The organism is Microbispora sp. H13382 (assembly GCF_014161445.1).
Lineage (GTDB): Bacteria > Actinomycetota > Actinomycetes > Streptosporangiales > Streptosporangiaceae > Microbispora.
The window spans coordinates 57,672-171,193 of the sequence record NZ_JABBXA010000022.1 but is presented as its reverse complement, the minus strand read 5'-3'; the positions used below and the strand labels follow the sequence as shown (position 1 = coordinate 171,193).

The following is a 113,522-nucleotide window of genomic DNA, read 5'->3' as shown; positions in this document are numbered from 1 at the left end:
GAGGAGTTGGTGTTCGCGCGGGATCGGATCACCTCGGCGTTGGCGGATCGGGTGGGGCGGGTGCATCGGGCGGGGCAGGCCCGGCGGCATGGGCATGCCTCCACCCGCAGTTGGCTGCGCACCGCCGCAGGGATGACCGTGGCGGGTGCGGGCCGGCTGCTGAGCCTGGGGATCGAGTTGGCCCGCCTGCCGCGGGTGCGGGAGAAGTTCGCCGCGGGTGGGTTGGCGGCGGGGGTGGTGGAGGCCATCTGCGCGGCGATCTCTGGCCTGTCCGATGAGCAGGCCGCCTTGGCTGAGCCGATTCTGCTGGAGCTGGCGGGGAGGGCGGGGGCGGCGGAGGTGGCCAAGGCCGGCCGCTACCTGCGGGCCGTGCTCGACCCCGACGGCGAGGACCGCGATGAGCGGGCCGACTACGGTCGGCGGTTCCTGCGGGTCCGCCCCGGCAAGGGCGGCGGGCTGGAGGGGGAGTTCTATCTCCCGCGTGAGCACGCCGCCCGGTTGCAGGCGTTGCTGGATGCCTATGCCAGGCCGAAGGCGGAGGGCGATGACCGGCCGCTGCGAGTGCGTCAGGCGGATGCGTTCATGGCGTTGCTGGAGGAGAAGATCGCCGCCGAGCTCCTGGTGCTGGTCAACGCCGAATCCCTCCCCACCGACCCCGCCCCCGACCACCCCGAGAGCGCCGACCACCCCGAGACCCCCGAGACCCCCGAGACCTCCGAAGGCCCGGAAGGCCCTGAAGACACCGAAGAGCCCGAGAACACTCAGGACGCCGAGGCGGCCGAGGAAGCCGCTTCTGCCGTAGACGCCGGTGCCGATGTAGCCACAGAGGCTGCCGTCGAAAACGCCGGCCAGAGCGCCGTCGAGAGTGCCGAGCTGGCGACCGGACCCCATGATGTGGAGCCCGGCGATCACGCAACCGGACGCGCGCAGGTGAAAGGCAGGCAGCGGAGCGAGTCGCCGCAGGAGCCACAGCAGAGCACGCCACAGCAGAGCAGCTCGCTGAAGCAGAGGGAGTCGCAGCAGAGGGATTCACAGCGGAGCACGCCGCAGCGGCAGGGGTCGCAATCGGCGGAGTCGCGGTGGGGCGAGTGGCAGTCGCCTGATCCGCCCGGAGACGCACCTGCTCATCACCCCCACGCCGGGCATCGGCCTGCGGGGGAGGTCCGGCATGGGCCGGGAGGAACGGAGACGCCACCCGGCACGCGGGGACCAGAGCCGGGGTCGCGACCGGGAGCAGCGGCCGGAGGGCTGCCGGGGGCGCTGGGTACGGCGTTGGGGACGGCGCCGGGGTTGCTGCTGGCGACCGGGCAGGTGCTGCCCGTCTCCAGCGTGCACCGGCTGGCCCGCACCTCCACCCTGGTGCGCCTGGTGATGGACGCCGACGGGCAGGTCCTGGACATGGGCCGCAAAGTCCGCCTGGCCACCCCCGCCCAGCGGCGGGCGATCTACGCCCGCTACGCCACCTGCTGGGTCGACGGCTGCCCCCTGCCCGCCACCAGGTGCCAGATCGACCACGCCCACAACTGGAGCACCGGCGGCCTGACCGACCTCAAACTCCTGGGCCCGGCCTGCCAGTTCCACAACCGCGACCGCTACCAGCACCCCGACCGCTACACCCGCCACAAGACCGGCAAAGACCGCTGGGCCTTCACCTACCACCCAGCCCGAACCAGGCGGGTCCGGGAATGACGACCACGACGACACGAGGCGGGTTGATGCTGTGGCCGGAAGCGTTCTCCCCGGGGAGGAAGTCAGCGGTAGCCGGTCAGTCCGTCCGCCAGTTGTGCTTCGTCGCCGTCCCGCTGCGCGGACAGGGCCTGCTGCAGCGCGAAGGTGGCGCGAATCATGGCGATGCGGGTGGTCATCGTGCTGTCCGACCAGCCGCCCAGTGCGAGCACCCGATGCAGGAAACGCGTGCCGTAGCTGGCGTCAACGGCCGCCAGGTCCTCGGCGGGATCGCCGATCGTGACCTCATCCCAATCGATCACCGCGGTGAGCACCGGCAGTCCGTCGCGGCACTCCCACAGGACGTTCTCGGCGCCGAGATCACCGTGCACCACCGCGTGGGCGATGTGAGGAAGGCGGTCGAGTGCCGCGAGTTCCTGCTCGGCTCGTTGGCGCCCCTTGCCGGACATGAGCCCGAACAGTTCGGCGCGGACGTCCGCTGCGAACCGTCGCCACCGATCTTCCTGTGCTGCCGGCAGGGCCGCTCGCACCCTCTTCCCCGCACCGCCTGCCTCAGCGCCGATCCTGGCCAGTTCGGTCAGGATCGTGACGTACTGCGCCGCCGCGGCCTCGGTCACCCGGGGATCGTCGAGTGCGGCGGCGTCCAGCGGGGCTCCGGGGACGCGGCTGAGGACGAGAAACGGCGGCTTGCCGGTGCCGTGCTCGCCGCCCTGCGCCAGCGGCCGAGGTGTGGCGAAGCCGAGGTCGAGCCCGGCGAGCAGGCGCAGGACAGCGGCTCTGTGCGGCAGCCGGGCGGCCGCCGCTGCCGTGCGAGGCAGGCACACGACACGGTCCGCACCGATCACTACCTGGTGGAACTGCCCGTGGCGGACGGTGAGATCGTCCGGTTCGACGCCCGGCAGCAGCCGGCTCAACAGAGCGCGATTCGCCTGGGTGTTCTCCACGAGGGCCGGCTACTCGAACAGGCCGGGCGGGGGGACGGGGGCGAGGACGGCGTCGCCGTCGCGGATGGGAGCGGCCCCCGCGACCAGCCGGGTGAGGTCCTCGTCCGCCACGCACCGGGCCTGCGTGAGGCCGCCGGCCGCCTTCCTGGTCAAGCCGTCGATCGGCAGGTCGCCGGGCGAGGCCGCCAGGATGACGTTGCCGAACCTGCGCCCGCGCAGGATGCCGGGCTCGGCCAGCAGCGCGACGTGCGGGAAGACGCGGCTCACCGTGGAGGCGACCCGCTTGACGAAGGGCAGGCCCTTGCCGTCCGCCACGTTGATCAGCGCCGTGCCGGAGGGGCGCAGTACGCGTGCGATCTCCGCCATGTACTGGACGGTCGCCAGCTCGACCGGCATCGTCGCGCCCGTGAACGCGTCGAGCACGAACAGGTCGGCCGAGTCGTCCCGGAGGTCCGCCGTCGCCGCGCGGCCGTCCACGACCCGTACTTTCAGCCGGGGCACCGACTTGAGGCTGAGCTGGTCGCGCACGAGTTGGACCAGCGCGGCGTCCGGCTCCACCACGATGTGCCGGGAGCCGGGCCGCCGGGCGGAGATGTAGCGCGGGATCGTGCAGGCCCCGCCGCCGATGTGGACGGCGTCGAGCGGGCCTTCGGGCAGGCAGTCGATCACACTTGCCATGAGCTGGGTGTAGGAGAAGTCCAGATAGGTGGGATCGGTCAGGTCCACGTACGACTGGGGGACGCCGTCCCTGATGAGCATCCATCCGTCCGGCCGGTCGAGGTCGCGCAGGAGCTCCACCTCGCCGAAGGTCACCGGATAGCGGCCTGGCAACGGTTCTCTGCTCCTTGCCACCTATGGCTCCTTTCGCGTGATATGAGAACCGTATGCGGAACAGGGCCCTGCTCGCCCTCGTCATGGTCGCCGCGGCCATCTTCGTCTTCGGCGTTGTCGGACTCATTGTGTCCGGCAGGCAGGAGCCGAGCTCGGACTTCGTCGCCGCGCCGCGGGGGACACTCGCACCCGCCGGCCCGCAGACGCTCCAGCTCCGTCCCGAGTCATCTCCCGAGCCGTCCCCCGCGGGCTCCCCGGAAGGCTCTCCGGACGAGACGGCCGCCGCCTATTTCCAGGCCTGGGTCAAGGGCGACTACGACGCCATGCACGACCTGGTCGACGAGCCCCCCGACGACTTCGCGGACCAGCACCGCGCGTTCGAGGACGCCGCTCTGTCCAGCTCGCTGCGGATCACGGTCGGCGACATGGTCCGCACCGGGGACGAGACGGCCGAGATCCCGTTCACGCAGGAGCGGGACGAGCAGGACGCCGGCACCTGGCGATTCGACTCCAGCCTGCATCTCGCCGTACGGGACCTCACCTGGAAGGTGCTCTGGGCGCCTGCCGTCCTGCATCCGGAGATCCAGCCGGGCGGCAGTCTCGTCAGGACCGCGCCGGAGGTGGGACCGCTGCAGCCGGTGACCAGGGGAGGGCGGGAGTTCCCGCGGAACTCGGGCGCCGAGGCGTACCTCGAGAACCTGGTGAAGCAGGGAGTGGCGCCCGCGACGGGTGTGGCCGTGGGGTGGGCGCTGGAGGTCGACAATCCGGGCCTGCCCTCGAAGACCGTCCTTTCGTACAAGCCGGACAAGCGGCCGGCCGGTGTACGGACCACGATCGACTACGCGACGCAGGCCGCGGCGGCCCGGGCGCTCGACGGTGTGCAGCGCGGCGCCATCGTGGCCATACGTCCGTCGACGGGGGAGATCCTCGCGGTCGCCGACCGCCTGGGCGGCCGCGGGGCGTTCGAGCGTAAGTACGCCCCCGGCTCGACGTTCAAGACGATCACGGCGGCGGCGCTGCTGAACAACGGGCTGTCCCCGGACAGCACGGTGGACTGCCCGGCGGTCTACCAGATCCCCATGAACCGGTCGATCCACAACTATCGCAACGAGAACCACGGGACGGTCACGCTGCGGCAGGCGTTCGCCCTGTCGTGCAACACCACGTTCGCCCGGCTGACGATCGAGCGGCTGAGCGGTGACACGCTGGTCGAGCAGGCCAAGGCGTTCGGCTTCGCGGTGGAGGGGGAGAGCGGCGGCATGAGCACGTGCGGCACCCTCCGGCGGCCGGAGAACCCGGACGCGCTCGCCGAGGACTCCTTCGGCCAGGGCACGGTCGAGGCGACCCCGCTCTGCATGGCGTTGGTCGCCGCCGCAGTGGAGAGCGGCGAGTGGAGGCCGGCCCGCCCGCTGGCGGACGAGGAGCAGCAGGGGGAGTTGCCGCAGAACGTGCCGTTGCCTTCGAACGTGGCGGAAGGGCTGCGTTCGCTGATGAGCGCGGTCACGGTGGACGGGACCGCCGCCGGCTCGGAGCTGCCCCAGGGCGTCGCGGGCAAGACCGGCACGGCCGAGGACGGGCAGGGCGGGCAGGACCACGCCTGGTTCATCGGCTATCGGGGTGATCTCGCCTTCGCCGTGTTCGTGGAGCACGGCGGCACCGGCCGTAGTGCCGCCGTGCCCATCGCCGCCCGTTTCCTGCGCGCGCTGTAGGCCTTCAGCTGCAGGCCCTCAGACGCCGGGCCAGGCGAACCGGTGGGTGTGGATCCCGAAGTAGGTGAACGCCTCGGCCCGGGTGACGCCCGGCACCCGCTTGACGTGGTCGTTAAGCACGGTGAGAAGCTCGGCCGGCTCCCGGCACACCACCTCGGCGAACAGGTCGAACGAGCCCGCCGTGAGCACCACGTAGATCACGCCGGACAGCTCGCTGATCCGGTCGGCGACCTCGTGCACGTCGCTGTCGACGCGGACGCCGATCAGCGCCATGACCGGCAGGCCCAGCGCCATCGGGTCGGTGACGCCGACGATCTGCACGACGCCCTCGTCGCGCAGCCGCTGCACGCGTTGCCGTACGGCGGGCGCCGACAGGCCGGTGGCCTCGGCGAGCGCGGTGTAGGAGGCCCGGCCGTCCCGCTGCAGCTCGCGCAGCAGGACCCGGTCGACCTCGTCGAGGGTCATGAGACCAGGTCCGCCACGGCCGCGGCGAACACCTCGTGGTGGAGGTCCACGTCCGCCTCGGTGGTGGCGGGCGACATCAGCGCCATGTTGTGGAACGGCGTGAGCAGCACGCCCCGGTTGGCCAGGTAGACGTGCAGGTAGTCGTCCAGGTCGGGGTCGCCGGCCGCGTTCGACTCGCCGCCGTTACGGGGGGCCGGGCTGGTGAAGCGGTACTCGGCGCGCGCACCGAGCCGGGTGACCGACCACGGCAGGCCGTGCGCGTCGATCACCTCCTGGACGCCCTTGGCGAAGCGGGTCGCCAGCTCGGTCATGGCGGCGAACGCGTCGTCGGTGAGCACGTGCTCCAGCGTCGCGCGCATCGCGGCGACCGACAGGGCGTTGCCGGCCAGCGTGCCGCCGACCCCGCCCATGTCGACCAGGTCGAGGCCCTCCATCGCCTCGATGCGCGCCGCGACCTCGGCGGACAGGCCGTACCCGCCGCTGGGGATGCCGCCGCCGATCGCCTTGCCGATCGTGACGATGTCGGGGTGCAGGTCCCAGGCCTTCGTGCAGCCACCCGGTCCCGCCGAGAGGGTGTGCGTCTCGTCGTTGATCAGCAGGCTGCCGTATCGCCGCGTCAGCTCCCGCACGCCCTCCAGGTAACCCGGCTCGGGCAGCACGATCCCGATGTTGGTGAGGGCGGGCTCCATGAGGACCGCCGCGACGTCGCCGTACGCCAGTTCGCGCTCCAGCGAGGGCAGGTCGTTGAACTCGACGACGCGCGAGGTGACGGTGGGGTCGACCGGCGCGCCGACATTGCCTTCACGGGAGACCTGCTCGCCGTCCGGGCCGACCACGATCAGCACCTCGTCGACACTGCCGTGGTAGCAGTAGCTGTTCACGAGGATCTTGGGCCTGCCGGTGATCGCCCTGGCCAGCCGGATCGCCCACCGGTTGGCGTCCGTGGCCGTCAGCGAGAAGCTCCAGTAGGGCAGGCCGAACCGCCGGCCCAGCTCGGCGCCGACCCAGGCGGCGTCCTCGGTCGGCATCATGACCGTGGCCCCGCCCAGCCGGCCGAACCGGTCGGCCACCGCCTCCACGGTCGCACGAGGCGAGTGTCCCGCCATCGCGCCCGTGTCGCCGAGGCAGAGGTCGACGTACTCGTGGCCGTCCAGGTCGGTGACGCGGGCGCCGTGCGCCTCGGCCAGGTACAGAGGGAAGCCCGCCGCCGTCTTGTTCATCCACGTCATCGGCACGCCGCCGAACAGGTGGCCTCTCGCCTGCTCGTACGCGGCGGCCGAGCGCGGGTTGCGCTCCCGGAACGCGCCGCGCTCGCGGTCGAGGAGCCGGGCCAGGCGAGTACGGTCGATCATCATCCCTGCCTCAGAAAAGATCGCTGATATCCGTGCAGGACCACGGAATCTGAAGCAAAGGTACACAAAAGGTTCCGAATCGTCATCCCATGACCGCGAGCCGCCGATCTGGTTGTGGACCAGCCTCTCGGGAATCACGTTCACGGTGGGGCTGATCTGGATGTTCACCCGCAGGCCGCCCGTGATGAGCTTGTCGGACGCCGAACCTACCCTTACGGACTGAAAGATGTCCTCCAAAGGTGCTATCTGGGCGAAAACTATTCACATAGATGGCCGTGTGTGAGGGAATCATCTCGTTTCCCAGTATGACGCGGAGGCGAAATGGACCCCACCGCCGTACACGACGCCCTCGCACGGCACCTGCTCGTCGACGGTTACCGTCTGGTGCTCGACCTGGACAGGAGCGCCGGCTCCTGGCTGGTCGACGCCCGCGACGACCGGAGGTATCTGGACTTCTACACGTTCTTCGCGTCGTCGCCGCTCGGGGTGAACCCGTTCGCCGACGACCCGGAGTTCGTCGCACTGCTCGGCCGGGTGGCGGCCAACAAGCCGGCCAACTCCGACATGTACACCGTCCACCTCGCCGAGTTCGTGGAGACGTTCCGGCGCGTGCTCGGCGACCCCGAACTGCCGCACCTGTTCTTCGTCGAGGGCGGGTCGGCGGCCGTGGAGAACGCGCTCAAGTGCGCCTTCGACTGGAAGAGCCGCTGGAATGAGGCCCACGGCCGCCACCCCGGCCTCGGCACCCGCGTCCTCCACCTCACCCGGGCCTTCCACGGCCGCGGCGGCTACACGCTCTCGCTCACCAACACCGACCCGGTAAAGACCGACAGGTTCCCCCGGTTCTGCTGGCCGCGCATCGACGTCCCCGCCATCCACCTCGGCAACGTCGAACGGGCCGAGAGGCGCGCGCTGGCGCAGGCCAGGGAGGCGTTCGAGCGGTTCCGCCACGACATCGCCTGCTTCATCGCCGAACCGATCCAGGGCGAGGGCGGTGACAACCACATGCGCCCCGAGTTCCTCCAGGCGATGCAGGCGCTCTGCCACGAGTACGAGGCCCTGTTCGTCGTGGACGAGGTGCAGACCGGCGTCGGCCTGACCGGCAGCCCCTGGGCGTACCAGCAGCTGGGGCTGGCTCCCGACATCGTGGCCTTCGCGAAGAAGGTCCAGGTCGGCGGCATCATGGCGGGCCGCAGGGTGGACCTCGTGCCCGACAACGTGTTCCGGGTGAGCGGCAGGATCAACTCCACCTGGGGCGGCGGCCTGGTCGACATGGTCCGCTCCCGCCGCCTGCTGGAGATCATCGAACGGGACGGCCTGATCCCCAGGGCGGCCATCCTGGGCGAGAAGCTGCTGGGGGCCCTGCGGGGACTGGAGGCCGACGGTCTGGTCGCAGGCGCCCGCGGCCGCGGGCTCATGTGCGCCTTCGACGTCCCCGACCCCGGAGGGCTGGTCTCCCGGCTCAGGGAGGAGCACGCGATCCTGGTGCTGCGCTGCGGCGAACGGTCGGTGCGGCTGCGCCCCGCCCTGTCCGTCCAGCCCGACGAGCTCGAGTACGGGCTCGCCGGACTGCGCGCCGCTCTGCTCGGATCCGGCCGGTCACTGCCCTGAGGAGGGCTCGGCCTCGCCGCGCCAACGGCAGATCGCCCTGACCCGCGACTCCACCCCGAGCTTGGCGTAGATGCGGTTCACGTGGTTCTTCACGGTTTTCTCGCTCAGGAACAGCCGCTGGGCGATCTCGCCATTGGAGTGACCGGTCGCGATCAGCTCCATGACCTCGGTCTCCCGCTTGCTCAGCCCCATTGCGGTGCGGTCGTCGATTCTCATCCGGCCTCCGTCGAAGACGTCAGAGATCGCCGAGGCCCCCGCACGGCGGTTGTGAGCGAGAGCATAACCCGCAATATCCACCTTTGGGGCAAAGAGTGCTTACTTGCCCGCGTCAACGCCGCCACGGACCGTGACGGTCCTGAGACGCGGATCGGCGGCGATCTCCGCGGCGGTGAAGCGCTCGGTGACCCACCCGCCGCGCGAGAACAGGGCCGTCTGGTCGGTGTGATGCGGCGAGGCGGGGTTGGCGGACAGGGAGTAGGTGAGGACGGTGCGCGCACGCGGCCCACCGGGGGTGAGTTCGACGGCCATCATGAAGCTGGAGCCGGTGTCCACCTCCGGGTAGCGTCCGTCCGCGCCCAGTGGTCCGCGCATGCGCACCCGCTCGAAGCAGCCCTCCCCTTCCGTGCAGCCGGGAATCGGGATGGAGGAGTAGCTCTGCGCCTGCCCGGGGGTGAGCGTCAGCGGGATCCGGTTGGACCGGAAGAACAGCACGGCGTCGGCGAGGGCCTGCCGTACGGCCGGGTCGTTCTTGAGGCCGCGAGGGGTGGTCAGCGGGCGCGCGGGGTCGAACGGCACCCGCCACACGGGACGACCGAGCCGGGTGAAGAACTCCCGCCACAGGACGGCGCCCTCGCCGTCCAGGGTGGCGCGCCCGTCCCACTTGCCCAGCGTCCGGCAGGCCTCGCGCACGTCCGCCCGGGAGTCGGTACGGCACATCTTCAGCAGGTCGTCGCGCATCAGCTCGAAGGTGAGGTTGCGCTTGCCGTGCACCGTGGCCTGCAGCGTCTCCAGCGTGAAGCCGGGCGCGCCGAGCCCGTCGGCCCCGGACAGCCGCTGAGCGATCATGTCGAGGCCGACCCGGGGGCGCGGCTCCAGGTCCGTGCCCGTCTCGCCGTACGCCTTGGGATAACCAGCGAGCGGCTTGCCCGGGTTCGTCATCCAGTAGGTGTTATTGGAGTTGGCCACGTAGTCGGCGCGGACCAGCTTCGGCTGGCTGCCGGGCCCGAAGATGCCCGGCACGACGGCGTCGCCGTCCCTGCCCCACAGGCACGCGGAGGTCGCGCCGTCCAGCACGTACGCATCCAGGCCCGGGACGGGCGAGGGCTTGGCGCAGCGCTTCGCTTCGGCGTCGCCGACGTGGGGGACGACCGAGGTGTCGGCGAAGTAGGCGGTTCCGCCCGCGTCGGTGGCCAGGGTGTGGACGAATGGCATCCCCTGGTAGGTCCGCTGGGCCGCGCGCAGCTCGTCGACGCTGCCCGCCCTGGCCATCGCCAGCCATTCGTCGGCCGCCCGCAGGTTGGCGGCGTTCGCGTCGGCCAGCGCGTACGCGGCCTCGTCGGTGTGCCCGACCGCGAGCACCGGGCCGTAGCGCGAGGTGAGGAGTGTGTGGGCGGAGACGGTGCCGTCCGGCAGCGTGACCTCCACCTCCTGCTCGCCCATCGGCTCCGCCCGGCCGTCCACCGTGTAGCTGTGGCCGTCCGCGAGTGCCAGCCGGTAGACGGTGAAACGCTGGGCGTGGGAGACGGTGTGGGTCCAGGCGACCCTGGCGTTGTGGCCGATCTGGACGACCGGCGTGCCGTACAGGCTGCCGCCGGAGACGTCGAGCACGCCGGGGATGGTGAGCTGGACCTGGTAGAAGCGGCGGATCCCCTGCCAGGGGAAGTGCGGGTCGGCCAGCACCATGCCGCCGCCCCCGCGGGTGGCCTGACGGCCCAGGGCCCAGGCGTTGCTGCCCGCCGCGGGCTTGGGCTGCGGCGGCCTGTCTTCCGGAGGTCCCGCGTCCTCGGGTCCGGCGATCCCGGTGACGGCCTCCTTGAGCCGCGAGCTGGAGACCATCCGGCTGAGGTCGAGCAGGTTGTGCCACATGTCGGCGGCGGTGATCGGGCCGACCCAGGCCTTGCCCCGGCAGGTGGGGTCGGGCAGGTTCGCCACGCCGGTGTCCGCGAGGTAGCGGTTGTATCCGGCGACGTAGCCGTCGACCAGGCGGCGCAGTTCGTCGCCCGGGCCGACCGGCGCGGGCCGGGCCAGCAGCCGCCGTACGACGCCGGAGTCGGCGACGCTCTTGTAGTAGACGTCGCTGGCGAGGTTGGCGACCGGGCTGACCGGGTCGTCGGACTCGGCCTCGGGGCCGAAGTAGCGGGACCGTTCGCCGCGCAGCGTCACCACCCAGGAGGCCAGCGTGCACAGGTTGTCCTGGGCGAAGGCGTAGCCGTAGCCGAATCCGAGGCCGCCGTAGTCCTCGGCGGTGATGTGCGGGATGCCGTACTCGGTGCGCCGGATCGTGGCTGAATAACCTCCGTCGGCCGCCTCCGCGGCGGGTACGGCCGCGACGGCGGGGGCGAGTAGCGCCAGCGCGATCACCAGTGGTCTGAGCTTCATCGGGGGCTCCTATTCGAAACGCGCGTTGTCGGGCGCGGTCATGCGCCGCAGCAGCGGTAGCGTCGTGAGGATCACCAGGAGGGAGGCGGCCAGGCCGCCGCCGAGGGAGGCGAAGTAGACGGGTCCCGGCATCGCGGACGCCGCGCTCTTCATCGCGAGGGCGTCGAGGAGCGGCTCGGCCACGCCGAAACCGGCGGCGGCCGCGAGCGCGGCGGCCAGTGCGAGCGGCAGCGCCGACTCCAGCAGCACCACCGCGGCCAGGGTGCGCGTGGGCGTGCCCGCCAGCCGCAGCAGGGTGAACGGCCGCCTGCGCTCCACCAGCCCGCCGCCGGCCGCCACCACGAGGCCGCAGGCGCCGGCCACCAGGGTGAGCCCGATCACGGCCAGTGCGATGTTCTCCGCCCGGACGTACAGGTCCGCCCTGACCCGGGCGACCTCGGCGAAGGTCATCGGCGCTTCGACGGTGTAACCGGCCAGCAGGGTGCGCAGCCGCTCCAGCGCCGCCAGGTCACGTGTACTGATCATGACGGCCGCCAGGTCGAGCCCGTCGGTGGAGGAGGCGGGCGGGCTGGCCGGGCCCGCCAGCGGAAGGAGCCTGTCGACGGTGAGGGGGTTGTCGGCGCCGACGATGCGGGCGAAGTTGCCCGCCACCGCGCGAGCACTCCTGCCGTCGATGTTCACAGGGCAGCGGCCGAGCACGGGGAAGCGGGCCAGCCCGGCGCACTCGACGACGTACGGCGCGGGCGGCGGGCCGTCGGGCCGCGGGGGGACCTTCTCCACGTCCGCCCTTGCGTAGATGGGCAGCACCGCCACGCCCGGGCGGGCGCGCAGCCGGGCGAGCAACTCCGTTCCCGCACGCGGGGACAGGCCGGAGACGCCCGGCCGGGCGAACGAGGCGCCCAGGACGTCGTTGAGCGCGCCGCCGGCCACCTTCTGCTGGCCGGCGACCACCGCCGGCACGAGGGCCGCGATCGTCGTCCCGATGAACACCGCCAGCACCAGCCCGCTCACCGACCTGAAGGCGGTCTTCGGGTCGGCGGCCAGGCGCCGCGCGGCCAGCAGCGTCGCCCCGCCCCGGGTCAGCCGGGCGGCCAGGCGCGCGGCGACCATGGTCAGCCAGGGCCCGGCCAGCATCAGCCCGATCATGATCAGCGCGAGCGCGACGACGGCGAGCAGCTCGTCGGGCTTGCCGTCCCGGTACACCGGGCCCGCGAACAGCCCCAGCCCCGCCAGCAGGGGGATCACCCGCCACGCTCTCGGCGGGGACACGGCGGTCCTCCTCGCCACGCCGAGCGGCGAGATCCGCACCCGGCGCAGCGACCACAGGGCGGCGCAGGCCGCCGCGACCGGCACGCCGCCGAGCACGGCCGCGTACTGCCAGAGCTGCGGGGCGACCAGTTCGGGGAAGAACCGGGCGCCGGTGATCCGCACTCCGGCCACGGCCGGCCGTACGAGCTGGAAGATCGCGAGACCGGCCAGCGCGCCGGCCAGCGCGCCCAGCGCGGCGTCCACCGCCGCGAGCACGTTGATCTGCCGCGTGGTGGCGCCGACCAGGCGGATCGCGGCGAAGCGGGTCTCGCGGCGAGCGGCGGCCAGCCGGGTGGCGGTGCCCACGAGCACCAGCAGCGGGACGATCAGTCCGACGGCGGCGACGGCGAAGCCGAACCGGTAGACGTCCGCGCCGTCGTCGGCCGCGGGCTCGGCGTCGATCACGTCGACCTGCCTGGCGCCCGGCATGGCGGCGACCTGATCCGGCGTCCGTCCCACCACGATGACCAGCTCGTCGGGCCCGGACAGCGCCGCGTCGCCGATCAGCCCGGCGCGCGTGCCGGGGAAGCGGGCGCTCAGCTCCTCACGCGGGCCCGAGTCGAGCAGAGCGGCCAGCGCGGGCGAGGCGTAGTACTGCCCCGGGCCGGGCATGCGGGACAGACCGGGAATGACCGGCGCCCGCGTGCCGAGCGCGGCGGCGTCGAGCCTCCTGATCGTCCGGCCCGCGTAGAAGTCCTCGCGGTAGCTCCACAGCGCGCCGTCGGCCGTCGCGTCGAGGGCCCAGCCGCTGGGCGCCGAGCCGTTCACGCACTCCCAGCAGGGACGCTCACCCGCGGTCTGGAACGCGTTGAACAGCGACAGCGTGGCCAGCAGCACCGCGACGCCGGCCGCCACCCCGGCGACGATCAGCGCCAGCCTGGCCGCCGCCTCCCTGCCGCTGCTCAGCGACAGCCGCAGGCCCAGCCGGATCATCGGACGGCCCCGGTGACGTACGGATCGCAGACCCGGCCGTCGCGCACCATGACCTCCCGGTCGGCGCAGGCGGCCACCCGGGCGTCGTGGGTCACCACGATCACGGTGGCGCCCTCCTCGCGGGCCAGGCCCACCAGCAGGTCCATCACGTGCTCGCCGGTGAGCGAGTCGAGCGCGCCGGTCGGTTCGTCGGCGAAGACCACGCGCGGCCGGGTGACCAGCGCTCTGGCGATCGCCACGCGCTGCGCCTGCCCGCCGGACAGCTCCCCGGTGCGCCGGCCGCCGAGGTCACCCAGCTCCAGTCGCTCCAGCCATTCGGCCGCCCGCCGCTCGGCGTGTTTTCTCCTGGTACGGCCCAGCAACAGCGGCAGCATCACGTTGTCGGCGGCGGTCAGCTCCGGCACGAGCTGGCCGAACTGGAAGACGAAGCCGAAGGCGGTGCGCCGCAGCTCGCTGCGGCGGCCGTCGTCCAGGGTGTCCAGGCGGCGGCCGTCGAACCAGACCTCTCCGCTGTCCGGGGTGAAGATGCCGGCCAGGCAGTGCAGCAGCGTCGACTTGCCCGATCCGCTCGGCCCCATGACGGCCAGCACCTCGCCCGCGGCCACCGACAGGTTCGCCTCCCGCAACGCGGGCGTGCTGCCGTAGGAGCGGCTGACCTCCCGAGCCTCGATGATCACGACGCCCGCACCGTCTCGGCCAGCGCTCCCAGGCGGGCCTGGGTGACGTCGATCCACCGCAGGTCCGCCTCCAGGTGGAACATGGCGTGGTCGGCCAGCAGGGCGTCGGTCAGGGAGCCGCCGCGCTTGACCTCCGCCAGCTCCCGCATGCGCCGCATGTGCGTGGCGCGCTGCGCGTCCAGGTAGCCGGCCGCGTCACGGCCCAGCATCAGCGCCAGCACGACCTTGGTGAACAACACCGTCTGCAGGTACGGCTCGGCCGCGACCGGCTCGGCAAGCCAGGTGGCGACCTCCTGCCTGCCCAGGGGGGTGATGGCGTAGCGCTTGCGCTCCGGCCCGTCGCCCGGTTCGCTCTGCCCGGTGACCTTGCCGTCCCTGGATAGGCGGCCGAGCGTGGAGTACACCTGCCCGAAGGGCAGCGGTCTGCCACGGCCGAAGAAGGTGTCGTAGTCGCGTTTCAGGTCGTAGCCGTGGCTCGGCTCCCGCTCCAGCAGGCCGAGCAACGCGAGGGGAACAGTCATGATCCGAGACTATACGCTGAAGGTATACACCCGGAGGATACGTACGAATGAAAAACGAGCGGCCGGTCCGCTGGGACCGGCCGCTCGCCGTCTGGGGTGAGTGATGGGACTTGAACCCACGACATCCAGGACCACAACCTGGCGCTCTGCCAGCTGAGCTACACCCACCATGTCCGCCGTTCGAGGCGTACGAAGAAAGTGTAGCGGCATTTTGGAGTCCTCCGCGCCCCAATAACGCCGCGTGCGGAGGTCAGGGGCCGGAGACGGCCTCCGCGACCTCCCGGGCGGTGGCGGAGTCGGGGCCGGGCTGCGGCACGAAGACCGCGGCGCGGTAGTAGCGCAGCTCCCGGATGCTCTCGGTGATGTCGGCGAGCGCGCGGTGCCCGCCCTGCTTCTCCGGCGAGGCGAAGTAGACCCGGGGGTACCAGCGGCGGGCCAGCTCCTTGATCGACGACACGTCGACCATCCGGTAGTGCAGGAACGCGTCCACCAGCGGCATGTCCCGGGCGATGAAGGAGCGGTCGGTCGCGATGGAGTTGCCGCACAGCGGCGCCTTCTTGGCCTCGGGCACGTGGGAGCGGATGTAGTCGAGCACGACGGCCTCGGCCTCCGCCAGGGTCACCCCCGTCGCGAGGCCCCGCAGCAGGCCCGAGGCCGTGTGCATCTCCCGCACGACCTCGGACATCTGCTCCAGCGTCTCTGCGGGGGGCTTGATGACGACGTCCACGCCCTCATCCAGCTGGTTCAGCTCGCTGTCGGTGACTATGCAGGCCACCTCGATCAGCGCGTCGCGGCCGAGGTCGAGCCCGGTCATCTCACAGTCGATCCAGACCAGCGGGTCAGTCATGGCTCAAGAGTAATGCTCATGCCTAATGGGGCGTCACTGAGATTGGAGCGAGTCCTCCACGCGCTTGATGACCGACTGGTCCAGGTTGTCCGGCACCGAGATGTAGAGCATCGCGGGACGGGCGTTCTGGCCGCGGTCCACGAGGACGATCGCGCCCTTCTCCTTCTTCCACTTCAGGCTGTTGGCCTCGGCGACCTTGGTGAAGTCCATCTCGAACTCGATCACCCAGCCCTGCTTGCCGCTCACGGTCGTCGCCTCGCTGCGCAGCACCTTGCGCTCGTGCTGGATGCCGTAGAAGAGCGGGTCGTAGGCGAGCAGCAGCGTCTGGGAGAGCTGTCCGAAGCTCTGCGGGCCGCTGTAGGGGAAGATCTGGGGCACCTCGGCGGTGTAGACGCTGCCCACCCAGTCGCCGCCCCTGCCGTCGTAGTTCGCCTGGGACGTCATCTGGCAGCCGCTCGTCCACAGCGGCATCCTCGGGTCGGACGGGTCGTTGACGTTCTTCGACTCCGGCACCTGCCACTGGTCGCCCGGGTACGCGTACGACAGGCCGGTCGCCGGGTCCTGGATGCGGTCACCGGACGGCTGGGGGAGCTGGGGCAGCGGCGGCGCGGACTGCTGCGGCTCCGGCTGGGGCGGCACGGTCTGGTCGAGCTGTGGCGCCGTCGCGGTGATCTCGGGCCGGGCGACGACCGAGCCGGCGCGGTCGCGCAGGAGGATGACCGCGCCGCCGATGACGAGCGCGAGCACGACCACCGCGGCGACGCCGCCCACGATCCACGGCCAGACCGGCGCCTGACGCCGCGGTGCACCGAAGTCGGGCGTGGGAAGCTGCGCCGTCTGGTTCGGGGGACCCCACGGCGCCCCCGGCTGCTGGAACTGGGCCTGCTGGAACTGCGGCTGTGACTGGAACTGCGGCTGTGACTGGAACTGTGGCTGTGACTGGAACTGTGGCTGCGGCTGTGACTGCGGCTGGGGCGGGGCCCCGGCCTCCTGCTCGGGCGCGTGGGTGGCGTCGGTCCACTGGGTGCCGTCCCACCAACGGAGGAGAGGGGAGCCGTACGGGTCCGGATACCAGCCGGCGGGGGTCGTCGTCATGCGCGCCACACTAATGAAATCAGCATTTGTAGGTGAAACTTGCCTTGTCCTGGATTGGTTTCCCGGTCGTCGTGGGGGACAGGACCCGCAGCGTGGCCGTGCCCTTGAACGATCCCGATCCGGTCACCTTCCAGTGCAGGGGAAGGTTCACCGACGTGTCTCCCGAGGAGATCCGTTGCTCCTGCTCCAGCGGCTTGCGGTCGTCGCTGCGGATCCAGAGGTAGCGGATCGTCCCGGCCTCGCCGTTGGTCGTGACGACGCCCGTGAAGTCGGCTCTGCCGTCGCAGCGCACCGTCTTCTTGGGCGCCTTGACGTCGACGCCGCTCACCGCGAGCGACGCGGCGGGCGGCTGGCGCAGCCACAGGATCACCGCGGCGATCAGGATCGCCAGCAGCACGGTGCCCGCCCATGCCGTCGTACGCTTGCGGCGCCGGCGGGGAGTCGCCTCACGGGCCTGGGTGGCCGTGACGGCCGCGGCGGTCTGCCCGGACCGCCAGATCTGCGCCGCCGTGGTCTCGGTGGGCACTCCCGGCCCGAACCGCATCATCACGTCGCCGGGGTCGTCCACCGTGCCGGGCAGGTCGAGCAGGGTCACGGCCTCCCCGTAGGGAGAGCCGGCGGCCGCCGCGCCGACGGGGATCTCGGGGGACACGGGCGCGTGGAGGCCGCGTGCGGCCCGCGCCAGCCCGTCCCGGCCCATGCCCGGGAACGCCTCACGCTCGGCGAGCAGGGTGTCCCGCATGGAGGCGAGCCCCTGGGCCGGGGCGGCGGCGGACGCCCACCGCAGCACCGCCGCGGCACGGTCCTGGGCGCCTGCGGCGGCCAGCGTGCCGGCGAGCGCGGCCCAGGCCGCGACGTCCTGCTCCGCGGACGCGTGCTCGCCCCGGATCGCCCGCAGCAGGCCGCGCTCGGCCAGCAGCACCGAGCCGTCCTCCCCGACGACGACCGTCCCGGGGTGCAGCGCGCCGTGGGCCAGCCCGGCGGCGTGCACGGCGAGCAGCGCCTGCGCGGTCTCCAGGAGAACGGTCCCCGCGCCGCCCGCGTCCAGCCGGTCGGCGGCCATCAGATCGCCGAGTGCCGTCGCGCCGGCCGTGATCAGCCAGACCTCGTCGCGCGCGGCCACCAGGTCGATCACGGGCAGCAGGCCGATCGGGCCACCCTGCTGGAGACGCACGTCGGTGCCGACGGCCGCGACGATCCGTTCGCGCGCCTGGGCCGTCGCGACGGCCCGAGGATCGAACCGCAGCACGCCGGACGGCCGCCCGTCGGGAGAGACGGCGTCCGCCCAGGTGCCGACCTCGCTGCTCCGGGTGCGGCCGGTGAGCCGGTGCCCCGCGACCGTCACGCCTTCACGCATCTACCGCCGCCTTCGGAGTCGTCCGCGCATGCGTCCATGGCCAGTGTGGCGGGAACGAGACCGGTCGTCACCACCCACCCGAGAGTCACTGCAGCGTGGGTTCATCAACCGGAGTCGGGGTCGGCTCGGAGTTGCTCTGCGTCGGCGAGGGCTGGGTGGAGGGCTGGGTGGGCGGGTTGCTGGTCGGGGTGGAGTTGGGCCGCTTGGTCGGGGTGTTTTTGGGCGGGTCCACCGTGACCGTGGGCTCCTCCGAGGGAACCGGCTTGGGTGAGGGCTTCGGCTTCTGCGTGGGCTTCGCCGTCGGCTTCGGCTTCGGCGAGGGGCTCGGCCTGCGGGTCGGTCGCTGGGTCGCGGTGGGCACGGCCGGCGGCTGCGACGCGCGCGGCATGGGCCGGCTGGCGGTCGGCGTCGGGCTGGTCTCCTCCGGCTCCTCGGTGGGCTCTTCGGAGGGTTCCTCCGCCGGGGGCTCGTCCGACTCGTCCTCGACGTCGATGGACGAGGGATCGACCTGGGGCGAGCTCGACGTCTCGATCGTCGTCCCCGCCTGCAGGGTGGTGCCGCTCACGGTCTGCACCAGCGCCACCGTCCCGCCCGCGATCACGACCATCCCGGCCAGGGTCAGCCCGATCTTCATGCGGGTCTGGGCCAGCAGGCCGCCGAGCTTCGTCTCGGCCAGCGCGGTGCCGGTCTCCGGGGCCTTCTCCTTGAGCGGGAAGAACGGCACGAGCAGCCCGGCGAGCGCGGCGAGCCGCCGCCGTCCGCGCTCCTCCCAGGCCGGGCCGTACGCTCCGGCGGCGACGGTCTCGAGCTCCCGCAGGAACTCCTCGACCGACGTGTACCGGTCCTCGGGCCGCTTGGCCATGCCGCGCTCCACGAGGTCGCGCAGCGGGGGCGGCACCTCGTCGACCGGCGGAGGGGTCGCCTGGTGCTGTCGGGCCAGCGCGGCCATGTTCTGCGCCCGGAAGGGCCGGCCCCCGGTGAGGCACTCGAAGAAGACGACGGTGGCGGCGTAGACGTCGCTCGCCGGTCCGGCCTTTCCGCCCGCCCACTGCTCCGGGGCCATGTACGGCGGCGTCCCCGCCGCCCTGACCCCTTCGCCGGCCTGCGCCGCGATGCCGAAGTCGACGAGCTTGCTGATGCCGTCGGCCTCGACCATGACGTTCTCGGGCTTGTAGTCCCGGTGGACGATGCCGATGGAGTGCGCCGCGGACAGGGCGAGCAGCGAGCCCTTCAGCACGGTGAGCGCGGCCTCGGGCCCGGTCGGGCCCTCCGAGCGGAGCATCGCGCGCAGCGAGACGCCGTCGACGAGTTCCATGACGATGGCCGCCCCGCGTGCGGTCTCGACGTACTCGTAGAAGCGCACCGCGTGCGGGTGGGGGTCCATCGCCGCGAGCAGCCGAGCCTCGTGCCGGAACCGGGCGACGAAGTGGAGGTCCGCCATCATCTCGTCGGACAGGTACTTGATCGCCACCGGGAGGTCGTCGGCATCGTGCCGCGCGAGCACCACGCGCCCGGCGCCCCCCGTGCCGAGCTCACGAATCTCCGTGTAGCCGGGGACGCGCCAGGCGCCCGTCTGGCCGTGCATCACGGTCTGTCTCCTCATCGCCTGGGCCCCCGCCTAATGACGAGACCGTAGCTTAGTGATGACCTCGCGATTACGATGAAAAGTCACTATTTAGTCAGATGGGATTGTCAGGGATTGTCCGCGTCATTTGATGCAGGGATCCGTGTTCCGGGTGACCGTGGAGGCGCCGCCCGCCGCGGCCGGTGAGGTCGACGCGGTGACCGCGTAGGAGTCGCAGGGCCAGCGGGAGTAGGTGTACGTGGCGGTGACCGTGTAGCCGGTCTTGCCCGACAGGTTGTAGGTCCTGGTGGCCGCCTTGGAGCCGCCCGTCATCCAGGCGACGTCCAGCCGCACCGCGGAGGTGTTGCCCGTGGTGACGGCGATGGTGGCCGTGGCCGTCGTCCCGCTGATGGACAGGCTCTGCACACGTACCTGGCTGACCGAGGCGGGGCAGGTCACCGTGACCGAACCCGACGCCGTGCCGTCCGGGGCCGCGGGGTCGGTCGAAGCGCTGAATGTGACGTTCTCACCGCAGGGACGGCTGGAGAAGGTGTACGACATCGTCCGCGTGTAGGTCCTCGCTCCGGACAGGTGGACCGTCGTCGTGCCGCCGCCTGCGGAGGGCGCGGAGAACCGGCCGGTGAGGTCGACCTGGCCGGTGCCGTCGGTGGTCACCGTCACGGTGGCCGTCGCGACCCCGGCCGAGGAAACGGCCGGTGTGCCGACCTTCACCGAGGTGACGGAGGTCGGGCACGCCGGCGCCTTCGCCGTGGCGACCTGGGCGCCGCCCGGCGCGGCCGGGCCGGTGGTGACGCTCATGCCCCAGGTGCCCGAGCAGACGCGGCCGAGGTCGCCGGAGAGGGTGCGGGTGTAGGAGATCGCGCCGCTGAGGGTGAGCGTGCGGGTGGCGGTCACCGTGCCGTTCGCGGTGAAGCGCACGGTCAGCGTCACCTTGCCCGGTCCGCTGGTCCTGACGGTGACCGTTCCGGTGCCGGTCGCCTCGTCCTTACCGGCCCCGGCCTTGTACGACAGCCCGCCGACGTCCAGGTCCGAGACCTTGAGCGGCGCGGGAGAGGGCGACGGCTTGGGCGATGGCTTGGGCGATGGGGTCGGAGACGGCTTCGGAGAGGCCTTGGGAGAGGCCTTGGGAGAGGCCTTGGGAGACGGCGTGGGAGACGGCTTGGCCGAGGGCGCCGCCGAGGGGGATTCCGAGGGGGATTCGGAGGAGGTGTCGTCCGGGCTCTCCTGCGGCGTCTCCTCCGGTGCCGCGGAGGGAGCTTCGGAAGGGCTCTCCTCCGGGCCGGCCGGAGACGCGGACGCCGCGGCGGGCACACCCGTGTCCCCCGGCCCCGTGTTCTGGGGCGCCGTGTCCTGCGACGCCGCGACGGTGCGCGTGCCGGCCGAGCCGAGGGCGTACGCGCCGATGCCGCCGGCCGCGACCACCATGAGCACGGCCCCGGCGGTGAGCAGGACGCCCCTGCTCCGCACCGACCGCAGCGCCGTGGTGAACAGCGAGGTGCCGGTCTCGGTGGGCCGCACCCGGTTCAGCGGGAACGTCGCGGCCAGGGCGGCGGCGAGCGCGGCCAGCCTGCGGCGGCCCCGCTCCTCCCACGCCGGGCCGTACGCCGCCGTGGCGGCCTCCTCCAGCTCGGAGACGAACGCGGCGGCGCTCGCCGGCCGCAACAGGGGGTCCTTCGCCATGCCGCGCGCGACCAGTTGCCGCAGCGGCGCGGGGATCTCCTCGACCGGCACGGGCGCGGTCATGTGCATGTGCCGCAGCACGACGTGCTCGGTCGCGCGGTAGGGCCGGTGCCCGGTCAGGCACTCGAAGAAGACCGCTGTGGCGGCGTACACGTCGGAGGCCGGGGAGGCGGCCGCGCCCGTCCACTGCTCGGGGGCCATGTACGGCGGGGTCCCGGCGGGGGCGGGGGCCCCTCCGGCCCGCACGGCGATGCCGAAGTCGGCGAGCTTGCTCGTCCCGTCGGTGGCGACCAGCACGTTCTCGGGCTTGTAGTCGCGGTGGACGACGCCGGTCCCGTGTGCGGCGGCCAGGCCGAGAAGGGAGCCCTTGAGGACGGCGAGCGCGGCCTCGGGACCGGTCGGGCCCTGCTCGCGCAGCAGCGCGCGCAGGGTGGGACCCTCGACCAGTTCCATGACGATCGCGGCGCCCTGCCCGGTCTCCAGGTACTCGTAGAGCCGCACCACGTGCGGGTCGTCCAGCTCGACGAGCAGGCGGGCCTCCTCCCGGAAGCGGGTGACGAACCCCTCGTCCCGGCGCAGGTCCTCCGACAGGTACTTGATCGCGACCGTGGCGCCCGACTGCTCGTGGACGGCGAGGACGACGCGGCCGCCGCCTCCCGCGCCCAGCTCACGGGTCACCCTGTAACCGGGCACATTCCAGTGCTCGGCGGAACTCATGAGGCCTCCCCAGGATCAATAGGTCGGCCACAGTTTCACTGAAACCGCTTGCAATCCGCTTACAAATACGGCTTATCGGTCTACGACATGTGCGGGAACGGGGATGCCGGGGGCGAGGCGCGGGTCGGGCTCCGGGGCGCCCCAGGCCACGGTGAGCGGCAGCACGCCCGCCCAGACCGGCAGGTCGTAGTCCTCGTCGTCGTCCTTCGGCGGTCCCTGCCGCACCTTCACCGACGCCTCCTCCAGCGACAGGGCGACGACGGCGGTGGCGGCGATCTCCTTGCGGTCCGGCAGGCGTACGACGTCCCACTGCCCGGGAGCGAGCTGCTCGGTGATGGCCCGCAGGCCGGCGAGCCGTTCCTCGGGGTCGTCCACCAGCCGGGCGAGGCCGTAGACCATGGCGGAGCGGTAGTTCACCGAGTGGTGGAACGCGGAGCGCGCGAGCACGATCCCGTCGAGGTGGGTCACGGTCACGCAGACCGGGGTGCCGAGCGCGGCGCGCAGCGAGGTCGCGCCGGTGGAACCGTGGAGGTAGAGCGTGTCGCCGATCCGCCCGTAGCCGGTGGGGACGACCATGGGGGACCCGCCGGCCAGCACGCCGAAGTGACAGATGAGGCCGGCGTCGAGGATCGCGTACAGGTCGGCGCGGTCGGTCCGCGCCCGTTCCTTCGCGCGGCTGAGGGTGGTACGGGCGGTTGTGGAGAGCATGTCCGTTACGTTAGGGCGAAGTGGACCGGCGGAACACGTCCACTCACGACCCATACGGGGAGACCACTTGCGTTCGACTATCGACGTGCCGCTGACGGTGGACCGCGAATCCGGGGTGCCGCTCGCCGTCCAGGTGGCCGCCCAGTTGCGGGAGGCCATGCGCACCGGCGGGCTCAGGGCGGGGGAGCGGCTGCCGTCGACCCGGGGGCTCGCCACCCTGCTCGGCGTCAGCAGGACCGTCGTGACCGACGCCTACCAGCAGTTGTACGCCGAGGGATGGCTGGACGGGCGGCACGGCTCGGGCACGTACGTGGCCGACGAGGCGCTGCCGTACGAGAAGGCCGAGGGCCGGGCCGTCCACGCGAACCGGGGCGGCCACCGGGAGGAGGCGCCTCCGGGGGTGGTGGACCTGCGGCCTGGGCGACCGTGGGTGCTCGGGTATGACACGGCGGCCTGGCGGCGGGCGTGGCGTTCGGCCGGCGAGCTCCCGCTGAACGCGTTCCCCGACCCCTACGGCCACCCGGAGCTGCGCGAACTGCTGGCCGAGCACCTGCGCAGGGCCAGGGCCGTGCCGGTGGGCGCCGGGAACGTCATGGTCACCAGGGGCACCGGGAACGGCCTGGACCTGATCGCGGCCACGCTGCTCGGCCCGGGGACCCGGGCCGGGGTGGAGGAACCCGGCTGGCGGGCGGCCCGGCGGATCTTCGCCTCCCGGGGCGCCGAGGTCGTGCCCTGCCCCGTGGACGAGCAGGGTGTGATCGTCGAGGCGCTCCCCGACGACCTGCGCGTGCTCTACACCACGCCCGCGCACCAGTTCCCGGTGGGCGGCAGGCTGCCGATCCCGCGCAGGGAGAAGCTGCTCGCCTGGGCGCGCAGGACCGGCGCGATCGTCGTCGAGGACGACTACGACGCCGAGTTCCGCTACGACGTCGCGCCGTTGCCCGCGCTCTACGGGCTCGATCCCGGGCGGGTGGTGCTGCTCGGCACGCTGTCGAAGTCGCTCGGGCCCGACGTCGGGCTCGGCTGGCTGGTCGCCCCCGCCGGCCTGCTCGACGCCGTCGCGGAACGCCGGGTGCGCCTGGCCGACCGCACGTCGGGGCCGGTCCAGCGGGCCGTGGCGACCCTGCTGGAGCGCGGCGACCTCGACCGGCACCTGCGGAGGATGCGGCTGGAGTACGCCCGCAGGAGGGCGGCCATCGTCGAGGCGCTCGGGCCGTACGTGCGGGGTGACACGGCCGGGCTCCACGTCATGGTCGCCCTGCCCGCCGCCGTGGTCCCCGGCCTCGTGCGGCGGGCCGGGGAACGCGGCGTGCTCCTGGACACGACCGAACCGCACCATCACGGGCCGCCTCGGGTGCACGGCCTCGTGCTGGGCTACGGCTCGGCCTCCCGGGCCGACGTGCGGCGCGGGTGCGCGGTGATACGGGAGCTCATACCTCCTGAAGGAGCCTGAACTCGCTTCCGGGCAGGGGGACTTCCAGGTTGAGCGCCTCCTCGCCGATGATGCGGGCGATGTCGATCGACCCCGGGTCGCCCTCCCTGCTGCCGGGCACCTGGGAGTGGCCGAAGTGCCCGCCCCGCGCCCACAGCCGCTTGTTGCGCTCGGCGGCCACGGAGTGCGGGTAGGGCAGCGGGGGGCCGGCCGGCCAGCGGCGCGGCACTCCCCAGGAGTCGAGCCAGGCCAGGATGTCGTCCAGGCCGTCGAGCTTGGTGTCGGTGAACGGTTCCCTCGCCGAGCCGATGACTTGGATCTGCACGCAGACCCGTCCGTTCCTGCCGCGATCCGCGGTGAGCCCGCCGGCCGCCCGGGTGGGCGGCAGCGACTGGACGATCTCCCCGGTCACCGGGTTCCACACCAGGTGGGAGGGCCGGTGGAGCTGGATCAGCCGCTGGGCGACGGACCTGGCCGAGACCCCTTGGGGATCGGCGGGCCAGATGAACCAGACGGTCCTCGGGGCTCCTCCGAGCATCGCTCCGGAGTCCCCGGGGGAGGGAAGTCGGCTTGCGCCGGGCAGCCATGCTTGGGCCACAATGCCCCCTCAAATCCTCGGTCGCGTCGTTTTTCCCCTTCCAAACTTCCGCTGACACCTGGCTACGCCGGATTGTTACTGGCGGGTGCCAATCTTCCAACGAGGGTGTAACAAATGGTGACGCTGTGACGGATGCGTCACGGTGAGGGACTCGCCGCGGTGTCGACCGCCGGAGGCGGGCTGCCGTCGGACCTGCCCGGGGGCTCGGCCGTGGGACCGCTACCGGGGCCCGAGGTCGGGTCGGGCACCGGGTCGGCCTCGCCGGTCCCCTCCTGGCCGTCCCAGGTGACCCGGCAGGAGGGCCGGCCCGCCGAGGACTTGAAGGTCACCACGCCCGTGCCCGCGACCCCCGGATCGACGACGGCGAGCACCACCCGGCCGCTCGCCCCCGCGCGGAGCCTGCCGTGCCGGGGCGAGACCGCGATCCCGCCCGAAGTGCTGGCCGTCCACTCGATCACGGCGTCGCGCGCGGCCAGCGTGACCGACGTGCCCGCGGCCGTGCCCAGGTCTCCGGGGCACAGCGCCGTCAGGGCCGGCCGGGGCGCGCGCGGCGTACGGGTGGGAGTCGGCCGCGACCGCCCCGAGGGTGCGGTGGTGTGGGGCGGGGCGGTCGCGGCCGATTGGGGGGGATCGTCCTGTGGGGTCGGCGTGTCGTCGGCGGGCGTCGGGGTGGCCTGGTCGAGGGGCGGGTCGAGGGGCGGGTCGCTCTCCTCCGGGCCGAGCACCAGGTCGCCGGGGGCCGGATCGCCGGGGGTCGGGTCCCCGGGGGCCGCCGTCGGGGGCATGCGTATCGCCTCGAGGTGCTCGGCCGGCGCCTGCCCCGAGACCAGCGCGAGCCCGCCCGCCGTGCCGAACACGCAGACGGCGGCGAACATGACGGGCGCGGTCCGCAGCGGGCGGGAGCGGGCCCGTCCGCGCCGTGCCCGTGCCGCCGGCTGCGCGGCCGCGGGGAAGCCGCGCCGGTCGAGGAGAGCGGTGGCGCCGTCGTGGGGGTCGGCGCGGAGCGCGGACTCGATCACCCGGCGGCGCAGCGACAGCGGGGGGAAGGCGACGGGGATCATGTCGAGCAGCCGCCCGGCCGACACGTGCCTGCCCCGGCCCTCGCGGCAGATCTCGCAGCCCGCGATGTGCCTGCTCAGGCGCTTGCGCAGGGGAGCAGCGAGGGGACCGTCCTGCCAGCTGGCGCCCACGCCGTGGTCGACCAGCGCGGACAGCTCGGGGCAGTGGGCCCGGCCGGCCCTGGCCAGCACGAGGGCCGCGGCGGCGTTCTCCAGGTGGTCGCGGGCCCGGGTGAGCCGAGCCGACACCTGCCGGGAGGCGAGCCCGAGGACCGAAGCGATCTCGGCCGCCGTCAGGCCGTGCCGCAGGGCGAGTTCGAGCGCCTCGCGCTCATGGTCGCCGAGCTCTCCCAGCGCCTCGCGGACCAGCGCGGCGAGCGGGGGATCCGCGGACTCCTCCACGGTGATGACCGGTCCGGTGCCGTCCTCGCCGTCCCGCGCGGTCTCTCTCCGGGTGGCCCCTCGTCGGGTGGCCCCTCGTTGAGTGGCCCCTCGTTGAGTGGCGCTGTGGAACCGGGTCAGCGCGTACAGCCACGCCCGCAGCCGGGTGGGCTCCGTCAACCGGCCGGCGGAGCAGGAGGCGGCGACGAGCGCGTCGTGCACCGCCCGGGCCGCGGCGTCCAGGTCGCCCAGCAGCGCGTACGCGTAGTCGCTCAGCCGGTCGGCGTACGCGTCGTACAGCGCGGCCGGGGCCTGGGCGTCGGTGCCGCCCCCGCGCCGCAGCGCCTCCAGCAGTCGGTGGTCGTCGGCTCTCCCGACGCCGGGCCATACGGGCAACGAACATTCCTCCCCGTGTGACGGAACCTGGTCTCGCCGGTCCCCACACGAGTGGGACGCCGTCCCCGCTGGCGTCGTTTACGGGTCGCGCGGTCATGCCCAACGGGCATGACCTGCGAAAACGGGTGCCTGAGGGACTCTTGCTACTGGAGTCGCCGGGCGATGCCCTTGAGGAAGATGTTGCGGATCTCCAGAACCGTCTGCGGGAAGTAGGCGGCGCCGCCGGTCGCCTTCGCGATGGAGGTCATCTGCGTCCGGTCTTCGTCCTTCTGCGTGTTGAACGAGATGATCAGGAGGCTCACCGGCCGCTTCGGGTCGAAGGCGCCCTTCAGCTTCTGCAGGATCTCGCTGTTGGAGATGCCGCCGTTCGGGTCGTCGTTGCCGACCCCGTCGGTGAACAGCAGGATCGTGTTGACCTTGTCGGGCTCGTACTCCTTGGTCATCTTCTGGTACGCGGCCCACAGGGTGTCGTTCAGGCCGGTGTTGCCCGTGGGAATGGCCTTCGCCTGCCGCAGCGCCTGGGCGATCACGTCGCGGCGGGTCACCCCGTTGATCTGCTGGGCCAGCGGCCCGATCTGCACGACGGGCTTCCAGTCGACGCCCTCGCCGCGTAGGTTGTCGGAGAAGGCCCAGATGCCGATCTCCGCCTTGTCGGGGAACAGCTTCAGGCCCTCGATGCTGATGTCGGTGATCGCGCGCATCCGGGTGACGCCGGTCTTGTCGGCGGGCAGCGCCATGGTCCCGGAGATGTCGATCAGGGCGAGCATCTTCGTGCCGAGCTTGATCTGGTGCCAGGCCTGGGACAGGCGGGTGACGGTGGCGGTGTCCGGCAGCGGGATCGCCGCCGGCTTCTTGGCGTTCACGCCGTTGTCGGGCTTCAGCAGGCCGCCGCCCGCGCCGTCGGGCGTGCGGAAGCCGTAGTCCTGGACCGTCTTCCTGCCGTTGGGCGAGGTCATCTCGGTCGCCAGGGCCTGGGCGGCCTTGCGCGTCGCGGAGTCCTTCGCCGTGACGATGATCGGGTAGTCGAGGCTGATCGTGCCCTCGGCGGGATACAGCGCGACCGCCGGGTTCGAGGGGGTCGTCGTCGTGTTGTACGACCACACGGCCTGCTCGGACGTCACGCCCACCGGGATGCGGGCGGCGGCCTTGGTCAGCGTCGCGAACATGCTGTCGGGCGTGGACACGGTGGACTCCGACAGCCGGCGCAGCACGCCGACGAGCGTCTCCTCGTTGCCGCCTCCCTGCTTGAGCACGGCGGCCCCGGCCAGCAGCGCGCCGAGACCGGCGGCGTTCTGCGTGGGGTCGAGCGCGAGCACGCGCACCTTCCGCGCCAGGCCGTCGGGGTTGGCGGCGTTCGCCGCGCTCATCAGGCCGGTCCAGCTCGGGCTGAAGGCCGACTGGAGCTTGTCCGCGCCGGCCTTGGAAGCAGCCAGCACGACGGGTGTGCTGGCGGCGTTCCCGGCGGGCTCGGGCGCGTTCTTGACGCCGCTCAGCCACAGGCTGGAGTCGGGGATCCACAGGTCGGGGTTCAGCTTGCCGCTGGTGGGGCCGGTGCCCGCCATCGCGTTGGCGACGTCGGCCGGCTCGGCGGCCTTGACCGTGACGGCGACGCACTTGCCGTCGACGGCCCGGCCCGACTTGCCGAACCTGGTGGCGATCTTCTGGACGGCCGGGTGGATGTCGGGTGAGGCGACGACGGAGAGCTTGACTTTCTCACCCGCGCAGCCCGGGCCCTTGTTCACCACCACGTACGCCGCCACGCCGAGGAGCACGGCCAGGGCGACCGCGCCGGCCAGCGGGACGAGCACCGTCCCGCGCCCCGCCCGCCGCCGCGGCGGGGGCTCGAACTGGGGGTCTGAGCCGCCATCGAGTTCGTCTGTGCGGTGCCGTCCGCCCACGGTGCCCTCTCCGGTATCCACTGGCCGTAACAGGTTTACGGAACGATACTGGCAAAAGCGACAACATGCGCCTGATGCGTGCGGGAGGGTCCGGCGCAGGCCGTACCCTTGGCCCGTGGTCATCCCGGTCGAGGACGCCGCCGATCCGCGCCTGGCGGACTACGTGCGGTTGCGCGACGTCGATCTGCGCAAGAGCGTCGAGAGCGAGCGCGGTCTGTTCGTCGCCGAAGGCGAGAAGGTCATCAGGCGGGCGATCGGCGCGGGCCATCCGGTGCGCTCGGTGCTGACCACGGCCAAGTGGCTCGACGTGCTCGCCGACGTCATCGGGGAGGCCACCGTCTACCTGGTCTCCGACGAGGTGATGGAGGGAGTCACGGGTTTCCAGGTCCACCGGGGCGCGCTCGCCGCGATGGAGCGCACCCCGCTTCCGCCGATCGGTGAACTCCTCGCGGACGCGGGGCCGCGGATCCTCGTCCTGGAGGACCTCGTCGACCACGGCAACGTCGGGGCGATCTTCCGCTGCGCGGCGGCGCTCGGCGTCGGCGCGATCGTGCTGTCGCCGCGCTGCGCCGACCCCCTCTACCGGAGGGCCGTCAAGGTGTCGATGGGGGCGGTGTTCGCGATCCCGTACGCCCGGATGACCGACTGGCACGGCGGCCTGGCGGAGATCAGGACGGCCGGGTTCCGCCTGCTGGCGCTCACACCGGACCAGTCGGCCGTGCCGCTCGACAAGGCCCCGCTGTCCGGCCGGGTCGCGCTGATGCTCGGCTCGGAGGGCGACGGGCTGTCGTCCCACTGGCTGCACGAGGCCGACCAGCCCGTGTGCATCCCGATGAGCACGCGGGCGATGGACCTCGGCGTCGACTCCCTGAACGTGGTGGCCGCCGCGGCCATCGCCTGCCACGGCCTGCTCAGGGGAGCGTGACCCCCGCCCCCGCGACCGCTTCCTCGCCGGCTCCCTCACCGGCTCCCGCGGTGGCTCCCTCGGTGGCCCAGTCGAGCAGCTTGCGCGCGGTGGCGAACCTGGCCTTGTCACTGCGCTCGCCCAGCACGACCCCCACGTACGTGCGCCCGTCCCGGACGGCGGCGAACGACAGGCAGTAGCCCGCCTGGTTGGTGAAGCCGGTCTTCAGTCCCACCGCGCCGTCGTCGAGCAGGTCGTTGGTGTTGCGCCACACGTGCCCCCGGTGGAGGGCCGACTTCCGGACCACCCGCGTGGGCGTCCTGGCGACGGCCGCGATCACGGGGTCGCGCAGCGCGGCCATGGTCAGCGCCGCCTGGTCGCGGGCCGTGGAGTACCCCTTCGACGGCAGCCCGTCGGGGTTGGCGTAGCGGGTGTCGCGCAGGCCGAGGCCGCGTGCCGCGTCGTTCATCTTGGCGACGAACTTCGCCGTCCCCGGGCCGTACCGCTCGGCGAGGGCGTGGGCGGCGTCCGCCCCCGAGGGGAGCATGAGCCCGTAGAGCAGGTCACGCACCGTGAGCCGCTCGCCCGCCCGCAGCCCCGCCGTCGTGGCCCCGCCGGACAGCGCGTGCCTCACATCGGCCTTGGTGATGGTCACCACGTCGTCCAGCCGGGCCTGCCGCCGGACCACGTAGGCGGTCATGACCTTGGTCAGGCTCGCGACCGGCACCCGGCGCGTCTCGCGCTTGGCGAACTGGACCGTTCCCTCCGTGGTGTCCACCAGATAGGCCTCCCGGGCCGTGACCGACGGCCCGCGGCCGGACGCGGCGTCCGTCGTGGCGCGTGCGGGCGCGGCGGCGGTCCCTGCCGTGACGAGGGCGGCGGCCAGCGCGATGAGTACCCCGTTACGCATCCCGTCATGATCGCACGGCTTCGGACGCGGCGGGTGCGTCGCCGCTCCGGCCCCTCCTGCGGCGGTGCCGTACGAGGAGGGCGACGGCCACGGCCACGACGGCGGCGACGGCGGCGGCCAGCGCGGGCGACCGGGCCGCGAGCGACAGCCAGGCCCACAGGAGCGAGTAGAGGCCGAACGAGGTCACCGGCACCCAGGTCAGGCAGCCGAGGGCGCTGGCCACCAGGTACCAGCGGTAGTCCACCCGCAGCGCCCCGGCCACCCACGGCAGCGTGTGCCGCAGGCCCGGCACCCAGAAGCAGCCGTATACGGCGAGCGCGCCCCACCGGCGCACCACGTTCTCCACGCGCTCGATCCGCTCCCGGCCGATCCTGCGGCCGACGCGCGAGCGGTAGAGCGCCTCGCCGAGCCTGCGGCCGACCCAGTAGTACACCTGGAACGCGCCGAAGAGGGCGACCGCGCCGACCGTGACTACCAGCCACAGTGGCAGGCCGAACACGGAGGCCGCCGTAGGGTCAGGGATCCGCACGTGCTCTCACCGCCGGTCGTCGCCATTGATTAGGCAAGCCTCACCTTAACGCCCCCGGTCGCGCCGTTTGCAAGCGGATGTCAACCGGTGGTCAATCCGTCCGCCGTACACATGAGGGGACGAGAGGCGACGGGTTCGCGATGTCACAGGGGCCTTCGCGGACTCTGCCTCCCATCCACACGGCCTCTCATTCAGACGCCCGCGAGAGCCTCGCGGGCCTCGGTGACCCAGCGGGGGACGCCCACCCGCTCGGCCACCGCCAGCGCCTTCTCGTAGTGGTCGCGGGCCGGCAGATTGAGCCGTACGGCGAGGTCGCCGAGCGTCCTGGCCACCGGCCACAGGGCGACCACGCCGGTGCCGGCCCCGGCGATCCGGTCGCGGAACGGCGCCAGCTTCTCGTACGCCTCCCGCATCCGGTCCTCGTCGTCCAGGAGCATCCCGGCGAGGGCCCGCCAGATGAGGGCGAGCTCGTAGAGGAAGTCGGTGCGGACCGGTTCCCTGCTCGCGGCCACCACCCGCGCGTCCCGGGCGTGGCCGGCCGAGGCGAGCGCCACGGCGTAGGCGTCGAGGGTCCACTTGGCGCCGCGCTGGTGGGCCTCGCCCAGCGGCTCGGTCATCTCGGCGGCCCGGCCGTCCACCAGGTGCAGGCAGAACGTGGCGATCAGCGGCAGGTCCTGGCGGCCTTCGAGCATGCCGGCCCGTGCGGTCAGCCGCGCGGCGTTCCGGTAGGCCCGCTCGGCCCCGGCGTAGTCACCGGTGATCATCAGGCGCTGCCCGGCGTACCACGCGCCGACGGCCGCGGGGGCCGGCAGGTCGTACCGCCGCCCGAGGCTTTCGGCCTGGGCGAGGTGCTCGTCGGCCTCGGCGAAGTCGCCGCGGGCCGCCGCGCACTCCAGCAGCACCAGGTGCGCCAGCGTCTGCACCGCGATCTGGCCCGACTCCGACCCGACCCGCAGCAGCTCACGGCCGATGATCTCGCGCTCGTCGACCTGCGTCAGCGTGTATGACTGCCGCAGCCGGCCGCTCAGCGCCATCGCCAGCAGGGCGGGGTCGCCGCTCGCCCTGGCCAGCTCCTCGGCCTCCAGCGACGCCTGGTAGCCGCGCTCGGTGGCCGACCCCTCCAGCTCCAGGGCCAGCGTGGCGAGCAGGCTGGCCCGCAGGGACTGCTCGCCCTCCGGCAGCGCGACGAGCGCCTTCTCGGTGACGTCGACGATCTCCCAGGCCGTGCGCGTGAAGTCGCGGGCGATGCCCTTGTGCGGCACCGCGAGCGCCGCCGCGACCCGGGCGGTCAGCTCCAGGTCGCCGAGCGGCAGCGCGACGGACATCGCCTCCCCCCGGTGCGCGCGGGCGGCGGTCATGTCCCCGCACAGCGCCAGCGCCCTGATCAGCCGGAGCTGGAGCTCCAGCCGGTCGCGTACCGGCCCCCGGTCCGCGTGGGCACGGCCTGTGTGAGCACGGCTTGTTCGAGCACGGTCGAAGGCGGCGATGGCCTGCTGCCAGAGCGTGGCCGCCTCGCGGTGGGCGAACCTGCGCTCGGCCTGCTCGGCCGCCAGCCCCGCGTACCGCACGGCTTGCGCCGCCGTCTCCACCGTGCCCGCCGCGTCGTAGTGGTGGGCCAGCGCGGCCACGTCGTTCGGGCTGCGCTGCTCGATCACCGAGGCCACCGCCGCGTGCAGGCGCGAACGGCGCAGCCGTGAGGCGTCGGAATAGAGCGTGTCCCTGACCAGGTCGTGGTCGAACCTCAGCAGGCCGGGCCCCGGCTCGGTCACCAGCCCGGCCAGCAGCGCCGCCTCCACCGCGTCCACCACGGCGTCCTCGTCGCCGGACACGTCGACCAGCACGTCGACGTCCACGTCCCGGCCGATCACGGCGGCCTGCAGCAGCACCTGCTGGGCCCGCTCCGGCAGCCGGGCGATCCGCCGCCGCAACACGTCGCGCACGCCCGAGGGCACCTCGGAGATGTCGGCCTCGGCCTCGAACAGCCGGGCCGTCTCCTTGACGAAGAACGGGTTGCCCCCGGCCCGCTCGACGATCGTGCTGACGACCTCGTCGTCGACCTCGCGCACGCAGGTCGCCCGGACGAGTTCCGCCACGGCGGCGTCGTCGAGGCCGCCGAGCCCGACGCGTACGGGGTCGAGGCGGGCCAGCGCGGCCAGCACGTCCTGCTGCTGGTCGTTCAGCTCGCCGTCCCGGCAGGTCACCACGATCAGCACGCGGCTGGCCGCGAGCAGGCTCGGCAGCGCGCGCAGCAGCGCCAGCGTCTGGTCGTCGGCCCAGTGCAGGTCCTCGACGAGGATCAGCAGCGGCGCCTCGCGCGCCACGGCCGACAGGTAGCCGCCGACGGCCCGGTGCAGCCGGAAGCCGCCCGACGCCTCGTCGTCGGCGGTGTCGGGGGCGGCGTCGTCGAGCAGCGGCGCCAGCAGCGCGGCGTACTCGCCCGCACCCCTGCGGGCCACGAGGGCGCGCAGCACCTCGACCCAGGCCCAGCCGGGCGGGGTCGCCGTGCTGTCGGGGCAGCCGCCGGTCGCTCCGATCCAGCCCTCGTGCTCCAGCCGTTCGAACAGCCGCCGCACCAGCGTCGTCTTCCCCGCGCCGGGATCGCCGCTGATGACGGCGACGGTGAACCGGCCCCCCTGGGCGCGCGGCGCGGCGGCGGCGAGCGCGGCCAGCTCGGCGTCGCGGCCGACGAACGGCTCGGGCTCCAGCGGCGGCGCGTCGCTGGTCGCGACCGGTCTCGGGGGCCAGGTGGCGCTGATCTCGACGGGCCGCCGGGGCGCGGGGAGCACGAGGTCGAGCCCGGGGTCCTGGGCGAGGATGTCCGACTCCAGCTTGCGCAGCGCCGGACCGGGGTCGATGCCGAGCTCGTCGGACAGGATCGTGCGGGCCCGGCGCAGCGCGGCGAGCGCGTCGCCCTGCCGCCCGCACCGGTACAGGCCGAGGGCGAGCAGCCGCCAGCCCTCCTCCCGCAGGGCGTGCTCGGTGGTCAGCGCCTCGAGATCGGGCACGGTCTCGGCGTGCAGGCCCATCCGCAGCCCGGCGTCGGCGTGCCGCTCCCTGGCCACCAGGCGCAGCTCGCTGAGCCGCGCCACCTCCGCCTCCGCCCAGGGCTGGTCGGCGAAGTCCGAGTAGGGCGTGCCGTGCCACAGCGCGAGCGCCGCGTCCAGCCGGGCCCGCGCGGCCTGCGGGCTCTCGTCCAGCCGCTCCCCGGCCGAGCGGACCATGGCCTCGAAGCTCAGCGCGTCCACCTGTTCGGGGGCGGCGCGCAGGGCGTACCCCGACGCGACGGTCACGAGCAGCCGGTTGGGCCCGCCACGCGGGCGGTTCGGCTCCAGCACCCGGCGCAGCCGGGAGATGTAGACCTGTAACCCCGACTGGGCGCCCTTGCCGGCGTCGTCGTCCCACAGGTCGAACAGCAGGGTGTCCACGGGCACGACCTGACCACGCGCCACGAGCAGGCGGGCCAGCACCGCGCGCTGCCGCAGCCCGCCGAGGTCGAGCTCGTCGGTGTCGTCGTGCGCCCCCACCGGCCCGAGGACCCGGAACGTCACCGGGCTCATCGGGCGCTCCTCCGCTGTCGTGCGCCGTGCCCGCAGGCCGGCGCAGGTTGCCGTCGTGTCTCGGGTTGGCGTCGCATGTCAGGCGCCACCGTATGCGCGTCCGCGAAGCGGGCACAAGGTTTTAACCGACCCGGACACCCTCACCTTCCCGCTCGTGAGTTTAGAAGATCACGAGGAGGTTCCGCAGGCAGTCAGGGGACGCGCGTGCGGCGCGGAGAGGGCGCCGGACCGGCGCCCTCGGCGCGGGCGTCCCGCCGGCGCAGCAGCGCCCATCCGCCGAGCGCGAGCCCGCCCCACGGGATCTCGATGGTGTAGGTCCAGAAGCCGAACAGCACGGCCGCGGCGGTGGCCCCGCCGGCGGGCTGGCCGAACGCCCCGATCAGCAGCGTGGCGACGCCGCCCTCCATGATCCCCGCCCCGCTGGGCGTGACGAGGGCGGTGGTGAGGACGCGGCTCAGCGCGAAGACCGCGACGGTCTCGGCGGGTCCCGGGTACGAGCCGGTGGCCACCAGGCAGGCGGCCATGATCAGGCACTGGAGGACGAGGAAGGCGACCATCCCGAGCGACAGGCCCGCCCACCGGCTGTGGATGATGTCGGCCGTGTCCCGGCGCAGCCGTTCGATCGCCGCCGACGCGGCGTGCTCCGCCGGGCGGAACCTCCGGGGCGCGAGCCGTACGAGCCCGTCCAGGGCGCGGCCGAGCACGGCGGCGGCGCGGTCCCAGTAGAGGGCGGCGGCCACCACGGCCACCAGCGCGAGTATCGACACCGCGCCGGCCCAGCCCGCCTTGGCGACCGTGGGGTTGGTGGCCTTGCCCGCGATCAGCAGGCCCAGGATCCCCACGGCGGGCAGGATGAAGCGGAACAGCGAGTTCCAGATGCCGGTGACCAGCGTGTAGACGACGATCGGCCGGTTGGCGAAGCCCCAGCCGCGGGTCATGCCGAACGTCAGGGCCACGCCCGCCGCCCCGCCGAACGGCAGCAGGTTGCTGACCGCGCTCCCGGCCGCGTTGAGCGTGAGCGCCTGCGTGTGCGTGAGGCCGGGCAGCGCGGAGGTCATCACGAACGTGTACGCCCACAGGCTCGCCAGCCACAAGGCGCTCATCAGCGCGATCGTGTGCCACCCGAGACCGCCGAACTGGTGGCCGATCTCCCGCCAGCTCACGGTGGCGCCGGTCAGCGCGTGCACGATCTGCGGGAGATAGAGCACCAGCGCCCCGGCCAGCCCGAGCGACACCGCGGACAGCGCGATCTGCAGCCACTTCCTGTTCACCCGCGTATGCCCCCAGTCCGGTGTCGGTCCTTCCCAGTCTGCCGGTCCGTGTGGGCGGTCGGCTCCTCCTGACGGAGGATCACCACCCCTAGGGGTTGTCGAAGGGGTGCCGCAGGCGGGTACCCCGGGGCAGGCCGCGGCGCACGTACCACTCGGTGCCGAAGACGTAGCGGTAGGCGAATCCGGGGATCTTCAGCATCGCGCCCAGCGTGCGGTCGCCGTCGCCGCCGGTGGCCTGGCTGGCGTGGGCCGCCATCGCCGCCCGCTTGGCCTTGGCGTGTCCGCGTACGTTCACCCGGTGGGTGATCGCGTCCCGGGGCGAGTAGGCCCGTTCGAAGCTCCGCACGTCGATCGCCGGGTAGAACCGGGAGGCCAGCCGTACGCCCTTGAGCAGCAGGTCGCGGTCGACCGTCGCCTCCAGCACGATGGGCGTCCCGGCGATCTCGGCGGCCCGGCCGCCCACCCGGTAGACCTGCACGTGGTCGGGGTGGCCGTAGCCGCCCGCCGGGTCGTAGATCGTGAGCAGGTCGGCCGTCTCCTCCTTGAGCACCGAGGCCAGCCGCTGGGCCGCCTCCTCGATGTCGGCGTCGATGAACGCGTTGTCCGGCCGGTCGTCGGCCACGCCGCCGTCGATCGCCAGGCCGGAGTCGCCGTAGCCGAGCAGCACGACCCGGGCGCAGCCCAGGGCCGCGGCCGAGCGGTGCAGTTCCTCCATCCGGGCTCTGCCCAGTTCCTCGCCGTGGGGAAGATCGGCGAGGCCGCGCTCGCCCGCCGTGGCGACGACGAGCACCACGCGGTGCCCCTCGTTCGCCAGCATGGCCATGGTCCCGGCGGTCAGCAGCGCCTCGTCGTCGGGATGGGCGTGGAAGAACACCGCCGTCCTCATCGCGCCCCACGGAACGTCGTCATCGCGTGCTCCACTCGTCTGCGCCACCGCGGCTGCCGTGGCGGCCGGTTCCCGACATGATCCCACGTGGTCCGGCCCGGGCCGCGCCGCCCTCCCCGCGAGCGGTTTGATGGGCGTGGCGCACTCTGCCAGGCTGACCCGGTGAGGATTCTTCACGTCAGCGACTGCTACCTGCCGCGGCTCGGGGGAATCGAGGTGCAGGTCGCCGACCTCGTCAGGGCCCAGCGCGAGGCGGGCCACACGGTCGAGGTGGTGACGGCGACGCCGGGGGAGCGGCTGCCCGGCGTGCACCGCGTGGTCGCGAATCTCCCGTTCGACCTGCCGGTCCATCCGCGGGGCACGGCCCACCTGCTCCGGCTCATGACGAGCGGGCGGTTCGACGTGGTGCACGTCCACACGGGGGCGGTCTCGCCGTTCGCGTGGATGGGGGTGCGCGCGGCGGTCCGGGCCGGCCTCCCGGTGGTCGCGACCGTGCACAGCATGTGGGATCCGGTCACCCGGGGCGTGTACCGGGCGCTGCAGGCGGCCTTCGAGTGGCGGCGCTGGGGCCTGGTCCTCACCGCTGTGAGCGAGGCCGCCGCGCGCCCCATCCGCGCCGTGGCCGGGCCGCGCGTGCCGGTGCAGGTCGTCTCCAACGGGCTGGACGTGACCTCGTGGCGGCCCGAGCCCGGCCCCGTACGGGCCGCCGGGGACGACACGGTGAACGAGACGGTGCATGTGGTGGCGGTGGGCAGGCTGGCGCCGCGCAAGCAGCCGTTGCGCCTGCTCAAGCTGCTGGAGACGGCGCGCGACAGGGTGCCGGGGAACGTCGCGATGCGCGCGACGATCGTGGGCGACGGCCCGGCCCGCGGGCGCATGGAGCGCTACCTGCGGGCGCGCCGGATGGGGTGGGTGTCACTCCCCGGCAGGTACAGCCGGGAGCAGATCAAGGATTTGCTGGCCGAGGCCGACGTGTTCGTGGCCCCGGCGCCGCGCGAGTCGTTCGGGCTGGCCGCGCTGGAGGCCCGCGCGGCCGGCGTGCCGGTCGTTGCGCGGGCGCAGAGCGGCGTGGCCGACTTCGTCAGGCCGGGCAAGGAGGGCCTGCTGGGCCGCACGTTCGACGACCTCGTCGCCTCGGTCGTACGGCTGGCCCGGGACCCCGGCCTGCGTCAGTCGATCGCCGAGCACAACCGGGAGACCGAGCCGGTCCGGTGCTCCTGGCCCGCCGTGCTGGAGGGCTTCGCCCGCTGCTACGAGCTGGCCGGGAGCTGACCCGGGCCACCGGCCGTCTAGTAAGGGAGGACCCTTCCCGAGGGGGTGCGCAGGTCGATCGGGGCGGGAGTTCTCGGTGGCCGCGGTCGCGGCACGATCTGCACCTTCTTCATCGGGGCCCTCCTTTCGGCGGTGTCCGTCAGCTGGTGCCGTCATGATTCCCACGAATTGGCCAGAATTATCCTCCGGACGTCAGTTCTTGTTCTTGTAACGTGCGCTTCTCGGTCACCCGTGCGTCGCAGGCGGCCGTGGGAGCTACTCGCAGGCCGTGGTCCTGTCCGCGCCGGGGCCGCCGTTGCAGTCGTCGGTGCCGGCCCCGCCGTCGAGGTCGTCGCCGCCGCTGCCCCCGTTCAGCTCGTCGTTGCCGGCGTTGCCGCTCAGGTCGTCGTCGCCGGCGCCGCCGTTGAGCTCGTCGTCGCCCGTGCCCCCGCGCAGTTCGTCGTCTCCGGGGCCGCCGTCGACCTCGTCGTTTCCGGCGTCGCCGCGTACGTCGTCGGCGCCCTTGCCGCCGTCGAGGGTGTCGTCGTTGTTTCCGCCGCGCAACACGTCGTCGCCGGCCTCGCCGCGGAGGCGGTCGTTGCCGTCCCCGCCGCGCAGGTCGTCGTCGCCCGTGCCCCCGCGCAGGTCGTCCCTGCCGCGCCCGCCCCTGAGCTCGTCGTCGCCGGCGCCGCCGTACACCACGGTGGGCAGGGGGACGTTTATGTCCGCCGCGATGACGACGACGTCGTCCCCATCGCCGGTCACGACCTTGATCTTCTTGATCACGTTGCCCACCAGGACGGCCTCGCCGTCGCGGGGATCGGGGCTGCAGCCCTTGATCGGGCCCGCCTCGTCCCGGACCGCCAGGGAGTAGCCGGTGAGCCCGGGCGCCTGGACGGTCACCTCGTTGGCCACCCCCGGCGTCGCCGTGTAGACGAGCGTCGTCTGGGAGACCGTGCACGTGCCGGCGTAGGCGGGCTCGGCCGCCGCGGCGCCGGCCGGGGGAAAAGCGAGCGCCAGCACGGCCGCCGGCGCCACGAGCAGACGTCGGCGTGCGAACAGATGGTTGGTCATCGGAGAGTCCCTTCACACGAACCGGGGCAAAGTGAGCCCCAGGGTTGTACGCATCGTGAGACGGGTCAATAGACGGCACGAGGGGAAAGGGAACGGTCCAAGCCGCGAGGGCCGGGCCCGGCCGGGATGTGAGCGCTCACCCGCCGGCCGGGCCATCAAGATCTATCTGATAAGCGCGGGGTGCTCGATTTGGCGTCGTTTGGCGAGCGCCATCTCAATGTGCTGCTCCATGATCCGCGCGTGTTCGTGATCTCCCTGCCGGGCGCTGGCGGCGGCGAGATTACGGACCACCCGGAGTACGGCCCCCGCGACCTCCTGCAGATGCGTTTCCCGATGCCAGGTATCGCTGAGCGGATCGAGGCCGAGGACATTCAGCATGGCCCGGACCGACCGGCATTTGCCGGCCGCCCGTTCGCGATCCCCGGCGGTCAGCGCGGCGTTGCCCTCGGCCACCTCGCCGTGGACGGCCGCCAGGGCCTGCGACACGTTCAGGTCGTTGTCCATCGCCTCGCTGAACTGCTGGGGAAGGGGTGCGGCGGCGTCGGCGCCCACCCGCAGCACGAACCTCTCGACGCGCCGGTAGGCCGCCGCCGCCTCGTCCAGGGCGTCCGGGCTGAATTCCATCGGCGACCGGTAATGGGCCGCCGCCAGGTAATAGCGGAGTTCGACCGGCCGTACGCGGTCGAGCAGGGCCGGGACGGCCAGCGGGTTGCGCGGGTGTTTGCGTATCTTCTCGCCCCGGTGCGTGACCGGGCCGTTGTGCAGCCAGAAACGCGCGAAGGAATCCCCGGCGGCCCGCGACTGCGCCATCTCGTTCTCGTGGTGCGGAAATATGAGATTGGCTCCTCCGCCGTGGATGTCGAATTCCGCGCCCAGATACCTGCGGGCCATCGCGGAACATTCCAGATGCCACCCCGGGCGCCCCTCGCCCCAGGGTGAGCTCCACACCGGCTCACCGGACTTCGCGCTCTTCCACAGTGCGAAATCGCGCGGGTCCCGTTTTCCCCGCTCGTTTTCCTCGGCCGCCCGCAGGCGCTCGGCCTGCTGCCGGGAAAGGGACCCGTAGTTCGGGTAGGAGCCGACCGAGAAATACACGTCGCCGTCGGACTCGTAGGCGTGCCCGGACGCGACGAGCTGCTCGACCATCTCGATCATCTCGGGGATGTGTCCCGTCGCCCGCGGCTCCACGCTGGGCGGAAGGCATCCCAGAGCGGTGTACGTACGGACGAAGGCCCGGTGGACGGGACCGGTGATCCGCCACCAGGGGACCCCCTCGGCGATGGACCTGTGAATTATCTTGTCCTCGATGTCGGTGACGTTCCGGCAGAGCAGGACCTCATATCCGCTGAATTTCAGCCAGCGGTGCAGAATGTCGAAATTGACCTGCGATCTGAGCTGTCCCACATGGGGCGGCACGACGACGGTGGGACCGCAGAGATAAATCGACACCATTCCGGGAATTCGAGGGACGAAATCGCGGACGGCGCGGCGATGCGTATCGTAAAGGCGAAGACCCACCTAGCCGAGGGTAAGCGACCTGTTCGCTCGCTGTCGATAGCGCGGGCCGACCCGGGCCCGCACACCCGGAAATGGCGATTGTGAGGCCGGGGAATAAGGACGATCCGCCCCTTGGTTGGCGCAGGCATGGAGCCGACGAAACGGGGCCGCGTCCGGGTGGAGACGACGGCCAAGCGCGTACGTGTCTACGTCGAGGGCCGCGCGGTGGCCGACACCACCCGGGCCCTGCTGGTCTGGGAGGTCCCCTACTACCCGACGTACTACTTCCCGGCGGACGACGTCCGTGTGGAGGAGTTGAAGGCCGCCGGAGAGACGCGGCACTCGCCCAGCAGGGGAGACGCGGTGGTCCACGACGTGGCCGGCCGGCCCGGCGCGGCCCTCGTGTACGGGGACGACGCCCCGCTGGAGGAGATCCGGGGCCACGTCCGCTTCGACTGGAACGCGATGGACAACTGGTTCGAGGAGGACGAGGAGGTCTTCGTCCACGCCCGCGACCCGTACACCCGGGTGGACGTCCTGGCCAGCTCGCGCCACGTCCGGGTGGAGGTGAACGGCGTCACCGTCGCCGACTCGCGCAGCCCGCGCATCCTGTTCGAGACCGGCCTGCCGCCGCGCTACTACCTGCCCAAGACCGATGTGCGGCTCGACCTGCTGCGCCCGTCCGAGACCGTGACCCACTGCCCGTACAAGGGCCGCGCGGTGTACTGGTCGGTCGGCGAGGACGAGTCGGGCAGGGACCTGGTCTGGTCGTATCCCACTCCGCTCCCGGAGTCGCAGAAGATCGGCGGACTGGTCGCCTTCTACGACGAGAAGGTGGACGTGTACGTCGACGGCGTCCTCCAGGACCGCCCGAAGTCGAAGTTCGCCTGACCCTCGCCGTGCCGGTCAGCCGTGCAGGTCGAACGCGCACCGGATCTCGCCGACGGTGAGGCGTCATCGGCCGAGGTCCACCTCTCGTGGGAGGTCCTTGTTCCTGGGGACCTTCGTCAAGCGCGCGGCGCACGCCGGGGCCCGCGTCAGCGGCGGATGACGTGGAGGACGCTGGCGATGCGCTCGGCGGCGGTGACCACATCGGAGGCGTGCCCGATCCGGCCGGCCCACGACAGCCAGTACCACCACTCGCCGTCGCTGGCGTTGGACGCCAGCACGTCCTCGGCCATCGTGGGCTCCATGGGATTGATGACACGCAGTCGCGGATAGAGACCGGCCGGCGCCGTCAGGCGCACCTGGAAGGAGTGGGCCTCGAGCTGGGCGGCGAGCCGCTCCAGGTGGTCCATCGCCTCGCTGCGGTCTACCGTCGTCATCCTCAGCCTCCGGGGAACGTCAGGACCTATCACCGGAAAGGGTGAACCCGCAACGACCTACCGGCAATCGTGCGGATTCCTCGAAACCGTGCAATAACCAGGGAACTCACCGGGATTCCGTGGAACACACACGGGTTCACGAACACGAAGGCATAACAGTCGCGGGAGGTTGTGTGCCTGCGCGTTTACCGTGGGGAAACAACCGTAAACGGGGACCGCTTCACCAGTGGAGGGCGTGCACATGGCCCGCGGAGAGCACTCACCCGCTTGCGCGCGTCGCTGGCGCGAACAGGCACAGGTACGACAGTGGACGCTCTGGCAGACCGTCCAGGCGATCCACGGGTGCTGCGGCGTCAGCCTGCTGAAGGCCCACCGGCTCGGCCGCGGGTGGTCGGCCCGGCAGGCCATCGAGGAGCTGGAGCACCTGTGTGAGCAGCAGAGCCTCGGTCACCCGCGGGCGAGCATCGACCTGCTGAACGCCTGGGAGAACAACCGGGCCCGTCCGCGTCCCCAGACCATCGACCTGCTGGCCCGGCTCTACCGGGCCAACGCCGTACGGCTCGGCCTGGCCGCCGACTACTGCGAGGACGCGGGCGGACAGAAGATCGTCGTGGTCGGGCCCGGCCAGGCCGGCGAGCAGTCCCGGGCCGAGGACCCGGCCCCCGACGACGCGGAGCGCCGGGCGCTGTTCCACCAGGCGATGCTGATGGGCACGCCCAACGGCCGGTTCTTCGCGGAGGTCGAGGGCCTGCGCCACGACCTCGACCGCACGCTGGCCACGGGCACGGTGAACGAGGACCAGCTCGACCGGCTGGACGAGCAGGTGTTGCGCTACCGCAGGGAGTACATGACGACCCCGCCGACGCCGATGCTCTGCCGGGTCATGCTGGAGATCTCCGACGTGCGCCGGCTGAGCTCCGCCCGCCAGCCGTCGTCGGTGCAGCGCCGCCTGCTCACCGCGACCACGATGCTCACGCTGCTCGCCGCCGACGCGCTGATGAAGCTGGGCGACACCCGCCAGGCCCACGCGTGGTACGGCACCGCCCGCGCCGCCTCCGACGACGTGGGCGACCTGCGGCTGCGGGCGCTGGTGCGGGCCCAGCAGACCATGCTCCTGTACTACTACGGCGACCTGAACGAGACCGTACGGCTGGCCCGCGAGGCGCGGATGCTGGCCGGCTCCGCGCCCAGCTCGCCCGCGGCGCTGGCGGCGGCGGCCGAGGCCCGCGCGCTCGCCAGGATGGGGGACGGCAAGGCCGCCAGGATCGCGCTCGCCGAGGCGGAGCAGATCTTCGCCCGCATGCGCGGCATGAGCCAGGACGACCTGGCCTTCGTCTTCACGGAAAAGCGGATGAAGTTCTACCGCACCGGCACGCTGATCGAGCTGGGGGACGCCCAGCAGGTGCAGGGCATCGACGGGTTCCCTCCGGGCTTCCAGACCATCGACCCGGCGCTGATCCTGCTCGACCAGGCGAGCCACCTGGCCAGGAACGGCGACCACGAGGAGGCCTGCCGGATCGCCGCGGACGCGCTGCGGCAGGTCCCCGCCGAGCACCGCACCTCGATCGTCGTCACGCGGGCCAGGGCCCTGCTGGCGGACGCCGACCCCGCGTTGCCCGCCGTACGGCGTCTGCGGCGGGTGCTGGCGGAGTCGACGCCCACGCTCGCCCTCAGCGGGCTGTTCCCCGCGACGGACTCCCCTGCCGCCGAGAACGCGTGAAAACCGCCATGAGGACGATGGAGCCGGCGCCGCTGGCCGAGGAGGCGTTCAGGGTCCTGCGCGAGGTCTGCGCGACGATCGGGGTGGACGCGCGGGGCGCGCAGCTCCTGAGGCTGCGCAGCAACGCGGTCTTCAAGCTGCGCGCGGACGCGCGCCGCGGGGAGATGGTGGTGCGGATCGCGACCGCGCCGGACGCGCTGACCCGGTTGCCGGTGGTCGTGGCGGTCGCCCGCTGGCTCGCCGACCGGGGCTTTCCGACCGTGCGGCCGGCCGACGAGATCGCCGACCAGCCGATCGTGCACGGCGGCCGGGCGGTCACCTTCTGGCGGTACGTCCCCTCCCGCGGCCGCCCGACGACCCGGCAGCTCGGCCGGGTGCTGCGCAGCCTGCACCGGGAGCCGGTGCCGCCGGTGGGGCTGCGGACGCTCACCGACCCGCTCGCGGAGGTGCGGCACGCGGTGGAGCACCGGGCCGAGGTGCTCACCGCCGGCCAGCGGTCGTGGCTGAGCGACCGCATCGAGGAGCTCACCGGGCGCTGGCGCGCCCTCGACACCGGCTCGCCGGTGCTGCTGCACGGCGACGCCTGGATCGACAACCTGCTGCGGTGCCAGGACGGGCACGTGGTGCTGTGCGACTGGGACGGCGTGGCCGTCGGCCCGCGCGAGTGGGACCTGGTGCACACCTACCACGGGCAGCGCCGCTTCGGCCTGTCGACGGCCGACGTGGACGAGTTCGCCCGCGCGTACGGCTCGGACCTGCGGCTGTGGCCCGGCTACGGCACGCTGATGGAGGTGCGGGACATGTACGCCGTGGGCATCCACATCCGTAACGCCTCCGGCGACCCGTTCTCCCGGCAGGAGCTGCCCCGGCGGCTCGACTCGCTCACGCGCGGTGACGGGCACGCGCGGTGGTATATGGCGGCACCGGCATAGCTCCGGGTAATCGTGGGTACTCTCCGGACAGGCTGCGAGTGTCGCAGTGGACAATTCCTGAAAACATGGTTTGTAAAAAGCGCACCCGGGTCATCCCGGCGGCGGATATGCGCGCGCGTCCAGCGTCTCACGCGGTCGCGCAACGATTCCGCTACGCAGCCTCATGCTCTCGACCTGGGAACATGGTGTGGCTTCCAAGAAGGAGAAGCAGTTGTCTGAAGGCACTGTCAAGTGGTTCAACGCCGAAAAGGGCTTCGGTTTCATCGCTCCGGACGACGGCACCGCTGACGTGTTCGTTCATTATTCGGCGATCACCTCGAACGGTTACCGGACGCTGGACCAGAACCAGCGAGTCAGCTACGTGACCGTTCAGGGCAACAAGGGACCGCAGGCCGAACAGGTCACGCCGCTCTAGGACGTGACTCACGGTGACACAGCGGTCGTGACCGGCCGCGCCGGCGGTACCACGTCGGCCCGCGCCGCTGCGGCGGCGCGGGCCCGATGTTTTGCCGTTCTTTTACCGGGCATCGGGAACGGTCATGAGACTGAGCATGACCTCCGATCTGTGGTGGAAGAACGCGGTCGTGTACTGCCTCGACATCGAGACGTTCGCCGACGGCAACGGCGACGGGATCGGTGACTTCAGAGGGGCGATCCAGCGCATCGACCATCTGGACCGGATGGGCGTGACGTGCATCTGGCTGATGCCGTTCTTCCCGACGCCCGACAAGGACGACGGCTACGACATCACCGACTTCTACAACGTCGACCCGCGCCTGGGCACGCTCGGCGACTTCGTCGAGTTCATGCGCGTGGCCGGGGACCGCGGCATCAGGGTCATCGCCGATCTCGTGGTCAACCACACCTCCGACCAGCATCCCTGGTTCAAGGACGCGCGTTCCAGCCGGGACTCCCGCTACCGGGACTGGTACATCTGGTCGGACAAGCCGGAGCCCGACGATCCCGGCGGCATCGTCTTCCCCGACGAGGAGGACAGCCTCTGGGAGTACGACGAGAAGACCGAGCAGTACTACTTCCACCGGTTCTACCGGTTCCAGCCCGACCTGAACACCGCCAACCACGAGGTGCAGGACGAGATCTCCCGGATCCTCGGCTTCTGGATGGAGCTGGGCCTGTCGGGCTTCCGGGTGGACGCCGTGCCGTTCCTCATCGAGCAGGTCACCGACAGCGACGACCTGCCCGACCCGCACGAGTTCTTCGCGTGCCTGCGGGCCTTCCTCAGCCGCCGCGACGGCAGCGCCATCCTCCTCGGCGAGGTGAACCTGCCGTACGACGACCTGGTGCGGTACTTCGGCAACGATCTCGGCGACGAGATCACCATGTGCTTCGACTTCATCACCATGCAGCGGACGTACCTGTCGCTGGCCCGCCAGGACGCCGGTCCGCTGGCCGCCGCCCTGCGCGAGCGGCCGGCCCCGCCCAAGGACTCGCAGTGGGCGACCTTCGTCCGCAACCACGACGAGCTCACACTCGACAAGCTGAACGACGCCGAGCGTGAGGAGGTCTTCGCGGCCTTCGGCCCGGACAAGGACATGCAGTTGTTCGGCCGGGGCCTGCGGCGACGCGTGCCCACCATGCTGGGCGGCGACATGGACCGGATCAAGATGGTCTACAGCCTGCTGTTCTCCCTGCCGGGCACCCCGGTGCTCTTCTACGGAGAGGAGATCGGCATGGGGGAGAACCTGGAGCTGGAGGGCCGCCAGGCCGTCCGCACGCCGATGCAGTGGACCCCCCACCGCAACGGCGGCTTCAGCGACGCCGACCCCTCCAAGGTGCGCATCCCCATGCCGACAGGGGAATACGGTCCTGAGAAGGTCAACGTCAGCGCGCAGGAGCGCGACCCCGACTCGCTGCTGTCCTGGATCACCCGGCTGATCCGGCACTACCGCGACTGCCCGGAGTTCGCGTGGGGCGACTACACGGTGCTCGACACCGGCGTGGACGCCGTGTTCGCCCACCGGGCCGACTGCGACGGCGAGACGGTCGTGGCCGTGCACAACCTCGGTGAGACCGAGGCGGAGGTGGAGATCACGCTGGACGGGCTCGACTCGTCCAAGGTGCTGACCGACCTTCTGGTGGACGGCACGGTCGAGATCTCCGGCGACGGCCGGGCCCGCTTCCCCATGGGCCGGTACGGCTGCCGCTGGTTCCGCGCGTCCACCCCCGAGACCGCCCCCGCGGATTCCGCCGACGTCTCCTAAGATCTGCGAGACGCTCCCTAGGGGTTCCCTCAGGGGCGGCTCGGGTGGATCTCCGATGGGCCGCCGCCCTCCCCGCGGCCACAGTGAAGTGCCATGGGGATGGTCTTGGGATACGTGCTGGTGGCGGCCGGCGCCGCCGCGATGTTCGCGTTACATCTGGTGGCGGGGCTCGACCCGCTCACCGCGATGATCAGCGAGTACGCCTTCGCGCCGCACGGGTGGCTGCTGCCGGTCTCACTGACGGCGATCGCCCTGGGCTCGGCCGTCCTCGCCGTACGGCTGTCGCGGCTGGACCGGCGTGCGGCGCTGCTGGTGGGCGTGTGGGGCGCCTGCCTGCTGCTGGTGGCCGGGTTCCCGACCGACCGGCCGGGGCTGTCGCTGTCGCTGTCCGGCGGCATCCACCGCTATGCCGCCTTCGCGGCCTTCGTCAGCCTGCCGGTGGCCGGGCTGCTCGTCGCCCGGGCCACCCGCTCGCGTCTGGTGCGCGTGCTGTGCGCCGTCGCGCTCGGCTCGCTGCTCCTGGTGGTCCTGCCGTACGCCTTCCGGATGCTGCACCTCGACCCCGGCACGGTGCCCGCCGGGTTCACCCAGCGGCTGACCGTCGTCTCCGAGGTGGCGGCGCTGGTGGCGATGGCGGCCAGTGCGGCGAGGGCACCGGGCTCACAGGCCCGGCACCTGGCCGTCGAGCGTCTCGAGCGCGTCCTCGATGGCCCGGTGGAAGGTCGGATAGGCGTACATCATGTGCCGCAGCCGCGTCGTGGGGATCTCGTTCTGCACCGCCACCACCAGCGCGCCGAGCACCTCCCCGCCGGCCGGTCCGGCGCTCGTGGCGCCGACCAGCACGCCACGCCGCGCGTCCTCCACCAGCTTGACGAAGCCCTCGTGCCCGGCCCCGTGGATCCAGCCGCGGGCCGACTCGTCGACGTGGGCGAAGCCCACCCGTACGTCGAGCCCGGCCTCCCGGGCCTCCCGCTCGGTGAGGCCCACCGAGCCCACCTCGGGGTCGGTGAACGTGACATGGGGCACCGCCCGGTAGTCGGCGGCCGGACCGCCCTCGCCGAGGATGTCGCGGGCCGCGATCCTGCCCTGGTAGACGGCGACGTGCGTGTAGGCTCCCCGGCCGGTCACGTCGCCCACCGCCCACACGCCGTCGGCGGCGCGCATCCGATCGTCCACGGTGACGAACCTGGCGCTCTCGTCGAGGCCGGCCTCTCCCGCGCCGATAGCGGCCAGGTCGGTCCTGCGGCCGGTGGCGACCAGTAGACGCGCGGCGCGGAGGGCCCGGCCGTCCTCAAGCGTCAGTGTGAAGCCGTCGTCGTCGTGCCGTACCCGCGCGGCCCCGACACCGGTGTACGCCGCGAGGCCCTCACCGGCGAACACCCGGGCCAGCAGCACGCCCGCCTCGGGCTCCGCCTGCGGCAGCAGGCGGTCGGCGGCCTCCACGACCGACACCCGCGTGCCGAACCGGGCGAACACCTGGGCGAGTTCGCAGCCGACCGCCCCGCCGCCCAGCACGATCAGCGACTCGGGCGCCTGCCGGGCCGCGACGGCGTTGCGGTTCGTCCAGTACGGCGTGCCCTCCAGGCCGTCGATCGGGGGGACGTCGGGGCTGGTGCCGGTGGCGAGGACGATCCCGCGCCGGGCCCGCAGCACCCGGCCGTCCACGGTCACCTCCCGTGGCCCGGTGATCCGGCCGCGGCCCCGGACGAGGTGGACGCCCGCGCTCTCGAATTGCTCCGCCTTGGCGTCGTCGCTCCAGCCGTCCGTCGCCTCGCCGGTGATCCGGTCGATCACCGGGGCCCACTTCGGGGACACCCGGACCGAGCCGGCCATGCCGGGCACCCGCCGTGCCTCGGCCAGCAGCCCCGCGGCCCGCACCATCATCTTGGAGGGGACGCAGCCCCAGTAGGCGCATTCGCCCCCGATCAGGCGGGCCTCCACCCCGGCGACGCTGAGGCCGGCCTCCGCCAGCCGCCCCGCGACGCCCTCTCCGCCCGGTCCCAGGCCGAGCACCACCACGTCGTACATCCCGTCCATGCCCGTCAACTGCCCAGACGGAGCCGTAGCGCACGGGAAACCCGCGGAAAACGCGAGGGGCGGGCCGGTCGCCCGGCCCGCCCCTCGCGTGACAGCTCTCAGATCAGACCGAGCGCCCGCACCGTGTCCCGCTCCTCGACCAGCTCGCCGACCGAGGCGTCGATCCGCTCGCGCGAGAACGCGTCGATCTCCAGGCCCTGGACGATCTCCCAGCGGCCGTTCCTGGACACCACGGGGAAGGAGGAGATGAGGCCCTCCGGCACGCCGTACGAGCCGTCGGAGGGGATGGCGGCCGAGGTCCAGTCGCCCTCGGGCGTGCCGTTCACCCAGTCGTACACGTGGTCGATCGCCGCGTTGGCCGCGGACGCGGCCGAGGAGGCGCCGCGCGCCTCGATGATGGCGGCGCCGCGCTTGGCGACGGTCGGGATGAAGGTGTCGCGCAGCCACTCCTGCTCGACCTGCTCGGCCGCGATCTTGCCGCCGACCTCGGCGTGGAAGAGGTCCGGGTACTGCGTGGCGGAGTGGTTGCCCCAGATCGTCATCTTCTTGATCTCGGCCACCGGCACGTTCAGCTTGCCCGCGAGCTGCGAGAGTGCGCGGTTGTGGTCGAGCCTGGTCATCGCGGTGAACCGCTCGGCCGGCACGTCGGGAGCCGCGGACTGCGCGATGAGCGCGTTGGTGTTGGCCGGGTTGCCCACGACCAGCACCCGGATGTCGTCGGCGGCGTGGTCGTTGATGGCCTTGCCCTGCGGGCCGAAGATGCCGCCGTTGGCCTCGAGGAGGTCGCCGCGCTCCATGCCCTTCGTGCGCGGGCGGGCGCCGACGAGCAGCGCGACGCTGGTGCCGTCGAAGGCCTTGGCCGGGTCGTCGGAGATCTCGATGCCGCGCAGCAGCGGGAACGCGCAGTCGTCGAGCTCCATCGCGGTGCCCTCGGCCGCCTTCACGGCCTGCGGAATCTCCAGAAGGCTGAGCTTCACCGGGGTGTCAGCCCCGAGGAGCTGGCCCGAGGCGACGCGGAAGAGCAGCGCGTAACCGATCTGGCCGGCCGCGCCGGTGACGGTCACTTTGACGGTCATGACGTTCCCCATTCGCGATTTGTGTGACTCACGGATGCTACCCGCCGGGCCGTATCCCCTCGTGAGCAGGTCAGGGTTGAGTCCCACATCGCCGTGCCACTGGTCCGGCCGAGGTGCCACATATCGGGCCTACTGGATGTCGTGATCTGGTCCGCGGATAAAAGGAAGGTTCCTTCCCCCGGTCGGCTGGCTTGTTTACTGGTCTTCCCGCGGCATTCGGGGCGGAAGCCCGGCCATGCGGGCGTCGATATGAGAGGTCCGATGACTGAGCAACTCGTGCGCTGGGAGATCGACGGCGGCGCCGTGATCGTGGAGACGGACGACAGGCCGGCCGGGGGCTGGACCCCGGCCTCCTCTCGCGGTGACCGCGTCCTCTACGAAGCCAAACAGAGCTTCGAGGACGCACTCGCGCAGGTCCGTGGGGCCGCTCAGGCCGCGTTGCGCACGTTCTCCGACGGCGTCGTCGGCCCAGACGAAGTGGAGGTCGAGTTCGGCGTGAAAATGAGTGCCGAAGCCGGAGCCATCATCGCCAAGACCGCCTTGGAGGGACATCTGACGGTGAAGCTCAAGTGGACGGCCCCAGGCGCGTAGAGCAACACAGGGCAAGCGGACAAGTGCGAACGCGGAACCCGTGGCGGGCGCGGATAGAGGGTAGAACGAAGGACGGCGATGTCGTCGTCGGCGCGGGGTTCCTCGTCGACCGCAGGCATGTGCTGACCTGCGCGCACATCGTCGAGGGCTGTGCCGAGGTCCGTGTCGGCTTCCTCCACGCCAACCGGCGGGACCTGCGCGACGTGCCCGCCGAGGTCGCCGAGGTCGCCGAGGTCGCCGCGGGGGAGTCCCGGGCCGCTTCCGGGGAGGCCGGTGACGCCACCGGTGATGTCGCCGTGCTCAGGCTCGCACGGGACGTCGATCTCACGCCCGCCGCCATGTCGGAACACCTCGACAGCACGGCCGAGCTGACCGCCCACGGGTTCCCCTACGACCACGGCAGGGCGGAGAGCATCCTGCGTCTCGGACTGACATCGGTTGAGCCGATGGCCGGCGAATGGCACCAGGTCGAAGCGGTCAAGGGCCATACGGAGATGCCGCGCGCGGGTTTCAGCGGGGCGGCCGTCTACGACGAGAACCGCGGCTGGGTGATCGGCATGTTCACCGACGCCTCACGGGACCCCCACAGCCGTATCGGCCGGATGATCTCCATCAACACCATCCGCCGATACTGGGAAGGCATCGACGATCTCCTCGAACTCCCCTGGCTGCCCAGGGAACAGCGGGTGAGCCTCCGCGCGATCCTCCACGGTGTCACGACCGACGTCGCCCCGGCCGAACTTGTCGTGGCGGCGGACTACGAGCGCCCTACCCGTGACCTGCGGTCGACGTGGGAGGCGATCCGGTACGTCGCCGAGGAGTTCTGGGACAAGGACTCGCTGGTGCGGATCCTGCACGCGGTCGCCGGCCATCTGACCGACGATCACGTCAGGCAGGCCCTGGCGACGTGGATCCACCGCAACCTGCCGCCCCTGGCGCTACCGGAGCGGCAGATCACTTCCATCGTCGTACGGCTGGATCCGAGGACCAAGGGCGGGTATCACCTGGGGTTCTCACACTTCATCGACGGCAGGCCGTATCCGGGTGAGCCCAGCAGGGAGGTCTCCCGCAAGGAGGTGCGCAGAGCGGTCGAGGGGGCGATCAACGGGCTGATGAGGACCGTCGTCCTGCATGGCCGTCACGATCCGCTGATCGAGTTCGTGCTGCCGCCGTCGCTGATGAGCGAGCCGATCGACGAGTGGTATGCGAGCCGTAATCCGGACGTCCGTATGAGCGTGTATCGCGTGGTGGTGCGTGACGTGGTGCGGCTTTCCAACTACGTGTTGCAGGACCAGTGGCTGACCCGGCATGACCGGTTCCGGGGTGTTCCGCCGTACGAGAAGATCGGCTGCCGGGACCCGCGCAGCGCGAAGGACCTGTACGACTTGCTGGTTCGGAGAAGGGAACTCCGAGCGATTGTCTACGCGACGAGGCCGAACACATCCATCCTGGAGAAGGCGCTGAGTGCCGGCATCTCGATGATGGTGTGGCCCCGGACGGACTGCCCCCTGCACGACCACTCCGCCTGTCGCGGCAGTCATCTGCTGAAGGTCCTCGCCTCGGTGGTGGAGGCGGGCGATGCGGCTGAGCTGCCAGAGCGAATTCGAGATCTCCGGCTGGAGGCGCAGAAATTCCCGGGCTCGAAGATAACCCTGCTCTGGGACGACCCGGAAAGAAAGCCTGACCCCCCGATTTTCGTAGAAGAAGCGTGATGTCTGAGCCGTCTATTCCTTCCTGGTACATATACACGGGAGTTCCCGGAGCGAACAGCGATATCAGCCGCCTGCCGAAGGCGCCCCCATGGCGCGAGTTCAAGGGAACCCCGCCCGAGGATCGGCCGGATGAACCACCCGGAGAGGATCCCGCCCACGCGCATCGGGCCCGCAGCTACCGTCCGGCCCCCGAGGCGGTCGAGCAGGTCAACGCGGCGCTGTATCTCCGCAGGCCTCTCCTGGTGACCGGGCGCCCCGGCACGGGAAAGTCGACTCTCGCCTACGCGGTGGCGCGCGAACTCGGGCTCGGACCCGTCCTCTACTGGCCGATCACGAGCAGGGCCACGCTCCGCGAGGGTCTTTACCACTACGACCCGCTGACCCGCCTCTACGCGATGAAGGGCGCGGAGGAAGCCCGCGACGACGACCCGGGCAGGTACATCCGCCTCGGTCCGCTCGGTACGGCGCTCCTTCCGGCGAGGTATCCGAGGGTGCTGCTGATCGATGAGATCGACAAAAGTGACATCGATCTGCCCAACGATCTGCTCACCGTGTTCGAAGAGGGCCGATACGAGATAACCGAGCTGGCCCGGCACGGGTCGGGGGCGAGCACGGTGATGACGTCGGATGGCGACGCGGTCTCCATACGGGGCGGCAGGGTGGTCTGCGGCGAGTTTCCCTTCGTGGTGATGACGAGCAACGGTGAAAGAGATTTTCCTCCCGCGTTCCTGCGGCGCTGTGTCACGCTCGAGCTGCCGGAGCCGGATCCCGAGCGGCTCGCGGAGATCATCCGCGCGCACCTGAGAGGGCTCGCGGACGAGAGTGAGGACATCGTCGGCCTGTTCCTTTCGCGGAAGACCCAGGGGCAGCTCGCGACGGACCAATTGCTTCACGCGGTCTACCTGACCCATCACGCGGCGAGGCAGGGGGTGGTGGACCGGATGGAACTGGCCGCACGAATCATGCCGTACCTCAGTCCGTCCTCGGCGGATGACGACTGATCGGGTCAGCGAGATCCTCGCCGAGGCGGGAGCGCCGGTCTCGCCCCGGGAACTGGCCGAGGTCATCTGGTTGGCGCTTCATCTCCGTGACGCACCGCCCGGCGACCTCGAAGGCGGGAAAGGCGGCGCGGACGGCCTGGGCCCGGGGAAGGGGACGCCGCCAGAGGAGCGCACGGCGCCGCAGCTCGTGCGGGATGGGCGGGCAGAGCTCCGCATGCGGGCCGGCGACGGCCATGAGGGAGCGGGCACGCCGGTGCGCGTACCCGCCGCGCCGCTGATGAACGATGTCCTCTCCCTGCAACGCGCGCTTCGGCCGATCAAACGAAGGGTCCCCTCGCGTCGGCGGGACCTGCTGGACGAGGAGGCCACGGCCGAGCGCATCGCCGAGACGGGTGTCTGGGCTCCGGTCATGACCTTCACGCCGGAACGCTGGCTTGACCTGGCGCTGGTGATCGACACCGGGCCGACGATGTGGCCCTGGCGCCCGCTGGCCGGCGAACTCAGAGAAATGTTCACGAGGCTCGGTGCGTTCCGCGACGTCCGCGTCTGGTACCTGCTCCGGGGGCGGATCGCCACCGCTCCCGGGGCGCCGCCCCGGGGACCCGCGGCCCTGGCGGACGCGTCGGGCCGGAGGATCGTGCTCCTGCTCAGCGACTGCGCGGGCCCGCACTGGTGGGAGGGACGCGCTCAGCAGGCGCTGCACGGGTGGGCACGCCGCACCCCGACCGCCATTCTGCAACCGCTGCCGGAAAGGCTCTGGCACCGGACCGCGATGCCCGTCGTGCCGGGGTGGGCGACGTCCGGACGGCCGTGCCCGCCGAACTCCGCACTGCGGTTCAGGCCATCGGAGCAGGAGACCGTACCGGCCGGACTGCCCGTGCCCCTGCTGGAACTGGATCCGCTCTGGCTGGCCGACTGGGCGCGGCTGACGGCTACGGGGGGAGACGCCGGAAGGGACGGAATTCCCACCGCGATGACCTACGTGACCGGACGACGCCGTTCGGGTGCCCGCCGGCTGGCCGCGGAGATCTCGCTCGCACTCGATGACCGCGTGCGTCGGTTCAAGGCGACCGCCTCACCGGAGGCCGTACGTCTGGCCGCCTACACCGCCGTCTCCGCACCCGCGGTTCCCGTCATGCGGTATATCCAGCGCAGCATGCTGCCCGGTTCCCCGCCCTCGGTCCTCGCCGAGGTCGTGGTGAGCGGATTCCTGCGTGCGGTGGCCCGTGACCGCTACGAGTTCGTCAGCGAGGAGGCGCGCCGGGCCGTGCAACGGCTGGTGCCGCGCTCCGAGTCGTGGCGCGCGGTCGACGTGCTGCGCCGGTTGTCCGCCGAGATCGAGAGCCGGGCCGCCTCGGCCGCGACCACGTTCCCGGCGCTGGTGCCCGCGGATCGCCACGGCGACGTGTTGTACGGGATGACGGGACGGCCCTTCGCCTTGATCGACCCGAACGCCCTCGGCGTCCTCGGCGACCTGGGCGTCTCGACGTCGTCCGGGGCGGCCGCCGGAGGACCGCCGGGCGACGGAGCCGGGGCGGAGGCCGCACCCGACCCTGCGCGGCCCCTCGTCGCAGGTCGCTCTGTTCGCCCGGCCGCGGCCGGGCGCCGCCGCGAACGTCCCCGTCCGTACTTCTACCTCAGTTACGCTGCGATACCTTTCGGCGAGCAGGGCGACCCGAACGCGTGGGTCGTGCGATTCTTCATGGCGCTCTGCCAGGAGATCACGCAGATGACGAGCGTGCGGCCGGAAGAGGCCGGCTTTCTGGACCGGGAGGCCTGGCAGGGGGGATGGTCGGAGTCGACGGCGGAGGCGCTGGCGGCATGCAGGGTCTTCGTCCCCCTGTACTCGCCCCGTTACTTCAGTAGCGAACGGGCCGGCAGGGAGTGGGCGGCGTTCCGGCGGCGGTTCACAGACGCCAGACCGGCAGAGAAATCGCTCACGGGGCCGATCGTGCCCGCGCTCTGGGTCCCCGTTCAGGGTCTCGAACTCCCTCCGGTCGCCCGAGGTATCCAACAAGTGACCACCGGCCTGGGCTCGCCGTACGAGGAGCTAGGTCTCTACGGCATCATGAAGCTCCGCAGGTATCGAGAGGACTACGACGCCGCGATCCACGAACTCGCGCGCAGGATTGTCGCGGTGGCCGAGGCCACCCCCGTCGTGATCGGCGAAGCGCCGAGATACGAGGACGTCACCAGCGGGTTCACCGAACGCGCCGCCCGCGGACCCGTACCCGTGACGGTCATCGCGCCCAACCTCGGGAACCTGCCGCCGGACGTTCCGAGCCCCTACTCGTACGGCACGACGGCCCAGGAGTGGCAGCCCTTCCGGGCGGAAGGGGACCGCCGGTCAGTTTCGGAGCACATCGAGGAGTTGGCGGACGCCCGAGACGTGGCGATCGCGCCGGGCGGGCCGCCCCGGCAGGGAGAGCCGAGCCTGCTGATCGTCGACCCGTGGACGGCTCTGATCCCTGAAGTCGGCAACGTGGTGCGGGAGGACGAGACCTATTCGGGTTACACGAATCTGATCGTCGTCTGGAGGCCTGACGATCGGGTGACCCAACGGGTCCGGCCGTATCTGCAGTCGTGGCTGGACCAGGCGCGGCGCACCGCTTTCCGCGGTGCGGCGGTGCGGCACGTCTCATCGCTGCGCGCGTTCCGCACCGAGGTGGCGCGGGTGCTGGACACCGCGCGCGAGCCGGGCCCAGAGGAGCGGGAAGGGCCGTGGCCACGCCTTTCGCCTCTGGATGAGTGAAACTTTCAAGTAACAGGCAGGCGACTTCGCCCGTAACACGGCGATGGATGCCCTGATGGGGCGGTGGGTGCACGCCGGGCGGTCCCGCCGGGGCGGCGCGGCCCTTGACGGGTCTCTGTACGGCGCCGGAGGTGGTGCCTATGGTTCGTGGGAGCGCTCCCAAGCGCAGCAATCATCGCCAGGAGGACCTTCCCAATGAGATCCACCCCCCGACCGGGAGCCGTGGGCTCCACGGTGCGCCGCGGCCTGGTCGCGGCGGCCGTGCTCGCCCTCGGCGCCACGGCGGCCGTCGCCACCGCCACCTCGGCGAGTGCCGCGGTCGCCTGCAAGGTCAACTACACCGCCAGTGAATGGCAGGGCGGCATGTCCGCCAACCTGACCATTCAGAACCTGGGTGACGCGCTCAACAACTGGACGCTCACCTTCACCTTCCCCAACAGCGGCCAGAAGGTCAGCCAGGGCTGGTCGGGCAACTGGAGCCAGTCGGGCAGCAACGTGACCGTGACCGCCATGGACTGGAACAAGTCCCTGGCCAGCGGCGCGTCGACGAGCATCGGCTTCAACGGGACCTGGAGCGGCAGCAACCCGGCGCCGACCAGCTTCAAGATCAACGGCGTCACCTGCAACGGCACCCAGCAGTCGCCGTCGGCGTCGCCGTCGGCGCCGGTGTCGCCGACGCCGCCGGTCTCGCCCTCCCCGCAGGTTTCCCCCTCTCCGCAGGTCTCCCCGTCCCCGCAGGTGTCGCCGTCGGCTTCTCCGTCGACCTCGCCGCCGCCGCCCGGGACCCATGTGGACAACCCGTACGTCGGCGCCACGGGGTACGTGAACCCGGACTGGTCGGCGAGCGCGGCCTCCGAGCCGGGCGGTTCGCGCGTGGCCAACATCTCCACGGCGGTCTGGCTGGACCGCATCGCCGCGATCACCTCCGGCTCGGCCGGCAACAACAGCAAGGGCCTGCGTGACCACCTCGATGAGGCGGTCAAGCAGGACGCGGCCAACGGCAGCACGCCTCTCACGATCCAGGTCGTCATCTACGACCTGCCGAACCGCGACTGCTCGGCGCTGGCCTCCAACGGCGAGCTGAAGATCGCGCAGAACGGTCTCGCGCGGTACAAGACCGAGTACATCGACGTGATCGCCGGGATCATGGCGGACTCGAAGTACTCCAACCTCCGCATCGTGACGATCATCGAGCCCGACTCGCTGCCGAACCTGATCACCAACGTGAGCGCGTTCCAGGCGTGTCAGGAGGCCGAGTCCTCGGGCGCCTACGTCCAGGGTGTGCAGTACGCGCTGAACAAGCTGCACGCGATCAAGAACGTCTACACCTACGTGGACGCGGCGCACCACGCCTGGCTCGGCTGGGACAACAACTTCCAGCCGATGGTGAACCTCTTCCACCAGGTCGCCACCGGCACCACCGACGGCGTGAAGAGCATTGACGGTTTCATCGTGAACACCGCCAACTTCGGCGCGACGGTCGAGCCGTACTTCACCATCAACACCTCGGTGAACGGCCAGTCGGTGCGCCAGTCCAAGTGGGTCGACTGGAACTGGTACGTGGACGAGCAGTCCTTCGCGGTCGGTCTCCGCAACGCTCTGGTGGCGAAGGGCTTCCCGAACACGCTGGGCATGCTGATCGACACCTCCCGCAACGGCTGGGGCGGCTCGGCCCGGCCGACCGGGCCGAGCACGTCCACCAGCGTGGACACGTTCGTCAACCAGTCCCGTGTCGACCGCCGCATCCACGCCGGCAACTGGTGCAACCAGTCCGGCGCCGGTATGGGTGAGCGGCCGAAGGCGAACCCCGCCGCCGGTCTCGACGCCTACGTCTGGATCAAGCCTCCGGGTGAGTCCGACGGCTCCAGCTCCCAGATCCCGAACGACGAGGGCAAGGGCTTCGACCGGATGTGTGACCCGACCTACACGGGTAACTCGCTGAACGGCAACAACATGTCCGGTGCTCTCGGCGGAGCCCCGGTCTCGGGCCACTGGTTCTCGGCCCAGTTCCAGCAGCTCATGCAGAACGCCTACCCGCCCCTCTCGTAACACGAGGCGCGAGTGACAGCGGGCCCCGCCGCATCCGCGGCGGGGCCCGCCCCTTTTGGTCTACGGCCCGGTCAGGTGTAGTGACCCGACCTGCTGCTCCGGGTGAGCTTGAGCACGACCGACACGATCAGCGCGATCGCGCCGATGATCAGAACCCACTTCAGCGCGCCGAAGATGAGCCCGATGACGGAGCCGAGAAGGAAGAACCCGACGATGACGGCTGCGGCGATGAGGAGAATGCGTCCCATACCTTCACCGTACGGGCCGCACTCCCCCCGCTCACAGGGCCGAAGGCCAAGTTCAGGGCAGACTCAGGGTCATATCAGGGTCTAGTCGTTGGCGTGCAAAGCGGCGTTGAGCTCGATGCCCCTGCTGTCGCGTGACACCGCCTCGACCGCCCCGGTCGTCGAGTTGCGGCGCAGCAGCAGACCCGACTTGCCCGACAGCTCCCTCGCCTTCACGACCGCCCCGTCCGGCAGCGTGACCTTGGTGCCCGCCGTGACGTACAGCCCGGCCTCCACCACGCAGTCGTCGCCCAGCGAGATGCCGACGCCGGAGTTGGCCCCGAGCAGGCACCGCTCGCCGATCGAGATGACCTCCTTGCCGCCGCCGGACAGCGTGCCCATGATCGAGGCGCCGCCGCCCACGTCCGACCCGTCGCCCACGACGACCCCGGCGGAGATGCGGCCCTCCACCATCGAGGCGCCGAGCGTGCCGGCGTTGTAGTTGACGAAGCCCTCGTGCATGACGGTGGTGCCGCTCGCCAGGTGGGCGCCGAGCCGTACGCGGTCGGCGTCGGCGACCCGCACGCCGGAGGGCAGCACGTAGTCGACCATCCGGGGGAACTTGTCCACGCCGTAGACGGTCACCGGGCCCCGGGCCCGCAGGCGCAGCCGCACCTCCTCGAAGCCCTCCACCCTGCACGGGCCGTGGCTGGTCCACACGACGTTGGCCAGCAGCCCGAAGACCCCGTCGAGGTTGATCGAACGCGGCCGGACCAGGCGGTGGGACAGCAGGTGCAGCCGCAGGTACACGTCGTACGCGTCGGCCGGCGGGGCCGACAGGTCGGCGATGCCGGTGCGCACGGCCACGACCTCGACGCCCCGGGCGGGGTCGGGGCCGACCAGGTCCGCCATGCCCTCGCCGAGGTCGTCGCCCGCGATCGGCTCGGTGCCCACGGCCGGGGGCTCGCCCAGCGCCGGGAAGGGGAACCAGGTGTCCAGCACGGTGCCGTCCGCGGCGATCGTGGCGAGGCCGATCCCGTACGCACCCGAGGTGGTGGAGTCGATAGCTGTCATGTGCACCTACGCTACCGGCTGTCGACTAGGGGTCTCCTGGGCGGACGACGCCCGACTCGTAGGCGTACCTGACGGCCTGGGCGCGGTCGCGCAGGCCGAGCTTGGCCAGCAGGCGGTTCATGTGCGTGCTCACCGTCGCCTCGCTGATCGACAGCGTGCCGGCGATCTCGCCGTTCGACAGCCCCCGCGCGACCAGGCGCAGCACCTGCTCCTCCCGCGGCGTCAGTCCGGTCTCCGGCGGTGGCGCGGCGGGTTGTGCGCGGCGGTAGGCGTCCACGACCCTGCCCGTGACGGCGGGGTCGAGCAGCAGCTCGCCGCGGGCGGCGCTGCGGATCGCCGCGAACAGGTGCTCGGGCGGCGAGACCTTGAGCAGGAAACCGCTGACCCCGGCGTGCAGGGCGTGGCCGAGGTTCTCGTCGGTGTCGTAGGTCGTCAGCATGATCACACGCGGCGGCTCGGGCGCGGACAGGATCCGCCGGGCCGCCTCCAGGCCGTCGAGGCGCGGCATCGCGATGTCGAGCAGCACGACGTCGGGCCGCAGGCTCCGGGCCAGTTCCACGGCGCGTTGGCCGTCGGACGCCTCGCCCAGCACGGCGAGGTCCGGCTGGGTGCCGATGACCAGGCGCAGCCCGGCCCGGATCATCGCCTGGTCGTCGGCGATCAGGATCCCGATCACGTTCACAGCGTCACTCACAGCATCACTCACAGGGGCAGCACCGCCCGGACGCCGAACCCGCCCGAGGCGAGCGGTCCCGCGGTGAGCGTGCCGTGGAACAGCGCGGCCCGCTCCCGCATGCCGATCAGCCCGTGTCCGCTCTCCGGCCCGGCGGCGCGCGCCCGCGTCCTGCCCTGGCGCGGGCCGTGGTCGACGACATGCAGGTGCAGCTCCCCGGGGCGGTAGTCCACGGTGACCGCCGCCCGGGTCGGGCCAGCGTGCTTGAGCGCGTTGGTCAGCGCCTCCTGCACGATGCGGAAGGCCGACAGGTCGAGCCCGGCGGGCAGCGGCACCGGGTCTCCCCGCACCTCCAGGGCCACCTCGAGGCCCGCCGCCCTGACCTGGTCGAGCAGGTCGTCCAGCCGGTCGAGGCCGGCCTGAGGGCCCGCGTCCGCCTGCGGCCCGCGCAGCAGGCCGAGCATCCGGCGCAGCTCGTCGACCGCGCCGCGGCCCGTCTCCTCGATCGACGCGAGCACCTGCCGCTCGCGTTCCTGGTCCTCGCGCAGCATGAGCCGTACGCCGCCGGTCTGCATGGTCATCACGCTGACGCTGTGGGCGACGATGTCGTGCAGTTCGCGGGCGATGCGGGCGCGCTCCTCCGACACCGCCTCGCGGGCCAGCAGTTCGCCGCGCTCGGCGGCCTGTGCGGCGATCACGCGGTGCCGCCGCACGGCCAGGCCGGCTCCGGCCGCGATCGCGGACATCACCACCGCCACGGCGATGTCGCCCCACCCGGCAGGCGGGGACGAGGCCGCCAGCATGGAGACGACGTACGCACCGCTCGCGACCAGGCCGGTCACGGCCTTCACGCTGCCCGGCCGTACCTCCGACAGCAGGGTGAACAGCAGCACGAGCTCGGTGTAGAACTGCCAGGCCGCCGACATCTGGGGGGCGAGGGCGAACAGCAGGACGTTGACGGCGGAGTAGACGCACAGGATCGCGAAGGGGACGCGGCGCCGGAACAGCACTCCGGCGGCGGTGACGACCCCGGCGGCGATCCAGATGGGGAGATCCTCGCGGGAGGGGCCCATGGAGCGCCCGCCGATCTCCTCGGCGATCGCGAACAGGCCCACGGCCACCGCGACGAGCCAGTCGACGAGAGTGGGGGGACGGCGGTGGAGCATGACGCAGAGAGTAACGGTCGTCCGGAATGCACCGTTCCACAAATCCACCTGTAGGAGGACAGGTCGTCAAAACGTGCTTTGACGACACCGCGGGGGACCGATCCGTACGGTCCTCCGCATGCTTACCAACGCGAACTCCTTCCGCCGCGTCGCGGCGGGCACGAGCCTCGTCCTCGCCCCGCTCTGCCTGCTCCTCGGCATGGCCGCCGATCCGTCCGAGCCCGGGGTCGAGGACCCTCTCGTGTACGCGAACAACCCGGGCGCCGTGGGCGTCAGCGCGACGCTCCTCCACTACGCGTGGATCCTGTGGGTCCCCGGTGTGATCGGCCTCGTCCACCTCGTACGCAAGAAGGGCGTGGTACTCGCCAACATCGCGGGCGTGGTCGCGGTCCTCGGCCTCATCAACTTCTCGGCACTGATGATCTCGGACTTCTTCGACATCGTGGCGTTCCGGATGCTGCCGGTGGACCAGGCCGAGAAGCTCATGCAGGACGCGGCGCAGCCCGCGATGACGATCGCCTGGCAGATGCCCGGGATGATCGGGTCGTTCCTCGGCCTCGTGCTCGTGGCCGTCGCGTACGCCTGGGGAGGCCGGGCCGGGTGGTGGTTCCCGGCCGGCGTGCTCGTCGGCATCCTCGTCTGGCTGTTCGGCGCGAGCGCGTGGAACCTCGTGCTGGGCCTCGGCGGCCCCGTCATCCTGCTCGTGGTCTTCGGCATCGTCGGCGTCTCGATGATCCGGATGCGCGATGAGGACTGGGCAACCGCCGCGTGACCAGGGTTAACGCCCTGTTTCAGTGGGTTTCAGGTTGAAAGAGGTGATTACGGGGAAAGTTGACTCGGCACCACCGAGTCGGCAAACCTCGGCCCGTTGGGGGGCGAATGACCGACGTGCAGAACTACGCCCGGGACTGCTTCCGCGGAGTCACCTCCGACCGGCTGGGCGTCGAGCTGGAGTTCCTGGTCTTCGACGCCGAGGACCCCGCGCTCCACGTTCCCGTCGCCCGGATCGCGGACGCGCTCCCCACGCTCCCCGGCGGCAGCCGGGTGACGTTCGAACCGGGCGGGCAGCTCGAACTGTCCGCTCCGCCGGACGTCCTGCCTGACGCGATCGCGAAGCTCACCGCCGACGTCGGCGCCGTACGGCTCGCGCTCACCCGGGCCGGCCTGCGGCTGGGCGGCCGCGGCCTGGACACGCTCCGTCCGCCCCTGCGCCAGTTACGAGAGCCCCGATATGAGGCGATGGCCGCCTTCCTGGGCCGCCCGCACGGCCTCACGATGATGTGCTCGACCGCGTCCGTCCAGATCAACCTGGACTTCGGCGACGATCCCCGGGTCCGCTGGGAACGCGTCCACGTGCTCGGCCCGGTGCTGGTGGCGGCCTTCGCCAACTCGCCCGCGGGCGGATGGGCCTCGGGCCGCCAGGCAGTGTGGGGCAGGCTCGACCCGAGCAGGACCGCGCCCGTCGCGCGCGGAGGCGATCCGGTGGACGACTGGGCGCGTTACCTCCTCGACGCCCGTCTCATGCTGATCCGGGGGGACGGCGGCTTCCTGCCGGTCCTCGACGGCTCGGCGTTCCGGGACTTCGCCCGCGTGGCCGGGCGTCCCCCCGACGAGGACGACCTCGCCTACCACGCCACCACGCTCTTCCCGCCCGTGCGCCCCCGGGGCTGGCTGGAGGTGCGCTACCTCGACGCGCAGGGGGCGGCCGAGTGGCCCGTGTGCGTGGCCGTCGTCCACGCGCTCGTCACCGACGACCGGGCCGCCGGGGTCGCCCTCGAAGCGGCCCGGCCGGTCGCGCACCGGTGGTCGGACGCCGCCCGGCTCGGTCTCGCCGACCCCGAGCTGCGCCGGTCCGCCTCCGTCTGCTTCCGCGCCGCCGCCGAGGCCCTGCCCCGCCTCGGGGCCGAGCCCCGGCTGGTCGCCCGGGTCCGCGCGTTCGCCTCCCGGCACATCGAATCCGGCCGATCGCCGGCCGCCGACCAGATGGAGGAGATGTACGCGTGACCGATCTCGACGCCGTCCTGGGCAACGCCGGCCCGACCGGACTGAAGGAGCGGATCGCGGCCGAGCTCGAGGCCGTACGCGAGCGCTCGCTCGCCTACACCGACACCGACGACGACATGCTCGTGCGCCAGCACTCGCCCCTGATGTCGCCGCTGGTCTGGGACCTCGCGCACGTCGGGAACTACGAGGAGCTGTGGGTGCTTCGGGAGGTGGGCGGCATCGAGCCGCTGCGCCCGGAGATCGACCACCTCTACGACGCGTTCAAATACCCGCGCAAGGACCGGCCCTCGCTGCCGCTGCTCGGCCCGGCCGAGGCCAGGAAGTACATCTCCGGCGTACGCGGCCGGGTGCTCGACGTCCTCGACCTGGTGGACCTGACCGACCCCGCCCCGCTGCGGTCCGGCGGCTACGTCTTCGGGCTGGTGCTGCAGCACGAGCACCAGCACGACGAGACGATGCTCGCCACGCTCCAGCTGTCCCGGCGGCCCGGCCTGGTCCGCGACGGGGAGCTGCCGCCGGGCCGGCCCGCCGGTGAGCCGGAGGTGCACATCCCCGCCGGGGTCTTCACGATGGGCACCGACACCGTGGCCTGGGCGTACGACAACGAACGGCCGGCCCACCGGATCTACCTGCCGGGCTACTGGATCGACCGCCGTCCCGTCACCAACGGGGCGTACCTGGAGTTCGTCGAGGACGGCGGCTACCGCGACCCGCGCTGGTGGCTGCCCCAGGGCTGGGAGTGGGCCGAACGGACCGGCGTGGAGGCCCCGCTGTTCTGGATCCGGGACGGGGACACCTGGTGGCGGATCCGCTTCGGCCGGGAGGAGCCCGTGCCGCCGGACGAGCCGGTGCAGCACGTCTCCTGGTACGAGGCCGACGCGTACGCCCGGTGGGCGGGCAAGCGCCTGCCGACCGAGGCCGAGTGGGAGAAGGCGTGCGGCGGCCGCACGTACCCCTGGGGCGAGGCCGACCCCGGCCACCTCGGGCGCTGGGCCAACCTCGGCCACCGCGCCGCCCGGCCCGCGCCCGCCGGGGCGTTCCCGGACGGCGCGAGCCCCTACGGAGTGGAGCAGCTGATGGGGGACGTGTGGGAGTGGACGGACTCCTGGTTCCAGCCCTATCCCGGCTACCGCTGCTTCCCCTACGAGGAATACAGCAAGGTCTTCTTCGGGGAGACCTACCGGGTGCTGCGCGGCGGGTCGTGGGCCACCCACCCCTCCGCCGTGCGCACGACCTTCCGCAACTGGGACTACCCGATCCGGCGGCAGATCTTCGCCGGGTTCCGCTGCGCGCGCTCGGAGGACTGAGGGGATGTGCCGCCACGCGGCGTGGCTGGGCCCGGCGCGGTCCCCGGCCTCGTTGATCAGCGACCCGGAGCACGGGCTGCTGCGCCAGTCGTACGCGCCGCGCATGCAGAAGTTCGGCACGGTGAACGCCGACGGGTTCGGCTTCGGCTGGTACGACGGCCCCCGGCCCGTCCGGTACCGCCGTACGGTGCCCATCTGGGCGGACGCCAACATGCCCGGCCTCGCCGCGGCGGCGCGGTCGTCCTGCCTCATCGCGGCGGTCCGGTCGGCCACGGCCGGCATGCCGATCGAGGAGAGCGCCACCGCGCCGTTCGCCGACGGGCCCTGGCTGCTCAGCCACAACGGCCGGGTGCGGCGCGAGGCCGTCAGGCCCCTCGCGGCCGACGCGGAGAGCGTGTGCGACTCTGCGTGGCTGGCCGCGGCCGTGTTCACCCGGTTGCGGGACGGCCTGCCGCTCGCCGGCGTCCTGGCCGACGTCGTCCGCGCGGCGGCCGAGGGCGACCGCGAGGCCCGGCTCAACCTGCTCGTCACGGGAGGTTCGCACCTGGCCGCCGTCGCGTGGGGCGACACGTTGTTCACGCACCTGGAGCAGGGGGTGCTCGTCGCGAGCGAGCCGCTGGACGACCGGCCGGGCTGGCGGGCCGTGCCCGACCGGAGCCTGCTGCTCGCGTCCCCCGACGGCGTTTCGGTGACACCCATCGATTGAGAGGCGACCATGGTTACCGATCATCTCGGCGGCGACTACCCGCGCCAGGCTCTGGAGAACGACGTACGCGCCGGGCTCACCTCGTCACCCAAGTGGCTGCCCCCCAAGTGGTTCTACGACGAGGCGGGCAGCGAACTGTTCTCCCGGATCACCCGGCTGGCGGAGTACTACCCCACCCGGCGCGAGCTGGAGATCCTGCGCCGCCGCGCCGTCGACGTCGCGGGCCTCAGCCGCGCCGACACGCTCGTCGAACTGGGCTCGGGCACCAGCGAGAAGACCGTGCTCCTGCTCGACGCGATGGCCAACGCCGGGACGCTGAGGGCCTACACGCCGGTCGACGTCGACGCCGTCACGCTGGCGGCCGCGGTCGAGCGGCTGGCCGTACGCTATCCGGGCCTGGACGTGCGGCCGGTCCGCGCCGACTTCGAGCAGCACCTGGCGCTGCTGCCCAGGACGGGCAGGCGGCTGGTGGCCTTCCTCGGCGGCACGATCGGCAACCTGCCGCCCGCCGCGCGGGAGGTGTTCCTCAAGGAGTTGCGCGCCACGCTGCGGCCGGGCGACACCCTGCTGCTGGGCACCGACCTGGTGAAGGATCCCGTCCGCCTGGTGAAGGCGTACGACGACCCGGGAGGTGTGACGGCCGCCTTCAACCGCAACGTGCTGCACGTGCTCAACCGGGAGCTGGACGCCGGGTTCGAGCCGGAGGCGTTCGAGCACGTCGCGCTGTGGGACGAGGACAACGACTGGATCGAGATGCGGCTGCGGGCCACCCGGCCGATGGAGGTCCCGATCAGAGCGCTCGGCCTCACGGTGGCCTTCGCCGAAGGCGAGGAGATGCGGACGGAGATCAGCGCCAAGTTCCGCAGGGAGGCGGTGCTCGACGAGCTGTCCCGGGCCGGGTTCGCGGTCTGCCGCTGGTACACCGACAGCGCCGGCGACTTCGCGCTGACCCTCGCCGCCGTGCCGGCACCGGGGAGGCTCGCCGGCTGACGGCGCCCGGCCCGCCGGGCCGGGGTCAGGGGGCCCGGGGATCAGGGGGCCCGGTGGTCAGGGGCCGGGTTCAGGAGCCCGCGGGCAGCGGCAGGCGCAGGACGAAGCGGGCGCCGCGCGGGGAGTCCTCGACCCGCAGCGTCCCGTGGTGGGCGTCCGCCGTGACGCGGCACAGGGCGAGGCCCAGCCCGGTGCCCTTCGGGTCGCGGCGGCGCCCGTCCTTCAGCCGGACGAACGGTTCGAAGACCCGCTCGCGGTCCTCCGGCGCGATGCCGTCGCCGTCGTCGAGCACGGTGACGACCGCCTCGTCGCCGGCCCGCTCGACTGTGACCTCCACCTCGCTGTACGCGTGCCGCTGGGCGTTGACCAGCAGGTTGGTCAGCACGCCGCACAGCTGGACCCGGTTGCCCAGCACGGTCACCTCGTCCTTGACCTCGGTCCGCACGGGCACGCCGTCGGTGCGGGCTGCGGCCTCCTCCCGCGCGAGCGCCCCGAGGTCGACCGGCTCGGGTTCGGTCGTCGCGGCCGTGCGGACGCGGGCGACCGTGAGCATCTCGTCGATGATCGCCTGGCATCGCTCGGTGGTGCGCACCGCCGTCCGGATCGTCTCGTACGGATCGGTCTCCTCGCGGTAGAGCAGGGCCTCCTCCAGTTGCGTGCGCAGCCCGGCGAGCGGGGTCCGCAGCTCGTGGGAGACCATCGAGGCGAAGTGCCGCTGCTGGCGCACGGAGGTGTCGAGGCGCTCGAGGAAGTTGTTGGAGGCCCGGGCGAGCTCGGCGATCTCGTCACGCCCGGACGGCTGGGGGACCCGCAGACTCAGATCACGCACGCTGATTTCCGTCACCTTCTCGCGAATCTCTCTGACCGGACGCAGCGTGCGCCCCGCGGCACGCCAGCTCGCCCAGGTCCATCCGGCGGTCATCAACAGCACTCCGATCGCGATGAACAGCTCCAGCCGCCGCGAGGCCAGGAGGCCGGGCTCGGTCCTCCCGGCGTACACGGCGTGCGGCTCGCCGTTCCAGAACAGCCGGGACTGCACCGGCAGAACCCGTACGGCGGTGAGCGCGACGCACCGGCCCTTGTCCGGGCACTCGATGCGGTACTGCAGGCGGTCCTGCCCGGTGGGGAAGGGGGAGGTCAGCGGGGGCCTGCCGCTCGCCGCCCGGCTGGCGGTGATCACCCGGTTGCCGGAGTCGACGAGCTGGACGAGATCGTCGTGCGTCGCCGACGGCGCGGGGATGCCGTTGGGGCCCATCGAGGCGATCCAGTCGGTGGCCACCCGCTGCGTGTCCATGAAGAGGTGGCTGTGGATCCGGTTCCGGATGGCGATGTCCAGACCGGTCCCTATCACGGTCAGGACGACCAGGGAGACGATCGCGCTCATCAGGGCGGTCCGCGCCTGGATCGAGCGTGGGCGTAAAAAGTTGGGCATGCGCCCGCCCGCCATGAACCCTCCCTTGTCGTGCGTAATGCAATGCTGAGGAAAAAAAGGTTAATAAGAGATGTCCGGAATCAGGGCCATCCGCACGCTTTGGATCACAACCCTTGCTGTTTCACGATGAAGGGTTGACGTTTTCTTTGCCTGATCATGCGTCTGCCCTGGTAGACGGCATTTGATCCGCTCTTGTCTGGGTTTTACGTTTAGTGGCATAAGTGTTAAATGTGACAAAAGTGCTCGATGTGATGGCCAAGACGAGACATAGGGCGACGATCGCCCCCGCGGCCGGCCAGGGGACGACCAGGGGGACGGCGCCCCCGGCCATTTCCGCCAGCCCGGCGCGCATTCCCAGCAGTGCGGGAACGGCCACCGCGAAGCCGAGCACGGTGCCCGTCCCCGTGACGAGGGCCGCCTCGGCGGCGGTCGCCGCGATCGCCTGCCGCCGCGTCGCGCCGGTCAGGCGCAGGACCACGACGTCGCGGACCCGCGCCGACGCCGCCATGACCTGCGCGTTGACGATCGCGAGGCCGGCGTAGCCGGCCGAGACCCCGACCAGCAGGAGCGTGAACAGCCAGACGAGCCGGTCCTCCTCCGCCTGCTCGCCGGCCGCCCGGTCGGCGACGCTCACCGTCTTCGCCCCCAAGCCCGGGAAGGCGCGTTCGGGCGGCCCGGACACGTACGCCCCGGGGGTCAGCGCCGACGGGTCGTGGGCGCGGAGCGTGTCCCTGGAGACCAGCACCTCCGCCGGAGCTTCGGCCACGACCGCCGTGACCCGCAGGCGTACGGTCCGGCCGTCCTCGAAGGTGATCGGCACGCGGTCTCCCGCCCGCCAGCCGTGATCCCGCGCGGCCCACCCGGCGACCGCCATCGCGTCGCGGTCGAGACCGCCGAGGTCGCCGCCGAGGTCGGCGCCGCCGAGCGCGGCGAGCGGCCTGTCGCCGTACACCGTGGCGGGAAGCGGGGCGGGGGCGGCCGAGGCCGCGCGCAGCGCCGCGTCCGGGAGGCCGGGGGCGGTGTCGGGCACGAGCACCGCGGTCGCGCCGCCACCCGCGGCCCCCTCCACGGTGTACGCCGCGGCGGTCGTGCGCACCATGCCGGTGACGAGCACGGCGAAGCCGACCGTGAGCAGCACCGGGGCCGCGGTGGCGGCGGTGCGCCGCACGGCCGTCGCCGCGCCGCGCCCCGCCAGCGTGCCCACCGCCGACCTCGCGATCGGCCACGCGAGAGCCCGGACGAGCGGCGGGAGGACGACGGGCGCGAGCAGCGTGAGCCCGGCGATCAGCGCCATCGCGGCGAGCAGTACGTCGTTCACCAGCGCGTCCTCCCGGGCGGAACCGCTCGCCACCGCCATGGCCAGGCCACCGGCCACGGCCACGGTCCCCGCGATCCACCGCGTCCGCGTCATCGGCCCGCCGCCCGCCGCGTGCTCGCGCAGCGCCTCCAGGGGACGGACCCGGGCGGCCCGGCGTGCCGCCGCCCACGCGCCGAGCAGGGCCGCCGCGATCCCGGCCGCGACCGCCCCCGCGGGCGGCCACGGCGTGAACCGCACGCCGAACGAGGACGGCTCGACGCCCGCCGTGACGAGCACCTCGCCCACCGCGGGCGCGACGGCCGCCCCCAGCAGGGTCCCGGCCGTGGCCGCGACCACGCCGACGGCGAGCGCCTCGCCGTACACGATCAGGCGGATCTGCCGCGGGGTCGCCCCGGCCGCCCGGAGCAGACCGAACTCACGGCGCCGCTGGTTCACCCGGAACGCGAAGGTGGACGCGACCAGGACCACGGACACGAAGCCGCCGAGCAGCGCCATCGCGGTCAGCACCTGCATGCCGATCCAGCGGGTCCGGGCGTCGGCGGCGGATTCGGCCGCCGCCCGGTCCGGTCCCGCGAGCACCCGGCCGGATTCGCCGGCGACCCCGCGTACGGCATGCGACACGGCGGCCCGTACCGCGGCGAGATCGGCCCCCGGCCGGACGAGCAGCCCGACGACCCGGACGCCGCCCCCGAGCCGCCCGGCCTCGCCGTCCGACACGTACGGCCCAGGGCCGTCGGTGAGGCCGGTGACCGTGTACGGCGCCGGTCCGCGTGCCGTGAGCAGGGTGACGGGCGAGCCCGGCGCGAGCCCGAGCGCCCGATCGAGCACCACCTCTCCGGCGCCGACCGGCGCCCGGCCCGCCACCAGCCGGTACGGCGCCAGCGCGGCGACGCTCCAGCTCCGGGCCTCGTGCGCGCCCGCCGGCCTGCCGCCGACGACGGCTTGGGCGTAGAAGGCGCGGTCGGGCACGGCCGCCGCGACGCCGGGCACGGACGTCAGCGCGCGGACCAGCGATCCGGCAGTCTCCGGGGACCAGGGCCGGTTCTCCCTGAAGGCGTTCTCCTCGCCGGGCGTGCCGGGGGCGCGTACGAGCAGGGGCGCGGCGGCGTACCGCTCGGGCACGCGCGGACCGGCGGAGGCCAGCAGCAGCGTGGTCGCGGAGAGGATCACGGTGCCGAGGCACAGCGCGACGAAACCGCCCACGAGCCCCGTCCACCGGCCACGCAACAGGGAGCGCTGCAGGGCGAGGCTCAACACGCTTCCTCCAGCAGGGTCATGCGCGAGGCGATCTCGGCGGCGCTCGACCGGCCCAGCTCTCCGGCGAGCCGGCCGTCCGCCAGCAGCACGACCCGGTCCGCGCACGCCGCGGCGGCGGGGTCGTGGGTGACCATGACGACGGTCTGCCCGCGGGTGTCCACGAGCCCGCGCAGAAGTTCCATGACCGTGCGCGACGTGGCGCTGTCGAGCGCGCCGGTCGGCTCGTCGGCGAAGAGCACGGCGGGCTCGGTTCCTTTTGACCGGGCGATCAGCGTGCGGGCGATCGCGACCCGCTGCCGCTCGCCGCCGGACAACTCGGCGGGCCGATGCCCGGCCCGGTGGGCCAGACCGACCTCGCCCAGCGCGTCGCGCACCGAGGCGGGAGCGGGCCGGCGGCCGGCCAGGAGCAGGGGCAGCGCCACGTTCTCCTCGGCGGTGAGCGCGTCGACCAGGTTGTACTCCTGGAAGACGAAGCCGACCCGGTCCCGGCGCAGCAGGGTGAGCACCTTCTCGCCCAGAGGCCCGAGGTCGATGTCGTCGATCAGCACGGTCCCGGCCGCCGGACGGTCGAGCCCGGCGGCGCAGTGCAGCAGTGTGGACTTGCCGGAGCCCGACGGCCCCATCACGGCCGTGAAGGTCCCCCGGCCGAAGCCGAGGGTCACGCCGTCGAGAGCGGTCACCGCGCCCGGCCCGGTGCCGTACACCATGCGGACCGAGTCGAGCAGGACCGCCTGCCCGGTTGTCCGTGTCATGTCGGTTGGCGTCATGCCGCTCAGCCAAGCGGCGGCGGGCCCGCGAGACATTGGCGCTGGGGCGAGAACCGAAGGTATTCCCAGCACTACCGACACCGGCGCGTCCAGCGGCTAGCGTCGATGCCGTGGCCGCCCCCGCCCCCGTCCTCGTCCCCGCCGTCGCCCCCGCAGCCCTCGCGCCCCGGACCGCGCTGGACGCGCTCGCCGGGCCGCCGGGCCACTTCCTGACCTCCGTCTGGCCCTGGCGCTCCCTGGCGTACCTGCTGACCGGGGCCGTTCCGGGGTTCGCGTTCGGCACCGTGCTGTCGTCGGCGCGGGCGGTGGGCGACGTCGCGGGCGCGATCACCGCCGTGCCGGTGGCCGCTCTGGTGGCCGCCGCGCTGCTGGTGCCCGTGGCCTGGTTCGAGCGGTGGCGGCTGCGGCTCGCGGACCGGCAGCCGGTGCGCGGGCTGCCGGGCGGCAGGTGGCCGGGGTGGCGGGAGGCGGGGCACGCCCTCGTGGCGCTGGTCGTGCTCGGCTGGGTGGACCTGCTGGTGGCGGTGGTCGCGATCGCCGGGCCGGCCGTGCTGATCCTGTCTCCGGTCGTGCAGCCGATCAGCCCCGAGGGTGAGGCCACGCTGGGGGAGACCTTCATCGGCTCGGCCGCCGGACTGCTGCTGGTGCCCGTGGCCGCGTACACGGTCAGCGCCTGGGCGGGCGCCCGGGCGGCGATGGCGCGGGCGATGCTCGTGCCGCAGGAGGCCGAGACGCGCGAGGTCGCCCGGTCCCGGGCGCGCCTCGTGGACGCCTTCGAGGCCGAGCGCCGCCGGATCGAGCGCGACCTGCACGACGGCGCACAGCAGCGGCTGGTGGCCCTGTCGATGAAGCTCGGCCTGGCCGGGCTCGACCTTCCGCCGGGCTCGCCCGCGGCCCTGCGGCTGGAGGAGGCCCGCGAGCTGGCGGGCCAGGCGCTCGCGGAGCTGCGCGAGCTGATCCGCGGGGTCCATCCTCAGGTGCTCGCCGACCGAGGGCTGCCCGCCGCCGTACGCGACGTCGCCGGAAGGTCGCCGGTGCCCGCGGGGGTGGACATCGCGCTGGACGGGCGGCTGCCCGCCAGGGTGGAGGCGGCGGCCTACTACGTCGTCTGCGAGACGCTGGCGAACGTGGCCAAGCACAGCGGCGCGCAATCCTGCACGGTGCGCGGCCGGCTGCGCCGGAGCGTGCTCGTGCTGGAGGTCGCCGACGACGGGCGCGGGGGAGCGGACCCCGCGCTCGGCACCGGCCTGACCGGGCTCGCCGACCGGGTGGCGGCCGTGGAGGGCACGCTCAGCGTCGAGAGCCCGTACGGCGGCCCGACCACGGTCAGAGCGGAGATCCCGTGCGCGTGGTGATCGCCGAAGACTCGGTGCTGCTCCGGGAGGGCCTGGCCGGCCTGCTGGAACGCTTCGGGCACGACGTCGCGGCCGCGGTGGGCGACGCGCCCGCGCTGATCGCGGCCGTCGCCGAGCAGGACCCGGACGTCGTCATCGCGGATGTGCGCATGCCCCCCGGCTTCGGTGACGAGGGGCTGCGGGCCGTGCTGGAGCTGCGGGCGGCGCGGCCGTCCCTTCCGGTGCTCGTGCTCAGCCAGTACGTCGAGCAGACCTACGCGGCCGAGCTGCTCGACCAGGCGGGCGCCGGGGGCGTCGGCTACCTGCTCAAGGACAGGATCGGCGACGTCGCGCAGTTCGCCGGCGCGGTGACGACGGTCGCGGGCGGCGGCACGGTGATCGACCCGGAGGTGGTCAGGCAACTGCTGCGCGGGCGCGGTGACCCGCTGGCCCGGCTCACGCCGCGCGAGCGCGAGGTCCTCGCCCTGATCGCGGAGGGGCGCTCCAACGCCGCGATCGCCCGCGCGCTGTTCGTCTCCGAGGCGGCCGTCGCCAAGCACATCGCGAGCATCCTGGCCAAGCTCGACCTCCCCCCGGACGCCGACGACCACCGCCGGGTGCTCGCCGTCCTCGCCTACCTCCGCGCCGCCGTGTGAGCGGGGCCCGGTGGCCGGCGCCGCCGGTGCCCGGGCGTGAGCCGTGACGACAGGGTCAGGCGGAGGTGCGCGCGGGAAGACGTTCCGGGGAGAGCCGGAGGGCGCGTCGTTTCCTGAGCCATCTCACCAGCTCGACGACCATGGCGATCGACAGCGCGATGCCGAGACCGAGGAGCAGGCCCTTGATCGGGTCGTTCTCGAACGCCATCCCGCCGAAGAAGCCGATCAGCCCGGAGTACACCGCCCACGAGCCCGCCGCGATCGCGTCGAAGAGCGTGAAGGAGCGCAGCGGGTGCCGTACGGCGCCCATGGTGAGCGTGGTCGCGGTGCGCCCGCCGGGGATGTACCTGGCCACGACCAGGACGAGACCGCCCCGCTCGGCCAGCGCGTTCCGCGCCCAGACGAACGGCTTCTTCTCCCGCAACCTGCCCGCCGACCTGTTTCCGATCAGGTAGGAGATGTGGTCACCGGCGCAGGCGCCGAGCGCCGCGACCAGGATGACCAGGGCCAGGTTGGTCTCGCCCGACGCGGCGAACACCGCGGCGGTGATCACCGAGGTCTCGGCCGGCACGACAGGGAAGAACCCGTCGAGCAGCGCCAGGGCGAAAAGCGCCGCGTACAACCAGGGCGACGACATCACCTGCTGCACCAGGTCGAGGAGGGCGTGCGACATCAGCGTGACTCCGATCGTTGGAACCCATACACCGTGTCGGCCCGGGAGCATCGGGGACATCCGGGAGATCCCGGATCGGACGCGGGCCCATCCCCCACAGGGGTCAGGGCCGACACCCCATGAAGTTAGGCACTCCGCAGGTCACGGCACATCGGACGATCGGCGGGCGTCACCCCCTACTTTCGTATGCGAAGCCCGGCCGGGCGACGGGACGCCGGCGTCAGGCGAGGTCGGCGTCGTGCACGAGGATCGCCGCCTGCACCCTGTTGGCCAGGCCCAGCTTGGCGAGCAGCCGGCTCACGTGCGCCTTGACGGTCGGCTCCGACAGCTTCAGCTCCCGCCCGATCTCGGCGTTCGACAGGCCGCGTGCCAGCGCCCTGACCACGTCCTCCTCCCTCGCCGTGAGTGTGGCGAGCCGCTCGCGCGCGACCTCGGCGCGCGAGGGCGCCTTGTGCACGAACGAGCCGAGGAGCCGCTTCAGCACGGCGGGGGAGAGCATCGCGTTGCCCTCGGCGACCGTGCGGACCGCGGCGATCAGCTCACGTGGCTGGGTGTCCTTGAGCAGAAACCCCACGGCGCCGAGACGCAGCGCCTCGTGGACGTACTCGTCGAGGTCGAAGGTGGTCAGCATGACCACCTTCGGGCCGCCGGCCGCGCCCAGGAGCCGCCCCGCGGCGGTCAGGCCGTCCATGCCGGGCATCCGCACGTCCATGAGCACGACCTCGGGCCTGAGCCGGGCGGCCGCGCCGATCCCTCCTCGCCGTCGCGGGCCTCGCCCACGATCACCACGCCGCCCGCCGCTTCCAGGATCAACTGCCCGAGCGTGCGGACCGGGCCCTCGTCGCGCCGGTCGACCACGAGGCCGAGATCGCGGGACTGCGCGAGCAGCCGGTCGAGGTCGGCCAGCGTGGGCTGCGGGTCGCGGGAGGCGTCCGGCGAACGCAGGACGCCGAGCACCTCGCGCAGGTTACTCAGCGCCTCCCTGCCGACGTCGCCGATCAGAGCGGCCGCCTGGGCCGTACGCTCGTCCGGCGCGCCGACCTGCAGCGCGCCGGCGTGCAGGACCATCAGCGACACCCGGTGCGCGACCACGTCGTGCATCTCCCGCGCGATGCGGGCGCGTTCCTGGGCGCGTGCCTGCTCCGCGCGCAGGACCTGCTCCCGCACCAGCTGTTCGGCCTGCTCGCGCATGGCGGCGAGCACCTGCCGCCTGGCGTGGCTCCACAAACCGGCCACCAGCGGAAGCCCGACCAGCGCACCGCCCAGGATGAGCACGTTGGGCGAAGAGCCGAGCCCATCGCCAGCGCCCGGTGTCCGCCGCCCAGAGAGGAGACGACTCCGCCCAGCGCCCACACGGCGGACGCTCCGGCCCGACGTCCATCTGGTCGACTCCCACCGGCCCGACCCCTGGGTGGACGGCAGGTCACGAGAGCTGAGGGTCTCCCTCTGGTATCCGGCCGCGAAGACGAAGGGCACGGCCGCGCCGTACGTCACCCCGCAGGAGTCGGCGCTGATCCTCAAGGGATTCCCCCAGCTGAAGGACCTCCCGCCGGACACGCTCACGAAGACGAAGACGAAGACGTACGCCCGCGCCGACGCGCCCGCGCTGCCGAACAAGGGCGGATGGCCGCTGGTGGTCATGTCGCCCGGCATGACCATGCCACGGGCCACGCTGACCTCGCTGGCCGAGGAGTTCGCGAGCCGGGGCTACGTCGTCGCGGGCATCGAGCACACCTACGAGTCGGTCGCCACCACGTTTCCCGACGGCAGGACCGTCACGTTCGAGGCCGGTGCGGGTGGTCAGACACCCACCACCCCTGCCAAGCCGATCACCAAGCCGTTCATGATGATCGGCAACCCCCGGCAGCAGCCGGTCACGAGCGGCGCGCCGAGGTCGTGGGACCTGTTCTGGCCCCACGTCACGGGGAGACTGGAAACGCTGGCTCATCGTCACCGGTGCCGAGCACGTGAGCTTCGTCGACTACGCCGTGCTCGCTCCGCAGCTCGGCATGCAGGTGTCCCCGATCAACGGTGAGCGTTCCCTCCAGACCACCCGGGACTGCGTCACCGCCTTCCTCGACACGCACCTGAAGGGCAAGCGGCGGCCCCTGCTGGACGGGCCGTCGGCGAAGTATCCGGAAGTCGGCTTCCGGTAGCCGAACGGGGGGGCCGGATCAGCGTGCGGAGACCGGCTGGGGGGTGGGCATGACGCGCCGGACCTGTTCGCGCACGCGGGGAGCGATCTCGGCGGTCAGCGGCGCCTTCTCGGTCCGCAACCGGTTGAGCGCGAGGGCGAGCGCGGTGCCCCACAGCAGGTGTCCCGCCAGCAGCGCGGCCTGGCGTCCCATGCGGTCCTTCGGCACGGGCGGGTGCGCGCCGATGCTCGGCGCGAGGCCCTGACAGCCGAAGTACCACACCAGCAACCCGTACGCCGTGCCGATCGGGACGGGCACCCGCTGACCGGCCGACAGCAGGCCGAGCATGGAGCCGCAGGAGGAACCGAACGCGAAGTGCGCGATCGTCCCGAGCACGTTCTCGCCCCTCCTGGGCTTGTCACGCCCGGGAAGGGTCAGCCGCGCGAACCGCCGCGGCGGCGGCTCCTCCATCAGGCCGGCCCTGTCCGCGGCCATCAGCATCGCGCTGTACACGGCCGTCGCGAGCGCGCCGCCGACGGCGCCGTTCACCAGGTTGCGCATCATGAGGAGCCTCTTCCCACCCTGGCTGGATCACCTGCCCTCGCGGTGCCCCGTTCTCGGTAAACAATCAAGGCTCCGCCTCGACCGGCGTGGCTGTCGTGCGTCGTCCGGGTGTGATCCAGCCGCGGCGCCGCCTCGGTGACATCCGGCGGCCGGGCTCCGGCGTCCCCTCCTGTGATCCCTCACACCGCGTCCGGAGGACCCATGTCCCAGCCCACCGTGAGCTGCTTCTTTCCCGGCACCCCGCAGGGCCGCGAGCTGGCCGACCTGCTGCTGCCCCGGCTGGCGGCACGCGGATGCGACGTGAGGGAGCGCGTGCTCACGCCGGCGGAGTTCGCCTCCGCGTGCTGGAACGACGACGTCTTGATCGTGGACGGCACCGTCGACGGGGACGGCGGCGCCCCCGACGTCTACGGCGTGGCGAGCGCTCCGCCAATGGCGCTGGACCACGTGCTGGTGGTGGCCCGCTCCCCCCTGCCGATCAACTTCTTCGGCACCCGGCACGGAGGGGCGCCGCCCTATCCCGGGCGGCACGACAACGCGGCCATCGCGACCTGGGTGGACCAGCAGTTCGACAGGTTGACGCTGCCCCGCCCCGGCAAAGGCTGGATCCGGATGCGCAGCACCATGAGGGACTCGACGGCCGCCACAGAACGGCGGCTGAACGCCACGGGCCAGGTGTTCTTCAGCTATCGGGCCGGCCGCGGCGACCGGGAACGGCAGGCGCGGGTGGAGGTCCTGCGCCGTCTGGCGGACGAGGTCGAGGCGGAGGACCGCACCGCGTTCTTCTATCCGCCTGGAGCACTGGCGTGGGAGGACGAGATGCTGCCGGCGGCACGGCACTGGCAACTCGCCTCCATCATCGACCGCAGGCTCGCCGTGGCCGACGAGATGTGGGTCATCCTCACGCCTGACTACCTCGGCTCCTGGTGGACCCAGGCGGAGCTGGTCACCATCGCCTACCGCCGCGCCTCCGGCGCCAGAACGCCCACAGTGCGGGTGTACGACCCCGTGTCCGGCGCACTCACACCCGAACCGCCGGATCTCATTCCCGCGATCACGTTCCGGCAGCGCCGCCGCATGGCCCGCTGGTACACCAACACCGATCCGATGACGATGGGACCCGAAGCCCTTCTTCCGATGCGCGTCATGTCGCAGGCTCCGCTGCTGGGCCGGCTGCGGTACTTCCACGATCCGGTGTGGAGCACCGAGTTCTGGGACGACCCGCTCGTCACCTGCCCGGTTCGGCTCCGGGACGTGCCCGGGCGGATCGACGTCGAGGAGTTCCTGTGGCCCGAGCGCCAGGAGGGGCGATATCGCATCAGCGCCGGCCTGCACGGCGACGCCTCCGCCTTCGCCTGCCCGGGCTGCGGGCGGGAGATCGCGGTGTCCCCGGCGCCCGCCCGCTACCTGTGGTCGCCGTTGCGGCTGGGCGGGCGGGTGGCCGGCGGCCTGACCGTCGTGCCCGTGCGGCGGGCCCGGCACCCCTGAGTCCCGCCGGTACGGCGCGGCCCGTCGAGCTCGGTGCGGCCCCGCCGGGCACCTTCTGCGGATCACCCTCGCAGGGACGGTCACCGGCCGACGAGCCTGCGGAGGATCCGGCGGATGGCGCCGGCGCGCGACTCGGCGGCGGACGCGGGTCCGGTCTCCGGATCAGGGGTGCCCACGCGGACGGGAGCGACCGCGGAGCCGGGCTCGGTCCGTACGAGCCGGCAGCCCAACGACATGTAAGCGGTCAGCTGGTCGTAGTAGATGCGCCCGGTGACGAATTTGTCGTCTTCCACCGTCCACATCCCGCATCCCGTCCAGCGGACGGGGTGGCCGGTGCCGGGGATCTCGGTGCCGTCCGGAAGCAGCATCCCCGCCGTCTGGCTCCCCGACGTGACCCATTCGACGGCGACGGTGTCACCGTGGACCACCATCGTGGTGACCTCGGTCGTCAGGTCGGGCACGGTGGAGAAGAACTGGCCGAAATACCACTCGATCTGTTCGTGCCCCTCCACCACGCCGGCGGGGGTCACGAGAACGGCGTCCGGGTGGAAGCAGTCCAGGAGACGCCGCTCGTCGTGCGCGCGCAGTGCCGCCGCGAAAGCGTCATGGATCTCCCGAGGATCGGGCATGGCTCCCCCTCGCCACCCTGCAGCGTACTTCCGGGGGCGGACCGGCCGGCCTCATCGGAGGGTAAGGCCTTCTCCAGGAACGCCATAGGCGATGGGGCCGGCCCGTGAACGGGTCAGGCCGGGACGATCGAGGTGAGCAGGCGGTCCCAGTCGGCGAGGAAGCGGTCGAGGTTGTAGTGGGCCAGCGCGGCCGCGCGGGCCGCCTTGCCGGCCTGGACGGCGAGTTCGGGCTCGCCTGCGAACCGGTCGAGGGCGCGCAGCAGGGTGGGCAGCTTGGTCGAGACGACCCCGGCCTCCGGCGGCACCGCTTCCACGGCCTCGGTGGTGGCGAGCGCGACGATCGGCATGCCGATCATCATGGCCTCGATGAGCGACAGGCCGAGCGAGGTCCAGCGGTAGGGGTGCAGGTAGACCCGCCGCCGGGCCAGCTCGGCGTGCATGGCGGCCTGAGGGAGATCCTCGAACGCCTCCATCTCCCTGTCCAGGCCGAGCTTGGACGGCAGGTTCGTCACCTTCATGCCGAACACGTCGAGCGGGGCCGTCGCGGCGAACGTGGGCAGCAGGTCGGTCCCCGCGACCCGCCAGCGCCTGATCGGCTCGTTGACGACCACGCCGGCGCGGGCCAGCTCACCGGTGTAGAGGTAGCCGGGATCGACGACGCCGTGCTCGATGACATGGGTCGGGGCACGCCCGGAGTCCCAGAACAGGTCGTTGAAGTGGGTGACGTGGACCAGCGGGATGTCGTCCCGGTCGGCCAGCGGGTGGCGGCTCTTGGGCACGTCCCCAGCCGGGGTGTTGTGCTCCACGTAGACGCCGGGCACGTCGCGCCCCAGCCACTCGCGGGCCAGGTCGATCTCGTGCGGCCGCTGGTAGACGACCACGTCGACGTCCTCCGCGGCGAACCGGTCGTACGGGACCTCCCGCACGCTGCCGGGCCAAGGATAGGTGTCGGCCCGGCCCCGCCCGTCGGGACCGCGGTCGGGGGTGAGCGGCACCAGATACTCGTGCGCCCCGTGCACGAAGGAGGTGGTCCACGAACCGTGGACGTGCCAGACCATGATCTTCATCGCATCGCTCCCCGTCCGTCGTCCTGCCGGCCTCGGAACACCGTGCCTCCTGCCGCTGCCTCACCCATCTGCCCTGGTCATGCCCTCCTCATCCTCAGCTGTGAGCTGAATTCCCCCGAGCACCAGGTCGATCGCCGCGGCGAGGTCGGACGCCACCTCGGGGGCGGCCGCCACCTCCTCCGCCAGTGTCACCGGGGTCGGCACGAGAATGCCCCTCGCGCCGGCGGCGCGGGCCGCCTCCACGTCCCGGCCGATGTCGCCGATCACCACGCAGTCCTCCGGAGGGACGCCGAGCCGCCGGGCCGCGCGCAGCACGAGGCCGGGCGCGGGTTTGCGGCAGTCGCAGCGGTCGCCGTCGTCGTGCGGGCAGATCTCCCACACGTCGAACGGGCCGAGCAGGGCGTCCACCCGGTCGTTCACCGCCCGGAGGGCCTCCGGCGCGATTATGCCCTTGGCCACCCCGGACTGGTTGGTCACGACCCCCATCGGGATGCCCTCCGCGCGGAGTCGTGCGAGCGCCTCCCGGGCCCCCGCGACGGGCTCGACGCGATCAGGGTCGGAGTTGTACGGGACGTCATGAATGATCGTTCCGTCACGGTCGAAGAGCACCGCGGCGGGCCGGCGGGCGGGATCTTGCACGGGCGACCTCCTGTGCGAATCGCCCGCCGGGCTACCCGTGGGACAAAGCGGCAAACACCGGCCGATAGTTACGCAGAGTAGCAGTTATTGAGTGCATCACCCACATACGTCGACTTCTCTACAAAGGAGTGTTTAGTAGCGCTTCTCTCGGTAACCAGACCTCCACTGCGCAACGGAGGGAAACCGATGCGGTTCTTGGGCATAAACGCGATCTTTCATGATCCAGCCGCCGCGCTGGTCGTGGATGGTGAGGTGATCGCCGCAGCGGAAGAAGAGCGCTTCAGCCGTCGCAAGCACGGCAAGCGTCCGGTCCCTTTCTCCGCCTGGGAACTGCCCGAGCTGGCCGCTGCGTGGTGCCTCGAACAGGCCGGCCTGCGGCCCGAGGACCTCGACGGCGTCGCCTACTCCTACGACCCCGCGCTCGTGGTGCCCGCAGGGCCCGGACAGGACGAGCGCTGGGAGGACCTGCGCACCGCCTATGCCCGCCGCGCGCCCAACTTCCTGGCCACCGCGCTGCCGGGTCTCGACGCCGCCCAGGTGCGGTTCGTCCCCCACCACATCGCGCACGCCGCGTCGGCCGGGCTGGCCGCGCCGTACCGCGAGTCGGCGGTGCTGGTCTGCGACGGCCGCGGCGAGGCCGTCTCGCACCTCGCCGGGCACTACCGGGACGGCGAGCTCACCGTCCTCGCGAGCCAGGCGCTGCCGCACTCCCTCGGGCTCATGTACGAGGACCTCACCGAGCACCTCGGGTTCCTCCGGTCGAGCGACGAGTACAAGGTGATGGCCCTCGCCTCCTACGGCGAGCCGCGCTTCCTGCGCGAGATGCGCGAGCTGATCCACCCGACGGGCGACGGGGGCTTCCGGGTCGAGCCGATCGACTGGAGCGTCTACGCCAAGGCGCTCGGCAAGGGCGAGAAGTGGACGGCCGACCACGCCGACCTCGCGGCGAGCGTCCAGGTCCGCCTGGAGGAGGTGCTGCTCGACCTCGCGAAATGGCTGCACGAGCGGACCGGCGCCCGCTGTCTCGCGATGGCCGGAGGAGTGGCGCTCAACTGCGTGGCCAACACCCGGCTGTTCGCGGAGGGCCCGTTCGAGGAGGTGTGGGTGCAGCCCGCGGCAGGCGACTCGGGCACCGCGCTCGGGGGAGCGCTGCACCTCGCGCAGGCGAGCGGCGACCCCGTCACCCCGATGCCCGGCGCCGACCTCGGCAGGAGCTGGAGTGACGAGGAGCTGCGCGCGTGGCTCGACGTGGCGCGGGTGCCGTACGAGCGCCCCGCCGACCTCGCCGCGACCGTGGCCGCCGAGCTCGCCGCCGACCGCGTGATCGCCTGGTTCCAGGGACGCGCCGAGTACGGACCCCGGGCGCTCGGCCGCCGGTCCCTGCTCGCCCACCCCGGCGACCCCCGCAACACCGAGCGGCTCAACGACGTGAAGGGCCGCGAGCAGTTCCGCCCCATCGCCCCGATGGTGCTGGCGGAACGCGCCTCCACGATCTTCGGCAGGGGCCCGATGTCGAGTCCCTACATGCTGTTCGTCCACGACGTGCGGCCGGAGTGGCGCGACCGGATCCCCGCGGTCGTCCACGTCGACGGCACGGCCCGGATCCAGACCGTCGAACGCGGGCGCGACCCGCTGCTGGCCCGGCTGCTCGAGGAGTTCGAGGCCCGCACCGGGCTGCCGGTGGTGGTCAACACGAGCCTCAACACGGCCGGCCGCCCGATGGTCGACGACCCCCGCGACGCGCTGGAGTGCTTCGGCTCCGCCCCGGTGGACGTGCTCGTCCTGGGTCCGTACGTCGTGCGCAGGGGGGCGGTGTTCGCCGGATGACGACAGAGATGACCCGGAAGACGAACACGGCGCCGCGCGGAGAGACGGGGCCGGCGGTCACGGTCGTCATCCCGACGATCGGCCGGCCGAGCCTGGCCGCCACACTCGCCGCCGTCGGCCCCGTCCATGGTCACGGGCCCGAGGTGATCGTGGTGGACGACCGGCCGGGGGAGAGCCCGGAGCCGCTGCCGGTGCCCGATCGCGTACGCGTGCTCAGGTCGGGCGGGCGGGGCCCGGCCGCCGCGCGCAACGCCGGGTGGCGGGCCGCGACGACGCCGTGGGTGGTGTTCCTCGACGACGACGTGGTGCCCGGCCCCGGCTGGGTGCGCGCGCTGACGGAGGATCTCGCCCGCCTGCCCGAGGACGTCGGCGGGAGCCAGGGACGGCTGGAGGTGCCGCTGCCCGCGGGCCGCCGCCCGACCGACGCCGAGCGCAACACCGCCGGCCTGGCCGGCGCGCACTGGATCACCGCCGACATGGCGTATCGCAGGACCGCCCTGGAGGCGACCGGCGGGTTCGACGAGCGTTTCCCGGGGGCGTACCGCGAGGACGCCGACCTCGCGCTGCGGGTCGAGCACGCGGGGTTCTCACTGGTCAAGGGGGAGCGGCTGACCCGCCATCCGGTGCGTGACGACGGCTTCTGGTCCAGCGTGCGCTTCCAGCGCGGCAACGCGTCGGACGCGCTCATGCGCCACGTGCACGGCCGCGACTGGCGGATGATCACCGGCGGCCATCCGGGCAGGCTCAAGCGGCACGCCCTCACCACCGGCATGGGCCTGCTCGCGCTCACGCTCGCCGCCACCGGGGGCCGCCGGAGGCGGCTCGCCGCCGCCGCGGGGCTCGCGTGGCTCGGCCTCACCGCCGAGTTCGCCTGGGCCCGCGTCGCCCCGGGCCCGCGTACGCCGGAGGAGATCGTGCGCATGGCCGTGACCAGCGTGGTCATCCCTCCGGTGGCCTGCGCGCACCGGATCACCGGCGAGGTGAGAGTGCGGACAGACGAGGCGCGGACAAGCGGGATGCGGACGGGGAGGCGCTCGTGATCGGGACCGCTCTGGTGGTGCGGCCCGACAACGCGGGCGACGTCCTGCTCGCGGGGCCCGCCGTGCGCGCCGTCGCCGCCGGGGCGCGGGAGGTCGTCATGCTCGCCGGCCCGTACGGCCGGGCCGCGGCGGAACTGCTGCCCGGCGTCGACCGCGTCCTGGAGTGGCGCGCCCCGTGGATCGACCCCGACCGGGTGCCGATGACCACCGAGCACGCGGCCCGCATGGTGGAGCAGATCCGCGCCGTCGGCCCGGACGTGGCCGTGATCTTCACGTCCTTCCACCAGTCGGCGCTGCCGACGGCGCTGCTGCTGCGGCTGGCCGGGGTGCCGCGGATCGCCGCGATCAGCGAGGACTACCCCGGCTCCCTGCTCGACGTGCGTCACGTCGTGGACGAGGGCGTGGACGTCCCCGAGCCGGAGCGGATGCTCGGCCTCGCCCGCGCGGCCGGCTTCGACCTGCCGCCGGGCGACGACGGGCGGCTCGCCGTACGCGGGCCGCTGCCGGACGTGGAGCACCTGACCGGCCCGCCCGGCTACGTGGTCGTGCATCCCGGCACGACCGCGCCGGCCCGGGCCTGGCCCGCCGAGCGATGGGCGGAGGCGGTCGAGGCGCTGCTGGCCGCCGGGGAGCGGGTCGTCGTCACCGGCAGCCCGGGGGAGCGGGCGCTGACCGCGCTGGTCTCCGGCCCTGCCCTGGACCTCGGCGGGGCGACCACGTTCGCCGAACTCGCCGCCGTGCTGGCCGGGGCGTCGGCCGTGGTGGCCGCCAACACCGGCCCCGCCCACCTCGCGGCGGCGGTAAGCACGCCCGTGGTCAGCCTGTTCGCGCCGGTCGTGCCCGCCGCCAGGTGGGCGCCGTACGGCGTGCCGGTGGTGGTCCTCGGCGACCAGGGCGCCCCCTGCCGGGGGAGCAGGGCGCGGATCTGCCCCGTGCCCGGGCATCCGTGCCTGACCGCGGTCGGCGGCGAGCACGTCGTGGACGCCGTCCGCCGCCTGGCCACGGCGGAGGTGACGCTGGGCGAGGCGGTGAAGGAGGGGGTGTCATGAGGATCGCCCTGGTGTCGGAGCACGCGAGCCCGCTGGCGAACCTCGGCGGCGTGGACGCCGGTGGGCAGAACGTGCACGTCGCCGCGCTGGCCCTGGCCCTCGCGGAACGGGGCAGCGAGGTCGTCGTGCTCACGCGGCGCACCTCCCCCGACCAGCCGGACGCCGTGCCCATGGCTCCCGGCGTCACCGTCGAGCACGTGCCGGCCGGGCCGGCGGAGCCGCTGCCCAAGGACGAGCTGCTGCCGTACATGCCGGAGTTCGGGGCGGACCTGGCCCGCAGGTGGAAGGCCGAGCCGCCCGACGTGGCGCACGCGCACTTCTGGATGAGCGGCCTCGCCACGCTGACGGCGGCGGAGCCGCTCGGAATCCCGGTCGTGCAGACCTACCACGCGCTCGGCACGGTCAAGCGGCGCTGGCAGGGCGAGGCCGACACCAGCCCGCCGAGCCGGATCGCGATCGAGCGCGACATCGGCCGCCGGGCGGTCGCGGTCGTCGCCACCTGCTCCGACGAGGTGCGCGAACTCGTCGCGATGGGCGTGCCGCGCGACCGGATCGCGGTCGTGCCCTGCGGCGTCGACCTCGGCCTGTTCCGCCCCGACGGCCCTGTCTTCCCGCGCGGCGACCGGCCGAGGGTGCTGAGCATCGGCCGCATGGTGCCGCGCAAGGGGGTGGATACCGTCGTCCGCGCCCTGCGCCACCTGCCGGACGCCGAGCTCGTCATCGCGGGCGGCGACCCGGGCGACGAGGAGAGCGCGCGGCTGCGCACGCTGGCCGGCGGTCTCGGCCTCGGCGACCGGGTCCGGCTGATCGGCAGCGTGAGCCGGGCCGACGTGCCCGGCCTCATGCGCTCGGCCGACGTCCTGGTCACCGTGCCCTGGTACGAGCCGTTCGGCATGGTGCCCCTGGAGGCCCTGGCCTGCGGGGTGCCGGTGATCGCCTCGGCGGTCGGCGGTCACCTCGACACCGTCGCGGGATGCGGAGTGCTCGTGCCGCCCCGGCGGCCGCGTGCGCTGTCCCGCGCGCTCGTCGACCTGCTGACCCGGCCCGGCCTGCGGGCGGCGCTGTCGGCCGCCGGGGCCCGGCGGGCCCGGGCCCGCTACGGCTGGCCCAGGATCGCCGAGCAGACCGAGTCCGTCTACCGAAACCTGGCCGGCGGGTGCCTTCGCACCCTCGCCGCCGCGGGAGGCTGAGCGATGCATCCTCACCTGGCCCGGCTGAGCACCGCGCTGACGGCGGTGGACCCGGAAACACCCAAGATCTACGCCTGGGGTTTCAAGCTCGCGGCCGTGCTCAGCGGCGGTGGGCGGCTGCTCGCGTGCGGCAACGGCGGCTCCGCGGCCGAGGCGCAGCACCTCACCGCGGAACTGGTCGGACGCTACCGCGCCGACCGCCGGCCGTACGCCGCGATCCCGCTGCACGCGGACACCTCGTCGCTGACCGCCATCGGCAACGACTTCGGCATGGCCGAGCTGTACGCGCGGCAGGTGCGGGCGCACGGCCGCCCCGGCGACGTGCTGATGTGCCTGTCGACCAGCGGGACGAGCCGCAACGTGACCGGCGCGGCCGAGGCCGGGCGCCAGTGCGGCCTGACGACCTGGGCGCTGACCGGCCCCGGCCCGAACCCGCTGGCCGAGTTGTGCGACGAGGCCCTGACCGTGCCCGCGGACGACACCGCGACCATCCAGGAGGTGCACCTCACGGTGATCCACATGCTCTGTGACGTGATCGAAAAGGCAGTGGTGTGAGCGGACCACTCGTCATCGTCGGAGACTCCCTGCTCGACGTCGACGTCGAGGGGACGGCCGACCGGCTGTGCCCCGACGCTCCCGTCCCGGTCGTGGAGGGGCAGGCGGAGCACCACCGGCCGGGCGGGGCGGGCCTCGCGGCGCTGCTGGCCGCCCGTGACGGCACCCGGGTCGTGCTGATCACCGCCATGGGCGACGACCCCTCCGGCCGGTGCCTGGCGGGCCTGCTGTCGCCCGCCGTCGAGATCGTGCGGCTGCCGCTGCGGGGCACGACCGTGCGCAAGACGAGGGTCCGCGCCCGCGCGCAGACACTGGTCAGGATCGACACCGGTGACGGGCGGGCGATGGGACGGCCCGGCCAGGTGGCCTCCGCCTCCGCGTTCGCCCGCGCGGCCGACGCCCTCGCCTCGGCGAGCGCGGTCCTGGTCGCCGACTACGGGCGCGGCGTGGCCGACCTGCTGCGCGAGCCGCTGCGCGGCCTCGACGTGCCGCTGGTGTGGGATCCCCATCCGCGCGGGTCGCTGCCCGTGCCGGGATGCGCGCTGGTCACGCCCAGCGAGGCGGAGGCGCGCGGGATGTGCCACGAGCCGTACGTCTCGCCGGAGCGCACCGCCCGCAGGCTGGTGCGCGACCTCGACGCCGAGGCCGTCGCGATCACGCTGGGGGAGCGCGGCGCGATGCTGGCCCGCCGCGGCGGCAGGTTCGGGCCGGTCCCGGTGCCGCACGTCGCGGCCGGGACGGACGCCTGCGGCGCGGGCGACCGCTTCGCCGCGGCGGCGGCGCTCGCCCTCGCGGACGGCGCGTCCACCGAGGACGCCGTCGCCCGCGCGGTCGGCGAGGCCACCAGGTTCGTGGAGGAGGGCGGCGCCGCCGCGCTGCGCCTGCCGCGCCCGGCCGCCGAGTCGCCGGTGCCGTTCGCGCCCGGCGCGTCCGCCTTCGAGGTGGCCGCCGCCGTACGCGCCGCCGGGGGCCGCCTGATCGCGACCGGCGGGTGTTTCGACCTGCTGCACGCCGGGCATGTGAGCCTGCTGCGGCGGGCCCGTGCGTTAGGCGACGCCCTGGTGGTCTGCGTGAACTCCGACGACTCGATCCGGCGGCTGAAGGGCCCGAGCAGGCCGCTGGTGAGCGAGCGCGACCGGGTCGAGGTGCTGCGCGCACTCGGCTGCGTGGACGCCGTGACGGTCTTCGACGAGGAGACGCCGTCGCAGGTCATCGAACGGCTGTGCCCGGACGTGTGGGTGAAGGGCGGCGACTACGACGAGCGGTCGATGCCCGAGGCCGAGGCCGTGCGCCGGACCGGCGGGGAGGTCGTCATCCTGCCGACCGTGCCCGGCTACTCCACCACCGGCCTCATCGCCGCCGCCCAGGCCGCTTCGTGACAGCGGCCGCTCATGGAAAGGGACTCACCTCAATGCTGGGAAACGTACTGATCACCGGGGGCGCGTCCGGCCTGGGCCGGGCCACCGCGACGGCGGTCGCCAAGGCCGGCGGCCGGCCGCTGGTCGTCGACGTCGACGAGCCGGACGGCGGGTTCGAGCACGTACGCGCCGACCTGGCCGACCGGGAACAGGCCGAGCGGGCCGTACGCGAGCTCGCCGAGCGGGCGGGCGGGCTCGACGGCGTCGTGACGGCGGCGGGCATCGACGCCTGCGGCCGGCTGGAGGACGTGGCCGCCGAGCAGTGGGAACGGGTGATCGCGGTCAACCTGCTCGGGACCGCGGCGGTGGTCAGGGCGGCCCTGCCGTACCTGCGCACCTCCGGCGGCAAGGTCGTCACCGTCGCCTCCACGCTCGGGGTGCGCGCGCTCAGCGACGCGACGGCCTACTGCGCCTCCAAGTTCGGCGTCGTGGGCTTCACCCGGGCCCTGGCGGCCGAGCTGGCCGGGCAGGTCGGGGTGACCCTGCTGATCCCCGGCGGCATGCGGACGAACTTCTTCGACGACCGTCCCGAGCAGTACAAGCCCGGTCCCGACGCCCGGCTGAACCAGCCGGAGGACGTCGCCTCCGCGATCCTGTTCGCGCTCGGCCAACCGCAGGGCTGCGAGGTCAGGGAGCTGGTCGTGTGCGCCTCGACGGAGACGTCATGGCCATAGAAGACGCGGGCGGACCGGTCCTGCTCGCTCTGCGCGGGCTCGGGCTCGGCGACCTGCTGGCCTCGGTGCCCGCGCTCCGTGCGCTGCGGCGGGCGTATCCCGGGCACCACTTCGTGCTGGCCGCCCCGGCCTACCTCGGCGGGCTGCTCCCGCTGATCGGCGGCATCGACGAGGTGCTCGACGTGTCCGGCCCGGGGCCGGTGCCGTACGAGACGCCCGACGTCGCGGTCAACCTGCACGGCAGCGGCCCGGAGAGCATCCAGGCGCTGCGCCGCACCCGGCCGGGCCGCCTGCTCACGCACACCCACCGCCTGGTGCCGGGCTCGGACGGGCCGCCCTGGGAGCCGGAGACGCACGAGAGGCAGCGGTGGTGCTCGCTGCTGGAGCGGCACGGCATCCCGGCCGACCCCCTGGACCTCGCGCTGGGCGACCCGGGACCGAGCCCGCTCGCCGGAGGCGAGGTGATCATCCACCCGGGGGCGGCGTTCCGGGCCAGACAGTGGCCGCCGGACCGCTTCGCCCAGGTGGCGGCCGAACTGGCCGGTCAGGGGCACCGGGTCGTCGTCACCGGCGGCGTGACCGAGATCGCGCTCGCCCGGCACGTCGCCCAGCTCGCCGGCCTGCCGGAGGAGTCCGTGCTGGCGGGCCGTACGAACCTGGCCGAGCTGGCCGCGCTGACCGCGCACGCCGCGCTGGTCGTCTGCGGCGACACGGGCATGTCGCACCTGGCCGTCGCCGCGGGCACGCCCTCGGTCATCCTGTACGGCCCGGTGCCGCCCGCGCTGTGGGGGCCGCCGCCGGGAGGCCCGCACATCGCGCTGTGGGCCGGGCGCAGGGGCGACCCGCACGGCGACCGGCCGTCGGAGGGCCTGCTCGAAATCGGCGTGCCCGAGGTGCTCGACGCGGTCAGGAGATTGCGGGGGGTGGGAGTGCGGTGAAGGGGTCTCGTGTCGTGGTCACAGGGGGAGCCGGGTTCCTCGGCTCCTACCTGTGCGAACGGTTGGTGGAACGCGGTGCGGCGGTCGTCTGCCTGGACAACTTCCTCACCGGGTCGCCGCGCAACGTGGAGCACCTGATCGGGCGGCCGGCGTTCCGGCTCGTGGAGTGCGACCTCACCGGGTTCGTCCACGTGCCGGGCCAGGTCGACCTGGTGCTCCACTTCGCCTCGGCCGCGTCGCCCGCCGATTACCTGCGCCATCCGATCGAGACGCTGAAGGTCGGCAGCATGGGCACGCTGCACACCCTCGGGCTCGCCGCGGAGAAGGGCGCGCGGCTCGTCCTCGCCTCCACCAGTGAGGTGTACGGGGACCCGCTGGAGCACCCGCAGAAGGAGACGTACTGGGGCAACGTCAACCCGGTCGGCCCGCGCAGCGTGTACGACGAGGCCAAGCGCTTCGCCGAGTCGCTGACCACGGCCTACCGCGACTCGCGGGGGACCGACACCGCGATCGTACGGATCTTCAACACGTACGGCCCGCGGATGCGGCCCCACGACGGCCGGGCGATCCCGACGTTCATCCGTCAGGCGCTGCTCGGCGAGCCGATCACCGTGACCGGCGACGGCAGCCAGACGCGGTCGATCTGCTACGTGGACGACACGATCGACGGCGTGCTCGCGCTCGCCGAGAGCGACTTCGCCGGGCCGGTGAACATCGGCAACCCGGCCGAGATGTCGATGGCCGAGCTGGCGGAGACGATCCGCGACCTGGCGGGCTCGCCCTCCCCGATCCGGTTCGTCGAACGGCCCGTCGACGACCCCGCCGTCCGCCGTCCCGACACCTCGCTCGCCGAGGAGCGGCTCGGCTGGCGTCCGCGCGTCGATCCCGTCACCGGCCTGCGCCGCACCATCGACTGGTTCGAGAAGGAGCTGAACTCGTCCTGTCCGGCCGCCTCCTGACGTCCGCCGTCCCTTGATCGGGCCCGCCCACGGCTTGGTTCAGCCGGGTTCGCCGGATGGTACGAGCCGCAGCGCCTCGGCGGGCGTCAGTCGCTCGCCCTGGCCGTGGGCGCTGTCGAAGGACTCGGCGCCCAGGGCCCGTACGAGGGCGTCGCGCAGCTCCCGGCCGGGCGGCCGGACGGGCCGCATGTGTGCCCCGGCCGCCTCGCGCACGCCGTACGCGGTGCCGAGAAGCACGGCCGCGCTTCGAGGGCGGTGCCGCGCGGCGTACACGGCCGCCAGGGCTTCCAGCGCCGACACGAGCACGGACGACTGACCCGCGAGCGCGACGGCCTCGACACCGGCGCGCAACAGCTCCTCGGCGCGGGCCGGCTCCTGCCTCTCGTACGCCCGCTCACCGAGGATGTACAGCGCCCGGCCGGTGCAGCGGCGGTCGCCGAGCCGGCGCAGGGTGGGCAGGCACTCGCTCATGAGCTCGGCGGCGTGCTCGTGGTCGCCGCGCAGCCACGCCAGCTGCCCGAAGCCGACCGTCGCGTGCGCCAGGTCCGCCTCGCTGCCGGCGGCCTCGGCCAGGGCGCGGCTCTCGGTGAGCCACCCGTGCACCTCGTCGTCGGCGACACCGGCGAACATCGACCGTTGCGCCATGATGAACAGGGTGTTGGCCGCGTACATGTGATCGCCGGCCGCGCGGAACAACGCGACGCCGTCCCGTCCCCACCGAAGCGCCCGGGACAGGTCGCCGGCGCCGGTCGTGAGCCCCTGCATCGTCAGCGCGCTGTCCCACGGGTGCTCGTCGCCGAACCCGGCCAGCGCCTCCTCCAGCGCCGGGGCGGCCAGCTCCGGCCGGACCCAGGTCGCGGTCATCCCGACCGCGCGCGCCGCCCTGGCGCGGGTGAGACCGTCGAGGCCGGCCGCCAGTCTCGCCGCCTTCCCGGCCAGGTCGAACGCGGCCCGGGAGTCCCGGGAATCCAGGATCGCGCTGGCCTCGGTGAGCCCGGCGACGACGGCGGGCGTCGCGGGCGGGTCGGCTACGGCCAGCGCCCGCCGGATCCACTGGTGCGCTTCGCGGCGCCGCCCGGTGACATCCCAGAACCGCTGCAGCGCCGCGATCATTCGCCAGGCGGACTCGACGTCGCCGGTGCCGGTGCTGTGGGCCAGCGCGGCACGCAGATTCGGCTGCTCCGCCGTCAAGCGGTCGAGCCAGTCGCGCTGGCCGGAGGTGCGGAGCCGCTCGGCCGCCTCTTCGGCGAGGGCGAGGTAGTGGGCGGCGTGGCGGCGCCTGGCGGCCGCCTCGCCGCCGGAGCCCGCCAGCCGCAGGGCGGCGTAGGCCCGGATCGTCTCGAGCAGCCGGTAGCGCCGGGTGCCGTGCCCGAGAGGGGAGACGAGCGACTTGTCCACCAGCCTGGGCAGCAGCGTCATCACGGCGTCGTCACCGAGATCCGCGCACGTCGACGCGATGGCCGTCAGGTCGAAGTCGGCGGGGAACACGCCGAGCCGCTCGAACATGGCTCGCTCGTCGTCGTCCAGCAGCCGGTAGCTCCAGTCGATGGTGCTGCGCAGGGCACGGTGCCGAGGCGGGGCGGTACGGGCTCCGGCGGACAGCAGCTCGAAGCGCCGGTCGAGGTGCTCCACGAGCTCGACCGGCCCGAAGGCGCGCAGCCGGGACGCCGCCAGTTCGATGGCCAGCGGCAGCCCGTCGAGGCGCCGGCACAGCGCCGCGACGGCCGGGGCGACGGCGTCGTCGAGGGTGAAGCCGGGCGACGCGGCCGTCGCCCGGTCGACGAACAGGCGTACGGCGTCGTAGGCCGCGATGCTTTCGGCGCGCTCGGGCGCGTGCGGGGCGGGGAGGTCCAGCGTCCGCACCTGGTAGGCGACCTCGCCGGGGATGCCGAGCGGTTCGCGGCTGGTGGCGAGCACCCGCAGCGGCCCGCCGGCGCCGAGCAGGCCGGCCACGGTCTCGGCGGCCTCCGCGACGACGTGCTCACAGTTGTCCGCGAGCAGCAGGCAGCCCGTTTCCGCGGCGACCTCCCGCAGGATGTCGCGTAACGGCCAGTCCGGCTCCGGCACCACGCCCAGCGCCCGCGCGAAGGTGCCGCCGACCGACTCCGGCTCCACCGGAGCGAGATCGGCGAGCCGGACGCCGCCGGGGAACCGGCCGGCGAGGGCCGCGGCCACCCGCAGCGCGAGGCGGGTCTTGCCCACGCCGCCCGGGCCGACGAGCGTGACCAGGCGGTGGGAGCCGAGCAGCGCGACGAGTTCGCTCGTCTCGCGGTCCCGGCCGACGAGGCTGGTCAGGGGCGAGGGAAGAGCGGAGCCGGCACGTCTCAGCCGTACGGCCGTCCCGGCCAGTGCCGCCCGGTCCGGGGCGCCGAGCTTACGCAGCAGGGCGGCGATGTGGCTCTCCACCGTGCGGACCGAGACGTGGAGCCGCTCGGCGATCTCGCGGTTGCGCAGCCGCTCGGCGACCGCCCAGAGAACCTCGGCCTCGCGCCGGGTGACGCCGGCGCGAGCCAGCCGATCGGGCAGGCCGGCCTCATGGTGCCTCATGGGTGCATTGTCCTTCCCCATCGGTACGGAGACCGCGTCCGTACGAGGATCCGTGCGAAACACGGATGCGCCGGCGGCGGCGAGCGGCGACGCTGGTGGCGCGGGAATGCCCAGCGAGCGGTGGAGAAGAGACCATGGACAGGATCGGTTTTCTCGGTGTCCCCGACGTCAGCGACGAGGCCCGGCAGATCTTCGACGAGGACATCGCCGAGGTGGGTTACGTGATGAGCACCTCACGCCTGTGGGCCTATCAGCCGGCGACGATGACCGGGCTGTTCGATCTGCTGCGGCAGGTGAACGCCGGGGATCACCTCAGCCTGCGTCAGCGTTCCGTCCTCGTCACCGCGTGCGCGTCGGCGTTCGGCGACTCCTACTGCTCGCTCATGTGGGGCACCAGGCTGGCCCAGGCGAGCGACGCGGAGACCGCCGCCGGCGTGCTGAAGGGCGTCGACGACGGCCTGAGCGGCAGCGAGCGGGCCATGGCCGCGTGGGCCCGCAAGGTGGCCCGCGACCCCAACGGCACCACCGCGGCGGACGTGCAGGAGTTGCGCGACGCGGGATTCAGCGATCCGCAGATCTTCACGATCACCGCGTTCGTGGCTCTTCGCATGGCGTTCTCGACGGTCAACGACGCGCTCGGGCTGCGCCCCGACGCGCCTCTTCGCTCCACCGTGCCCGCTGCCGTACGCGACGCGGTCACGTTCGGCCGCCCGATCGACGCCGAGGACGAGGCGTAGCCGCGCGGACGCCGGGTTCCGCTCGAACGACATGTCGTCCGCCCGCACCTCGGCCCTCGGCTTCACCTCCGGGTCGTTCCGGTATTCGGCGAGTTCCTCGGGTGAGGGCGGCTACGTCGCCACGGGCCACTGGAAGGTGAGGTAGGGATGCGACCCGGCGAGCCACTCGGCGGTGAGCCGCACCCCGGTCACCGACTCGACCACGGTCATCGCGGCGGCCTGCCAGTCGCCCTCGTCCTCGGTCAGCATTTCGGTCATGGCGCGCAGCTCCGGCTCCAGGACCGCGAAGTCGTCGTCGTCCCATTCCTCGCTGAACATCGCGTCGAGGGAGACCAGCACCCGTCCGTCGGCCGCGTAACTGAGCCGGTTGTTCCCCTCCACGTTCCAGTAGACGCCGCACACCCGGCCGTCACGACTGAGCCGGCGCAGGACCTCGGGCAGGCTGCCCAGGAAGCCGTTGTTCTCGAACAGCGTCACAGCCGGGCCCGCGGGCGCCGCCGACATCGGGTGGACCCCGTCGTAGTAGGGGAGCGCCTCCAGCGGGGCGGCCTCGTGCACGTCGTGCGGGCTTCCGCCGCTCACCCGGGCCCCGATGTCGGCGACGGAGAACGGCCGGTGGTCGTGCGGGACGACGACCGTCCAGCAGATGGCCGTCTCCAGCCAAGGCTCTTCACGCAGCAGTTCCCGGTAGTGGGCGAACACCTCGGTGGGGGCTGAGCGGCCATCGGTCACGGCGGGCACTCCGGAGCACATGGGGACATGTCGGAGTGATCTTTGCAGAAGGAACCGGGGCGCGCGGGCGGAGCCACATCATCCACCTCAGTGGGCTCCGTATCGTCCCAGTCCGCAGACCGGCGGCATCATGAGCTGTCCCCGCGGCTCGGCCGTCGCTGCTCAGCCGTACCGCGTCAGCCGGGTGTCCGTGTGCGCAGGGCGTCGGCGAACCAGGTGAGGGCGGGGGCCGGATCGCCGGGGGGCGGCCAGCCGTTGACCACGGCGAGCAGCCGGAGGTACGCATGGCGGCGCGGGTCGCGGGCGGTGTCCACCAAGGCGAGCAGCCGGCGTCGAAGGGCGGTGTCGTCCGGCCGGCCGACGAGGGCGGCGTACCGCGCGGTGACGGTGGCGATGATCGCGTCGGCCTGCGGTGAGGCGCTGCCGAGGCCCGCGGCCAGTGCGGGGGCGACCTGGTCGCGGACGATCGCGACGGCGTCCGGGCGCGGGCCGTCCGCGTGGGCGTGGTCGGCCAGGTGCTGCTCCGCGAGGCGCCGCATGAGCGCACAGAACTCCGGGTCGCGGACCAGCTCGGCCAGCTCGATCCAGGCCTCGATCTGCTCGTCCTCCGGGTCGTCCGGCAGTTCGGGGGTCATCGTGCGCCTGATTCCCGCCAGGTCGGCGTCCAGCCCGCCGAAGACGGAGTCGAGGAAGTCGCGGGTCAGTCGGCGTCGCTCGTTCTCGGAAAGCCTGGCCAGTCTGTGCATGAGATCCATCTCCTCGGGGGTGGAGCCGCGCCGTGCCACCGCCGTCGCCACCGCGCGCCGCAGGCGCAGCACCCGGATCTGCACCGCAAGCGCCTCGGCGTGCGCCGCCGCGACCTGGGCCAGGGAGAGCTCCCCGTCCACGACCTTCCGGATCGTGGGCAGGCCGAGGCCCAGGTCGCGCAGCGTGCGTACGAGGTCGAGGCGGGCGAGGGCGCCGATGTCGTAGAGGCGATAGCCGGCCGGGCTGCGGCCGGTGGGCGGCACGATCCCGCAGTCGGAGTAGAACCGCACGGCCTTGACCGTCAGTCCGGTCCGCCGGGCCAGTTCCCCGATCGAGTAGAGCGTGCCGCCGTCCATGCCCCCACCTTCGCGTCTCCTCCTACGGGAGACTCAAGCCTCAGGTGTGGGGGACCCGCTCGGCGGGGATGACGCCGAGGCGCCCCGCCTGGTAGTCCTCCATGGCCTGGATGATCTCGGCGCGGGTGTTCATCACGAACGGACCGTAGTGCACGACCGGCTCGCGGATCGGCTGTCCGCCGAGCAGCAGCACCTCCAGGTCGGGCTCGGCCTGGGGCTGGGCGGTGTCCGCCGCGAGGGTCAGCGACCCGCCGGGGCCGAAGAGGGCGAGCTGCCCCTTGCGCACCGGCCGCCGGTCGGCGCCCACGGTGCCCTGACCGGCCAGCACGTAGGCGAGGGCGTTGAAGTTCGGGTTCCACGGCAGGTCCAGCCGGGCGCCCGGGCTGACGGTGGCGTGCACCATCGTGATCGGGGTGAACGTGACGCCCGGGCCGGCGTGCCCGTCCAGTTCCCCGGCGATAACCCGCAGCAGCGCGCCGCCGTCGGCCGAGGCGAGCAGCGCCGCCTCCCGCCCTCGGATGTCCTGGTAGCGCGGCAGGTGGAACTTGTGCGCGCGAGGAAGGTTGACCCACAGCTGGATGCCGTGGAAGAGCCCGCCCGAGACCACCAGATGCTCCGGGGGCTTCTCGATGTGCAGCAGGCCGGACCCGGCGGTCATCCACTGGGTGTCGCCGTTGGTGATGGTGCCGCCGCCCCCGTTGGAGTCCTGGTGCTCGAAGACGCCGTCGATGATGTAGGTGACGGTCTCGAAGCCGCGGTGCGGGTGCCACGGGGTGCCCTTCGGCTCGCCCGGGGCGTATTCGACCTCGCCCATCTGGTCCATGTGGATGAACGGGTCCAGCAGGGACTGCGGCACTCCGGCGAAGGCGCGCCGTACGGGGAAGCCCTCGCCCTCGAAGCCGCTGGGGGCGGTCGTGACCGACCGGACGGGGCGCGGTCCGGCGGCGGCCGGGTCCGGTATGGCGACGCGTGGCAGCGTCAGGGTGTCGGCGGTGACGGCGGGCATGACCCCTCCTAATTGAAATTTCAACTGCTGTGCTCTGGAACCACCCGCGGCCGCCGGACATTCCCGGCTCGCCTCAGACTCCCGAGACGGCGTGGAGGGCACGGTCGACGACGGCCGCCAGGCTGCCGCTGTGGGCGCCGCGCCAGTAGATCCGGCCGCAGGCGAGGCAGCGGGCGAACTCGTCGTAGCTGCGCCGCGTGCCGGGCTCCAGCGAGGCCTCCACCTCGGCCTTGACGACCGGCGCGAGCCGCCCGTTGCAGGCCGTGCAGCGGGTCCACGGGGCCAGCGGCGGCCGGAAGCGGTCGAGCACGTCGAACAACTGGTCGTCCGGCCGGGCCCCTCGCACGTACGCGCCGCACCGCAGCGACCGCCGCCGCAGGATGCCCCGGTCCTGGGTGAGCAGCACCCGGCCCTCGGCGCCGGCCTGCTCGATGAGGGCGTCGTCGTCCATGTCGTTGCGGTACGCCGTGTCCAGGCCGACCAGGCGAAGCCGCCGTGCCAGCGTGCCGAGGTGGACGTCGAGGACGAACCGGCAGTCCGGCACGGCCTGCGGCCTGCGCACGGCCGGCACCTCCACCGTCTCGTCCGGGCCCGGCCGGTACGACGGGCCGACCGGCCGGCCCCCCGCGGCCGGTTCGCCGATCTCGGTCAGCGGAACGCCGGCGGACTCGATCAGGTGGCCGAGCGAGGACGTCCCGTCGTACGGCAGGAGCACCTCGGGCCGCCGGTTGCGCGGCGCGAGGAAGATCCACAGCTCGGGCGAGAAGCGCGCGGGCACCTGCATGCCCTCCAGCATGCCCCCCGCATCGGCTCATCGGCCCTGCGCCGTCAACGCGTCCAGCGTCGTCCGGAGGAAGAGCCGCACGGCGGCCGTCTGCCGTTCGTCGAAACCGGACAGGACCGCGACCGCCCCGTCGATGAGCGGGCCGAAGTGGCTCCACCCCAGTTCCTTGGCGCGCTCCTCGACCTTCAGCAGGACCCGGCGCCGGTCCCTGACGTCGCGGATCCGCCTGACCAGGCCGAGCCGTTCGAGGCGGTCGATCACGGCGGTGGTGCCGGCCGAGTTCAGGCCCAGGCCCGCGCCGAGGAAACCGGCGGTGGCGCCGGTCCCGGCCCGCTCCGCGTCCAGCAGGCGGATGAGCGCCCGCACGTCGGTGACGTGCATGCCGTGTTCGGCCGCGAAGTCGGCCTGGCGCAGGCCGTACTCCACCGCGACCGCCCGGAGCAGATGGAAGATCTCCATCTCCGGGCCCTCGTGCCCACGCGTCACCATGGAACCTCCTATGGCCGCGATCCGCACGCCCTACGGCACGACCCACGTCAACTCCGTCGGGCCCGCGGACGCGCCGCCGGTGGTCCTCCTGCACGGCGGCGGGACCACCTCGACCGTCTGGTTCGCCACGGCGACGGCGCTCGGCGGTGCATACCGGGTGCATGCGGTCGACACCGTCGGCGAGGCGGGCCGCAGCGTCGCGGGCGAGCGCGCGATCCGTACGGTCGACGACATGACGGCCTGGCTCGACGCCGTGCTCGACGGGCTCGGCGCCTCGGCGGTGTCCCCGGCAGTGTCTCTGTGCGGCCATTCCTACGGAGCGTGGAGCGCACTGCACTACGCGGCGCACGCCCCCGGCCGGGTGCGGGCGCTGGTGCTGGTCGACCCCACCAACTGCTTCACCGGCTTCTCCCTTCGCTACCTGCTGCGGGCCCTGCCGATGCTGCTTCGCCCGACCGTACGGCGACGCCGCGCGTTCCTCGAATGGGAGACCCGGGGCGCGGCCCTGGACGAGACGTGGCTCCGCCTCTACGACCACGCCGCCGATTTCCCCGCCGCCCGCCCCCTGACCGGGCCGCGTCCCGCCCCGGAGGCGCTGCGGGCGCTGCGGCTCCCGGTGCTGCTCCTGCCGGCCGAGCGCAGCCGGTCGCACGACGCCGGCCGGGTGGCCGCCTCCGCCGCGGCCCTGCTGCCCCGGCTGGAGACGGCCCTGCTGCCCGGGGCCACACACCACACCCTGCCCCTCGCGGCGCCGCCCGAGATGGACGCGCGCATCGCGGAGTTCCTCGCCGCGCACGGGCGGGACGACTGATTCAGGGGCGGAACCAGTGCTGGGGACGGGGGTCGGTGTTCTGCCAGATGTGCTTGATCTCGCGGTACTCGTTCAGGCCGGTCGGGCCGAGCTCCCGCCCGACGCCGGACTGCTTGAACCCGCCCCACTCCGCCTGCGGCAGGTAGGGGTGGTAGTCGTTGATCCACACCGTGCCGTGCCGCAGCCGGGCGGCCACCCGCTGCGCCCTGCCCGCGTCCGCCGTCCACACCGCCCCGGCGAGGCCGTAGTCGGTGTCGTTGCCCAGCGCGACGGCCTCGTCCTCACCGGAGAACCGCTCCACCGTCAGCACCGGGCCGAACGACTCCTCGCGGACCACCCGCATGCCGCGGTGGCACTCGTCCAGCACGGTCGGCCGGTAGAAGTAGCCCTTCCCCTCCACCCGCCGGCCGCCGCAGCGCAGCTTGGCTCCCTCGGCGACGCCCGCCTCGACGTACGCCTCCACCTTGGCCAGGTGCCGGGCGGAGACGAGCGGCCCGGCCTCGGCTTCGGGGTCGAACGGCCCGCCCAGCCTGATGCGCTCGGCCCGCCGTACGACCTCGTCCACGAACGCGTCGTGGACGGAGTCCTCCACCAGCAGCCGGGCGCCGGCCGAGCAGACCTGGCCCGAGTGCAGGAAGACTGCCGTCAGCGCGAAGTCGACCGCGGTGTCGAAGTCGGCGTCGGCGAACACGATGTTGGGGTTCTTGCCGCCCAGCTCCAGAGCGACGCGCTTGACCGTCCGCGCGGCCGTCGCCATGATCCACCGCCCGGTCGTCAGCCCGCCGGTGAACGACACCATGTCGACGTCCGGGTGCTCGGCGAGCGGCGCGCCCGCCTCCGCGCCGGCCCCGAGCACCAGGTTGCCGACGCCCGGCGGCAGCCCCGCCTCCTCCAGCAGCCGCATGAGCAGGATCGCCGTGGACGGGGTCAGCTCGCTCGGCTTGAGCACGAAGGTGTTCCCGGCCGCCAGCGCGGGGGCCACCTTCCACGAGGTCTGCAACAACGGGTAGTTCCACGGCGTGATGAGCCCGCACACGCCGACCGGTTCGTAGACCACCCGGCTGACCGCGTCGGCGCGGCCGGTGTCGACCACCCGACCGGCGTCGGTGCCCGCGATCCCGCCGAAGTAGCGGAAGCACGCGATCACGTCGTCGACGTCGTACTCGCTCTCCACGAGGCGTTTGCCGGTGTCCAGCGACTCGGCCCGTGCGATCTCGGCCTTGTCCCGCTCCAGCAGACCGGCCACCCGCAGCAGCAGCGCGCCGCGCTCGCGCTCGGGCGTGCGCGGCCACGGGCCCTCGTCGAAGGCCCGCCGGGCCGCCGCGATCGCCGCCTCCGTGTCGGCGCGGCCGGCCTCCGCCACGGTGGCCACGTGCTCCTCGTCGGCCGGGCAGCGGATCTCCCGTCGGCCGCCCTCGGCGGCGTCGCGCCACTGCCCGCCGATGTACAGGTCCTTCATCTCACGCGTCCTTACGGTGCCGGTAGAACTCCACCGGCTCGGGGGCCAGGGGAGTGTTCCCGAGGATCAGGTCGGCGGCCTTCTCCGCGACCATCATCACCGGCGCGTAGATGTTGCCGTTGGTGACGTACGGCATGACCGAGGCGTCGACGACGCGCAGGCCCTCCAGGCCGTGCACCCCCATGGTCAGCGGGTCGACCACGGACATCTCGTCCACGCCCATCTTGGCCGTGCAGGAGGGGTGCAGGGCGGTCTCGCCGTCCCTGGCCACCCAGTCGAGGATCTGCTCGTCCGTCTCGACCTCCCGGCCGGGGGACAGCTCGCCGCCGTTGAACCCGTCCAGTGCGGACTGGTTGAGGATGTCGCGGGCCACCCGTACGGCCTCGACCCACTCGCGGCGGTCCTGCTCGGTGGACAGGTAGTTGAACCGCAGCGCCGGCTTGACCCGGGGGTCGGCGCTCTTGATCTTCACCGAGCCGCGGGCGTCGGAGTACATCGGCCCGATGTGCACCTGGTAGCCGTGGCCTCCGGCGGGCGAGCTGCCGTCGTAGCGCACGGCGACGGGCAGGAAGTGGAACATCAGGTTCGGGTAGTCGACGTCCTCGTTGCCGCGGACGAAGCCGCCGGCCTCGAAGTGGTTGGTCGCGCCGGGGCCCTTGCGCAGGAACAGCCACTGCGCGCCGACCATCGGACGGTTGATCCACTTCATCGCGGGCTGCATCGAGACCGGCTGCTTGCAGGCGTACTGGATGTAGACCTCCAGGTGGTCCTGGAGGTTCTGGCCGACGCCGGGCAGGTCGTGGACCACGTCGACGCCGTGCGCCTTCAGATGGTCGGCGTCGCCCACGCCGGACAGCTGCAGGAGCTGTGGGGAGTTGATCGCGCCGCCGCAGAGGATGACCTCCCCGGCTCGCACCCGCTTGCCGTCGAACTCGACGCCGACCGCGCGCTTCCCCTCGAACAGGATCTTCGTGACGAACGCCCCGGTCTTCACCGTGAGGTTCGGCCGCTTCATCACCGGGTGGAGGTAGGCCCGGGCGGCCGACAGGCGGCGCCCGCGCCGCACGTTGCGGTCGAACGGCGCGAACCCCTCCTGGCGGTAGCCGTTCACGTCGTCGGTCAGCGGGTAGCCCGCCTGCTGCACGGCCTCGAAGAACGCCTTGAACAGCGGGTTCCTGGCCGGCCCGCGCTCCAGCACCAGCGGCCCGTCGTGGCCGCGCATGGGGTCGGCGTCGTCGGCCGCCAGGCAGTTCTCCATCCGCTTGAAGTACGGCAGGCAGTGCGCGAAGTCCCAGGTCTCCATGCCCGGGTCGGCGCCCCAGCGCTCGTAGTCCAGCGGGTTGCCGCGCTGGAAGATCATGCCGTTGATGCTGCTCGACCCGCCGAGCACCTTCCCCCGGGCGTGGTAGATCCGCCGGCCGTTCATGTGCGGCTCGGGCTCGGACTCGTACTTCCAGTCGTAGAACCGGCTGCCGATGGGGAACATCAGCGCGGCGGGCATGTGGATGAACACGTCCCACAGGTAGTCGGGACGGCCCGCCTCCAGTACGAGGACGCGGTTGGAGGGGTCGGCCGACAGCCGGTTCGCGAGCGCGCTTCCCGCTGATCCACCACCGACGATGACAAAGTCATACATGTCCGCCTCCCGGGCAGGATGATATTGATATGCGCAATAGAGTGCAGCATTCGCAACGTCATGGGTCGGACCCCGAGCCCGCGGGGACCGACGAGGCCGCCGCGCGGTCCGAGGGGAGCGGCGGCGTCCAGTCGGTGGACCGTGCCGTGACGATCCTGGAGATCCTCTCCCAGCGCGGCGAGGCCGGCGTGAGCGAGGTCGCCGCGGAGATCGGCGTCCACAAGTCCACCGCGTTCCGGCTGCTCGGCGCCCTGGAGGCGCGCGGCTTGGCGGAGCAGGCGGAGGACCGCGGCAAGTATCGCCTCGGCTTCGGCGTCGTCCGTCTCGCCGCCGGGGTGGCCGCCCGGCTCGATCTCGTCCAGCAGAGCCGGCCGGTGTGCCGGCGGCTCGCCGAGGAGATCGGCGAGACCGTCAACATCGCCGTCGCGCGGTCCCACTACGCGATCAACCTCGACCAGGTGCGCGGGCCGGCGGCCGTGACCGCGCACAACTGGGTCGGCCAGCCCACCCCCCTGCACGCCACGTCGAGCGGCAAGATCCTGCTCGCCCACCTCGACGAGCGGCACCGCGAGCGGCTCATCGCCGCCGCCGGGCTGGAGCGCTTCACGCCCGCCACGGTGACCGACGCCGCCGAGTTGCGGCGGCAGCTCGACGAGGCGGTGCGGCGGGGCTACGCGGTCACCGTGGAGGAGTACGAGATCGGGCTGAACGCCATCGCCGCGCCCATCCGCTCCCACGAGGGCGAGGTGGTGGCCGCGGTCAGCGCCTCCGGCCCGGCCTACCGGTTCAGCGAGGAGCGCATGCGGGAGCTCGCGCCCGTGCTCGTGGCGGGCGCCGACGACATCAGCCACCGTCTCGGCCACGCGGGGTGACGGCGCTCACCGCGCCACGGCGGGCTCGTTCACGCGGCGGCGCCACCGGGTGAACGAGCGGGGCTGGTCGACGCCGAGCACCGCGACCGTGCGGCCCTCCCGCCGGTAGACGGCCAGGAACCGGCGGGACGCGAGGTCGCCCTCCTCCACGCTCACCTCGTCTCCCGGCAGCGTGTGCCCGGCGAACTGCACGCGCAGGCCGTACTGGTCGGACCACAGGTAGGGCGGCGCGAGGGCGTCGGGCACGGCGGCGCCGCCGGACAGCAGCGTCGCGGCGGCCGTCGCGGGACGCCGCGCCGCGCCGGTCCAGTGCTCCACGCGCAGGTGGGCGCCGAGGGCGGGGTCGAACCAGGCGGCGCAGTCGCCGACCGCGACGACTCCCGGCACGCTCGTCGCGCCGCCCGCGTCGCAGACGACGCCGTCGCCGACCTTCACCCCGCTGCCGTCGAGCCACTCCACCGCCGGCCGCGCGCCGATCCCGGCGAGCACGACGTCGGCGTCCAGGCGGCGGCCGTCCTCCAGCAGCACGCCGTCGACGCGGCCCTGGCCGCTCAGGGCCCGTACGGCGGCGCCGCAGATCAGACGCACTCCGTGGTCCTCGTGCAGCCCGGCGAGCGCGGCGCCCATCTCGGGCCCGAGCGCGCGGGCGAACGGCGCGGGCGCCGCCTCGACGATCGTCACGTCGAGCCCAAGGGTGCGGGCGACGCAGGCGACCTCGGCGCCGATGAAGCCCGCCCCGATCACCACGAGCCGCCGCGCGCCGTCGAGGTCGGCCCGCAGGGCCGCCGCGTCCTCGACCGTGCGCAGCGTGTGCACTCCGGCGAGGTCGCCTCCGAGGGTGCGGGCGACCGCGCCGGTGGCGATCACCACGCCGTCGGCCTCGACGGCGGATCCGTCGGCGAGCGTGATCCGCAGCGGCTCGCCCTGCCGCAGTCCGGTGGCGGCGACGCCCAGGCGCCATTCGGCGTCGAGGTCCTCGCCGTCGCCTTCCAGAGCGAGGTCCGCCGTCGTCATCTGGCCCGCGAGGAACTCCTTGGACAGCGGGGGCCGGTCGTAGGGGCGGTGGGGTTCGGCCCCGACGATCGTCAGGCGCCCGCCGAAGCCCTGCGCGCGCAGCGCGCGGGCCGCCGACAGCCCCGCGAGCGACGCGCCGACGATAGCGACGGAATTCACGGCACCCTCACGCGTCTGCGGCCGACCCGGTACGGACGCCGGGCGGGAGGTTGGGCGGCAGGTCCGACGGCACGACGTAGACGGTCTCGTCCCGCACCACCACCTGGTGGGTGCGCACCGGCAGCTTCGCGGGAGGAGCGTCCACCCGGCCCGTGCGCAGGTCGAAGCGCGACGCGTGCAGGGGGCACTCCACCTCGCACCCTTCCAGCCACCCGTCCGCGAGCGAGGCGTCCTGGTGCGTACAGGTGTCGTCCACCGCGTACAGTTCACCGTCCTCGGTGTGGAAGACGGCGATCGGGGGATCTGTCTCGATTCGAAGGGCCTCGCCCCGGGGCAGGGCGGCGAGGGGGCACGCAGGAATCATTGCGGAGGTCCCAGTTTCGTAAAGTGGAACAGGAAGCGCTATGCGCAACAGATTGAGTGGAGATCGCGCCAAAGTCAAGGGGCGACATATCCCTTGATGGGTGATAAGCGGGACTCTGGCTCCCGGCTGTTCCTTACCAGGTGAGGACCTGCGCGAAGACGTACGGCCCCGCCGCCGGTCGCGGGAAGGGCGACGGGCGACGGGGCCGTACGAGGAGAGCGGGGCATCGGGCCGGACCGGGGTCCGGCCGGGGGCGGGATCGGTGGGTCAGGTGGTGACGGTCGTGCGGCCGCGCACCTGCAGGACGGTGAGCAGGCCGACGACGACGGTGACGGCGCCGGTGATCCAGGCGGTCCACGCCGAGGTGGCGTCGCCGTCGAAGCCGAACGCCCAGGGGGAGACGACCAGCAGGGCGCCGAACGCGGCGGTCACCCAGGAACTGGCGCCGCCCGCGCCCAGGACGGACCACAGGGCGGAGACGACGAGCAGGGCGCCGAGGATGAGCAGCGGTTGCGCGGCGGCCTGGGCGTCGGCCCAGAAGAACGGCGCGAGTACCGCGACCAGCCCGGCGACGAGGGCGACGATGTCGGACAACGATCTCGTGAGATCCATCCGTGCCTCCGTACGGGGGAGAGGTGACCTATCACCCGACGGTGTGCCTGATTGACCGCCCGGTCAACAATCCGCTACGTCAGGATTACCTAACCCTGTGTCACCTCGTCCTGAACCGGGCGGGTTCGGCGCCGAACCGTCGGCGCCGGACGGGGCGGTGAATGCGACCAAGACGGTCGTGAAGGACGGCGCCTCCATGAATGGGGGCGGGGCCGGCCGGCTCATCGGCCGGCCGGCCCCGGGTCGTGCTGTCGCGGCGGTCCTCGTCGTGGGGACCGGGATCACCGCGGAATCAGCGGCTCAGCGGCAGCTGAGCGCGGTGTAGGCCGCGTCGTAGGACGTGGTGACCTGCTTGCCGTCGATCGTCGCGGTGCCGGTGACGGTCACCGTGCCCGCGTCGATCTGCCCGGCCCGGGTGTTGAAGGACTGGTAGGCCTGGTTGCCCGGAGCCACGTCGGCCACCGTCTTGGCACCGTACGGAGTGGTCAGCGTCACCGTCGCCAATGCGTCTGAGCCGTTGACGGCCGTCACCGCGACGTACGCCGAGGTGCCGATGCAGCGGGACGAGGCGGTCACGGTCAGCGCGACCACCGGAGCCTTGTCGACCGTGACGGTCTCCGTGTTGTAGTTCTTGCCGTTGCCGTCCGGCTTGTAGTTCTTCTCGACGTTGCCCGCGAGGTCCATGGCGAACCAGTGCACCTCGGTGGTCTTGTCGATCGAGATCTTCGCGGCGCCCTCACGCATGCCCGAAGAGGTCAGCTTGGGCGAGCTCAGTGTCGGCCGGCTGCCGTCGAGGGTGTAGTAGACGTTCGCCGGCTCGTCCACCGTGAAGGTGAACGTCGCCGAGCCGTCGGCCCTGTCGGTCACCACGAGCTTCGACTCGGGCTTCTGCTTGTCCTTCTGGTACGTCTGGGCGACCTCGAGGATGCCGATCTGGCCGTTGGAGAACTCCATCGCCTCCTCGTGGCCCTCCTCGAACGGAGGCTGGAAGCCGACCGCGGTGTACCTCTTGGTCGCCGGGTCGTAGACGTCGGCGCCGACCTCGAAGTCCCAGCCGATGATGCCCTTGTTGTACCAGAACTCGTCGGCGCTGTTGCCGGCCGCCGAGTAGAGCACGTCGATCACCGGGCCGGTGCGCCCCGGCCAGATGGCCGTGCCGCGCCAGCCCTGGACGGCGGACAGGATGTGGTTGGAGGCGTTCCAGAAGTACTCCTCCGTGCCCAGGTCCGGGCGCGGCAGCGCCTCCCGCCCGGCGGTCTTGTACGCTCCCGGAGGCCACATGAAGTAGCCGCCGTAGGAGTGGGTGTTCATCGCGAACTTGATGTTCGGGAACTTCTCCGTGAGCCACACCTCGTTGCGCGTCTCCGGCTCCGACAGCTCCGCGGGCCCGGCGTAGGTGTCGCTGGTGCAGGTGGTCGAGCCGCCGTTGTATCCGTCGTAGACGCTGCCCACCGAGAAGTTGCGGTTGAGGTCGACGCCCCAGGAGTTGCGCCGCCCCGGGTCCGATCCGTCGGCGGCGCAGTGGTTGACCATGTTCCTGCGCTGCATGTTGTAGTCGTACATCGAGTAGTGGGCGCCGTCGGGATTGATCGTCGGCACGATGAAGATGTCGAGGTTGTTCACCAGTTTCTTGGTGTCCGCGTCGAGCGCGTAGTTGCGCAGCAGCCGCTCGGCGGTCTCCACACAGGTGAGCGGGGTCACCCACTCGCGGGCGTGCTCCTGGCAGTAGAGGAACACCCCGGTCTTCGAGCCGTCCCGGCTCTTGCCGATGCGCAGCGCCTTCATCTGGAACGGCTGACGTGAGACGCTCGCCGGAGCCTTCAGGTTGTCGGTCAGCTTCGTCGCCGGAGCCGCGGCCACCACACCGGAGCCGTTGCCGGTCCGGTAGAGGCTGGCGGTCAGCAGCGCCGACGCCGCCGCGTTGCCGTTGACGGCGTCCACGACCTGAGCGGCCGTGCTGGTGACCGCGCCGGAGGCGTCCGTGGCCAGGTTAACCACGACGTCCTTGCCGTTAACGGCGACGGAAAGCGGGGCCGAGGCGGTCCCGGGGCTCACCAGTGCGACGCTGACGTCGTTGCCGCCCTCGCTGCCGTACGCCTTGGACGTCACGTAGAACGTGCTCGCCAGCGCGTTCCCCGAGCCCGTGCCGAACTGCGCCTGCGCCTGGCGGCGGTAGCCGTTCGTCTTGTACGGGAGGTCGACGATCTCCGAGATCTTCGGGAACTGCTTGGACAGCCACACCATCCGGCCGGTGACCTCGGTGGGGTCCATGTAGTGGTCGATGAAGTCCTGCACGTAGTGCTTGCCCGGCGCCTTGCGCGGCTCGCCCAGCCACTTGGTCACCGGCACGGTGATCGAGCCGCCCCGGTTGCTGGTGATCGTGACCTGGGTGGGGGCCTCCGTGATCGGCAGCGGCGAGTTGTACCGGTGGTACATGTACTGCCCCGCGTCGGTGAAGCGGGACATCGTCGTCGAGCCGCCGGAGTCGGGGGCCGTGCCGGGGCCGCTGTCCCAGGTGGCGGTGAGCACGGTCTGGGCGTCGGTCGCGCTCGTCTTCACCTCCACCGACAGGAAACGCTGGTTGTCGAGGCTGGTGAACCACTCGGCGCGCAGCGGGGTCAGCGTGTCGGTCGCCGCCGCGTCGGCCGACGCGGTGGCGAGGGCCTGCCGGCGTTCGGCCAGGTTCGCGGCGTAGTCGCTCTGGTCGGAGATGGCGTCGCGGACGTCGAAGCCCCGGTCGCGCAGGCTGCGCGCCTCGTCGGGACTGAGCACGGCGTGCACCTCGATGCCGCCGTCGACGGGCTTGCTGTATTCGGCCAGGTCGACGCCCAGGGCGATCAGCCTGTCCACGCCCGACTGGTCGGCGACGACGACGCGCATCAGCGCGACGCCGTTCTGCGCGGTGCTGGACGCGCGGTCGGGCGGGACCGGATCGGGAGAGGGATCGGCGAGCGCCGGGAGGGCGTTCAGGGTGATCGCCAGGGGGAGTGCGAGCGCGGCGACGTAGCGACGCGCCCTCCGGGGAGAGCTACTCATCGAGTTCCTCCGTCTGGCGTGCCTTCCGGGGAGAGGGGGGTCAGCCCGGAGTGATCACGCGAGGTCGAGGGAAGTCTTTGCCACCGCGCAAACGGCGTCAAGGTGCATGAACACCCCAAATTTGGGATTTTTCCGTAATGAGATGAGTTAGTGCTCGATTGGGTATTTAGTGCCTCTTGCCTTATGGGACGGCATGAGTAACGGCCTGGAACGCTCCATGCGTCACCGCATCAGCGCGAGGCGTACGGCCTCGGCGACGGGCACGCCTCCGCCGATGAGTTCGAGGACGCGGTGCCGTGTCCGCGGTGCGTCGAGCAGCGCGGCGATCACGGCGGCGACGTCGTCACGCGGCACCTCGCCGGGAGGCAGCGGCGGGTCGGCCAGCGTGACCAGGCCCGTCCCCGGCCCGTCGGTGAGCCGCCCCGGCCGCAGGATCGTCCAGTCGAGCGGCCGTGCGCGCAGATCCTCCTCCGCCGCGGTCTTCGCCGTGATGTAGGCCGCCCAGACCTCGTCGCGTCCCGGGGCGGGCGGCGCTCCCGCGCCCATGGTCGAGATCTGGATGAAGCGGGACACCCCGGCTCGTTCCGCCGCTTCGGCGAGCAGCACCGAGGCGCCCTGGTCCACGGTGAACTTGCGTGCCGCGCCGCTGCCGGGTCCCGCCCCGGCGGCGAAGACCACCGCGCCCGCGCCGAGCAGCGTCTCAGCCACATCCTCGGGCGTGGCCCGCTCCAGGTCGCACACCACCGCCTCGGCGCCGGCCGCTTCGACGTCCGCGACCTGGTCCGGATCGCGGATCAGCCCCACCGGCGCGTCACCCCGCCCGCCGAGCAGGCGGGCCAGCCGAAGAGCGATCTTCCCGTGCCCGCCCGCGATCACCACGCGCATGCGATCACCTCCGCGCCGATCCTGCCACGGCCCGCCCCGGCGACCGGGGCAGGCCGCGCCGTCGCTTTCACTGGTCAGTGGTTACTTGTTGTGATAGTCATCTCACTACATGTAATCAGCAAAGTGTCTGTGGAGATGCCATGCTCATAGGCGTACTGACCGTCACGGCGGCCGTCGGACTGGTGGCCGTGGCGGCCCTTCTGTTCCGGGCGCTGGGCCGGGGCACCGACGACCGCGATCCCGGCGGCACGTCCGCCGGGCACGCCGGGTCGATGCTCTCCTCGCTGTTCCTGCTCGTGTTCGCCATCGCGATCGTCGTCCCGTGGACCTCGGCCGACTCGGCGCGGCAGAACACCTACTCGGAGACCCAGGCGCTCGTGGAGGCCTACTGGGCCGCCGCGCCGTTACCCGCCCCCGACGCCGCCCAGGTGCGGGAGGGACTGCGGGAGTACGCGCGGTACGTCGTCGAGGACGAGTGGCCGCAGATGGCGGCCGGACGCCTCGGCACCGAGGGGACGGCGCGCCTGGAGGCGCTGCGCGCCCGCGTGACCGAACTGCCGGTCACGACCGACGAGGCGCGCGACGCCAGGGACGCCGTGCTGGAGCGGATGACGGACATGTTCGCCGCCCGCCGGCAGCGCGCCGCCGACGCCGGCACCGAGCCGCCGCCCGGCGTCCTTCTCCTGACGGTCCTCACTGGCGTCCTCGTCATCGTCTTCCCGTTCCTGGCCGGGGCCCGGCCCCGGGGGCTCACGCTCGTGCCGGTGACGGCGATGGCGGTCCTGCTCGGCGTCGGCGTCTACCTCGCCTGGAACATCTCCCACCCGTTCAGCGGTGGCCTGGCGGTCAAGCCCGACGCGTTCGTGAGCGCCCTGCACGAGTTTCAGCGGATCCCCGAGGGCCGCTGACATGGGCAGGACGGCGGGCCCGCGCGCGGCCGTCGCGGTCGTCTCCGCCTGCGCCGCGCTGACCTGCGCCACGCTGACCGCCGCTGCTCCCACGCCGGTGCGGGCCGAGCGGCAGAGTGCGGGCACGGCTGGCAGCGCGACGGGCAGCACGGCGGGCAGCACGGCGGGCAGCACGGTGACCCGGATGGCGGGATCGGAACGGCCGGAAGCCAGAGGGGTGGTGCGGGCAGCCGCGGGCGTGTCCCTCAAAGCGGACGATCCGGACGGACCCGGCCTGCGGGTCGGTGTCTGCCTCGACGTGGACGTGATCGTCGGCCTGCACGCCGAAGTCGGCATCGGAGGGCCCGGCTGCACGCCGCCGACGCCCGTGCCGCCGCCCGCGCCCTCGCCTGAGCCGCCGCCACCGTCACGGGCACCCGAGAAGCCCGCACCGGCGCCACGGCACTCCCCGCACCGGGTGGCGGCCGCGCTCCGGCCGCCGGCCGCGGTGCCGTCGCCCCGCCCTCGCCCGACGCCGCGGCCCACCCCGTCGCCGTCGAGGTCACCGGTCTACCGCGTGCCGGCCATGCGCGCGGTCGCCCCGGTGCGGCACCGCAACCCTCTGGGGACTCTCACGGTCGTCGTGGTCCTGTCGGTGGCGATCGCCGCCGCCGGTGCCGCCGCCTTCCGGCGGTAGGAGAACACGGACATCACGCGTTACATTGGGCTCGCAATCTCGATCATGAAATACCGCGGTCGCGCGGTGAAGGACGTGAGCCCTATGACGGCCGAGCAGGCGCCTCGTGGAGTCGATCCGAGCATTCCGAACGCGGCCCGCATGTACGACTACTTCCTGGGCGGCAAGGACAACTTCCAAGCCGACCGTGACCTGGCGAACCTGGTGCTGAGCGTGCTGCCCGAGACCAAGGAGGGCACCAGGCAGAACCGCCGGCTGATCGGCCGGATCGTGCGTTACCTGGTGGACCAGGGGATCAGGCAGTTCCTCGACCTCGGGTCGGGACTTCCGGCGCAGGACAACGTGCACGAGGTGGCCCACCGGCTCGCGCCCGACACGCGCGTGGTCTACGTGGACAGCGATCCCGTGGTCTGCGCGCACGGCCGGGCGCTGCTGGCCGACCCCGACCGGGTGGCGATGATCCAGGCCGACGCGCGCCACCCCGCGGAGGTCCTCGGCGACCCGCGGGTGCGCGAACTGATCGACTTCGAACGGCCGGTCGCGGTGCTGATGATGTTCTTCGTGCACCTGGTGCCGGACGAGGACGACCCGCAGGGGTTCGTCGCCGCCTACCGGGAGGCCCTCGCGCCGGGCAGCTACCTCGCGCTCTCGCACGTCTGCGGCGACGCCGCCCCGGAGCGGATGGACAAGATCGCCGACTTCTATCGCCAGGCCAACGTGCCGTTCGTCCCCCGATCGCGTACGGAGATCGCCCGCTTTTTCGGCGATTTCGAGCTGATTCCTCCCGGCCTGGCCAGCGGCTCCGGGCCGGAGAACGTCTGGCCGTTCGGCGACGAGGAGACCTCGATGTTCGCCGACGAGGAGACGGCTCGCATGGGCTGTGCGGGAGTGGGCCGCAAACCCTGACGCGGGAGCCGGCGCCGCGCCCGAGGGCGGCGCCGGCTCCGCGCGCCTTCGTTCAGGACCGGTTCGCGCGGGCCACGACCTCCTCGCTCGTCAACGGGCTGCTCGGGTGGTGACTCAGGCACAGCGGTGTGCGGACCTTCGTGAAGGACCCGCCCTCGAACGCCGCGTAGAACTGGCCGGACCGCAGCCGCGACACGTCGAGGACGTCGCCGCCCTTGGCCCTGGCCAGCTCCCGCGCCGCCGTGATCTGGGTCGGCGCGTTGAGCAGGCCGAAGAACTGGGTGGCGGCGTTGCCCGTGATCCGGTTGTGCAGGCCCTTCGGCGCCTGGGTGGCGAACACCAGCCCGAGGCCGTACTTGCGGGCCTGGGCGGCGAGGGCGAGCGTGCTCTGGGTGCACACGGTCGCCGTCCCCGACGGGGCGAACGTCTGGGCCTCGTCCATCACGAACAGCCCGCCGAGCGGGCGGTCTCCCGCGGGATGCCGCTTGATCCAGGAGAACAGCGCCATCTGCAGCTGGTTGACGAAGCCCTGCCGCTGAGCGTCGGAGGCCATGCCGGTGAGGCTGATCACCGACACGCGGGCCCGCTTCCCCTCCGGCGGCGTCAGCAGGACGCCGGGATCGACGGGCGTCCCGGTCCCCGCGAACAGGGGATCGCTGATCGTCTCCGCCCTCAGGTGCTGGGCCATCTCGGTCGCGAGCCTGGCCGCGCCTTCGAGACTGCTCACGCCGTCCGGCAGGTCGTCGAGCAGAGCGATCAGGCCGCCCAGCCCCGTGCCGCCGCGCCGCCCGTAGTGGGCGACGGCCTCGCGGAGCACCGCACGGCCGAGGTGCGCCCTGGCCGCCCTCGTCTCCAGCTTCGCCCGGGGCACCAGCGCGGCGACCGCGGCGTCCACCGCCTCACCGAACTCGTCCGCGTCGTCGGCGATGCTCGCGAAGTCGGGCAGCGGCTGGAAGCTCAGCGGGCGTCCCGACTCCTTGCGCGGCGTCCAGATCACCACGTCGGTGTTCGCCAGGTAGTCGTCGGCCTTGGCCTCGTCGCCCTCGCCCCACTCCCCGGGTGGCTCCGGCCACCGGTCGCCGAGCCGCGCGAGGTCGTTGTTCGCGTCGAGGACGATCGCCGAGACCCCCTGAATGGCGCACTCCTCCACGAGACGGCGGATCAGCACCGTCTTGCCGGAGCCCGAGCCGGCGAAGACCGCCGTGTGCTTGCGCAGGGTCTCCATCGGGATCCGTACCGGCCGGTTGTCCGAGGTCGCCGCCCCGATCGTCAGGTACGGAGCCGTCGTGACCTCGTCCGCCGGCGACGGCGTGGGCGGGTGGGGCTCGACCACTACCTCCACGACCGGCGGATCGGCCTGCGGCGTTTCATCGGAGGGCGGAAGCGGCGGCCAGACCTGCAAGTCGGGATTGGTCGTGCCGGCGCCGCCGGGAAGTGTGACGCTCGGGCCGGCCGGTTCCGGCGTCCCCCCGGAGGGCGGTGACGGCGCGGTGCCGGGGCCTTGCGACGGCGGGGTGCCGGGGGATGGCGCGCCGGTCGCCGGCCGTGACGTGAGTCGTGGCACGGCCTCCCACTGGAGCAGCTGCCGCTCGGGATTGGCGGTGCGCCGGGTGCGGCCCAGCGATCGGGGCGTCCGCGAGGACATCTCGCTCCCGGTGCCGGACACGCGCGGAACGGCCGCGTCGCTGAGCGCCTCGGCGAACAGCTTCACCTCGCTCGTCGGTCTCCGGGAGACGAGCCATGCCTGGAGCTCCGGCGGGTTCGCGGCGATCAGGTCACGAAGCGCCGCGAAGATCCGGAGGTCGTCCTCCTCGATCTGGAGCACACGGCCGCCCGCCTGCTCGAAGGCCGTGAGCGCCTCCTGCGTCACCGGTCCCTTCGCCCAGCTCTGGTTCCTGAGCACGAACAGTTTGCGCGCGGGTATCCGCTCGTCGAGCCCGGCCGCCGTCGACGCGGCCTTCAGCCGGTTCAGCGCGGCGATGTGATGGGACGCCGAGATGGCCCGGAAACACCAGTGGGCCTCGTTCTCCGTCGCCTCGTCCAGCGTTCTGCGAAGACGGGCGTGCAGGGGCGGCTTCGTGCTCGGCGGCGGGTCCTGGGCGAACAGGCGCCCGTCCTCGCCCTGCTCGGTGATCCAGGCGGACAGTCCGGCCGACAGCAGGCGCGGCATCACGGCGTCCTCCGTGATCGGGTCCAGCGCCTCCGCCACGTCCGCCCGCTTCCGCAACTCCGCGAAACGCTTGTCCAGCTTCGTGAAGTCGTTCGGCGGGCCGATAATGATCCGACGGTCTCGGTCAGGTGCGCTGCCGGTCAGCCGTTCCAGCTCGGTGATCTCCCCGCTCGCCAGGCACGACCGGACGTGCTTGTCGATCCGGATGAGCAGTTGGCGAGGGGTGTACTGGTTCGCCTCCTCGAACGCCTTCGGCTTCACCGGCCAGGTCGGATACGGCGGCATGAACCCGGCCGCTGCGTACTGCGCCCCGAAGCGCTTCTCCACCAGCGCGATGCCGGTCGGCGCATCGGGGATGCCACCGAGCGGCGTGGTCTCCCGGAACCGGTCCTGCACCGTGTCGGTGGCTTTCGTCCTGATGAGCTCCCATGTGGCCGGAAGGCACGAGAGGACGGTCAGTGTGCGCCGGGTCATCTCCCGGAGCGCCATCAGGCCGCCCGCGATCCCGTCCAGGACCGCCGTCTGAGGCCAGGACTCCTGGCCGTCGTCCGTCATGGCGACGGACGACTGCGCGATCAGGACGTCGATCTGGTCCACCGCGATGACGGCGGGCCCGGTGAGCGCCACCAGCCGGGACAGGTCTCTGACGATCTCCTGCGGGGACTTGGCGATCGGGGTGAAACCCCAGCGTGCGCGTTCGCCCGGCTCTCCTTCCGGCGCGGAGGTGAGGTAGGCGTCCCCGACATCCTGCGCGGAAAGGTCGCCGCAGGCACGCAGGACGAGGGCCCTCGCGACGTCCTGGGCGACGCCGCCGACGTGCCGGTCGTACCGGCGAAGGGCACGCACGAAGGCGTCCAGGTCCCCCTGGGAGAGCGCCTCCTCACCGGTCACGGGCCGCCGCGCGTCCTCCGGCACCTCGGCCAGCAGGCAGAGGCGCCACAGAAGCTCCTTGAGCTGTGTCCCCGATCCCGGAACCGGCCGGGAAAGGCTGTCCAGCATGGACAGCAGCACGCTCTCCCAGAAGCTCCTGGCGTCGAGCAGACTAACCAGGAAGAAGTAGCCGTCCTCCTCGTGGACCTTCTGCCTGACCCAGCCGAGCAGGTGCGTCTTGCCAGTGCCGCGCTGCCCCTGGACGACGACGCCGATGGGGCTCGCGTCGGCGCTCTCCTCGGCCTCGATG

General features: G+C 72.5%; 95 protein-coding genes, 1 tRNA gene and 3 pseudogenes (1 of these 99 only partly in view). 42 read left to right on the top strand and 57 right to left on the bottom strand.

The features are described from left to right. Nucleotides 1-1,689, top strand: a 1,689-nt coding sequence (locus HHX41_RS33255) for an HNH endonuclease signature motif containing protein (protein WP_182909107.1), incomplete at its 5' end; no start/stop codon positions are given. A 62-nt stretch (nucleotides 1,690-1,751) separates the two neighbouring features. Here the strand turns inward: HHX41_RS33255 and HHX41_RS33250 are convergent. After that, on the bottom strand, nucleotides 1,752-2,630 hold the full coding sequence (locus tag HHX41_RS33250) for a phosphotransferase family protein (RefSeq protein WP_182909106.1): 879 nt from the start codon (nucleotides 2,628-2,630) through the stop codon (nucleotides 1,752-1,754). Between the two features lie 9 nt (nucleotides 2,631-2,639). Beyond that, nucleotides 2,640-3,482 carry a fused MFS/spermidine synthase gene (locus tag HHX41_RS33245; protein ID WP_310742299.1) on the bottom strand — a complete coding sequence of 281 codons (843 nt, stop codon included), beginning with the start codon at nucleotides 3,480-3,482 and terminating at the stop codon, nucleotides 2,640-2,642. A gap of 32 nt (nucleotides 3,483-3,514) precedes the next feature. Here HHX41_RS33245 and HHX41_RS33240 point away from each other — a divergent pair, with 32 nt between their 5' ends. After that, on the top strand, nucleotides 3,515-5,170 hold the full coding sequence (locus HHX41_RS33240; protein ID WP_182909105.1) for a penicillin-binding transpeptidase domain-containing protein: 1,656 nt from the start codon (nucleotides 3,515-3,517) through the stop codon (nucleotides 5,168-5,170). Nucleotides 5,171-5,188: 18 nt separating this feature from the next. Here the strand turns inward: HHX41_RS33240 and HHX41_RS33235 are convergent, their stop codons facing one another. Both HHX41_RS33235 and HHX41_RS33230 read right to left on the bottom strand, forming a co-directional pair. Continuing rightward, nucleotides 5,189-5,635, bottom strand: a complete 447-nt coding sequence (locus tag HHX41_RS33235; protein WP_169986619.1) for an Lrp/AsnC family transcriptional regulator — start codon at nucleotides 5,633-5,635, stop codon at nucleotides 5,189-5,191. Further along, nucleotides 5,632-6,987, bottom strand: coding sequence for a transaminase (locus HHX41_RS33230; protein ID WP_182909104.1), 1,356 nt, complete (start codon nucleotides 6,985-6,987; stop codon nucleotides 5,632-5,634). Before HHX41_RS33230 ends, HHX41_RS33235 begins: the two co-directional genes overlap by 4 nt. 321 nt (nucleotides 6,988-7,308) lie before the next feature. Here HHX41_RS33230 and lat point away from each other — a divergent pair, with 321 nt between their 5' ends. Continuing rightward, nucleotides 7,309-8,598, top strand: a complete 1,290-nt coding sequence (lat, locus tag HHX41_RS33225) for an L-lysine 6-transaminase (RefSeq protein WP_182909103.1) — start codon at nucleotides 7,309-7,311, stop codon at nucleotides 8,596-8,598. Here the strand turns inward: lat and HHX41_RS33220 are convergent. From HHX41_RS33220 to HHX41_RS33165, 12 genes are all read right to left on the bottom strand, one after another. Beyond that, nucleotides 8,587-8,814: a response regulator transcription factor gene (locus HHX41_RS33220; RefSeq protein WP_169986625.1), complete on the bottom strand. Its 228-nt coding sequence runs from the start codon at nucleotides 8,812-8,814 to the stop codon at nucleotides 8,587-8,589. The genes lat and HHX41_RS33220 overlap by 12 nt on opposite strands. Before the next feature lie 99 nt (nucleotides 8,815-8,913). Next, nucleotides 8,914-11,196: a penicillin acylase family protein gene (locus tag HHX41_RS33215; RefSeq protein ID WP_182909102.1), complete on the bottom strand. Its 2,283-nt coding sequence runs from the start codon at nucleotides 11,194-11,196 to the stop codon at nucleotides 8,914-8,916. A 9-nt stretch (nucleotides 11,197-11,205) separates the two neighbouring features. After that, the gene (locus HHX41_RS33210) at nucleotides 11,206-13,437 is read right to left on the bottom strand and encodes an FtsX-like permease family protein (RefSeq protein WP_182909101.1); all 2,232 of its coding nucleotides are present in this window, start codon (nucleotides 13,435-13,437) and stop codon (nucleotides 11,206-11,208) included. Then, a complete protein-coding gene (locus tag HHX41_RS33205; protein ID WP_182909100.1) occupies nucleotides 13,434-14,114 on the bottom strand; it encodes an ABC transporter ATP-binding protein in 681 nt (226 codons plus the stop codon). The genes HHX41_RS33210 and HHX41_RS33205 overlap by 4 nt, the downstream gene beginning before the upstream one ends. Beyond that, nucleotides 14,111-14,635, bottom strand: a complete 525-nt coding sequence (locus HHX41_RS33200; RefSeq protein WP_169986632.1) for a PadR family transcriptional regulator — start codon at nucleotides 14,633-14,635, stop codon at nucleotides 14,111-14,113. The genes HHX41_RS33205 and HHX41_RS33200 overlap by 4 nt, the downstream gene beginning before the upstream one ends. A gap of 92 nt (nucleotides 14,636-14,727) precedes the next feature. Then, nucleotides 14,728-14,803, bottom strand: a tRNA-His gene (locus HHX41_RS33195). Between the two features lie 82 nt (nucleotides 14,804-14,885). Further along, entirely contained in the window at nucleotides 14,886-15,482 is a 597-nt protein-coding gene (gene orn / locus HHX41_RS33190) for an oligoribonuclease (protein WP_182909099.1), read from the bottom strand. Nucleotides 15,483-15,515: 33 nt separating this feature from the next. Beyond that, nucleotides 15,516-16,577: a DUF2510 domain-containing protein gene (locus tag HHX41_RS33185; protein WP_182909098.1), complete on the bottom strand. Its 1,062-nt coding sequence runs from the start codon at nucleotides 16,575-16,577 to the stop codon at nucleotides 15,516-15,518. A gap of 19 nt (nucleotides 16,578-16,596) precedes the next feature. Continuing rightward, a complete protein-coding gene (locus HHX41_RS33180) occupies nucleotides 16,597-17,934 on the bottom strand; it encodes a hypothetical protein (RefSeq protein WP_182909097.1) in 1,338 nt (445 codons plus the stop codon). Nucleotides 17,935-18,019: 85 nt separating this feature from the next. Then, complete coding sequence (locus tag HHX41_RS33175) at nucleotides 18,020-19,519, bottom strand: serine/threonine-protein kinase (RefSeq protein ID WP_182909096.1); 1,500 nt, start codon at nucleotides 19,517-19,519, stop codon at nucleotides 18,020-18,022. 123 nt (nucleotides 19,520-19,642) lie between these two features. Beyond that, nucleotides 19,643-21,916 (bottom strand): serine/threonine-protein kinase, encoded by a 2,274-nt coding sequence (locus tag HHX41_RS42075; RefSeq protein ID WP_182909095.1) that lies wholly within the window; start codon nucleotides 21,914-21,916, stop codon nucleotides 19,643-19,645. 72 nt (nucleotides 21,917-21,988) lie between these two features. Next, complete coding sequence (locus HHX41_RS33165) at nucleotides 21,989-22,624, bottom strand: pyridoxamine 5'-phosphate oxidase family protein (protein ID WP_182909094.1); 636 nt, start codon at nucleotides 22,622-22,624, stop codon at nucleotides 21,989-21,991. A gap of 67 nt (nucleotides 22,625-22,691) precedes the next feature. Here HHX41_RS33165 and HHX41_RS33160 point away from each other — a divergent pair, with 67 nt between their 5' ends. After that, nucleotides 22,692-24,077, top strand: a complete 1,386-nt coding sequence (locus HHX41_RS33160) for a PLP-dependent aminotransferase family protein (protein WP_259401483.1) — start codon at nucleotides 22,692-22,694, stop codon at nucleotides 24,075-24,077. Here HHX41_RS33160 and HHX41_RS33155 read toward each other — a convergent pair. The 3 genes from HHX41_RS33155 to HHX41_RS33145 all read right to left on the bottom strand — a co-directional run bounded on the left by HHX41_RS33155 (nucleotide 24,055) and on the right by HHX41_RS33145 (nucleotide 28,408). Next, complete coding sequence (locus HHX41_RS33155) at nucleotides 24,055-24,594, bottom strand: hypothetical protein (RefSeq protein WP_169986645.1); 540 nt, start codon at nucleotides 24,592-24,594, stop codon at nucleotides 24,055-24,057. The two genes, HHX41_RS33160 and HHX41_RS33155, sit on opposite strands and share 23 nt — an antisense overlap. 197 nt (nucleotides 24,595-24,791) lie before the next feature. Beyond that, on the bottom strand, nucleotides 24,792-26,489 hold the full coding sequence (locus tag HHX41_RS33150) for a sigma factor-like helix-turn-helix DNA-binding protein (RefSeq protein ID WP_182909092.1): 1,698 nt from the start codon (nucleotides 26,487-26,489) through the stop codon (nucleotides 24,792-24,794). 143 nt (nucleotides 26,490-26,632) lie between these two features. Beyond that, the gene (locus HHX41_RS33145; protein WP_310742298.1) at nucleotides 26,633-28,408 is read right to left on the bottom strand and encodes a substrate-binding and VWA domain-containing protein; all 1,776 of its coding nucleotides are present in this window, start codon (nucleotides 28,406-28,408) and stop codon (nucleotides 26,633-26,635) included. 94 nt (nucleotides 28,409-28,502) lie between these two features. On the opposite strand from HHX41_RS33145, the gene HHX41_RS33140 reads away from it, so the two are divergent. After that, nucleotides 28,503-29,312, top strand: coding sequence for an RNA methyltransferase (locus HHX41_RS33140; RefSeq protein ID WP_182909091.1), 810 nt, complete (start codon nucleotides 28,503-28,505; stop codon nucleotides 29,310-29,312). On the opposite strand, the gene HHX41_RS33135 is transcribed toward HHX41_RS33140, so the two are convergent. The 5 genes from HHX41_RS33135 to HHX41_RS33115 form a co-directional block, all read right to left on the bottom strand. Next, a complete protein-coding gene (locus HHX41_RS33135) occupies nucleotides 29,299-30,201 on the bottom strand; it encodes a D-alanyl-D-alanine carboxypeptidase family protein (protein ID WP_182909090.1) in 903 nt (300 codons plus the stop codon). The two genes, HHX41_RS33140 and HHX41_RS33135, sit on opposite strands and share 14 nt — an antisense overlap. A 4-nt stretch (nucleotides 30,202-30,205) precedes the next feature. Continuing rightward, nucleotides 30,206-30,700, bottom strand: a complete 495-nt coding sequence (locus HHX41_RS33130) for a VTT domain-containing protein (protein ID WP_310742297.1) — start codon at nucleotides 30,698-30,700, stop codon at nucleotides 30,206-30,208. A 221-nt stretch (nucleotides 30,701-30,921) separates the two neighbouring features. Further along, nucleotides 30,922-34,287 carry an AfsR/SARP family transcriptional regulator gene (locus HHX41_RS33125; RefSeq protein ID WP_182909088.1) on the bottom strand — a complete coding sequence of 1,122 codons (3,366 nt, stop codon included), beginning with the start codon at nucleotides 34,285-34,287 and terminating at the stop codon, nucleotides 30,922-30,924. A gap of 191 nt (nucleotides 34,288-34,478) precedes the next feature. Then, nucleotides 34,479-35,558 carry a lysylphosphatidylglycerol synthase domain-containing protein gene (locus HHX41_RS33120; RefSeq protein ID WP_169986657.1) on the bottom strand — a complete coding sequence of 360 codons (1,080 nt, stop codon included), beginning with the start codon at nucleotides 35,556-35,558 and terminating at the stop codon, nucleotides 34,479-34,481. Nucleotides 35,559-35,646: 88 nt separating this feature from the next. Further along, nucleotides 35,647-36,444 (bottom strand): PIG-L deacetylase family protein, encoded by a 798-nt coding sequence (locus tag HHX41_RS33115; RefSeq protein WP_169986659.1) that lies wholly within the window; start codon nucleotides 36,442-36,444, stop codon nucleotides 35,647-35,649. A 162-nt stretch (nucleotides 36,445-36,606) separates the two neighbouring features. On the opposite strand from HHX41_RS33115, the gene HHX41_RS33110 reads away from it, so the two are divergent. After that, complete coding sequence (locus HHX41_RS33110; RefSeq protein ID WP_182909087.1) at nucleotides 36,607-37,716, top strand: glycosyltransferase family 4 protein; 1,110 nt, start codon at nucleotides 36,607-36,609, stop codon at nucleotides 37,714-37,716. A gap of 255 nt (nucleotides 37,717-37,971) precedes the next feature. Here HHX41_RS33110 and HHX41_RS33105 read toward each other — a convergent pair whose 3' ends face one another. Together HHX41_RS33105 and cysS are read right to left on the bottom strand one after the other, a co-directional pair. After that, entirely contained in the window at nucleotides 37,972-38,769 is a 798-nt protein-coding gene (locus HHX41_RS33105; protein WP_182909086.1) for a calcium-binding protein, read from the bottom strand. Nucleotides 38,770-38,931: 162 nt separating this feature from the next. Next, entirely contained in the window at nucleotides 38,932-40,287 is a 1,356-nt protein-coding gene (cysS, locus tag HHX41_RS33100; RefSeq protein WP_182909085.1) for a cysteine--tRNA ligase, read from the bottom strand. Between the two features lie 126 nt (nucleotides 40,288-40,413). Between cysS and HHX41_RS33095 the strand changes: the two genes are divergently transcribed. Further along, nucleotides 40,414-41,157, top strand: coding sequence for a DUF427 domain-containing protein (locus HHX41_RS33095; protein ID WP_182909084.1), 744 nt, complete (start codon nucleotides 40,414-40,416; stop codon nucleotides 41,155-41,157). A 146-nt stretch (nucleotides 41,158-41,303) separates the two neighbouring features. On the opposite strand, the gene HHX41_RS33090 is transcribed toward HHX41_RS33095, so the two are convergent. Beyond that, nucleotides 41,304-41,591 (bottom strand): hypothetical protein, encoded by a 288-nt coding sequence (locus HHX41_RS33090; protein WP_079315904.1) that lies wholly within the window; start codon nucleotides 41,589-41,591, stop codon nucleotides 41,304-41,306. Between the two features lie 241 nt (nucleotides 41,592-41,832). Here HHX41_RS33090 and HHX41_RS33085 point away from each other — a divergent pair, with 241 nt between their 5' ends. The 5 genes and pseudogenes from HHX41_RS33085 to HHX41_RS42460 all read left to right on the top strand — a co-directional run. Further along, nucleotides 41,833-43,311 carry an XRE family transcriptional regulator gene (locus tag HHX41_RS33085; protein ID WP_169986667.1) on the top strand — a complete coding sequence of 493 codons (1,479 nt, stop codon included), beginning with the start codon at nucleotides 41,833-41,835 and terminating at the stop codon, nucleotides 43,309-43,311. 8 nt (nucleotides 43,312-43,319) lie between these two features. Continuing rightward, entirely contained in the window at nucleotides 43,320-44,243 is a 924-nt protein-coding gene (locus tag HHX41_RS33080) for a phosphotransferase enzyme family protein (RefSeq protein ID WP_169986669.1), read from the top strand. 211 nt (nucleotides 44,244-44,454) lie between these two features. After that, the gene (locus HHX41_RS33075; protein ID WP_030511616.1) at nucleotides 44,455-44,658 is read left to right on the top strand and encodes a cold-shock protein; all 204 of its coding nucleotides are present in this window, start codon (nucleotides 44,455-44,457) and stop codon (nucleotides 44,656-44,658) included. A gap of 124 nt (nucleotides 44,659-44,782) precedes the next feature. Then, a complete protein-coding gene (locus tag HHX41_RS33070; RefSeq protein WP_182909083.1) occupies nucleotides 44,783-46,465 on the top strand; it encodes an alpha-amylase family protein in 1,683 nt (560 codons plus the stop codon). Between the two features lie 93 nt (nucleotides 46,466-46,558). Then, nucleotides 46,559-47,044 (top strand): annotated as a pseudogene (locus HHX41_RS42460) (DUF998 domain-containing protein); the annotation flags it as partial. Between the two features lie 81 nt (nucleotides 47,045-47,125). On the opposite strand, the gene HHX41_RS33060 reads toward HHX41_RS42460, so the two are convergent. Both HHX41_RS33060 and HHX41_RS33055 read right to left on the bottom strand, forming a co-directional pair. Further along, nucleotides 47,126-48,502 carry an NAD(P)/FAD-dependent oxidoreductase gene (locus tag HHX41_RS33060; RefSeq protein ID WP_182909082.1) on the bottom strand — a complete coding sequence of 459 codons (1,377 nt, stop codon included), beginning with the start codon at nucleotides 48,500-48,502 and terminating at the stop codon, nucleotides 47,126-47,128. Between the two features lie 98 nt (nucleotides 48,503-48,600). Beyond that, a complete protein-coding gene (locus HHX41_RS33055) occupies nucleotides 48,601-49,578 on the bottom strand; it encodes a malate dehydrogenase (RefSeq protein ID WP_182909081.1) in 978 nt (325 codons plus the stop codon). Nucleotides 49,579-49,854: 276 nt separating this feature from the next. Here HHX41_RS33055 and HHX41_RS33050 point away from each other — a divergent pair, with 276 nt between their 5' ends. The 5 genes from HHX41_RS33050 (at nucleotide 49,855) to HHX41_RS33030 (ending at nucleotide 57,683) form a co-directional block, all read left to right on the top strand. Continuing rightward, nucleotides 49,855-50,169: a CU044_2847 family protein gene (locus HHX41_RS33050; protein WP_310742296.1), complete on the top strand. Its 315-nt coding sequence runs from the start codon at nucleotides 49,855-49,857 to the stop codon at nucleotides 50,167-50,169. A 23-nt stretch (nucleotides 50,170-50,192) separates the two neighbouring features. After that, nucleotides 50,193-51,881 carry a trypsin-like peptidase domain-containing protein gene (locus HHX41_RS33045; protein WP_182909079.1) on the top strand — a complete coding sequence of 563 codons (1,689 nt, stop codon included), beginning with the start codon at nucleotides 50,193-50,195 and terminating at the stop codon, nucleotides 51,879-51,881. After that, on the top strand, nucleotides 51,881-52,882 hold the full coding sequence (locus HHX41_RS33040; protein WP_220504633.1) for a MoxR family ATPase: 1,002 nt from the start codon (nucleotides 51,881-51,883) through the stop codon (nucleotides 52,880-52,882). Before HHX41_RS33045 ends, HHX41_RS33040 begins: the two co-directional genes overlap by 1 nt. Beyond that, on the top strand, nucleotides 52,872-55,634 hold the full coding sequence (locus tag HHX41_RS33035) for a TIR-like protein FxsC (RefSeq protein ID WP_182909078.1): 2,763 nt from the start codon (nucleotides 52,872-52,874) through the stop codon (nucleotides 55,632-55,634). Before HHX41_RS33040 ends, HHX41_RS33035 begins: the two co-directional genes overlap by 11 nt. Before the next feature lie 195 nt (nucleotides 55,635-55,829). After that, nucleotides 55,830-57,683: a glycoside hydrolase family 6 protein gene (locus HHX41_RS33030; protein WP_182909077.1), complete on the top strand. Its 1,854-nt coding sequence runs from the start codon at nucleotides 55,830-55,832 to the stop codon at nucleotides 57,681-57,683. 71 nt (nucleotides 57,684-57,754) lie between these two features. Here the strand turns inward: HHX41_RS33030 and HHX41_RS33025 are convergent, their stop codons facing one another. The 4 genes from HHX41_RS33025 to HHX41_RS33010 all read right to left on the bottom strand — a co-directional run bounded on the left by HHX41_RS33025 (nucleotide 57,755) and on the right by HHX41_RS33010 (nucleotide 60,820). Beyond that, nucleotides 57,755-57,931, bottom strand: coding sequence for a hypothetical protein (locus HHX41_RS33025; protein ID WP_169986612.1), 177 nt, complete (start codon nucleotides 57,929-57,931; stop codon nucleotides 57,755-57,757). 81 nt (nucleotides 57,932-58,012) lie between these two features. Next, nucleotides 58,013-58,981: a 2,3,4,5-tetrahydropyridine-2,6-dicarboxylate N-succinyltransferase gene (gene dapD, locus HHX41_RS33020; protein ID WP_169986680.1), complete on the bottom strand. Its 969-nt coding sequence runs from the start codon at nucleotides 58,979-58,981 to the stop codon at nucleotides 58,013-58,015. A 25-nt stretch (nucleotides 58,982-59,006) separates the two neighbouring features. Next, entirely contained in the window at nucleotides 59,007-59,675 is a 669-nt protein-coding gene (locus tag HHX41_RS33015) for a response regulator transcription factor (protein ID WP_310742295.1), read from the bottom strand. Between the two features lie 8 nt (nucleotides 59,676-59,683). Beyond that, a complete protein-coding gene (locus tag HHX41_RS33010; protein WP_182909076.1) occupies nucleotides 59,684-60,820 on the bottom strand; it encodes a sensor histidine kinase in 1,137 nt (378 codons plus the stop codon). Between the two features lie 118 nt (nucleotides 60,821-60,938). On the opposite strand from HHX41_RS33010, the gene HHX41_RS33005 reads away from it, so the two are divergent. The 5 genes from HHX41_RS33005 to egtD all read left to right on the top strand — a co-directional run bounded on the left by HHX41_RS33005 (nucleotide 60,939) and on the right by egtD (nucleotide 65,827). Continuing rightward, nucleotides 60,939-61,592: a hypothetical protein gene (locus HHX41_RS33005; protein WP_169986696.1), complete on the top strand. Its 654-nt coding sequence runs from the start codon at nucleotides 60,939-60,941 to the stop codon at nucleotides 61,590-61,592. A 107-nt stretch (nucleotides 61,593-61,699) separates the two neighbouring features. Next, the gene (gene egtA, locus HHX41_RS33000) at nucleotides 61,700-62,824 is read left to right on the top strand and encodes an ergothioneine biosynthesis glutamate--cysteine ligase EgtA (RefSeq protein WP_169986698.1); all 1,125 of its coding nucleotides are present in this window, start codon (nucleotides 61,700-61,702) and stop codon (nucleotides 62,822-62,824) included. Beyond that, nucleotides 62,821-64,131 (top strand): ergothioneine biosynthesis protein EgtB, encoded by a 1,311-nt coding sequence (egtB, locus tag HHX41_RS32995; protein ID WP_310742294.1) that lies wholly within the window; start codon nucleotides 62,821-62,823, stop codon nucleotides 64,129-64,131. The genes egtA and egtB overlap by 4 nt, the downstream gene beginning before the upstream one ends. Before the next feature lie 4 nt (nucleotides 64,132-64,135). Further along, nucleotides 64,136-64,837 (top strand): ergothioneine biosynthesis protein EgtC, encoded by a 702-nt coding sequence (gene egtC / locus HHX41_RS32990; RefSeq protein WP_169986700.1) that lies wholly within the window; start codon nucleotides 64,136-64,138, stop codon nucleotides 64,835-64,837. Between the two features lie 9 nt (nucleotides 64,838-64,846). Beyond that, nucleotides 64,847-65,827, top strand: a complete 981-nt coding sequence (egtD, locus tag HHX41_RS32985; protein WP_182909075.1) for an L-histidine N(alpha)-methyltransferase — start codon at nucleotides 64,847-64,849, stop codon at nucleotides 65,825-65,827. A 70-nt stretch (nucleotides 65,828-65,897) separates the two neighbouring features. Here the strand turns inward: egtD and HHX41_RS32980 are convergent, their stop codons facing one another. The 3 genes from HHX41_RS32980 to HHX41_RS32970 all read right to left on the bottom strand — a co-directional run bounded on the left by HHX41_RS32980 (nucleotide 65,898) and on the right by HHX41_RS32970 (nucleotide 70,586). Next, entirely contained in the window at nucleotides 65,898-67,211 is a 1,314-nt protein-coding gene (locus HHX41_RS32980) for a HAMP domain-containing sensor histidine kinase (RefSeq protein ID WP_182909074.1), read from the bottom strand. Between the two features lie 202 nt (nucleotides 67,212-67,413). Next, on the bottom strand, nucleotides 67,414-69,834 hold the full coding sequence (locus HHX41_RS32975; RefSeq protein ID WP_220504632.1) for an ABC transporter permease: 2,421 nt from the start codon (nucleotides 69,832-69,834) through the stop codon (nucleotides 67,414-67,416). Continuing rightward, a complete protein-coding gene (locus HHX41_RS32970) occupies nucleotides 69,828-70,586 on the bottom strand; it encodes an ABC transporter ATP-binding protein (protein ID WP_182909073.1) in 759 nt (252 codons plus the stop codon). The genes HHX41_RS32975 and HHX41_RS32970 overlap by 7 nt, the downstream gene beginning before the upstream one ends. A 125-nt stretch (nucleotides 70,587-70,711) precedes the next feature. Here HHX41_RS32970 and HHX41_RS32965 point away from each other — a divergent pair, with 125 nt between their 5' ends. Continuing rightward, complete coding sequence (locus HHX41_RS32965) at nucleotides 70,712-71,956, top strand: histidine kinase (protein WP_182909072.1); 1,245 nt, start codon at nucleotides 70,712-70,714, stop codon at nucleotides 71,954-71,956. Next, a complete protein-coding gene (locus HHX41_RS32960; protein WP_169986710.1) occupies nucleotides 71,944-72,591 on the top strand; it encodes a response regulator transcription factor in 648 nt (215 codons plus the stop codon). The genes HHX41_RS32965 and HHX41_RS32960 overlap by 13 nt, the downstream gene beginning before the upstream one ends. Before the next feature lie 55 nt (nucleotides 72,592-72,646). Here HHX41_RS32960 and HHX41_RS32955 read toward each other — a convergent pair whose 3' ends face one another. From HHX41_RS32955 to HHX41_RS41260, 3 genes and pseudogenes are all read right to left on the bottom strand, one after another. Beyond that, entirely contained in the window at nucleotides 72,647-73,264 is a 618-nt protein-coding gene (locus HHX41_RS32955) for a DedA family protein (protein ID WP_182909071.1), read from the bottom strand. A 220-nt stretch (nucleotides 73,265-73,484) separates the two neighbouring features. Further along, a pseudogene (locus HHX41_RS32950) lies at nucleotides 73,485-74,152 on the bottom strand (response regulator). A 102-nt stretch (nucleotides 74,153-74,254) separates the two neighbouring features. Beyond that, nucleotides 74,255-74,332 (bottom strand): annotated as a pseudogene (locus tag HHX41_RS41260) (hypothetical protein); the annotation flags it as partial. A 343-nt stretch (nucleotides 74,333-74,675) separates the two neighbouring features. Between HHX41_RS41260 and HHX41_RS32945 the strand changes: the two are divergent. Both HHX41_RS32945 and HHX41_RS32940 read left to right on the top strand, forming a co-directional pair. Further along, on the top strand, nucleotides 74,676-75,299 hold the full coding sequence (locus HHX41_RS32945; RefSeq protein ID WP_220504631.1) for a hypothetical protein: 624 nt from the start codon (nucleotides 74,676-74,678) through the stop codon (nucleotides 75,297-75,299). Then, entirely contained in the window at nucleotides 75,232-75,420 is a 189-nt protein-coding gene (locus HHX41_RS32940; protein WP_182909069.1) for a hypothetical protein, read from the top strand. Before HHX41_RS32945 ends, HHX41_RS32940 begins: the two co-directional genes overlap by 68 nt. Before the next feature lie 18 nt (nucleotides 75,421-75,438). On the opposite strand, the gene HHX41_RS32935 is transcribed toward HHX41_RS32940, so the two are convergent. Continuing rightward, nucleotides 75,439-75,963, bottom strand: coding sequence for a DUF6789 family protein (locus HHX41_RS32935; RefSeq protein WP_182909068.1), 525 nt, complete (start codon nucleotides 75,961-75,963; stop codon nucleotides 75,439-75,441). 201 nt (nucleotides 75,964-76,164) lie between these two features. On the opposite strand from HHX41_RS32935, the gene HHX41_RS32930 reads away from it, so the two are divergent. After that, complete coding sequence (locus HHX41_RS32930; protein WP_182909067.1) at nucleotides 76,165-77,451, top strand: hypothetical protein; 1,287 nt, start codon at nucleotides 76,165-76,167, stop codon at nucleotides 77,449-77,451. 80 nt (nucleotides 77,452-77,531) lie between these two features. Here the strand turns inward: HHX41_RS32930 and HHX41_RS32925 are convergent, their stop codons facing one another. From HHX41_RS32925 to HHX41_RS32915, 3 genes are all read right to left on the bottom strand, one after another. After that, nucleotides 77,532-78,080 carry a nuclear transport factor 2 family protein gene (locus tag HHX41_RS32925; RefSeq protein WP_182909066.1) on the bottom strand — a complete coding sequence of 183 codons (549 nt, stop codon included), beginning with the start codon at nucleotides 78,078-78,080 and terminating at the stop codon, nucleotides 77,532-77,534. 113 nt (nucleotides 78,081-78,193) lie between these two features. After that, nucleotides 78,194-79,147, bottom strand: a complete 954-nt coding sequence (locus HHX41_RS32920; RefSeq protein WP_169986720.1) for a glycosyltransferase — start codon at nucleotides 79,145-79,147, stop codon at nucleotides 78,194-78,196. Between the two features lie 60 nt (nucleotides 79,148-79,207). Next, nucleotides 79,208-79,786 carry an HAD family hydrolase gene (locus tag HHX41_RS32915; protein ID WP_310742293.1) on the bottom strand — a complete coding sequence of 193 codons (579 nt, stop codon included), beginning with the start codon at nucleotides 79,784-79,786 and terminating at the stop codon, nucleotides 79,208-79,210. Nucleotides 79,787-79,972: 186 nt separating this feature from the next. On the opposite strand from HHX41_RS32915, the gene HHX41_RS32910 reads away from it, so the two are divergent. Genes HHX41_RS32910 through HHX41_RS32870 form a run of 9 tightly spaced genes read left to right on the top strand, consistent with a single transcriptional unit; the run spans nucleotide 79,973 to nucleotide 89,436 of the window. Further along, nucleotides 79,973-81,613 (top strand): carbamoyltransferase C-terminal domain-containing protein, encoded by a 1,641-nt coding sequence (locus HHX41_RS32910; protein ID WP_182909065.1) that lies wholly within the window; start codon nucleotides 79,973-79,975, stop codon nucleotides 81,611-81,613. Between the two features lie 8 nt (nucleotides 81,614-81,621). Beyond that, nucleotides 81,622-82,653, top strand: coding sequence for a glycosyltransferase family 2 protein (locus HHX41_RS32905; RefSeq protein WP_182909064.1), 1,032 nt, complete (start codon nucleotides 81,622-81,624; stop codon nucleotides 82,651-82,653). Further along, nucleotides 82,650-83,702, top strand: coding sequence for a glycosyltransferase family 9 protein (locus HHX41_RS32900; RefSeq protein ID WP_182909063.1), 1,053 nt, complete (start codon nucleotides 82,650-82,652; stop codon nucleotides 83,700-83,702). Before HHX41_RS32905 ends, HHX41_RS32900 begins: the two co-directional genes overlap by 4 nt. Beyond that, nucleotides 83,699-84,892, top strand: a complete 1,194-nt coding sequence (locus HHX41_RS32895) for a glycosyltransferase (protein WP_182909062.1) — start codon at nucleotides 83,699-83,701, stop codon at nucleotides 84,890-84,892. The genes HHX41_RS32900 and HHX41_RS32895 overlap by 4 nt, the downstream gene beginning before the upstream one ends. Before the next feature lie 3 nt (nucleotides 84,893-84,895). Then, a complete protein-coding gene (locus HHX41_RS32890; RefSeq protein WP_182909061.1) occupies nucleotides 84,896-85,447 on the top strand; it encodes an SIS domain-containing protein in 552 nt (183 codons plus the stop codon). Then, the gene (rfaE2, locus tag HHX41_RS32885) at nucleotides 85,444-86,826 is read left to right on the top strand and encodes a D-glycero-beta-D-manno-heptose 1-phosphate adenylyltransferase (protein ID WP_182909060.1); all 1,383 of its coding nucleotides are present in this window, start codon (nucleotides 85,444-85,446) and stop codon (nucleotides 86,824-86,826) included. The genes HHX41_RS32890 and rfaE2 overlap by 4 nt, the downstream gene beginning before the upstream one ends. A gap of 32 nt (nucleotides 86,827-86,858) precedes the next feature. Beyond that, complete coding sequence (locus HHX41_RS32880) at nucleotides 86,859-87,539, top strand: SDR family oxidoreductase (RefSeq protein WP_182909059.1); 681 nt, start codon at nucleotides 86,859-86,861, stop codon at nucleotides 87,537-87,539. Beyond that, nucleotides 87,530-88,477, top strand: coding sequence for a glycosyltransferase family 9 protein (locus HHX41_RS32875; protein ID WP_182909058.1), 948 nt, complete (start codon nucleotides 87,530-87,532; stop codon nucleotides 88,475-88,477). The genes HHX41_RS32880 and HHX41_RS32875 overlap by 10 nt, the downstream gene beginning before the upstream one ends. Before the next feature lie 14 nt (nucleotides 88,478-88,491). Further along, nucleotides 88,492-89,436, top strand: coding sequence for a UDP-glucuronic acid decarboxylase family protein (locus HHX41_RS32870; protein ID WP_310742292.1), 945 nt, complete (start codon nucleotides 88,492-88,494; stop codon nucleotides 89,434-89,436). Between the two features lie 39 nt (nucleotides 89,437-89,475). Here HHX41_RS32870 and HHX41_RS32865 read toward each other — a convergent pair whose 3' ends face one another. Continuing rightward, nucleotides 89,476-91,983 (bottom strand): LuxR C-terminal-related transcriptional regulator, encoded by a 2,508-nt coding sequence (locus tag HHX41_RS32865; protein WP_182909057.1) that lies wholly within the window; start codon nucleotides 91,981-91,983, stop codon nucleotides 89,476-89,478. Between the two features lie 134 nt (nucleotides 91,984-92,117). On the opposite strand from HHX41_RS32865, the gene HHX41_RS32860 reads away from it, so the two are divergent. Next, nucleotides 92,118-92,720, top strand: coding sequence for a carboxymuconolactone decarboxylase family protein (locus HHX41_RS32860; RefSeq protein WP_182909056.1), 603 nt, complete (start codon nucleotides 92,118-92,120; stop codon nucleotides 92,718-92,720). A gap of 111 nt (nucleotides 92,721-92,831) precedes the next feature. Here the strand turns inward: HHX41_RS32860 and HHX41_RS32855 are convergent, their stop codons facing one another. The 5 genes from HHX41_RS32855 to HHX41_RS32835 form a co-directional block, all read right to left on the bottom strand. After that, nucleotides 92,832-93,452 carry a DUF6461 domain-containing protein gene (locus HHX41_RS32855; RefSeq protein ID WP_182909055.1) on the bottom strand — a complete coding sequence of 207 codons (621 nt, stop codon included), beginning with the start codon at nucleotides 93,450-93,452 and terminating at the stop codon, nucleotides 92,832-92,834. A 176-nt stretch (nucleotides 93,453-93,628) separates the two neighbouring features. Then, a complete protein-coding gene (locus tag HHX41_RS32850) occupies nucleotides 93,629-94,555 on the bottom strand; it encodes a MerR family transcriptional regulator (protein ID WP_182909054.1) in 927 nt (308 codons plus the stop codon). A 40-nt stretch (nucleotides 94,556-94,595) separates the two neighbouring features. Further along, nucleotides 94,596-95,561 carry a pirin family protein gene (locus HHX41_RS32845; protein ID WP_182909053.1) on the bottom strand — a complete coding sequence of 322 codons (966 nt, stop codon included), beginning with the start codon at nucleotides 95,559-95,561 and terminating at the stop codon, nucleotides 94,596-94,598. A gap of 73 nt (nucleotides 95,562-95,634) precedes the next feature. Further along, nucleotides 95,635-96,345: a Mut7-C RNAse domain-containing protein gene (locus HHX41_RS32840; RefSeq protein ID WP_169986841.1), complete on the bottom strand. Its 711-nt coding sequence runs from the start codon at nucleotides 96,343-96,345 to the stop codon at nucleotides 95,635-95,637. 27 nt (nucleotides 96,346-96,372) lie between these two features. Beyond that, nucleotides 96,373-96,834, bottom strand: a complete 462-nt coding sequence (locus HHX41_RS32835; RefSeq protein WP_182909052.1) for a MarR family transcriptional regulator — start codon at nucleotides 96,832-96,834, stop codon at nucleotides 96,373-96,375. Nucleotides 96,835-96,844: 10 nt separating this feature from the next. On the opposite strand from HHX41_RS32835, the gene HHX41_RS32830 reads away from it, so the two are divergent. Continuing rightward, nucleotides 96,845-97,645, top strand: coding sequence for an alpha/beta fold hydrolase (locus HHX41_RS32830; protein ID WP_220504630.1), 801 nt, complete (start codon nucleotides 96,845-96,847; stop codon nucleotides 97,643-97,645). A 1-nt stretch (nucleotide 97,646) separates the two neighbouring features. Here HHX41_RS32830 and HHX41_RS32825 read toward each other — a convergent pair whose 3' ends face one another. Together HHX41_RS32825 and betA are read right to left on the bottom strand one after the other, a co-directional pair. Beyond that, a complete protein-coding gene (locus tag HHX41_RS32825; RefSeq protein WP_182909050.1) occupies nucleotides 97,647-99,104 on the bottom strand; it encodes an aldehyde dehydrogenase family protein in 1,458 nt (485 codons plus the stop codon). Nucleotide 99,105: 1 nt separating this feature from the next. Beyond that, the gene (gene betA / locus HHX41_RS32820) at nucleotides 99,106-100,740 is read right to left on the bottom strand and encodes a choline dehydrogenase (protein WP_182909049.1); all 1,635 of its coding nucleotides are present in this window, start codon (nucleotides 100,738-100,740) and stop codon (nucleotides 99,106-99,108) included. A gap of 29 nt (nucleotides 100,741-100,769) precedes the next feature. Between betA and HHX41_RS32815 the strand changes: the two genes are divergently transcribed. After that, entirely contained in the window at nucleotides 100,770-101,612 is an 843-nt protein-coding gene (locus HHX41_RS32815; RefSeq protein WP_182909048.1) for an IclR family transcriptional regulator, read from the top strand. 6 nt (nucleotides 101,613-101,618) lie between these two features. Here HHX41_RS32815 and HHX41_RS32810 read toward each other — a convergent pair whose 3' ends face one another. From HHX41_RS32810 to HHX41_RS32790, 5 genes are all read right to left on the bottom strand, one after another. Beyond that, nucleotides 101,619-102,785, bottom strand: a complete 1,167-nt coding sequence (locus HHX41_RS32810) for an NAD(P)/FAD-dependent oxidoreductase (RefSeq protein WP_182909047.1) — start codon at nucleotides 102,783-102,785, stop codon at nucleotides 101,619-101,621. A gap of 7 nt (nucleotides 102,786-102,792) precedes the next feature. Then, nucleotides 102,793-103,149 carry a bifunctional 3-phenylpropionate/cinnamic acid dioxygenase ferredoxin subunit gene (locus tag HHX41_RS32805; RefSeq protein WP_169986757.1) on the bottom strand — a complete coding sequence of 119 codons (357 nt, stop codon included), beginning with the start codon at nucleotides 103,147-103,149 and terminating at the stop codon, nucleotides 102,793-102,795. 267 nt (nucleotides 103,150-103,416) lie between these two features. Beyond that, a complete protein-coding gene (locus tag HHX41_RS32800) occupies nucleotides 103,417-103,761 on the bottom strand; it encodes an SPW repeat protein (RefSeq protein ID WP_169986759.1) in 345 nt (114 codons plus the stop codon). Nucleotides 103,762-104,061: 300 nt separating this feature from the next. Then, complete coding sequence (locus HHX41_RS32795) at nucleotides 104,062-106,797, bottom strand: M14 family metallopeptidase (RefSeq protein WP_182909046.1); 2,736 nt, start codon at nucleotides 106,795-106,797, stop codon at nucleotides 104,062-104,064. Nucleotides 106,798-107,019: 222 nt separating this feature from the next. Further along, complete coding sequence (locus HHX41_RS32790; RefSeq protein ID WP_182909045.1) at nucleotides 107,020-107,682, bottom strand: SDR family oxidoreductase; 663 nt, start codon at nucleotides 107,680-107,682, stop codon at nucleotides 107,020-107,022. Nucleotides 107,683-107,822: 140 nt separating this feature from the next. Here HHX41_RS32790 and HHX41_RS32785 point away from each other — a divergent pair, with 140 nt between their 5' ends. From HHX41_RS32785 to HHX41_RS32775, 3 genes are read left to right on the top strand one after another with little or no spacing between them, the layout of a single operon-like run. Beyond that, nucleotides 107,823-108,590, top strand: a complete 768-nt coding sequence (locus HHX41_RS32785) for a DUF4239 domain-containing protein (RefSeq protein WP_182909044.1) — start codon at nucleotides 107,823-107,825, stop codon at nucleotides 108,588-108,590. Between the two features lies 1 nt (nucleotide 108,591). Beyond that, the gene (locus tag HHX41_RS32780; protein WP_182909043.1) at nucleotides 108,592-109,266 is read left to right on the top strand and encodes a hypothetical protein; all 675 of its coding nucleotides are present in this window, start codon (nucleotides 108,592-108,594) and stop codon (nucleotides 109,264-109,266) included. 45 nt (nucleotides 109,267-109,311) lie between these two features. After that, nucleotides 109,312-110,172 (top strand): SAM-dependent methyltransferase, encoded by an 861-nt coding sequence (locus HHX41_RS32775; RefSeq protein ID WP_249350682.1) that lies wholly within the window; start codon nucleotides 109,312-109,314, stop codon nucleotides 110,170-110,172. Between the two features lie 52 nt (nucleotides 110,173-110,224). Here HHX41_RS32775 and HHX41_RS32770 read toward each other — a convergent pair whose 3' ends face one another. Continuing rightward, nucleotides 110,225-113,522, bottom strand: the 3' portion of a protein-coding gene (locus HHX41_RS32770) for a helicase HerA domain-containing protein (RefSeq protein ID WP_259401478.1). It continues 140 nt past the right edge of the window; the window shows 3,298 of its 3,438 coding nt (coding positions 141-3,438); the start codon falls outside the window, past its right edge; its stop codon occupies nucleotides 110,225-110,227.

Excerpts from the sequence above, each read along its gene's own strand:
- HHX41_RS33240 (WP_182909105.1), top strand. The coding sequence starts at position 3,515 with ATGCGGAACAGGGCCCTGCTCGCCCTCGTCATGGTCGCCGCGGCCATC.
- HHX41_RS33235 (WP_169986619.1), bottom strand. The coding sequence starts at position 5,635 with ATGACCCTCGACGAGGTCGACCGGGTCCTGCTGCGCGAGCTGCAGCGG.
- HHX41_RS33230 (WP_182909104.1), bottom strand. The coding sequence starts at position 6,987 with ATGATCGACCGTACTCGCCTGGCCCGGCTCCTCGACCGCGAGCGCGGC.
- lat (WP_182909103.1), top strand. The coding sequence starts at position 7,309 with ATGGACCCCACCGCCGTACACGACGCCCTCGCACGGCACCTGCTCGTC.
- HHX41_RS33220 (WP_169986625.1), bottom strand. The coding sequence starts at position 8,814 with ATGAGAATCGACGACCGCACCGCAATGGGGCTGAGCAAGCGGGAGACC.
- HHX41_RS33215 (WP_182909102.1), bottom strand. The coding sequence starts at position 11,196 with ATGAAGCTCAGACCACTGGTGATCGCGCTGGCGCTACTCGCCCCCGCC.
- HHX41_RS33210 (WP_182909101.1), bottom strand. The coding sequence starts at position 13,437 with ATGATCCGGCTGGGCCTGCGGCTGTCGCTGAGCAGCGGCAGGGAGGCG.
- HHX41_RS33200 (WP_169986632.1), bottom strand. The coding sequence starts at position 14,635 with ATGACTGTTCCCCTCGCGTTGCTCGGCCTGCTGGAGCGGGAGCCGAGC.
- orn (WP_182909099.1), bottom strand. The coding sequence starts at position 15,482 with ATGACTGACCCGCTGGTCTGGATCGACTGTGAGATGACCGGGCTCGAC.
- HHX41_RS33185 (WP_182909098.1), bottom strand. The coding sequence starts at position 16,577 with ATGACGACGACCCCCGCCGGCTGGTATCCGGACCCGTACGGCTCCCCT.
- HHX41_RS33180 (WP_182909097.1), bottom strand. The coding sequence starts at position 17,934 with ATGCGTGAAGGCGTGACGGTCGCGGGGCACCGGCTCACCGGCCGCACC.
- HHX41_RS33175 (WP_182909096.1), bottom strand. The coding sequence starts at position 19,519 with ATGCACGGCCAGACGGGCGCCTGGCGCGTCCCCGGCTACACGGAGATT.
- HHX41_RS42075 (WP_182909095.1), bottom strand. The coding sequence starts at position 21,916 with ATGAGTTCCGCCGAGCACTGGAATGTGCCCGGTTACAGGGTGACCCGT.
- HHX41_RS33165 (WP_182909094.1), bottom strand. The coding sequence starts at position 22,624 with ATGCTCTCCACAACCGCCCGTACCACCCTCAGCCGCGCGAAGGAACGG.
- HHX41_RS33155 (WP_169986645.1), bottom strand. The coding sequence starts at position 24,594 with ATGCTCGGAGGAGCCCCGAGGACCGTCTGGTTCATCTGGCCCGCCGAT.
- HHX41_RS33135 (WP_182909090.1), bottom strand. The coding sequence starts at position 30,201 with ATGCGTAACGGGGTACTCATCGCGCTGGCCGCCGCCCTCGTCACGGCA.
- HHX41_RS33125 (WP_182909088.1), bottom strand. The coding sequence starts at position 34,287 with ATGAGCCCGGTGACGTTCCGGGTCCTCGGGCCGGTGGGGGCGCACGAC.
- HHX41_RS33115 (WP_169986659.1), bottom strand. The coding sequence starts at position 36,444 with ATGAGGACGGCGGTGTTCTTCCACGCCCATCCCGACGACGAGGCGCTG.
- HHX41_RS33105 (WP_182909086.1), bottom strand. The coding sequence starts at position 38,769 with ATGACCAACCATCTGTTCGCACGCCGACGTCTGCTCGTGGCGCCGGCG.
- HHX41_RS33095 (WP_182909084.1), top strand. The coding sequence starts at position 40,414 with ATGGAGCCGACGAAACGGGGCCGCGTCCGGGTGGAGACGACGGCCAAG.
- HHX41_RS33090 (WP_079315904.1), bottom strand. The coding sequence starts at position 41,591 with ATGACGACGGTAGACCGCAGCGAGGCGATGGACCACCTGGAGCGGCTC.
- HHX41_RS33085 (WP_169986667.1), top strand. The coding sequence starts at position 41,833 with ATGGCCCGCGGAGAGCACTCACCCGCTTGCGCGCGTCGCTGGCGCGAA.
- HHX41_RS33080 (WP_169986669.1), top strand. The coding sequence starts at position 43,320 with ATGAGGACGATGGAGCCGGCGCCGCTGGCCGAGGAGGCGTTCAGGGTC.
- HHX41_RS33070 (WP_182909083.1), top strand. The coding sequence starts at position 44,783 with ATGAGACTGAGCATGACCTCCGATCTGTGGTGGAAGAACGCGGTCGTG.
- HHX41_RS33060 (WP_182909082.1), bottom strand. The coding sequence starts at position 48,502 with ATGGACGGGATGTACGACGTGGTGGTGCTCGGCCTGGGACCGGGCGGA.
- HHX41_RS33055 (WP_182909081.1), bottom strand. The coding sequence starts at position 49,578 with ATGACCGTCAAAGTGACCGTCACCGGCGCGGCCGGCCAGATCGGTTAC.
- HHX41_RS33040 (WP_220504633.1), top strand. The coding sequence starts at position 51,881 with ATGTCTGAGCCGTCTATTCCTTCCTGGTACATATACACGGGAGTTCCC.
- HHX41_RS33035 (WP_182909078.1), top strand. The coding sequence starts at position 52,872 with ATGACGACTGATCGGGTCAGCGAGATCCTCGCCGAGGCGGGAGCGCCG.
- HHX41_RS33030 (WP_182909077.1), top strand. The coding sequence starts at position 55,830 with ATGAGATCCACCCCCCGACCGGGAGCCGTGGGCTCCACGGTGCGCCGC.
- HHX41_RS33025 (WP_169986612.1), bottom strand. The coding sequence starts at position 57,931 with ATGGGACGCATTCTCCTCATCGCCGCAGCCGTCATCGTCGGGTTCTTC.
- dapD (WP_169986680.1), bottom strand. The coding sequence starts at position 58,981 with ATGACAGCTATCGACTCCACCACCTCGGGTGCGTACGGGATCGGCCTC.
- HHX41_RS33010 (WP_182909076.1), bottom strand. The coding sequence starts at position 60,820 with ATGCTCCACCGCCGTCCCCCCACTCTCGTCGACTGGCTCGTCGCGGTG.
- HHX41_RS33005 (WP_169986696.1), top strand. The coding sequence starts at position 60,939 with ATGCTTACCAACGCGAACTCCTTCCGCCGCGTCGCGGCGGGCACGAGC.
- egtA (WP_169986698.1), top strand. The coding sequence starts at position 61,700 with ATGACCGACGTGCAGAACTACGCCCGGGACTGCTTCCGCGGAGTCACC.
- egtC (WP_169986700.1), top strand. The coding sequence starts at position 64,136 with ATGTGCCGCCACGCGGCGTGGCTGGGCCCGGCGCGGTCCCCGGCCTCG.
- egtD (WP_182909075.1), top strand. The coding sequence starts at position 64,847 with ATGGTTACCGATCATCTCGGCGGCGACTACCCGCGCCAGGCTCTGGAG.
- HHX41_RS32980 (WP_182909074.1), bottom strand. The coding sequence starts at position 67,211 with ATGAGCGCGATCGTCTCCCTGGTCGTCCTGACCGTGATAGGGACCGGT.
- HHX41_RS32970 (WP_182909073.1), bottom strand. The coding sequence starts at position 70,586 with ATGACACGGACAACCGGGCAGGCGGTCCTGCTCGACTCGGTCCGCATG.
- HHX41_RS32955 (WP_182909071.1), bottom strand. The coding sequence starts at position 73,264 with ATGTCGCACGCCCTCCTCGACCTGGTGCAGCAGGTGATGTCGTCGCCC.
- HHX41_RS32935 (WP_182909068.1), bottom strand. The coding sequence starts at position 75,963 with ATGATGCGCAACCTGGTGAACGGCGCCGTCGGCGGCGCGCTCGCGACG.
- HHX41_RS32930 (WP_182909067.1), top strand. The coding sequence starts at position 76,165 with ATGTCCCAGCCCACCGTGAGCTGCTTCTTTCCCGGCACCCCGCAGGGC.
- HHX41_RS32925 (WP_182909066.1), bottom strand. The coding sequence starts at position 78,080 with ATGCCCGATCCTCGGGAGATCCATGACGCTTTCGCGGCGGCACTGCGC.
- HHX41_RS32920 (WP_169986720.1), bottom strand. The coding sequence starts at position 79,147 with ATGAAGATCATGGTCTGGCACGTCCACGGTTCGTGGACCACCTCCTTC.
- HHX41_RS32910 (WP_182909065.1), top strand. The coding sequence starts at position 79,973 with ATGCGGTTCTTGGGCATAAACGCGATCTTTCATGATCCAGCCGCCGCG.
- HHX41_RS32905 (WP_182909064.1), top strand. The coding sequence starts at position 81,622 with ATGACCCGGAAGACGAACACGGCGCCGCGCGGAGAGACGGGGCCGGCG.
- HHX41_RS32895 (WP_182909062.1), top strand. The coding sequence starts at position 83,699 with ATGAGGATCGCCCTGGTGTCGGAGCACGCGAGCCCGCTGGCGAACCTC.
- HHX41_RS32890 (WP_182909061.1), top strand. The coding sequence starts at position 84,896 with ATGCATCCTCACCTGGCCCGGCTGAGCACCGCGCTGACGGCGGTGGAC.
- HHX41_RS32880 (WP_182909059.1), top strand. The coding sequence starts at position 86,859 with ATGCTGGGAAACGTACTGATCACCGGGGGCGCGTCCGGCCTGGGCCGG.
- HHX41_RS32875 (WP_182909058.1), top strand. The coding sequence starts at position 87,530 with ATGGCCATAGAAGACGCGGGCGGACCGGTCCTGCTCGCTCTGCGCGGG.
- HHX41_RS32865 (WP_182909057.1), bottom strand. The coding sequence starts at position 91,983 with ATGAGGCACCATGAGGCCGGCCTGCCCGATCGGCTGGCTCGCGCCGGC.
- HHX41_RS32860 (WP_182909056.1), top strand. The coding sequence starts at position 92,118 with ATGGACAGGATCGGTTTTCTCGGTGTCCCCGACGTCAGCGACGAGGCC.
- HHX41_RS32850 (WP_182909054.1), bottom strand. The coding sequence starts at position 94,555 with ATGGACGGCGGCACGCTCTACTCGATCGGGGAACTGGCCCGGCGGACC.
- HHX41_RS32845 (WP_182909053.1), bottom strand. The coding sequence starts at position 95,561 with ATGCCCGCCGTCACCGCCGACACCCTGACGCTGCCACGCGTCGCCATA.
- HHX41_RS32840 (WP_169986841.1), bottom strand. The coding sequence starts at position 96,345 with ATGCAGGTGCCCGCGCGCTTCTCGCCCGAGCTGTGGATCTTCCTCGCG.
- HHX41_RS32835 (WP_182909052.1), bottom strand. The coding sequence starts at position 96,834 with ATGGTGACGCGTGGGCACGAGGGCCCGGAGATGGAGATCTTCCATCTG.
- HHX41_RS32830 (WP_220504630.1), top strand. The coding sequence starts at position 96,845 with ATGGCCGCGATCCGCACGCCCTACGGCACGACCCACGTCAACTCCGTC.
- HHX41_RS32825 (WP_182909050.1), bottom strand. The coding sequence starts at position 99,104 with ATGAAGGACCTGTACATCGGCGGGCAGTGGCGCGACGCCGCCGAGGGC.
- betA (WP_182909049.1), bottom strand. The coding sequence starts at position 100,740 with ATGTATGACTTTGTCATCGTCGGTGGTGGATCAGCGGGAAGCGCGCTC.
- HHX41_RS32815 (WP_182909048.1), top strand. The coding sequence starts at position 100,770 with ATGCGCAATAGAGTGCAGCATTCGCAACGTCATGGGTCGGACCCCGAG.
- HHX41_RS32805 (WP_169986757.1), bottom strand. The coding sequence starts at position 103,149 with ATGATTCCTGCGTGCCCCCTCGCCGCCCTGCCCCGGGGCGAGGCCCTT.
- HHX41_RS32800 (WP_169986759.1), bottom strand. The coding sequence starts at position 103,761 with ATGGATCTCACGAGATCGTTGTCCGACATCGTCGCCCTCGTCGCCGGG.
- HHX41_RS32795 (WP_182909046.1), bottom strand. The coding sequence starts at position 106,797 with ATGAGTAGCTCTCCCCGGAGGGCGCGTCGCTACGTCGCCGCGCTCGCA.
- HHX41_RS32790 (WP_182909045.1), bottom strand. The coding sequence starts at position 107,682 with ATGCGCGTGGTGATCGCGGGCGGGCACGGGAAGATCGCTCTTCGGCTG.
- HHX41_RS32785 (WP_182909044.1), top strand. The coding sequence starts at position 107,823 with ATGCTCATAGGCGTACTGACCGTCACGGCGGCCGTCGGACTGGTGGCC.
- HHX41_RS32780 (WP_182909043.1), top strand. The coding sequence starts at position 108,592 with ATGGGCAGGACGGCGGGCCCGCGCGCGGCCGTCGCGGTCGTCTCCGCC.
- HHX41_RS32775 (WP_249350682.1), top strand. The coding sequence starts at position 109,312 with ATGAAATACCGCGGTCGCGCGGTGAAGGACGTGAGCCCTATGACGGCC.